General features: G+C 67.0%; 76 protein-coding genes. 26 read left to right on the top strand and 50 right to left on the bottom strand.

Features of this window, described 5'->3' with window-relative positions:
• Positions 1 to 252: 252 nt before the first annotated feature.
• Together Q333_RS0101855 and Q333_RS0101850 are read right to left on the bottom strand one after the other, a co-directional pair.
• On the bottom strand, positions 253 to 1,512 hold the full coding sequence (locus tag Q333_RS0101855; RefSeq protein WP_029415051.1) for a type II toxin-antitoxin system HipA family toxin: 1,260 nt from the start codon (positions 1,510 to 1,512) through the stop codon (positions 253 to 255).
• Positions 1,509 to 1,811 (bottom strand): helix-turn-helix domain-containing protein, encoded by a 303-nt coding sequence (locus Q333_RS0101850; RefSeq protein WP_245591458.1) that lies wholly within the window; start codon positions 1,809 to 1,811, stop codon positions 1,509 to 1,511. Before Q333_RS0101850 ends, Q333_RS0101855 begins: the two co-directional genes overlap by 4 nt.
• 390 nt (positions 1,812 to 2,201) lie before the next feature.
• On the opposite strand from Q333_RS0101850, the gene Q333_RS0101845 reads away from it, so the two are divergent.
• Positions 2,202 to 5,042, top strand: coding sequence for a hypothetical protein (locus Q333_RS0101845; RefSeq protein WP_029415049.1), 2,841 nt, complete (start codon positions 2,202 to 2,204; stop codon positions 5,040 to 5,042).
• Between the two features lie 377 nt (positions 5,043 to 5,419).
• Here Q333_RS0101845 and Q333_RS0101840 read toward each other — a convergent pair whose 3' ends face one another.
• The 3 genes from Q333_RS0101840 to Q333_RS17215 form a co-directional block, all read right to left on the bottom strand.
• Positions 5,420 to 7,633, bottom strand: a complete 2,214-nt coding sequence (locus Q333_RS0101840) for an SGNH/GDSL hydrolase family protein (protein WP_029415048.1) — start codon at positions 7,631 to 7,633, stop codon at positions 5,420 to 5,422.
• A gap of 135 nt (positions 7,634 to 7,768) precedes the next feature.
• Positions 7,769 to 8,755 carry an MBL fold metallo-hydrolase gene (locus tag Q333_RS0101835; protein ID WP_245591460.1) on the bottom strand — a complete coding sequence of 329 codons (987 nt, stop codon included), beginning with the start codon at positions 8,753 to 8,755 and terminating at the stop codon, positions 7,769 to 7,771.
• Between the two features lie 221 nt (positions 8,756 to 8,976).
• Positions 8,977 to 9,468, bottom strand: coding sequence for an RNA polymerase sigma factor (locus Q333_RS17215; RefSeq protein ID WP_084175664.1), 492 nt, complete (start codon positions 9,466 to 9,468; stop codon positions 8,977 to 8,979).
• A 108-nt stretch (positions 9,469 to 9,576) separates the two neighbouring features.
• On the opposite strand from Q333_RS17215, the gene Q333_RS0101825 reads away from it, so the two are divergent.
• Together Q333_RS0101825 and Q333_RS18020 are read left to right on the top strand one after the other, a co-directional pair.
• On the top strand, positions 9,577 to 9,750 hold the full coding sequence (locus Q333_RS0101825; protein ID WP_245591457.1) for a helix-turn-helix domain-containing protein: 174 nt from the start codon (positions 9,577 to 9,579) through the stop codon (positions 9,748 to 9,750).
• Positions 9,751 to 11,074: 1,324 nt separating this feature from the next.
• Positions 11,075 to 11,770: a sugar transferase gene (locus Q333_RS18020; protein ID WP_407059709.1), complete on the top strand. Its 696-nt coding sequence runs from the start codon at positions 11,075 to 11,077 to the stop codon at positions 11,768 to 11,770.
• A gap of 609 nt (positions 11,771 to 12,379) precedes the next feature.
• Here the strand turns inward: Q333_RS18020 and Q333_RS0101815 are convergent.
• The 23 genes from Q333_RS0101815 to Q333_RS0101710 form a co-directional block, all read right to left on the bottom strand.
• Complete coding sequence (locus tag Q333_RS0101815) at positions 12,380 to 12,895, bottom strand: WbuC family cupin fold metalloprotein (protein WP_035293576.1); 516 nt, start codon at positions 12,893 to 12,895, stop codon at positions 12,380 to 12,382.
• The gene (locus tag Q333_RS0101810; RefSeq protein ID WP_035293572.1) at positions 12,892 to 14,124 is read right to left on the bottom strand and encodes a glycosyltransferase family 4 protein; all 1,233 of its coding nucleotides are present in this window, start codon (positions 14,122 to 14,124) and stop codon (positions 12,892 to 12,894) included. Before Q333_RS0101810 ends, Q333_RS0101815 begins: the two co-directional genes overlap by 4 nt.
• A 1-nt stretch (position 14,125) precedes the next feature.
• Positions 14,126 to 15,259 carry a non-hydrolyzing UDP-N-acetylglucosamine 2-epimerase gene (wecB, locus tag Q333_RS0101805; protein ID WP_029415041.1) on the bottom strand — a complete coding sequence of 378 codons (1,134 nt, stop codon included), beginning with the start codon at positions 15,257 to 15,259 and terminating at the stop codon, positions 14,126 to 14,128.
• 2 nt (positions 15,260 to 15,261) lie between these two features.
• A complete protein-coding gene (gene wbjC, locus Q333_RS0101800; RefSeq protein ID WP_029415040.1) occupies positions 15,262 to 16,377 on the bottom strand; it encodes a UDP-2-acetamido-2,6-beta-L-arabino-hexul-4-ose reductase in 1,116 nt (371 codons plus the stop codon).
• A gap of 4 nt (positions 16,378 to 16,381) precedes the next feature.
• A complete protein-coding gene (locus Q333_RS0101795; protein ID WP_029415039.1) occupies positions 16,382 to 17,413 on the bottom strand; it encodes a polysaccharide biosynthesis protein in 1,032 nt (343 codons plus the stop codon).
• Between the two features lie 37 nt (positions 17,414 to 17,450).
• The gene (locus Q333_RS0101790; RefSeq protein WP_029415038.1) at positions 17,451 to 18,221 is read right to left on the bottom strand and encodes an AglZ/HisF2 family acetamidino modification protein; all 771 of its coding nucleotides are present in this window, start codon (positions 18,219 to 18,221) and stop codon (positions 17,451 to 17,453) included.
• A gap of 1 nt (position 18,222) precedes the next feature.
• On the bottom strand, positions 18,223 to 18,837 hold the full coding sequence (gene hisH, locus Q333_RS0101785; RefSeq protein WP_029415037.1) for an imidazole glycerol phosphate synthase subunit HisH: 615 nt from the start codon (positions 18,835 to 18,837) through the stop codon (positions 18,223 to 18,225).
• The gene (locus Q333_RS0101780; protein WP_211249680.1) at positions 18,834 to 19,988 is read right to left on the bottom strand and encodes an N-acetyl sugar amidotransferase; all 1,155 of its coding nucleotides are present in this window, start codon (positions 19,986 to 19,988) and stop codon (positions 18,834 to 18,836) included. The genes hisH and Q333_RS0101780 overlap by 4 nt, the downstream gene beginning before the upstream one ends.
• An 83-nt stretch (positions 19,989 to 20,071) precedes the next feature.
• Positions 20,072 to 20,818 carry a class I SAM-dependent methyltransferase gene (locus Q333_RS0101775; protein ID WP_035293570.1) on the bottom strand — a complete coding sequence of 249 codons (747 nt, stop codon included), beginning with the start codon at positions 20,816 to 20,818 and terminating at the stop codon, positions 20,072 to 20,074.
• 1 nt (position 20,819) lies between these two features.
• Positions 20,820 to 21,065, bottom strand: a complete 246-nt coding sequence (locus Q333_RS0101770) for a hypothetical protein (protein ID WP_029415034.1) — start codon at positions 21,063 to 21,065, stop codon at positions 20,820 to 20,822.
• Positions 21,062 to 22,294, bottom strand: coding sequence for a glycosyltransferase family 4 protein (locus Q333_RS17210; protein ID WP_084175658.1), 1,233 nt, complete (start codon positions 22,292 to 22,294; stop codon positions 21,062 to 21,064). Before Q333_RS17210 ends, Q333_RS0101770 begins: the two co-directional genes overlap by 4 nt.
• A 53-nt stretch (positions 22,295 to 22,347) precedes the next feature.
• On the bottom strand, positions 22,348 to 23,781 hold the full coding sequence (locus Q333_RS17535; RefSeq protein WP_157072334.1) for a hypothetical protein: 1,434 nt from the start codon (positions 23,779 to 23,781) through the stop codon (positions 22,348 to 22,350).
• 2 nt (positions 23,782 to 23,783) lie between these two features.
• Positions 23,784 to 25,130: a lipopolysaccharide biosynthesis protein gene (locus Q333_RS0101760; RefSeq protein ID WP_051651054.1), complete on the bottom strand. Its 1,347-nt coding sequence runs from the start codon at positions 25,128 to 25,130 to the stop codon at positions 23,784 to 23,786.
• A gap of 151 nt (positions 25,131 to 25,281) precedes the next feature.
• Positions 25,282 to 26,625, bottom strand: a complete 1,344-nt coding sequence (locus Q333_RS0101755; protein WP_051651053.1) for a nucleotide sugar dehydrogenase — start codon at positions 26,623 to 26,625, stop codon at positions 25,282 to 25,284.
• Between the two features lie 170 nt (positions 26,626 to 26,795).
• On the bottom strand, positions 26,796 to 27,380 hold the full coding sequence (locus Q333_RS0101750) for an acyltransferase (protein ID WP_029415030.1): 585 nt from the start codon (positions 27,378 to 27,380) through the stop codon (positions 26,796 to 26,798).
• The gene (locus Q333_RS0101745; RefSeq protein ID WP_029415029.1) at positions 27,377 to 28,330 is read right to left on the bottom strand and encodes a Gfo/Idh/MocA family oxidoreductase; all 954 of its coding nucleotides are present in this window, start codon (positions 28,328 to 28,330) and stop codon (positions 27,377 to 27,379) included. Before Q333_RS0101745 ends, Q333_RS0101750 begins: the two co-directional genes overlap by 4 nt.
• A 72-nt stretch (positions 28,331 to 28,402) precedes the next feature.
• On the bottom strand, positions 28,403 to 29,524 hold the full coding sequence (locus Q333_RS0101740) for a cell wall hydrolase (RefSeq protein ID WP_029415028.1): 1,122 nt from the start codon (positions 29,522 to 29,524) through the stop codon (positions 28,403 to 28,405).
• A gap of 85 nt (positions 29,525 to 29,609) precedes the next feature.
• On the bottom strand, positions 29,610 to 29,747 hold the full coding sequence (locus tag Q333_RS17530; protein ID WP_157072333.1) for a hypothetical protein: 138 nt from the start codon (positions 29,745 to 29,747) through the stop codon (positions 29,610 to 29,612).
• 48 nt (positions 29,748 to 29,795) lie between these two features.
• Complete coding sequence (locus Q333_RS0101730) at positions 29,796 to 31,163, bottom strand: O-antigen ligase family protein (protein WP_029415027.1); 1,368 nt, start codon at positions 31,161 to 31,163, stop codon at positions 29,796 to 29,798.
• 3 nt (positions 31,164 to 31,166) lie between these two features.
• The gene (locus tag Q333_RS0101725; RefSeq protein ID WP_084175655.1) at positions 31,167 to 33,419 is read right to left on the bottom strand and encodes a GumC family protein; all 2,253 of its coding nucleotides are present in this window, start codon (positions 33,417 to 33,419) and stop codon (positions 31,167 to 31,169) included.
• 35 nt (positions 33,420 to 33,454) lie between these two features.
• Positions 33,455 to 34,765, bottom strand: a complete 1,311-nt coding sequence (locus Q333_RS0101720; RefSeq protein ID WP_029415025.1) for an outer membrane beta-barrel protein — start codon at positions 34,763 to 34,765, stop codon at positions 33,455 to 33,457.
• Between the two features lie 62 nt (positions 34,766 to 34,827).
• A complete protein-coding gene (locus tag Q333_RS0101715) occupies positions 34,828 to 35,313 on the bottom strand; it encodes a hypothetical protein (protein ID WP_029415024.1) in 486 nt (161 codons plus the stop codon).
• Between the two features lie 218 nt (positions 35,314 to 35,531).
• Complete coding sequence (locus Q333_RS0101710; RefSeq protein WP_157072332.1) at positions 35,532 to 36,008, bottom strand: hypothetical protein; 477 nt, start codon at positions 36,006 to 36,008, stop codon at positions 35,532 to 35,534.
• A 319-nt stretch (positions 36,009 to 36,327) separates the two neighbouring features.
• On the opposite strand from Q333_RS0101710, the gene Q333_RS0101705 reads away from it, so the two are divergent.
• Both Q333_RS0101705 and Q333_RS17525 read left to right on the top strand, forming a co-directional pair.
• Positions 36,328 to 36,909: a polysaccharide biosynthesis/export family protein gene (locus tag Q333_RS0101705; protein ID WP_029415022.1), complete on the top strand. Its 582-nt coding sequence runs from the start codon at positions 36,328 to 36,330 to the stop codon at positions 36,907 to 36,909.
• 339 nt (positions 36,910 to 37,248) lie between these two features.
• Positions 37,249 to 37,686, top strand: a complete 438-nt coding sequence (locus tag Q333_RS17525) for a VanZ family protein (protein WP_157072331.1) — start codon at positions 37,249 to 37,251, stop codon at positions 37,684 to 37,686.
• Between the two features lie 77 nt (positions 37,687 to 37,763).
• Here Q333_RS17525 and Q333_RS17205 read toward each other — a convergent pair whose 3' ends face one another.
• The gene (locus Q333_RS17205; protein ID WP_157072330.1) at positions 37,764 to 38,078 is read right to left on the bottom strand and encodes an excalibur calcium-binding domain-containing protein; all 315 of its coding nucleotides are present in this window, start codon (positions 38,076 to 38,078) and stop codon (positions 37,764 to 37,766) included.
• Positions 38,079 to 38,372: 294 nt separating this feature from the next.
• On the opposite strand from Q333_RS17205, the gene Q333_RS0101700 reads away from it, so the two are divergent.
• The 12 genes from Q333_RS0101700 to Q333_RS0101645 all read left to right on the top strand — a co-directional run bounded on the left by Q333_RS0101700 (position 38,373) and on the right by Q333_RS0101645 (position 49,342).
• The gene (locus tag Q333_RS0101700) at positions 38,373 to 38,696 is read left to right on the top strand and encodes a TrbC/VirB2 family protein (protein WP_029415021.1); all 324 of its coding nucleotides are present in this window, start codon (positions 38,373 to 38,375) and stop codon (positions 38,694 to 38,696) included.
• A complete protein-coding gene (locus tag Q333_RS0101695; protein WP_029415020.1) occupies positions 38,693 to 38,962 on the top strand; it encodes a VirB3 family type IV secretion system protein in 270 nt (89 codons plus the stop codon). The genes Q333_RS0101700 and Q333_RS0101695 overlap by 4 nt, the downstream gene beginning before the upstream one ends.
• Before the next feature lie 8 nt (positions 38,963 to 38,970).
• Positions 38,971 to 41,388 carry a conjugal transfer protein TrbE gene (trbE, locus tag Q333_RS0101690; protein ID WP_029415019.1) on the top strand — a complete coding sequence of 806 codons (2,418 nt, stop codon included), beginning with the start codon at positions 38,971 to 38,973 and terminating at the stop codon, positions 41,386 to 41,388.
• Positions 41,360 to 42,328: a conjugal transfer protein TrbJ gene (locus tag Q333_RS0101685; RefSeq protein WP_245591456.1), complete on the top strand. Its 969-nt coding sequence runs from the start codon at positions 41,360 to 41,362 to the stop codon at positions 42,326 to 42,328. Before trbE ends, Q333_RS0101685 begins: the two co-directional genes overlap by 29 nt.
• 10 nt (positions 42,329 to 42,338) lie before the next feature.
• Entirely contained in the window at positions 42,339 to 43,766 is a 1,428-nt protein-coding gene (locus tag Q333_RS0101680; RefSeq protein ID WP_245591455.1) for a type IV secretion system protein, read from the top strand.
• A gap of 2 nt (positions 43,767 to 43,768) precedes the next feature.
• Positions 43,769 to 44,452, top strand: a complete 684-nt coding sequence (gene trbF, locus Q333_RS0101675) for a conjugal transfer protein TrbF (RefSeq protein ID WP_035293568.1) — start codon at positions 43,769 to 43,771, stop codon at positions 44,450 to 44,452.
• On the top strand, positions 44,431 to 45,600 hold the full coding sequence (locus Q333_RS0101670; protein WP_035293566.1) for a TrbG/VirB9 family P-type conjugative transfer protein: 1,170 nt from the start codon (positions 44,431 to 44,433) through the stop codon (positions 45,598 to 45,600). The genes trbF and Q333_RS0101670 overlap by 22 nt, the downstream gene beginning before the upstream one ends.
• Before the next feature lie 2 nt (positions 45,601 to 45,602).
• Positions 45,603 to 46,868: a TrbI/VirB10 family protein gene (locus Q333_RS0101665; RefSeq protein WP_029415014.1), complete on the top strand. Its 1,266-nt coding sequence runs from the start codon at positions 45,603 to 45,605 to the stop codon at positions 46,866 to 46,868.
• The gene (locus Q333_RS16265) at positions 46,865 to 47,362 is read left to right on the top strand and encodes a S26 family signal peptidase (protein ID WP_035293564.1); all 498 of its coding nucleotides are present in this window, start codon (positions 46,865 to 46,867) and stop codon (positions 47,360 to 47,362) included. The genes Q333_RS0101665 and Q333_RS16265 overlap by 4 nt, the downstream gene beginning before the upstream one ends.
• Complete coding sequence (locus Q333_RS17865) at positions 47,356 to 48,096, top strand: lytic transglycosylase domain-containing protein (protein WP_051651052.1); 741 nt, start codon at positions 47,356 to 47,358, stop codon at positions 48,094 to 48,096. Before Q333_RS16265 ends, Q333_RS17865 begins: the two co-directional genes overlap by 7 nt.
• 169 nt (positions 48,097 to 48,265) lie before the next feature.
• A complete protein-coding gene (locus Q333_RS17195; RefSeq protein ID WP_084175652.1) occupies positions 48,266 to 48,898 on the top strand; it encodes a helix-turn-helix transcriptional regulator in 633 nt (210 codons plus the stop codon).
• A gap of 93 nt (positions 48,899 to 48,991) precedes the next feature.
• The gene (locus Q333_RS0101645) at positions 48,992 to 49,342 is read left to right on the top strand and encodes a hypothetical protein (protein WP_029415010.1); all 351 of its coding nucleotides are present in this window, start codon (positions 48,992 to 48,994) and stop codon (positions 49,340 to 49,342) included.
• Between the two features lie 148 nt (positions 49,343 to 49,490).
• On the opposite strand, the gene Q333_RS0101640 is transcribed toward Q333_RS0101645, so the two are convergent.
• From Q333_RS0101640 to Q333_RS0101610, 7 genes are all read right to left on the bottom strand, one after another.
• Positions 49,491 to 49,895 carry a helix-turn-helix domain-containing protein gene (locus Q333_RS0101640; protein ID WP_029415009.1) on the bottom strand — a complete coding sequence of 135 codons (405 nt, stop codon included), beginning with the start codon at positions 49,893 to 49,895 and terminating at the stop codon, positions 49,491 to 49,493.
• A 293-nt stretch (positions 49,896 to 50,188) separates the two neighbouring features.
• Positions 50,189 to 50,905, bottom strand: a complete 717-nt coding sequence (locus tag Q333_RS0101635) for an SOS response-associated peptidase family protein (protein WP_245591453.1) — start codon at positions 50,903 to 50,905, stop codon at positions 50,189 to 50,191.
• 239 nt (positions 50,906 to 51,144) lie between these two features.
• On the bottom strand, positions 51,145 to 52,311 hold the full coding sequence (locus Q333_RS0101630) for a GDSL-type esterase/lipase family protein (protein WP_029415007.1): 1,167 nt from the start codon (positions 52,309 to 52,311) through the stop codon (positions 51,145 to 51,147).
• Positions 52,311 to 53,063 (bottom strand): SDR family NAD(P)-dependent oxidoreductase, encoded by a 753-nt coding sequence (locus Q333_RS0101625; protein ID WP_029415006.1) that lies wholly within the window; start codon positions 53,061 to 53,063, stop codon positions 52,311 to 52,313. Before Q333_RS0101625 ends, Q333_RS0101630 begins: the two co-directional genes overlap by 1 nt.
• Positions 53,064 to 54,347: an MFS transporter gene (locus Q333_RS0101620; protein ID WP_035293562.1), complete on the bottom strand. Its 1,284-nt coding sequence runs from the start codon at positions 54,345 to 54,347 to the stop codon at positions 53,064 to 53,066.
• Positions 54,344 to 56,566, bottom strand: a complete 2,223-nt coding sequence (locus tag Q333_RS0101615; protein ID WP_211249679.1) for a heparinase II/III domain-containing protein — start codon at positions 56,564 to 56,566, stop codon at positions 54,344 to 54,346. Before Q333_RS0101615 ends, Q333_RS0101620 begins: the two co-directional genes overlap by 4 nt.
• Entirely contained in the window at positions 56,563 to 58,773 is a 2,211-nt protein-coding gene (locus Q333_RS0101610) for a polysaccharide lyase 6 family protein (RefSeq protein WP_051651051.1), read from the bottom strand. Before Q333_RS0101610 ends, Q333_RS0101615 begins: the two co-directional genes overlap by 4 nt.
• 187 nt (positions 58,774 to 58,960) lie before the next feature.
• On the opposite strand from Q333_RS0101610, the gene Q333_RS0101605 reads away from it, so the two are divergent.
• The 3 genes from Q333_RS0101605 (at position 58,961) to Q333_RS0101595 (ending at position 65,760) form a co-directional block, all read left to right on the top strand.
• Positions 58,961 to 61,840, top strand: a complete 2,880-nt coding sequence (locus Q333_RS0101605; protein ID WP_084175650.1) for a TonB-dependent receptor — start codon at positions 58,961 to 58,963, stop codon at positions 61,838 to 61,840.
• A 63-nt stretch (positions 61,841 to 61,903) separates the two neighbouring features.
• Positions 61,904 to 62,650 (top strand): FadR/GntR family transcriptional regulator, encoded by a 747-nt coding sequence (locus Q333_RS0101600; protein ID WP_245591452.1) that lies wholly within the window; start codon positions 61,904 to 61,906, stop codon positions 62,648 to 62,650.
• A gap of 80 nt (positions 62,651 to 62,730) precedes the next feature.
• Positions 62,731 to 65,760, top strand: coding sequence for a TonB-dependent receptor (locus Q333_RS0101595; protein ID WP_245591451.1), 3,030 nt, complete (start codon positions 62,731 to 62,733; stop codon positions 65,758 to 65,760).
• A gap of 363 nt (positions 65,761 to 66,123) precedes the next feature.
• Here the strand turns inward: Q333_RS0101595 and Q333_RS0101590 are convergent, their stop codons facing one another.
• Positions 66,124 to 67,017 (bottom strand): LysR family transcriptional regulator, encoded by an 894-nt coding sequence (locus tag Q333_RS0101590; RefSeq protein ID WP_029414999.1) that lies wholly within the window; start codon positions 67,015 to 67,017, stop codon positions 66,124 to 66,126.
• A 111-nt stretch (positions 67,018 to 67,128) separates the two neighbouring features.
• Between Q333_RS0101590 and Q333_RS0101585 the strand changes: the two genes are divergently transcribed.
• Complete coding sequence (locus tag Q333_RS0101585; RefSeq protein WP_051651050.1) at positions 67,129 to 68,109, top strand: alpha/beta hydrolase; 981 nt, start codon at positions 67,129 to 67,131, stop codon at positions 68,107 to 68,109.
• Positions 68,110 to 68,120: 11 nt separating this feature from the next.
• Positions 68,121 to 68,645: a nuclear transport factor 2 family protein gene (locus Q333_RS0101580; RefSeq protein WP_084175646.1), complete on the top strand. Its 525-nt coding sequence runs from the start codon at positions 68,121 to 68,123 to the stop codon at positions 68,643 to 68,645.
• Between the two features lie 159 nt (positions 68,646 to 68,804).
• On the opposite strand, the gene Q333_RS0101575 is transcribed toward Q333_RS0101580, so the two are convergent.
• The 13 genes from Q333_RS0101575 to Q333_RS0101515 all read right to left on the bottom strand — a co-directional run bounded on the left by Q333_RS0101575 (position 68,805) and on the right by Q333_RS0101515 (position 84,133).
• Positions 68,805 to 70,079, bottom strand: a complete 1,275-nt coding sequence (locus Q333_RS0101575) for a ComEC/Rec2 family competence protein (RefSeq protein ID WP_029414996.1) — start codon at positions 70,077 to 70,079, stop codon at positions 68,805 to 68,807.
• A 2-nt stretch (positions 70,080 to 70,081) separates the two neighbouring features.
• Complete coding sequence (locus tag Q333_RS0101570; protein ID WP_029414995.1) at positions 70,082 to 72,460, bottom strand: TonB-dependent receptor domain-containing protein; 2,379 nt, start codon at positions 72,458 to 72,460, stop codon at positions 70,082 to 70,084.
• 89 nt (positions 72,461 to 72,549) lie between these two features.
• Positions 72,550 to 73,548, bottom strand: a complete 999-nt coding sequence (locus Q333_RS16255) for a FecR family protein (RefSeq protein WP_051651048.1) — start codon at positions 73,546 to 73,548, stop codon at positions 72,550 to 72,552.
• The gene (locus Q333_RS0101560; RefSeq protein ID WP_035293560.1) at positions 73,545 to 74,036 is read right to left on the bottom strand and encodes an RNA polymerase sigma factor; all 492 of its coding nucleotides are present in this window, start codon (positions 74,034 to 74,036) and stop codon (positions 73,545 to 73,547) included. Before Q333_RS0101560 ends, Q333_RS16255 begins: the two co-directional genes overlap by 4 nt.
• A gap of 234 nt (positions 74,037 to 74,270) precedes the next feature.
• Positions 74,271 to 74,780, bottom strand: coding sequence for a hypothetical protein (locus Q333_RS0101555; protein WP_029414992.1), 510 nt, complete (start codon positions 74,778 to 74,780; stop codon positions 74,271 to 74,273).
• 25 nt (positions 74,781 to 74,805) lie between these two features.
• Positions 74,806 to 76,089, bottom strand: a complete 1,284-nt coding sequence (locus Q333_RS0101550; RefSeq protein ID WP_051651047.1) for a BNR-4 repeat-containing protein — start codon at positions 76,087 to 76,089, stop codon at positions 74,806 to 74,808.
• 118 nt (positions 76,090 to 76,207) lie between these two features.
• Positions 76,208 to 77,002, bottom strand: a complete 795-nt coding sequence (locus Q333_RS0101545; protein ID WP_162175566.1) for an SMP-30/gluconolactonase/LRE family protein — start codon at positions 77,000 to 77,002, stop codon at positions 76,208 to 76,210.
• Positions 76,999 to 77,604: a 2-dehydro-3-deoxy-6-phosphogalactonate aldolase gene (locus Q333_RS0101540; RefSeq protein WP_029414989.1), complete on the bottom strand. Its 606-nt coding sequence runs from the start codon at positions 77,602 to 77,604 to the stop codon at positions 76,999 to 77,001. Before Q333_RS0101540 ends, Q333_RS0101545 begins: the two co-directional genes overlap by 4 nt.
• Complete coding sequence (locus tag Q333_RS16250; RefSeq protein ID WP_035293558.1) at positions 77,598 to 78,467, bottom strand: 2-dehydro-3-deoxygalactonokinase; 870 nt, start codon at positions 78,465 to 78,467, stop codon at positions 77,598 to 77,600. Before Q333_RS16250 ends, Q333_RS0101540 begins: the two co-directional genes overlap by 7 nt.
• 80 nt (positions 78,468 to 78,547) lie before the next feature.
• Entirely contained in the window at positions 78,548 to 81,190 is a 2,643-nt protein-coding gene (locus tag Q333_RS0101530; protein WP_029414987.1) for a TonB-dependent receptor, read from the bottom strand.
• Positions 81,191 to 81,268: 78 nt separating this feature from the next.
• Positions 81,269 to 82,012 (bottom strand): IclR family transcriptional regulator, encoded by a 744-nt coding sequence (locus Q333_RS0101525; RefSeq protein ID WP_029414986.1) that lies wholly within the window; start codon positions 82,010 to 82,012, stop codon positions 81,269 to 81,271.
• Between the two features lie 31 nt (positions 82,013 to 82,043).
• Positions 82,044 to 83,222 carry a mandelate racemase/muconate lactonizing enzyme family protein gene (locus Q333_RS0101520; protein ID WP_029414985.1) on the bottom strand — a complete coding sequence of 393 codons (1,179 nt, stop codon included), beginning with the start codon at positions 83,220 to 83,222 and terminating at the stop codon, positions 82,044 to 82,046.
• Positions 83,219 to 84,133, bottom strand: a complete 915-nt coding sequence (locus tag Q333_RS0101515) for a dihydrodipicolinate synthase family protein (RefSeq protein ID WP_029414984.1) — start codon at positions 84,131 to 84,133, stop codon at positions 83,219 to 83,221. Before Q333_RS0101515 ends, Q333_RS0101520 begins: the two co-directional genes overlap by 4 nt.
• 129 nt (positions 84,134 to 84,262) lie before the next feature.
• On the opposite strand from Q333_RS0101515, the gene Q333_RS0101510 reads away from it, so the two are divergent.
• The 4 genes from Q333_RS0101510 to Q333_RS0101495 are packed head-to-tail and all read left to right on the top strand — an operon-like array spanning position 84,263 to position 87,916.
• Positions 84,263 to 85,510: an MFS transporter gene (locus Q333_RS0101510; protein ID WP_051651046.1), complete on the top strand. Its 1,248-nt coding sequence runs from the start codon at positions 84,263 to 84,265 to the stop codon at positions 85,508 to 85,510.
• On the top strand, positions 85,507 to 86,442 hold the full coding sequence (locus Q333_RS0101505) for a 2-dehydro-3-deoxygalactonokinase (protein WP_029414982.1): 936 nt from the start codon (positions 85,507 to 85,509) through the stop codon (positions 86,440 to 86,442). Before Q333_RS0101510 ends, Q333_RS0101505 begins: the two co-directional genes overlap by 4 nt.
• Positions 86,439 to 87,161, top strand: a complete 723-nt coding sequence (locus tag Q333_RS0101500) for an SDR family NAD(P)-dependent oxidoreductase (protein ID WP_029414981.1) — start codon at positions 86,439 to 86,441, stop codon at positions 87,159 to 87,161. The genes Q333_RS0101505 and Q333_RS0101500 overlap by 4 nt, the downstream gene beginning before the upstream one ends.
• On the top strand, positions 87,158 to 87,916 hold the full coding sequence (locus tag Q333_RS0101495) for an aldose epimerase family protein (RefSeq protein ID WP_029414980.1): 759 nt from the start codon (positions 87,158 to 87,160) through the stop codon (positions 87,914 to 87,916). The genes Q333_RS0101500 and Q333_RS0101495 overlap by 4 nt, the downstream gene beginning before the upstream one ends.
• Positions 87,917 to 88,089: the final 173 nt, after the last annotated feature.

Here is an 88,089-nt window from a genome sequence, read left to right as displayed (position 1 = left end):
CGGAGGGCACACCCCCATGAGCACCCTGCACCTCGGCGTGAGATTTTGTGCTTCGTTGCCCAAGAGCGGACGTCGTCGACGGCCGCTCAGAGCCACGAGCGGACCCTGAAACACGCGGTCACCGAAAAGTCCGCACCGAACACACAGGGGCCGCTTCGGAGGTTCGGCTGGGCTCGAAGCCTGAGTTGTGCGCTTCCACCGAACCGGGCTCTGGCGCCCACCGAAAGAGGAGCCAGTCTCAAACTCCTCGACCTAGCGACCCTCGAAATCGGCCCGGACGCGCGCCATGGCTTTGGCGATGCGCGCCTGCGAGGCGGTCGTCACGCCGCTGGCCACCGCGAAGACCGTCCAGTCGGACACGGCGGCACTCACATCGTCGATCATCGCATGCACGCTCTTCGCGCCAATCCCGTGCCGGGCGCCCAAGGCCAGCACATGTCCGCGCCCCGGCCTGCGACCTTCGCCCTCGATGTCGAGGTAATGCTCGCCTCCCGGACCTGTGGAATGCGTCAGGTCATAGGCCGGGGCCAGCGTCCAGTCTCCGGCGGCGTCCATGAGATAGGCGTGCTGGCGCGTATGGTCGTCGCGATTGCACGCCAGCACATTGAAGAGCATGCGCCGGAAGGCCTGATCGACATCGCCCGCCTGGCGCGTGATGGCCCGTGTGGCCCTCAGATAGGTGTCGTAGCTGGCCGACGGACGGTCCCAGGGGGCCTCGACCGCGCCGGCCAGGGAAACCATATGCAGCCGGCCTCCTCCGGACGGCCGGTCGAACCGCCGGGTCGCGAAATAGGGATGGCCCTTTCGGGCCGGTATCAGCCGATGCGGGCTCATGACGATCCCGGCCGCCGCGGCCATGTCGGCATAAGCCGCCTCGATCGGACCGATGTCGTCCGGGTCATCCGGCGCGCGGAACTTGACGATCCAGGGCTCGAACCCGGCGGGCGCCTCGCCGTCCCCGATCGCGACCTCGCCGGCGGCGTCGAACCCGATGTGCACCTTGGGTCGCGCCCCCCCCGAGCCCCCGCCCAGGCGGGTCAGGGTGTCCGCCAGGGCGGGCGCTTCTCCCTCAAGCACGGTCATGGTGGCGGCGGCGAGGTCATCCAGATCCAGGGTCTCGACCGGGTCCTGAGGCGTCGTCGCGGGCCTGAACACCAGGGCCCCCCGGCCCTGATCACCGACCAGGGCCAGACGATCCAGCGGCGTCAGGGTGGTGATGTCGACCTCTGCCCTGGCCAGCCGCCGCCGCATGAGCAGCTGGCCCCAGCCGTCGGGCAGACTGTCGGCGAGAAAGCCGTGGAGCCCATCGAACGCTCGCGTCCGGGCGGCGTGGAGTCCGGGCGTGGGAGGATAGGTGTCCAGGGCGGCGACCGGCAGGCCGGTCGAAATCACCTCGCGTGACCATTCCAGCTGCGCCAGACCGTCCGCCATCGCCAGCCGGGCCACCGGCAGCCGCGTCGACGGGCTCCAGGCGAGCGACACCGACAACGGAACCCCAAGCGCCAGCCTCACGGGCGCGGCCTGCGGGGTGCTCGCTGACGCCGGACCGGCGCGGCCTGGGCCTGCCGTTTGAGGAGTTCGTCGAGACTGGACGCTGGTGGCAGGGGAAAGAGACCCTCCAGGCCCTGCTCGCAACGCAGGACGATGGCCACATTGGCCAGGGTCGCGGTCGTCGCCTGGCCGTCGCGCTCCAGCCGGCGCAGGGTGCGCAGTCCGATGCCGGCCCGGCTCGCCGCCACCTCCTGGCTCAGACCCTGCGCAATCCGCCGGTCCCGGATCGCGGCACCGAGCTCCGACAACAGTTCGGGCACCGTTTTCAACACCGGCAATATCTGGCCGGTTATCAGCTTCCTGTCAAGATAAGCGGTCGTTTTTGGCCTCCCCGCCCTCGCCCCTTCACACCCAGCATGACTGTACGCACTCCGGAAACGACTCCTGGTCGCGTAGCCGGGACAAGCGACGGCTCAATTACAGGTTGAACGTCATTTCACGACACGGGTCGCGTCGGCCGAGGTCCGGCTGTCTGGCCGTCTTCGTCCGGGGCCAGACCAAGGGTCGACCATCGGAGCCGGTACGGCACCCCACAGAGGCGGCCCGACACCCGCAAATGCCGTCAGACTGGGGTTCCCCTGCGGGATGCAGAGCGGTTCCCTTGCGCCCCGCATCCTCTAAAGGCGAAGGTTGGGCACGGGAGGGCGTCCATGACCTGGCGGCTTGCGATCACGGCGGCGTCGACGGTGGGGGTCTATGTCCTGCTCGTGTCCGGGTTGTGGATGATGGTCGAGACGCTGGGACCGGACGCCAGGGCCTTCGTCACCCGGCAATGGGCCGCCGGGATCGCGGACACGCTCCAGGCCGCCGCCTCGGTCGGGAGCGAGGGGTCAATGCTTCGCGACGGATTGATCCGCCTTGCGGACCTGGTGCGGCACCATCCCCAGCTGGCGCCGGCCCTCACGCTCGCCATCCCCGGGTTGGCCACGCTGTGGCGCGTCCTGCGTCCCCTGATCAACTGGCTGACCGTCGGCCCGCCAAGCTTTCTGAGCCAGCGGGGGCTCCACGACCAGGCCGCCCAAAGTCAGGGCGGACAGGGACGCGCAGCCCTTGACGGTCAGGCCGCACAGCAGCGCCTTCTCCAGTTCGCTGACGGCGAGGCGCCGCGGACGCCGGTCCGGTCCTTCTACGGCCTGTTCGGTCCCGACCACGAGACCCTCGGGGCGACAGCCGCGCCCTGGCTCCTGGGCCTGCGGCGCAAGGGCTGGCACGTCGGCTATCTCACGCGCGACATCCCGATCCGTTGGGTCCCGCGGCGGCGCACCGCCATCGTGGTGCGTTGCGCCAGCGATGAAGAAGCGCTGCGCAAGCTCGAGAGCCTGCGCGACATCCTGGTCGAGCGACCGGGGGGCCCGCGCGTTCGCGTGCTTTTTCTGACGCCGGGCGATCTGCCTCGGGCCGGCGAGGCCGACGCCCACCGGCGCGTGCTGGAAGACCTGGAGCCTGTGCTGTTCCGACCCTCCGCGCCCCCTGCCGCGCCTGTCGGGTTGAGCAGGGCCGGCCGGGCGAAGTCCGAAGGGGCTGAAGGCGAGCCTGAGACCGCACCCTCCCGCAGAGCCCTGCCAGACGGCCGCTTCCTGCGCATCGCCAGCGACGATCCCGTGCGCGAGGCGAGCGGCCTTGTTGAGCGGGCGGTGGCCGTCTTCGGCGCCGAGGGCGACGCCCTCCTCCTGCTGACCGCGCTCTGGGCCCCGCTGTCATCGCTGATGCGCGCCGAGCTTCTGCCGGGCACGGGGGACAAGGAGAAGCTGAAGAAGACCTTCGCCCTGCCCTGGGACCGGTTGAACCGCGCCCTGCCCCGGCTCAGCGAACTCGGCCGGCCTGTCCTGCTGCAGTGCCTGGATCGCATGCCGGCCGCGGATCGCGCGGGCCTTCTCGATCGGGTGTGTTCATGCTGCCCGAACGCCACGATCGAAGCCCTGTCGGATGTGTTCGATGATCTGGCTCTGGACGCGGTGCTCCATCGGGTCGCCTGGAAGGACGACGGGGATCCTCGCAACCTGGAGACCTCCGACGCGGCGCTCCTCACCCTGCGCGCGGCCTTCGAGGCCCTTGACCTCGATGGGGTGGCGGAACGGCGGTTTGGCGAGGTCTATCGATCGATCCTCAGACAGGCCTTTGACGAGGCGATGGCACAGGCGCGGTTGGCCGGAATCCGCCGCCTCCGCCAATGGGGCGGCGACCCGGACCGAAAGGCCGAGGCCGATCGCCTGGTCGCCCTCGCCGAGACGGTGGACCTGCCGTGGCCGGAGGGATCGGAGGCAAAGGTCGATCGTCTGGACACCGACGTCTCGCGCCTCGACGCCCGGCGGACCGGCCACGTCCTGGGACGGGCGGCGGGGGGACTGGTTCCTCACGGGATGGTCCGGGCGCAGTTCCTGATCAACCACCGCCTCAGCGCCCTGGCCCCGATGCTGGTTCTCCAGGCCGAGCCAGATGAACGCCGCGCCCTGATGGGGTTCTACGCCCGCCATCGCCCGCCGATGGCATTGAGGGACGACCTGTCGCTCGTGGCCGTCTGCACCGCCTGGCACGATCACCCGACCGCCCTGGCGCGGCTGATGTCGGTGCTGTTCGACTGGCAGATCGCGCGGCGGACCGATCCCCTGCCGGCAGACCTCGAGCCCCTCGTCGAGCGCATCGCGTCTCTCCCGGATGACCCGTCCGATCCCCTCTCCGACGGACTGGGCGCGCTCGCCCTGCTCGCCCGTCTTCCCCTTGAACCGCCGGAGGAGGACGAGGACCTCTGGGCCGAGGCGTTGGCCGAACACACCCCCCTCCTGGATCGGCTTCTGGAGGGAGCCGAGGCCCTCTCGCGACACATCGCGGTCATGGCGCTGCACGTCGCCTGTCGGGCGCTGGATGGGGATCGACCGCTGTTCGTCATGACCTCCGGGACGGTCGAACGCCTGATCGGGCTCGTCTCGGATCCCCGCACCCCGTCGGCCACCTGGCGCAGGGCCGCCGAGGTGCTGGCCAAATCCGCCGCCGGACCGATCGGGACCGACATGATCTATGCCTGGGCCGTGTTCGCGGACGGTGGGGATGCCGCGCCGTCGTTGTCGAAGAATCCCCTCCTCGAGCCGGATCGGCTGCAACCGGCCCTGGTCGAGGCTCGCCGTCGCCTGTCGGAGCGGGACCAGAGCCTGCCCACCCGCGTGGCCGCCGGTCTGCTGATCCTGGCCGTCCATGAGGACGCCCCGAGCGCGGCGTCGGCGGTCGCGGAGGGCGCCCTGGCGTCGTCGCTGCATTGGGACCGACGCGCCAACCTGCTGGTGCGCCTGGCCCAGAACGGCAGCCCGGCGGCCTTGGACGCCCTGCTCTGGATGGCCACCCGTCCCGGGCGGGACGCGCCGGGCTGGGCCATGTTGGCGCTGCTGGGCGTCGGCGCGCTCGATCGACTGTCGGCCCGGCTCCACGACATCGATCCTGTCGGCGAGTTGGGACTTCGGCCGCTGCTGGAAGCCGGTGGCGTCCCCATCCGAGGCTGACGGCCACCAGAGCCTCAGCCTTGCCCAAGTGTTTCTCCCGGGCCCTGAGCGGGACGGTCCGTCCGTCCGAGCCCAGACCGACCAGGGCCCGGATCCATCCTGGATCCGTGGCGCAGACCTGGACAGGGATCGTGCGGCCAGGCCCAGCCGTTCACGGCCCCGTCGGGGCCCATGACCCGATCCAGGCTCAGTTCGCTCCAGTGACCCGCAACGGGGTCAGCGACCTCGTCGGCCCTCGTGGCGGACACCCTTCTGGGTGCGACGCCGTCCTCCGATGTCCCGCGCTCAAACCCGATCGAACAGGCCGCCCTCCCCGGACCGGAGGGCTCGTTGCGGGACGCGGGCGGCGTATCGCCCGAGGCTCCCCACCGAGGTGGTCAGGGAGTGGGAAGGCCGTGGGTGACGTGTCGATACCCCCAGAGACCGGGATCGCAGACCGTGCGGGCCTGCAGGCCCTCCTCCGGCGCTGCCTGCACGCGTGCGGTCAGGGTCGAACCCAGGGGAAGGTCGGACCGGACCCGCGCGATCTGTGTCAGGATGGCGGAGGCGTAGTTGCAATGACCGAACAGGTTGGGATGGACGGGACCGGTCGTTCCCAGCGACCCTGGCCGGGACACCATGCGCTCCAGGGACTCTCCCCGGTCGCTGTCCCGGCGCAGCTCCCGCACCGGAAGACCAGCCCTTGAGGCGACGCAGGGTCCGGCCTCGGGATAGGTGACGAAACATGCCCGCTGGGCGTTCCAGACCAGGCGGGTCCCGACCGGCAGGTCAAAGGGATTGTCGTCCTGCAGGATCGACAGATTGCCGACCGGGCGGCCCTGGTCATATCGGCGTCCCTGGTCCCAGTAGGAATCCACCAGGGTGTTGTAGAACCGCTGATGGCTACAGTAGCCGTGGGTCCTGCCGTTGCGCACATGGGTCGAGACCGTGCGCCAGCCATGTCGATGGGCGGCGCGGTCGATGGCTCCGTTCAGCGGATTCAGAAAGCGTTCATCGGCGGAGCCGGACGCTGAAGCGTCAATGCCGATGTCCGGTAACCAGGCCAGCACGCCTGGGATGAGGCCCGGCCGACCGTCGAAGGGCGCGTCCTGGCACCCCACGGCCTGCTCCGGGGCGGCCTGGCCTGCGGCGACCCCGTTCGGCTCGCGCATGACGAAGTTCGGATAGTGGGTCAGCATGACCTGGTCCGGCGCGGCGACAAGTGGTCGAAGCGAGCGGGCCAACGCGTCGTACTGTCCGTCGAGCCGGTTGTGTCGCGCCGGCTCGCCCCCCTGGGCCCGGATCCGATCCTCCACCCGCGCCGTCAGACAAGGGAGCGGCTCCAGTCCCGCGCAGGAAACCCGCCGCGCCGTCTCGGCCCAGCTGGCCTGGTCGAGGGACGCATAGGGCCGCCAGTCCTCGATCGGTCCGCTGTCGGCCGAACGCCAGGCGCGCAGGTCTTCCGGAGTGCCCCAACGGCCGCCCGCCAGCGCGTTGACGATGCCCGCGAAGCCGATGTCATTGCCGCCGATCGAGATCAGGACGAGGTCCGGCTGAACCAGTCGGCCGTCAACAGTGAGATCGGCCTGGGCCTGCTCGATCTGCGCCGGCGGGACGTCCTGCCAGGCTTGGTCCGTCTGGTTGGCGGGCCGCGTCGTGACGACCCGGCGCGCGTTGAAGGCCTCGTCCTTAATGTTGAACTGCTCATACTGGGCCTCAATGTCGGCAGCCGTCTCCAGCTGGGCCCAGGGCGTGACCAGTCCATCGGCGATCGAGGCTCCCGAGCATCCGTAGTGCAGCAGCGTCACGGACACGTGGGGATTGGTGCGGGCGAGCGTCGCCGCCGTCAGGGCAGGCCCTGACATCAGCGAACGATGGCAGCGGGCGTCCAGCCAGGCGGCGGGATGGCGCGGGGAGAACAGGCGCCAGAAGCGCCACTGATGATGCGGATTGCCTTCTCCGGCGGAGAAGGAATCGCCCAGGGCGACGATCAGGATGTCGCGGGGTTCCACGACGGCCTGGCCCGACGCGCCGTCGTCCGACCGGGTGACCGAGACCAGATATCGTTCGCCAAGGTTCGTGGTCAGCCTGCGCTCACAGGCATCTTCCGTGATTTCTCCTTCGATGGTCCAGAGGCATCGCCGCTCGGTCCCTCCGAAGCGCAGAACGACCTCCCGTGTCCGGTCCGTCAGCCAGTCGCCCCCGCCCGACCGACAAAGGCCGGACGCTGCGTCGCGACAGCGGTAGCTGTTGGTGCCGGGGTCATAGTTGACGCGGTAGTTCTCGGGCAGGCAGCGCGTGGGCTTGTCGTCCACGACCGGACAGTGGACAAGGTCGGTGTTGCGGATATTTGGGCGGATGCCGCTACGAGGTTCGGCCTCGAACCAATGCTCGTATTCCTCGATGTAGGCGGCCAGATCGGCCTCGTATCGGGCCTCTTCCGTCTCGCCGGCCAGGAGGCGATTGCGGTTCACGATCTCCCAGCTCAGTTCCGCCGTCGAATGACCGGGCGCGATGCTCTCCATCTCATGAAGCATGGGCCCGGTGGTGACGCAGGCCGAACAAAGCCCGGCCGCCAGGACGACCCCAACCCAACGTGCCCATAGGGTCATGACAACCTCCGCTTTTGCTCAGGCTATCACCTCAACCTATTTTAGCAACCGCTGTTATGCGATGCCCGGTCCGCAGCCTCGCGGGACCGCGCGCCCCCAGAGAACCGCGTGTCGGGCTCCGGGCTCCCCGCCCCCTCAGGCCGGACAGGATACCGGATCCGGACCCGGCACGCGCGTGAGGCCGGTCGCCGCCGCGAGGTCGATCGTGTCGAACCGCTCCAGGCGCTGATAGCGGACGCCGTCGCGCCGGGCATAGGCTTCCAGCCGGGCGAGGCCGAGATCGACGCGGTCCACCAGATAGGGCATGGCGCGCAAGGGTCGGTCGAGCGGCTCGAAGAAGTCGTCCCAGTGAATGGGCACGACCAGCCTGGCCTCCGTGTGCCGGACCGCCCGGCACCACAGCCGCCGGGCGAACGTCTCGTCCTGCCGCCCCAGCCGGCCGACGCCGAGGAACACGACATCCGCACGGACGCCCTCGAGGTCGGTCTCGCGCAGATGGGCGGAGGGCACGACGAGCACGCGCGCCAGGGGATGTTCGATGAGGAAGGACTGGTTCTGCCCCCCCCGGTAACGGAACACCCGCGCGGGGGTGTCAAACGTCTCGGCGATCTCGCCGGAGAGCCGCTCATCCGGCGAATGCGGGGTGGCAAAGGCCCGGACGCGATACGGTGGCAAGGCGATCAACGCATTCGTCAGGACCCGCCGGCGATCCTCCGCCAGCCCAGAGTTTTCCATCAACCGCACGACCGACGACGAGCCATAGACGGGCACGTCGAGACGCCGGGAAAGGGCGGCAGCATCCATGGCGTGGTCGTGATGTCCGTGAGCGACGAGGATCGCCAGCGCCCTGCCGCGAACCGTCCGCTCGATCACCGCCTCCATCACGTCTTCCCCGCTCCGCAGCGGCCGAAGCAGAACCGAAGCGGCCGACGGGCGGCTGACGAAGCCGTCGACGACGATCGAGGACCGGCCATCGTCCAGCACGAGGGAAGACACGCCGAGGAACGTCGCGGACAGCCCGGCCCCCTCCCCGGCCGCGAGATCGGGTGCGAGCGCGGGAGACCCGAGGTCCGGCCGCGGCAGCCAGCTGGTGCACGCCCCAACCGCTGACAGAAAGACCACGGCCGCCAAGCGCGCCGCCCACCGCGATCCGCTCCCTGTCCCGTCCCTCAGCCCGCCAAAGGGTCCGCTGACATCCGGCATTCTGGCGGTCCGATCCTCGCAATGCAGCCCGGTCCGCCGGGGCCGGGACGACTGCGGCGGGCCGGACCTGCCGCAAGGTCGGGGTTGGACAGCGGCTCCCTAGCCTGCCACCGAACGACCCGGGCGCAAGCCAGCTATTGTCATTTCCTCAGCTCCGCCGCGCAGTGGGCCAACGCCTTTGTCATCCGCCACTCCACCGTCTTGACACTGATGCCCAGCCGCTCGGCGATCTCGGCATTGGTCAGGCCGGTGAAGCGGGAGAGAACGAAGACCTCTCGAAGAGACGGAGCCATCGCGGCAATAACCTGCTTGAGGTGAAGGACGGCCTCAGCCTGCTGAAGGGATGCCCCGGGGCCGGCCAATTCGCCAAACAGCGCCTCCGAAGGGTGCCGCGCCCGCTTCCGAAGCTCGTCAACTGCCAGATTGCGCGCGATTGTAGCCAAAACTGCACGCGGTGAGCGGGGAGATATAGGAGCGGTAGAAGCCACGAGGCGTGCCCAGACCTCCTGAGCCAAGTCTTCTCCAACACTCGCACCGTGGATCCTGACAAGGCGTCTGCGAAGCCAATTGCCGTGATGCTGATAGGCATCAGCGAATGAACTCCATGACGCCTGGACTCTACGAACTGACATCCCAACCTCAGCGAGGCAACATATTGCTAGTTGTATAGCACCTTCCAAGCTGAGGCCAGTCGTCCGACCGATGGCTTCATGGACTGGAAGCGACGCGTTGGAGAGAACATGCTGCGGCTGCGTAATGCACGCGGTTGGTCGCAACAGGCTCTGGCCGGAGAAGCGAACCTCTCGTTGCGCTATCTGGCTGGTGTTGAGCGCGGGGAAGAGAACCCGAGTTTGGACACGCTCATCGCAATCGCCGACGCCCTGGCCGTTTCGCCGGCCTCCCTATTCGAATGAAAGCCTTCTAGGGCCGGTCTACGGAGGCTCTCGGCGAGCTCCGTGGCTTAGGCCCTGCTCTCGCTGATCAACATCGACACTACCTTCACACGTCAACTTGATCACTTATTGCCTTAAGTCGCCGGCTCTTGGGAGAATTCGTGGGAAAGCGTGGGCATTCAATGTAGACAATGCTCAAATGTAACAGGATACCGTACTGTAGACGCAGCGGCCACGACAACCTTCGAACCAGCGCCTTGGCACGAAACCGTCAAAGGGCAAGACGGGCCAGAGAGACCCAAAACAAAAGGCAGAGCCCCACTACGAAACCGCAGGCCGCAATCAAGCCGCCGAGTCGCAGAACTCGATGTTTCTCGGGCCCGCCTCGCTCGAACATCGCTGCGAGGCGGGCCTGCAGTTCCAGAGCAGGTGAGGCTGAACCCGCAGGGCCAATTGCGGGACCAGCATCCTGAACCATGTTGACAACCTCGCTGCCAGCTGCGGCACCCCTTGGGGAGGTCGCCTTCGACAATGCAGAAGCCTTCATGTTTGGATCCTCGCGCGCGTTAGCTGCTAGGAAGACACAATCGGTTTAACGCCAAGTTGAGCTGTCACCGTCACATCGTTGTGATCGGCAAACCCTACACATGGTCCAGCGAAGGACAGATGCGAAGGGCCAGAACGAAACGATGGCAGGATGTCCATCTTGAGTTGAGTATTGACGTAACCCTAGCGTTCTCGGAAGAGGGGCCGTAGGATAATGCTTATGAATGTTGACGTCAGCACCGAGCGGACGACACAACAAGGGAAACCAACCCTTACGCATCCTCGTGTGGTCGCGAACTTAGCTGCGACCGTGCTCATATTTGTCTGGATGACAGTAAGCGTCTTGCTGATCCAAGGGCCTGTAACGTGGCTAACCACTCCCGAGTACTCGATCCACCTCGCCTTGAACTTGGCCTGCATGGGAGTATGCGTTGCCTATGCGGGGCGGCTGCAGGGCGGCCTCGATGAAAAGATCGTTCAAGCCCTCCTGTCATCCATCATTGTCTTCGGCCTATTTGCTTTTCTAATCCTGGCCGGACGCCTGTTCTTTTCCCGGTCCATGCTCATCGTTTGCGTTTCCGGTGCGGCACTCGCCAGCACGCTGGTTGTGCTGATCCGTCACAAACTGAGCGGGCGGCGGGTTGCCCTGGTAGCGCCGCTGCTGGGGGACCATCGAAGCCCCCCCAACCTCGGAGAACTGGTCACTGATCCGTCAGCGGATCTCAGACGGTTTGACTTTGTACTCGTATCGTTTGCAGAGCCAGTCAGTGCCGAATGGTCCAAAGCCCTGTCGCGCGCGATGCTGGCTGGATGTAAAGTGCGCCACGTCGGCGAGTATCTGGAGGAACTCAAAGGGGCAGTTACGGTCGAGCACTTCGAGCTCGATCACCTGCCTGAGAACGGCATCGCCTCCTACAAGGCACTCAAGCGGGCGCTGGATATTGGTCTGGTGATCTTTCTTCTGCCGGTCGCACTCCCGGTCCTAGCAGCTGCGGGCCTGCTGATTGCTGTTTTCATGGGAACGCCTGTGCTCTATCGGCAAGAGCGCATCGGTCTCGGCGGTGAACCGTTCACCATCCTGAAACTGCGAACGATGAGGCCTGAGAGACCGGGCGAGGCCGTGGCCGCCGCCATCGTCGGCGACTCCCGGATCACTCGCCTCGGCAGGGTCCTTCGGCGTTTTCGCATCGATGAACTGCCGCAATTGTGGAACGTCCTGCGCGGGGACATGAGCCTGATCGGTCCCCGGCCAGAGGCGAGACCCCTGCACGAAGCCTACTTGGCTCAACTTCCGAACTATGCCTACCGCTACCTTGTCAGGCCTGGGATCACCGGCTGGGCTCAGGTCTCGGCACCGCCATCGGTTAACTCCGATGAGGCTCGCATCAAGCTTACCTTTGACCTTTTCTACATAAAGAAACTTAGCCTCTATCTCGATCTGCTGATCGTGCTACGGACCTTCTGGACCTTGGCTGCAGGTGGCGGGGCCCGGTAGGGTCAAGACCCATTCGTGTGAGGCGCAGGATCTGGTTCACACGCTTGAGGACCGTGACCGTAGATCATCTATTAACGTTCATTTCATGATCATTTGTACTCTGTTGCTATCACAAGTTTGTCACGCGCTAAGCCTTTAGCACCAGCGACATAACGCACCAAATATTTACGACCTTCGTGCGCCAATAGATCTCCTGGAGTCGGAGACGTAAGTTCTTTAACGGCGACTGTACAACTTCCGTCCAATTGTAAATATAAACATTCGACCTGCACTTGTTTAGTCCTTTGCTCTCCATCAGCGTCAGTCCGCTCTGCCTTAGATCGAACGCATCTCTGCGTTCGATCTAAGGCACGGTCGTCCGCAACAGTATGCCCAGACTAGGGTCGCGAGGCCATGGGCTCCGTAGGGAAAACGGACTGACCTGTCCCTCTGGTCCCGCGGTCATAATGGGAGTCCGCAGGCTTGTGGTCCTGACCCCGGAAACTGTGGTCCGCACCCCGACCTTGGATCGCCAGTGAAAATAAACGTGGGTCAGATCATGCGGCAAAAAACAGCCTGGAACCAGCGATCATGTGATTTGGTAATGCACGTCGTCCGTACGGCCTAGACTCAAGTCGTTGAAACATGGGGAGCCACCTTCACGAAACGTTCATACACCCAGGCCTTCAGGCTGGCCAGGTAGCCCTCGGCTTCGGGATGATTTTCGGAGGGAGCCCAAGGCGCAGCAACCTTAGCGCGATCGGAGCGGTAGGGTCCCGACTTCGCTTCGAAAAGAACCGAGCCGGGCTCCAGCGCGATCACCGTATGCCATACGTGCGGGGCCAGTTCGACCACCTCAAGGTCGGCGGCCGGGCCGCCCAGTCGTAAGGCCTGACGCGGCGTCCCTTCAGCGTCGAAGAGGATGAGGGCGAAGGCACCTCTCAACGCCAGCAGGCATTCGTTGGTCGATTGCTCGGCGTGGCGGTGCGGGGGAATGTAGCTGTCGGGCTCCATGGCGTTCACAAGCCTCTGGCAAGGCTCGTCCGGTCCCGCATGCAGGTTCAGGTGCAGGCGGCGGCGCGGCAGGGCCCGCGCCTGATGGATCAGAGCGTCCACCTGAGACGGCGTTAGATGCGGCTTGGTCATCGGAACTCCCTCCGGGCCTCGAGAGCCCAGGCGACAAAGGCGTCGAATAAGCTGTCGCGACCAAAATGGTCGGCCGCATAGGCCTGGGCGGCCTCGCCCATGGCGGCCCGCTCGGCTGCGGTCATGGCCGCCAGCCGTCGCACATTGGCAGCGAGGGCCCCGCCGTCGGACGCCGGCGAGGCCAGCCCTCCGCCAGATTCGGTGACCACGCGCGCCCCCTCCCCGTCCAGCATGGCCAGCGTAGGCAGGCCCGAGGCAAGATAGCTCTGGACCTTGCCGGGCACGGTCATGTCGAAGACCGGCTCGGCCCGCAGGCTGACCAGCAGGGCGTCGGCGCCGGCCATGAACGCCGGCATGCGCGCCATCGGATGACGGCCGAGCAGAATGACGCGGTCCTGGAGTGCGTGGCGCGCGATCTCTGATCGCAGTAGATCGGCCGCGCGGCCGTCGCCCACGATCAGCCAGCGCAGACCCGGCACATCCCGCGTGAGCGCGGCCGCTTCCATCACCGCCGGCATGTCCTGGGCCTCACCGATATTACCGGCGAACATGAGATTGAAGCCGCCTGCGTGTGGGGCCAATTCAGGTGCCGGCGCGGCGTCGCCGACGCCCCCCGCAAAAGTCGGCTCAATCCAGTTGGGAAAATAGAAGATCTGGTCAAGCCGGGCACCGTGGGTGATCAGGCTGTCGCGAAAGGCCTGCGACTGGATTAGGATGCGGTCGCAGCGGCTATAGATGAGGCGGACCAGCAGGCCGACGAGTCCTAGCAGGCGCCGGTTCCGGATCACGCCGACGGCGGCCAGGGTCTCGGGCCAGAGGTCGAGGATCCACATCAGAACCGGCGCACGCTTCAAACGTCGCAGCAATAGCGCCGGAAGCGCGACGGTGATCGGCGAGGTCTGGAAGACGAAGATGGCGTCGAAAGCGCGCCCCCTCAGCTTCCAGGTGCCCAGGATCGTGGCGCTGAGCGCGAAGGACAGGTAGTTCAGGGCCAGCATGACCGCGTTCGAGCCGCGCGGGACAAGCGGCACGCGCACCACTTCCACGTCGTGGAAGCGGGCATGGGCTGAGGGGTCGGCGCGGTAGGCGTCATAGACTGTCCCGCCCGGATAGTTGGGCAGGCCCGTCAGCACGGTGACCTCGTGCCCACGTTCGCGCATGCCGAGGACGAAGTCGTTGACCCGGAAATCCTCGGGCCAGAAATACTGGCTGATGACCAGCAGGCGCATGTCAGTCGTACTGACGCCAGACGACGCGGCGGACGTAGTCGACGTAGGAATGGATGATCCTGACCACCTTGTCCGACACGTTGGGCATCGAATAGTCGGCGACACGGCGGAGGGTGCGGTCGTCTCCGCGCGGCTGGTCGGCGATCAGGGCCAGGGCCTGCATGACGCGGTCGGGGTTGTGGCCGACAAGCATAACCGACGCCTCTTCCATGCCCTCGGGACGCTCGTGCGCTTCGCGGATGTTCAGGGCCGGGAAGTTCAGGATGGAACTTTCCTCGGTGATTGTGCCAGAGTCAGACAAGACGGCGCGGGCAGATTTCTGCAGGTGGACGTAGTCGTGGAAGCCTAGCGGCTTGAGCAGGCGGATCTGCGGATGGAAGGTCGCGCCCTCGGCGTCGATGCGTTTTTGCGTGCGGGGATGGGTCGAGACGATGACGGGCCGGTTATAAGTCTCCGCCACGCGGTTCAACACCTGAACAAGGCGCGGGAAGGCGCGCGCATCGTCGATGTTCTCCTCGCGATGAGCGCTGACCACGAAATACTCGTGCTCGTCCAGGCCAAGGCGGGCCAGTACGTCCGAGCCGTCGATACGGTCGGCGTAATGGGTCAGTACCTCGAACATCGGGCTGCCTGTCTTGATCACGCGATCGGGCGGCAGGCCCTCGGCCAGCAGATACTCGCGGGCGATATCGGAATAGGTCAGGTTCACGTCGGCGACGTGGTCGACGATCTTTCGGTTGATCTCTTCCGGCACCCGCTGGTCGAAGCAGCGGTTGCCCGCCTCCATGTGGAAAATCGGCACCTTGCGGCGCTTGGCCGGGATCACCGACAGGCAGGAGTTGGTGTCGCCCAGAACCAGCAGGGCCTCGGGTTTTTCGGCCTCCAGCACGCCGTCCATGGCCGAGATGATAGCCCCGATGGTCTGGGACGCGCCGCCCATGGCCGCGTTCAGGAAGTAGTCCGGCTTGCGCAGGCCCAGGTCGTCGAAGAAGACCTGGTTAAGTTCGTAGTCGTAGTTCTGGCCGGTGTGGACCAGGACATGGTCGGTCGTCTCGTCCAGACGGCCAAGCACGCGTGACAGGCGGATGATCTCGGGCCGCGTGCCGACCACGGTCATGACCTTGAGCTTCTTCATCGTCAGACCTTCATCGCGACGGTGTCGGGGCGGGCGCGATCGAAGATCTCGTTGGCCCAGAGCATGACGACCATCTCCTGATCGCCGACATTGGTGATGTCATGGGTCCAGCCGGGGATGGTCTCGACGATCCGGCCCTGACCGCCCTCGGTCTCAAGGTGGAAGGTCTCGCCCGTCACGATGTGGCGGAAGCCGAAGCGCGCGCGGCCGGTCAGGACCAGGAATTTCTCTGTCTTGGTGTGGTGATAGTGCTGGCCGCGGGTGATGCCGGGGCCAGCCGTGAAATAGCTGAACTGGCCGCAGTCGGGCGTCTTCAGCATCTCCACGAAGACGCCGCGCGGGTCGCCGTGGCAGGGCACGTCGTAGGCGAACTGTTCGGGCTTCAGATAGCTGAGATAGGTCGAATACAGCGCCCGCGTCAGCCCGGTCCCGACCCGGTCGGTGATCAGGGTCGCGCGGCTTTCGGCGAAGCCGCGGATCATGTCGGCCACCGCGCCCACGGTAGTGTCGTATTCCGGCCCTGCATGGGCGAAGCCGGATTCGGAGCCGTGGGCGGCGTCGGGCGCGTCGAGCACGCGCATAAAGGCCGCGCACACGTCGTCGACATAGACGAGCTTCAGCGGGGCGGCGGGGTCATTGACCGTGATCGGCAGGTCGTTGGCCACGTTGTGGCAGAAGGTGGCGACTGCGGAGTTATAGTTCGGCCGGGCCCATTTGCCGAAGACGTTGGTCAGACGGAACACGTGCACGGGCGCGCACGTAGCCGCGCCATGCGCGAGCACGGCCCGCTCAGCCGCCAGCTTGGAGCGGCCATAGGGGTTGTCGCGGTCGGCCTGGGTCGAGGAGGTGATCACAAGAGGCGCGCGGGAGCCGGCCGCCGCGAGGATGTGGCAGACCTCTGAGGTCAGGCCCGCATTGCCGGTTTTGAACTCGACTTCGGTCTGCGGCCGGTTCACGCCGGCGAGGTGGAAGACGAAATCGGCCGCGGCGATCGCCGCCCTCATCTCCGCCGGGTCCGACCCCACGTCGAATCCGAGGGCGGGCGTCCCGCGCTCGGCCAGATGGATCATCAGATTGCGCCCGATAAAGCCTTCGGCACCCGTCACCACCACGGCCATGGGATCAGTCCTCCGCGGTCGCGTGCTCGCCGGCGACGATCCGGCGCATGAAATCCAGCTTGAGCAACAGGGTCTTCATGCCCTCGACGTCGAGGCGATGGGTGTTGTGGCTGTTGTATTCGGCGCCCTGGGCTTGGGGCTCGCCCTTGTCGACATACTTGTCGTAGTTCAGGTCGCGGGCGTCGGGGGGGACGCGGAAATAGTCGCCCAGGTCCTGGGATTGGCCCCGCTCCTCGCGGCCCAAAAGGGATTCATAGAGTTTCTCGCCGTGGCGCGTGCCGATGGCCTGCACCGGATGATCCGGGCGGCCCATTAGGTCCAGGATGGCGGCGATCAGCACCTCAATGGTCGCCGCCGGTGACTTCTGTACGAAGATATCGCCGTTCTGGCCGTTCCGGAAGGCGAACAGCACCAGTTCGACCGCGTCTTCGAGGGTCATCATGAACCGCGTCATGCCCGGGTCGGTGACCGTGATCGGCTTGCCTGCCAGGATCTGGGACACGAACAGCGGGATGACCGATCCGCGCGAGGCCATGACGTTGCCGTAGCGCGTGCCGCAGGCCACCGTACCGGTCCCGTCGAAGGTCCGCGAGGTCGCGACCATGACCTTTTCCATCATCGCCTTGGAAATGCCCATGGCGTTGATCGGATAGACGGCCTTGTCGGTGGACAGGCAGATGATGCGTTCCACCCCGGCCGCGCGCGCCGCAGTCAGAACGTTTTCGGTGCCCATGACGTTGGTGCGTACCGCCTGCATCGGATAGAATTCGCACGACGGCACCTGTTTCAGCGCAGCGGCGTGAAAGACGTAGTTCACCCCGTGCATGGCCCCCTGGACGCTACGCTCGTCGCGCACGTCACCCAGGTAAAACTTGAGCTTGGGGTGCGCATAGGTCTTGCGCATGTCGTCCTGCTTCTTCTCGTCCCTGGAGAAGACGCGGATTTCCGCCAGGTCTGACTGCAGGAACCGCCGCAGCACGGCGTTGCCGAACGAGCCGGTGCCGCCAGTGATCAACAAGGTCTTGTCTGTGAACATCGGCCCCTCTCTCACGCTCCCTCGCCTTCCGGCCTCATCAGACGGCGGCGAAGAGCGCCTCCTTCTCCGCCGGTTTGGGATAGTTGATCAGCACGGCGCGGTACTGCCCCTTGAACACGAACAGGCTGCCGGCGGCCGCGCCCATCACCCCGCAGGTCCGGAACAGATCGCCCATGTGGTCCAGCGACCCCGCCCCCCCCAGCATGGTGATGGGGATGCGCACCCGATCGCGCAGGCGGCGCGCCAGGTCCAGGTCATAGCCGGTCATCCGGCCGTCCAGATCGACCGAGTTCATGACGATCTCGCCGGCACCCAGGTCCGCGACGCGGGCGGCAAAGTCGAGGGCATCGACCTTGGCGTTGCGGCCGGCGTTGCGGGTGGTGACGTCCCAGCCGCTGCCCGGCATCTTCTTCTTGGCGTCGATCACGACCACGACGCTCTGGCGTCCGACGGCGTCGGCGATCTCCGACACCAGTTCGGGGCGATCGGCGGCCGCGGCGCTGATCGAGACCTTTTCAACGCCCAGGCCGATGATGCGCTTGGCCTGTTCGGCCGTCTGGACCCCGCCGCCGTAGCAAAGCGGCATGCGGCACTCCAGCGCCATGTGCTCGATAGCCTTGTAGTCGGGCTCCACGCCGTTCACCGTGGCGTCCATGTCGACCACGATCAGCTCGTCGGCTTGTTTTTCGTTGAAGATCTTGACCGCGTTGATCGGGTCGCCGACGTATTTCGGATCCTTGAACCCGATGGTTTTGACCAGGCCGCCCTGGTGAACCAGCAGGCAGGGAATGATGCGGGGGCGCAGCACTTCAGGCCTCCGAAAAGTTCTTGAGCAGCTGGGCACCGTAGTGGTGGCTCTTTTCCGGATGGAACTGGACCCCGTGAACGTGGCCGTTGCGCACGGCGCAGCCGAACTCCAGCCCATAGCTGGAATGGGCGGCCACATGTTCGGCCTCGGCGCATTCGAAATAGTAGGAGTGCAGGAAATAGAAGCGCGCGTCGGTCTCCAGCCCCTGAAAAAGTCGCTCGCCCGCCCGGGGCCGCACATCGTTCCAGCCCATGTGGGGCATCGGCAGGTCGGCGTTGGACGGCGCGTGCGAAAAATGCCGGACGCGGCCGGGAATCCAGCCCAGGCCGTCGCGTTCGCCCTCCTCGCTGCCTTCGGCCAGGATCTGCATGCCGACGCACACGCCGACGACCGGGCGCTTCTCCTCGACCACCAGACGTTCCAGCGTCGACCGCATGCCGGAGGCGTCCAGCAGGTCCATGGCATGGTCGAAGGCCCCCACGCCGGGCAAGATGATGCGCTCGGCATCGGCCAGCTCGTCGGCCGTGCGCGCGACTTTCGCCTGGACGCTCACCCGCTTGAAGAGATTGACGAAGGCACCGATGTTGCCCAGACCATAGTCGACGATGGTGATCACCGGATGATTGACCTCTGCAGACCCAGCATCCTCATCGCGCGGGTGCCAAGGTCGATCAGGCCCATGGCATTGGCGAAGTCGCGATAGCTGCGGTTGGGGCCGTCGCGGTAACCTTCCAGCTCCGTCACCGTGATCCCTAGCTTGTTGGCGATATACTCCATGTCCTGGGCCATCTCTTCGCGCGGATAGGCGGGCTGCTGGATTCTGGCCAGCGCGTCGTCACGGCTGAGCTGATTGGTCAGGATCAGGCTGGAGAAGTGGGCGCGGCGCTTGTCGAAGCCGAACTTGGTCGGCAGCCAGTAGCCCTCATAGAAGCGGGTGAACCGCGACTCATGGTGCTTGTGGGCGTATTTCTGCCAGCCGAAACGGTCGACCAGCTCGTCCATCGCTTTTTCCTTGATGTAGGGCACATGGTTGAGCGGCTTCACGACTTCGATGCCCTTCACGTAGCGATAATAGAGCTTGAAAGTGAAGATGTCGGACGTCGGAAAGCTCTTCAGCGGGATCGTACCGTATTTCTTGTGGATGTCCTTTAGATTCATCAGGTCGGACGCATGATAATGCCACTCTAATGGCTCGCGCACACATTCCGTTGAATAGTTCGCCCCGGTGAAAATGTACTTCAAGCCGGTGCGGGCCGCGTAGTTGTAGAGACCTGCGAAGAAGGCGTGGTCCTGGGGCGTGTCCAGGTGGGCCACGCCGGACTTGAAGTAGGCCAGCTGCAGATCGCGCATTTCGGGCCAGTTGATCACCTCGGTGAAGAGATCAAGCGCCATAACGTCAACAAGCTTCTCGATATTGTTGACAGCCTGTTGTGTATTCCAGCCGGCGTCGACATGGTATAGAAGCGGCCGCAGGCCGAATTTTTCCTTGGCGAGGTAGACCACGTAAGAGCTGTCTACGCCGCCCGATACACCGATTAGGCAGTCATGGTCCTTGTCCTTGCCGTCGGCCTTGATTTTTTTCACCTTGGCCATGATCTCGCGCTCACCGCGCTCATCCGTGTGCCAGTTCGGCAATATGTTATTGAAATAGTTTTCGCAGTATTCGCACCGACCGGACGCGTCGAAGACAATCTTCGAGTCCGAGGTGTCCATGATGCAGCTGTTGCAGATTCGGTACGGACGGTCGTCGCGGATTTGGTTCGACATGGTATTGTGATCGTCCACTCAGAGGTATGGGCCGTTCAATGCTCTTGGACTTGGTGCCCGAAGCGCTCATCGGATGCGATCATCTAGAGGACGTTGGTTAGAGGTTCGAGACGGAAGCTGTCGCGGCGAATGGCCTTGATCAGCATGCCACGCAGGGGCCGGGCGATGGGTTCTGGTTTGCCGATCCGAACCGCCGTGGCACGCCAGCCCGCCTCCTCGAACAACTTCAGCCATTCGCGGTGCGAGCGGAACCGCACCCCCACTCCGAAGGTGTTGGCCTTCAGCGCCGGCACAAGGCGCGCCGCCTGTCGGCCGATGGAGGACAGGACCGGATTGACCGTGATCTCGTAGATGATCCGGCCCGACACCGTGCCTACGAAGGACTCATAGATGTACTCGTTGACGAACACGGTGTCCGCTTGCGCCCGCCAAGCGACGAGGGCCTTAACCTGGAGCGCCCGGGTTTTAATTTCGTCTGCGCCGACCAAATGATGCAGGATCAGGTTGAAACACGCAACCTGCTCGTCACCCTGGAACTGGGGCGCCAGGGCGTCGCCGATCACGGCCTCCACGCCTAGGACGCGACAGGCCTCGACGGAGCCGGGGTCCATGTCGATTACCCGGGTGCGGTCGCCGCGGGCGTCGCTGAGCGCACGAGCGAAGAAGCCGCAACCGCCGCCGACGTCAGCCACCACGGCACCCGGCCGCGAGTACGGCATCAGTTCGCTGAAGTCCGCGACCTGATCGGCCACGAACTCGTTGTGATAGAAGGCCTCGACTTGCTCTTTGGAGAGCCTGCGTTGGGCCACTGTCTGTGCGTTGTCCGTCATCTCACCACACCCCCGAAGAGCCGTAGATCAACAAACCGCTTACCAGAAGCAAGATCGGCACGCCTGGAAACAGGCTAAACCACCGCTCCCACGCGAGGCCGACCTCGAGTTCGACCATCCCGTGCCTAATTGCGACGTCGACAGCGGCGAGGAACCGGATCAGGTCAAGGCTGTTGACCGAACGCGAATAGGACGTGCGCGGCGGCACGACCGACCCGAGCCCCTCGGCGTGAGACGTCGTGGTCATGCCGCTGCATCCCGGTCAGGGCCGACGTCCGCGGCCGCTTCCTGCCGATTGAATCTCAGCGTCACTTCGATCAGCTTGGCCCAGTCTAGAATCTCATCCGCCGTCTTCAGCGCACCTTCGCCCATGGCGCGGAGGCGCTCCGGGTTGGTCATCAGATCGCTGAGATGGTCCGCGATCTCCGGCGACAGATCCTTCGATGGCTTCAGGATGACAAGGTTGTCGTAGCGATTCAGATAGCCGACGTCTTGCGAGGCTCCGTTCGATACCTCGTTGACGATCACCGGCAGGCCCATGCCGATGGCCTGCTGCCACATCACCGACTGGCTAGCAGGGAAGACGGCGACGTCGGCCGCCGCCATATGCCGATACACACCGGACTTATCCTGCCAACCGAGGAAGTGAATGCCCCCGATCGGTCCGGCCAGACGGCGAAGTTCTGCCTCATAGTCCTTATCGGTCGGCGCGGCCTCGCCCACGACCAGCACGTGCATCCGCGGGGACCCGATCCGGCCTACGGCCGCCAACAGGTCCTCCGTCCGCTTCAGCGGATGGAGTTTCCCGCCGGTGAAGACGACGAAGTCGCTCTCCGGAATGCCGAGTGCTCGCCGTACTTCCCCCCGAGCCCCTGAGGAGCGGACCTCCCGCCCGAACGGCAGATCCGTGCCCAGTGGCAGTAGTTCCATCTCCGTTCGGGGAACACCGTAGACTTCTTCGAGAAAAGTGAATCCTGCGGGCACGATGGGAAATATACGGCTTATATATGGGCGGGCCTGATCGAGGAACCATTTCCGGATTACCCCATGCAAGATCTTCAGAGACAGCTGGTTCCGTCCTGAGTTCGTGTAGTCGGCATGATAATCCATGATCATGCGACAGTCGGGGTGACGTTTCACATACGACACGAGTTCGGGGACGTTAGGCAAGATACAGTGCATATAGATGAGATCGGGCTTTTCTGCCTCCAGTACCGGCTTCAGCTTCGCGTAGGCACGAAGTCGATTGAGTAAATTATAGGCATATTGCAGCTTTATAACCTTCACTCCATCGTACCAGTAAGTCCTAGCTGGCACAGAGGGATCATGATTGTCATTGTAGTAGTCAAAGACATTTTCAAATGTCGATGACACAACCACAACATCATGCCCTGCACTAGTATAGTATTTAGCCAGCAAATTCTCTTGGTACTCGAGGGACTCATTGAAGAACTCGCAAATCATAACAATCTTCATTGAGATTCCCCCTTTCTTGAGTCGGCGGTCTTTGTTCGAAATCGGGCCCGTCGCTAGTATCGCTTTTTACGCGGCGTATCTGCAAGCCGGAGTCTTGCAAAAGTGAAAAACGCTATCCAGAACGCCCCCCCGAACGTCAATAACACAGTAGCTAGGTGGCCGTTAGTCAGGCTAAGCCCTACCGGAATCACAACGAGGTTCGCAAATCGCGGATCCCACCCTCGTGCCGCCCAGTCGAGCGCCCGTAGCCACGCTCCGATTAGGCAGCCTATCAAGATCACACCTAAAGGCCCAGCGGCCGCCACGCCCTCTCCTGAAAATGGGTTTGCATTGGCATTCACTATCCTAGAGTTATAGTAGAAGTCACCCACGATTCTCCCGAGGTGCGGCCAATCGGGGTGATTGGCAAAAGCATCAGGCGGCGGGACCAGCAACGATATCCCACGAGTATTGCTCCAGTAGGTCAAGCCACGTTCGCCGAAGAGATCAGCGTATTGGCTAAACGTCAGGCCTGGTAGCGCGATCATTCTGAACACAGCGATATCAAGGGCAGCCTGAAATCCGGTGAATGACCATTCGGCATCGCTTGAAATGTAAATAATTAGAAGTACAGATATGAATCCTAAAAGGTATGCTGTTAGCGCGGCCGCGGATCGCCAATAGGTCTTAAGTTTATGCAGTTGACTGAAGATCAATATCGCAACTGCTATTGCAATTGTTATTTTCTGCGCATCTATTCCATAGGTCAGTACAAATCCCACCAGCCCACCTGCGATCATTAGGTATTTTCTCTTAATTATTCCTACAACGAATAAAAGAGGCGCCAGAACCACACTATAATAGGTCTGTATATAAGCTATACCTTGACCAACTTGACCCCTTGTCAACATACGCTGTACGTAGACGTTGTCCAGCGAAACAAAAGATATAATATTTCTATAATAGAATATTAGTACTATTGTAGAAATGAACCATACAAGCAGCAGCGTGCGATCGGTTAGTTCAGAGGGGAGGTGGTTCCCCGCTATCTCGGCACGCTGACCAGATCCCGATATGCGGCACGCAGCCGCGAACCCGAATGACAGCCCGGCCAACGCCAATCCGTAATGGGAAAAAGCATCGGGTCTGAGTGCCGTCGTGATGGTGATTGTCGGTACGTAAACAATGACAAAAAGCTGCCAAAGAATAACGGCGGATGGAGAGTTCGCGGTTTTGGGCAGAAAAATCGCACCCACCATCGAAAGTATAACGACAAACGCAAAATCGCCTGCGCTGAATGGATCGAAGGTAAAACCGTAGTAAGCCCAGCGGATGCCCAGATACTCGGAATGGGCCAGATGAATGACGAGTGCATAGGCGACAGTGACAGCGATCAACCCTGCTTGTGACAAAAGTGCAGCAATCAGATTGCTCATCAGATCGGTCGACCGCGTCGGCATCATCGCTCGGACTCTAGAATCAGGCTCGGTGCCGAGGACGCGGGACATTGTTAACCTCCTTTGACCAGCTGTTCGGATATCGACGCAGTTGTTATGGACACAAGCAATCCGATGAACAGGCCGATCAATGCGGGAGCAGCCGATGCCCGTAAGGCTGATAGGCCGGCGAGCGGCAAGGCACCCGCCGCTCTCAGAACAACAGCGTTGAATATAGCGTAGAAAACAAAACCAGAAATGGCAAAGGCTTCGGTTGCGAACCGCGCGTCGATTACGATTGCGAGGACCACCATGCCGGATCTAAGCACGAGGCCAAACATCTGCAGCATCATGGCCCAGGACTGACGCCCGACGACGTGCAGGGCGGTCGACGCCGGCGCAGCCACGAATTGAAGCAGAAACCAGGGTGCCATCCAGGATACGAGCACCCCGGCCCGTGTCCAGTCGGCACCGAAAACCAACCCGATGGCGGCCGGTGCCGCGACTGCAAGAAAGACGATCGGCCCCGCAGCGGCCTTCATCAACCGGGCCATCATCTCCGAGGTGAAGACGGCCAGCCGGCCCTCGCGATGGGCGTCAGGCGCGCCCGACAGATAGACTTGGCCTACGGCATTGCCGACCAAGGCCATCGGTGCCTGCAAAAGGAACATGGCGAGTGCCAGGTAGCCCGCCTCCGGTCCGACGGTCAGGGCGGCGATGAGCAGCACAGGAAGGTGGATACTCGCAGCGTTGGCCAGCGCCTCCATAACCGAGAACCGAGGAAACCTTTGGTGGATTCGCGCGACCTGGACGACGCCCTGCCAGCTGACCCGGCGCAGCAGGGCGCGTTCCTTGAACAAAAGCCCAACGCCTAATCCCACGGCGCCTGCACCATAGTTGAACATCTGCCCCACCAGCAGACCCTGGGGCGCGGCTCCTGCGAACCCCATGCCCAACTGTGCGGCGGCGGCTGCGGCGGATTGGGTCACGCGGCTGCGGGCGATGGCCCCGAACCCCTTCTTGCGGACGTACCACATCTGCAGCGCCAAATAGAGCCCGCCGATCAGCATGGCCGGCGGCAACAGCCAGATCCAGGGTGTCAAGCCGGGCTGGCCGAGAAGCGCGTAGCCCGCCGGGGGGATCAGCGCCATAATCCCGGCGACGACCAGCGTGAATGCGACGGTCAGACCGCAGCTGAGGGCAAGCAGGTTGACAGCCTCGACCTCGTCTTCGGGCAGGGGCAGCGCTAGTTCGTAGCGCAGGCATGCGGCAACCACAAGAACCCCCACAAGGCTGGAAAACGTGGTGGCGGCCGCGAAGTCCTGCGGCGTAAACAACCGCGTAGCGACAGGCATGGCAGTAGCCGTTATCGCATGGGCCAGCGCTGTACCGCTGATGAGAACTCCTATCGAGCGGGTCATACCCGCTCGACTGACGCGTTCCACGAGCCGAGCTAGGCAGCCGACCGGGCAGCGATTTGGCTCATTCGAGCTGCCGCTTGGCGGAGCAAGCCTGTTCGTCAAGCGAAGCACAGCTTTGTACGTGAGTATGATAAAGTGTGTAGGTGTCGCGTCATGCCTTCACGACATTGGGATAGGCCCCCCGATACTTACCGCGCGTGTCGATTATCAGCCTCGCGTGCTCGAGTATGAGGTCGTAATCAACGTTCGAATGGTCAGTCAGCAGGACGACGGCGTCGAAAGATTCAACGGCTTCGGGCGTCAAATCTACCGACCTCAGATCGAATGTATGCTCGCGCATGACCGGAAAGGTGGGGGCATAAGGATCAGAATACGACACGATCGCACCTCGCGACCGAAGGATCTCCATCACCATCACCGACGGAGACTCGCGCGTGTCATCGACGTTCCGCTTGTATGAGATTCCGAGTGCAAGTACCCGGCTTCCCTTCAGTGACTTCTCCCGTTCATTCAGCGCGTCTCCAATTTTGGTCACAACCCACTCGGGCATCCTTCGGTTGATTTCCCCGGCCAGTTCGATGAAGTGTGTCGAAAGTCCGTACTCCCTCGCCTTCCACGTCAGATAGAAGGGGTCGATCGGGATACAGTGCCCCCCCAGCCCTGGACCCGGGTAGTAGGGCGTAAACCCAAATGGCTTAGTCGCGGCGGCATCGATCACCTCGTAGATGTCGATACCCATTCGATCTGCAATGGTCTTCATCTCGTTGACCAGACCGATGTTGACGGCGCGGTGGATGTTTTCCAACAGCTTGGTCAACTCAGCCGCCTGGGTCGAGGATACGGAGACCACGCGATCGACCGCTGCGCCATACAGGCGTTCGCCGACCTCTAAGCAACTCTTTGTCGCGCCCCCTACGACCTTGGGGATGGAGTGGGTGCTGAAGTTCAGATTGCCTGGGTCTTCCCGCTCGGGGGAATAGACCAGAAACAAATCCTTCCCGATCGTCAGGCCACGACCTTGAACGAAGGGGCGAAGAACCTCCTCGGTCGTTCCGGGCCACGTCGTACTCTCGAGTGACAAAATCTGCCCTGGCCGCAAGTGGGGAGTAATCGTCTTCATCGTCTCGACGACGTAAGTCAGGTCAGGTTCGCGATTGCGGCTCAGAGGCGTTGGCACGCAGATGATGATCGCGTCTACTTCTGCGATGCGCTCGAATGACATTGTGGCTTCAAATCGGCCGGCCCTCATCGAGGCAATGGCTTCAGCTGCGATGTGATGGATCGGGCTTCGTCCATCATTCATCGTCCTGACGCGTTTGTCATCGATGTCGAAACCTACGATGGGAAAACCGATGTCATGAAAACGCAAGGCAAGCGGGATTCCCACATACCCCAAGCCGATGATCCCTATGACGGCATCGCGGCCTGCGATCCGTTCCAACAGTTGTTCGTACGGATAGATGTCGCTATTGGATTGATGGGTTTCGACGGTCATGGCTCAAGACTTGCGATGGTGGGTTGACCTAGAAAAAGGCATGACCGACAGGAGACGGACCGAAACGGGTGCTTGGAGAGTGTGTATCGCTTGATCAAGACAGAACGCTGAATGTTTGCGCTTCTATCTGGATTGCAGATTGGGCTTGAACGGGGGCAATGAGGGATCGCCTAGCCCTTGCTCAGGTAAACCCTTCCCTCAAAGAGCTGGTAGTGTTCCCCGGTGTGAGGACAGGTGGTTTCGGCTGAACCCTCCAGTGGCAGGTCGAGGCGTTCGCCATAGGCGCTCATCCAGCCCAGCTGTCGGGCCGGCACGCCCGCCATCAGAGCAAAGTCGGGCACATCGCGGGTGATGACGGCACCGGCAGCGATGAAGGCATAGGCTCCGATGGTTACGCCGCAAACAATGGTGCAGTTCGCCCCCAGGGTCGCCCCCTTGCCGACCCTTGTGTCACGATACTGGTCCTTGCGTTCAATGAGGGCCCGGGGGTTATAGACATTGGTAAACACCATACTGGGGCCGCAGAATACGCCCTCTTCGAGAGTGACATTGTCATAGACAGAGACATTGTTCTGGATCTTGCAGCGGTCCCCGATGAGGACGCGGTTCCCGACGAAGACGTTCTGGCCTAGGGACACGCCTTGGCCGATGACAGCGCCGGAACAGACATGGGCAAAGTGCCAGACGCGGGAACCTTCGCCAATCTGGGCCCCATCGTCGACGATGGCGCTGGGGTGCCGGAAATAGTCGGTCATGCCCTGGTCCCCAGGAAGGGATGGTAGTCACCTTTCAGGCCTACAGGCAATGCGGTTCTGATATCCGAGACGGTTTGGATCGCGACCCGGTTTTCGTCGAGACCGAAGCCACGACCCGCGAGGATTTCCTCGTAGCTTCGGGTATGTAGGTCGGTGAAGCCCCCCGAGAACTCGACCTCATCACCCGCAACAGTTATGGAGCGATAAGTCCTCTGCCCCTTGGCCCGGTCCGCATCAGGGATGTCGTCTGCGTCGATCGACAGGTACCAACGCACGCGCGCCCGCTCGTATTCCAGATATCCACCTGCCTTCGTATCGGAACTCATATGAACGATGCTCGACCGAAGTTCTCCAAACAGAAAGTAGAGCATGTCGAAGAAATGAACGCCGATGTTGGTGGCAATGCCGCCGGACTTGCTGATATCACCTTTCCAGCTCTTCAGGTACCAGTTGCCCCGGGAAGTGATGTAGGTCAGGTCCACGTCGAAATTGGTTGCCCTTGTTGACGAGGACGCGATCTCCTCGCGCAACGTAACGATGGCCGGATGCAGGCGTAGTTGGAGGATAGTGTTGACCGTCTGACCGGTCGACAGTTCGACTGCGGCCAGTTCGTCTAGCTCGCGCGGATCAAGCACCAACGGCTTTTCGCAGATCGCATCGGCTCCCGACCGAAGCGCGAACCGCATATGGGCATCATGAAGATAATTCGGCGAGCAGATCGAGACGTAGTCGATGCGACGCGCATCACCATCGCGACGCAGGATATCAATGTAGCGATCGAACCGCTCGAATTCGGTGAAGAAGTCTGCGTCCGGCGCGTATCCGTCGATAACACCAATGGAGTCATTCGGATCAAAGGCCGTGACCAGCCGGTTGCCCGTGTCAGCGATGGCCCTCATGTGTCTCGGCGCGATATAGCCGGCAGCGCCGATTAGAGCAAAATTCTTCATGGTGGTGGACGCCTTGTTCTTCTCAGCAGTTAGTCAAGCCGAAACTGTCTGGCCGGGCCTCTTGGTTGGCGATCACCGGGGCACAGCCAGTCGCGATCGACGCTGGGTCGGTGCAGACGCGGGTGGAACAAGGGGGTTCGCCAGTGGAAGGGTAGCCGAAGAATCTGATGTAATAGCGAGTTGTCCGCTGTCTGCGGGCGCTTCCCACCCCTCGTCTTCAATGGCCAAAGGAGCATCGGCAGCTACCTCTAGAGATGCGATAACAACTGTCGGCACGACATCGACCATCGTCGTTACGTCCTCCGGCAAAGGGGCAGGCAACTCCTCCACATAGGTGCCAATCGCGGCAAGCTTTGCGATCACCGGCTCTGCGCCCGCATGACGACCCGTGAACGCCCCCGCCAGCCCCCAAGCCCCCGTCCATCGGTAAAAGATATGCGTGCCGATCTGCGTCATCTTCACCAGCCGCTCGGCCCAATAGGGCGCGACCCAATCGGTGTGATAGTGCGTGGCCATCCCCACCTGCGGGGCGACTGCACCGTTGAGCGCCGCTGCCGCCACCGCCCGAGCGCGACCCCAACCCGCCGCCGACGGAGCACGCGCCATGGCTCCATCACAGGTGAAGCTGAACTGACATCCCGTCGTCCGCTCTTGTCCCTGGAACACCACGCCGCAGATGGTCTTGGGGAAGGCCGGATGGCGCATCCGGTTGATGACCACCTGGGCCACTGCGGCCTGGCCCGCCGCGGTCTCCGAGGCTGCCTCGTAGTAGACCGCCGCCGTCAGGCAATCGAGCGCCCGGGCATAGTCTGCAATTTGCTGTGGCGGCATGATAAAGGGCCGCGCCGCCTGGATCGGCAGGGTCGAGAACGGCAGGGCGGCGTTGAAAGCGCGCGCCTCATCCATAGAGACCTCACGCAAGGCATCGGGTGCCAGGGTGTAATCCAGCGTCGGGGTCAGCATCGCGGTCGGCGCTGCCGGCTCATCGCCCCCAACCGTCCGAGCCGCCGCGAGCTCTCCCAGCCGCGTATGCAGCAAGGCACCGCCTGCGGCCAATAAGATGGCAAGGGAGGCGACGATTCCCAGCGCCGAGGGCGTAAGCGGGCTGAGCGCCAGTGCGGAGAGCCATGTAGAAATCCGCTCCAGAACCGGATGAAGGGCGGGTCTCTCGAGGCTCGCGTCCTGGGCGCTCATGTCTCCTTCTCCGCATCTCGCCCAGCCGCTGACACGCGCGAGCCGTCGCTACGGATCAACCGCTGACGTTGACCCGCTTCCTGGATCATCCGTTCAACAGCGCCGTCAAAACCACGCCGCCCGCGACCGCCGTCGCCGCGAACACGACCAGCTTGCCCCATCGCCGTCGCTTCGACGCGACCGGCGGCCAGAAGGGGTTGTCCGTGCGATCTCTCATAGGCATGCAAGCGCATTTCCTTCCGATCTGGATGATGCTCCGCTCGACCCGCCATCAGCCCCTCCCCTGCCCGAACGCGAACCCGAGACCCAGCAGGAAGGTCCAAAAGCCCGCGATCGACGGAACTTGCAGGGCATAGTCGGTCAGACCGTGTACCAGCACGACCAGGCTCGCGCAGACCACACCGCGCTGAAGGCCCCGGCCCTTCCCGCCCAACGCCCGCGCCAGGGAGAACACCAGAACGACCGCAATCAGCAGGAACATCGGAAGGGCTCCGACCAGTCCCGCCTCTTCCAGCCACTGCAAATAGACGTTATGGGTAGCCCGAATACTCCAGAGACTGCCGATCGTCTCCCCGGTCATGATCTGGGTGTTGATGGCGTCGAAGCTGCCTAGGCCATAGCCGAACAGGGGCGACGCGAGGAACGCCTGCCAATGGGCCGCGAAGATTTGGCCGCGAAGGAGGATGTCGGCGTCAATGCCGCCCACCCGGATCCACAACAGGTCGTTTCCGCTCAGGGTCAGGACTGTTCCCACGCCGATCAGGAGGCCAGCCCCTAGCCAGATCGGCACTCTGCCCTTCCGGCTCGAGGCGGTCTCCCAGAGAAGCAGCGCCATCAGGGCGACAACCGTCGCGACCAGACCCATGCGCGAGGCGGTCAGGATCAGACACACGGTGCAGAGCGCCATGCACGACAGGGGCACAGCCGTTTTCGTCAAACGCTTCGACACCCCCAGTCCTTCGGTCCGGCTCCAAGCTCTCAGAAACACCGACAGCGACAGCACCGCAAGGATGCCAAACACAGTCGCCCCATTGTTGGCGCTGAGAAGTCCACCTGACAGCCGGGCCCCCTCGGCAATCTGGACGCCGGCCAGGAAGGTCACAAGCGACACGGCCGCATAGGCCCCGCCGGTCCAGACAATGGCCTCGAGCGTCGCCTGAGCCCGCCCACGCTGAAGGCCGTGAAGCGTCCCGACCGTGAAGACGGCCGCCAAACCCAGCAGCTTGACGATCTCCACGACCGTCGCCCCCGTGTCGATCGAGGCCGCCCCACCCTCGATTCCCGCCCAAGTGTAGAGGGGGTGAACTCCGCCCGGCGTATAGGGCGTCAGCGACCAGACGGCCGCGCCGAGCACGGCGAAGAATAGAATCGCGAGCTCCCAGACCGGCCCCACGTCATGCAGACCGCGCCGCAGCGGCGACGCCAGGGCCACGACCAGCGACAGCCCCAGGATGGCGGAGAACCACAGCGCCGCGGCCGGCTGGTTCACCCCGAAGGACAGATGGGCCAGGCAGAACAGCGTCGGCAGAACGAGCAGCCCCAGCCGCCAGCGCAGGGGCTGGCGGCGCTCAGCCTTGGACGACGCCCCGAAGGCGGTCGATCGTTTCCGGCGGGGATGGTCGATGACCTCGGCGGTCATCGGTCAGGCCGCGTAGTATTTCTTGTAGTCGCCGTAGTAGTAGCCGGCGTCGCCGTAGCCGTAGCGGGCCTGGGCTTTCATATCGACCTGGGTCATGCCGATGCCGGCGACGTGGGCACCGGACTGCTCCAGCACCTTGAGCGCGGCCGCGATCGCCTTCTCCGGGGTCTTTCTCCAACGGGCCAGGAAGACGACCGCGTCCGAGCGAGCGGCGATCAGTCGGGTGTCAGAGACAGCGAGCACCGGCGCGGTGTCGAGAATGACTAAGTCGAAGCGTTTGCGGAGGTCGGCCACCAGGTCGTCCATCGCCGCCGTGCCAAACACATCCTTGGGGGTGAAGCTGTCCTTGGCCAGGGGCAGGACAAAGGCACCCGACGGCTCGTCCAGACGCACGGCCTGCTCCAGCGGAACGGATCGGTTCAACACCTCGATCAGACCCGCTTCGGGCTCCACGCCCAGGAGCCGGTTGACGTTTCTCCGGCGCAGGTCGCAGTCGACGAGGATGACCCTGACGCCCGCCTGGGCCGCGACGCGGGCGAGGCAGAGGGCGGTTGTGGTCTTGCCTTCGGCCGGGAGGGCCGAGGTCAGGCTGATGACCTGGATGGTGTGGCCGATCCGTGAAAACAGGATCGAGGCCCGCATGGCGCGCACGGCTTCCGCAAAGCTCGAGAGCGGCTTCTTGACGATGTAGTCCGGCGGGGTGTCGTCGCGGTCCTGGGCATCGGCGACCGACGCCAACAGCGGCACTGAGCCCAGATGCGGAAGGTTGAACTTGTGCTCGATGTCCTCCGCTGTGAGCACGCCGGTGTCGAGCATGATGGCCAGAACGACGGCAGCAAGGCCCGCGCCCAGCGCCAGGACGAGGCCGAGCGTCAGGTTCAGCGGGACATTGGGCGAGCTGGCTCTCGTCGGGATCGCCGCCGGCGACACAATCCGCGCGTCGGACTCCTCGATGCCTTCCGAAGAGGTCGTCTCCTGGAATCGGTTGAGGAAGCTCTCGTAGAGCGTGCGCACCGACTCCGCATTGCGCTCCAGCTCATTGAGCCGCACGCCTGCCGCATTGTTGGCCGCCAGCGTGCCGCGCGCCGAGCCTAGGCTGCCGGCCATGGAGCCCGTGCGCTCGCGCGCGACCTGCACCTGGGCTTCCAGGTTGGAGATGATGCGGCGGATCTCGGCCTGGATCTGGGCGTCGATGTCGGCGAGTTCGCGCTCGGCCCGGAGCATGTCGGGGTGACGCGGACCGTAGCGGCTCGACAGCTCGGCGACGCGGCCGGAGACTTCGGCGCGTCGCGCGCGCAGGGTCTGAACCACCTGGGAGCCCAAGGCCTCGCCGACATCCTCACCGTTGGAGCCTGCCGCGAGCTGGGCGCGGGCCGTACGCAGCCGCGCCTCGGCCTCGGCCTGGGTCGCGCGGACCGTGGCCAGCTGCTGGTTGTAGGCCGAGATCTCCTGTTCGGTCAGGGTGGCGCCGGACGCGCTCAGCAGGTTGTTGGATGTGCGGTACTGCTCGACCGCGGCCTCGGCCTGCTGCACTTCCGAGCGCAGTTCGGTCAGGCGGGTGTTGAGCCAGGAGTTGGCCTGGCGTGTCGCGTCGAACTTGGCTTCCAGCTGCTCCAGCAGATAGCGCTCGGCGTAGGTGTTGGCGATGCGCGCCGCCTTGGCCGGGTTTTCCGAGGTGAAGCCGACGTTCATGACATAGGTCAGGCCAGCGCGACGCACCGACAGGCGCCTGAGCACATTGTCGACGACCTTTTCCTTCTGCTTCTGAGCCTCGACGGCCGAGAGGCGTTCGCGCGCCGCGTCCGGAGCGGCCGCGCCGAACAGGGTGGCGACCCCGCCGACCACCGCCTCGATCGGACCGGGATCGCGCAGCGCCGGGTTGAACTCGGGGTCTTCCTCCAGGTTCAGGGCCTCGACCACGCGCTGGGCCAGCTGACGCGACTTGAGGATTTCGATCTCGGTATCGACCACGCTGGTCTCGGCCGAGAGGCCGGACAGCACCGCTTCAGTCGAGACGACGTTCTGCTCGCGCGTGTTGATCGTCAGGCTCGAGGTGGCCGTATAGAGCGGCGTGGCCTGGGTCGTAACGATGACGGCCCCGACCATGACCACGAGCGCCACCGCCAGGAACAGCGGCAGGCGACGCCGGAACAGGGCGATCAACCTGTGGAGGTCGACGCCTTCGGCCCCGGGTCCCCCCTGATCGGGGCCGGCCATCCGGGCGTCGCCGGGTCGGATCGGGGTCAGGTTGTTCATCGTAAGCTCACGCGGACTCGAGGGAGGCAAACCGTCTAGAACTGAGCCACCAGGGTCAGGGTCAGACGGTTCACATCAAAATCCACGCCAGCGGCCGCGCCGTCGGAGGTCTGTTCGAAATGGCTCGCTGCCAGGCTCAGGCCGAGGTTGCGGTTCAGCAGATAGGTTCCGCCGATGCCGTACTGCAGCCGCTCGTCCTCCCGGTCCAGACCCTGGTAGTCGTCGCTCGACAGGGAGATGTCGGCGTTCAACAGGACGTTGCGGAGCAGTTCATGGTCGATCCGGACACCCACGGCCGTCGATAGATAGCCGCCGGAGCCGGCGATGCCGGAATCTTCCACCGTCCGCGAGGCCGTGCCGGTCACGGTCGTCAGCTGGGTCGGGAACCACTCCAGCTGGCCGCGCGCGCCGAAGCCGTCGATCTTGTCGTAGACGGCCGCGTCGAACTCCTGGGAGATGTAGCCGACCGCGACCTCGCCGCGCGCCACGGCGCCCAGCTCGAAGTTGGCCCCGGCCAGGATCTCATAGCCGTCGGAGTCGCGCGCCGGCAGCAGGGCCGAGGTGGCCGTGTCGTAGTCGCGGGTGTTGACCGTCGCCTGGACGAACAGGGCCGTCGCCGGGCTGACCGCATAGTCACCGCGCCCGGTCAGGCTGGTGATGGTGCGGTCCCGGTTGTCCTGGTCGATGACCACCCCACCGGCCGTGCGGCCGTCTTCATAGTCGAAGGTGCGCACATCGGCGCGCGCCGACAGCTTGGTGCGGCCGCGCACCGTCGTTCCGGCCGCATAGGCCGAGGTGATGTCGTAGGAGATCGGTTCAATGGTCGAGGCGGGCGCGTTGGACGAACTGCGGGGCTCAGTCAGGCTGGCGTAGTCGACGCCCAAGGCCAGATTGGTCGCCCGCGTAAAATCGAGGCGCCCATTGGCTCCGATGCCCCAGTCCTCGAAGTTCTCCTCGTCGAAGTCCTGGTAGCGGGCGATGTTGGCCCGGGCGAACAGCGCCAGCGCATGCCGCGACCAGCCAGATTCCAGCGAAATCTCCGGCTTGAGGCGGAAGATCCAGTCGTCCTGTGTCCCTGTGCGCGTGGCGAAGATGTTGTCGTTGGACTCGGCGTCCAGCTGGAGGCTCGGATAGGCCGTGAAGGTCCCTACCGGCACCCCGAGCGCCTCATACTCCGGACGCGGGCGCTCGCGCACCCCAGTCCCCCGGTCGCGGGCGAACAGGTTGCCGGCCTGGTTCTGGGCCTGGGCGAGCGAACCCGAAGTCGACTGGGCCTGGACCGACTGGGCGGTCACTGCCACGCCGAGGGCCAGCATACAGGACAGTCTCAGAGCGCGGTTCGGCATGGGTCCCCCTCCGCCGACGTCCGGCGGCATGGCATCAACAGTTGGTCGTCAACAGCCGCCGGTCAGGTGGCTGGGCGGTAATCCGAGCCGCCACCGCCACCGCCGCCCGCCGATCCGGGTGCCCCGAGCGGCGCGCCACCCGTCTGGCCGCCGCCGGCGCCGGCCGAGGGCCCGCCGGTCTGACCGGAGACGACGCTCTGCACAGTGCCGATCGCAGCGGCAGCGGCGGGCGAGAGGGTCCCGGCCTGGGAGAGGGACTGGCGAGCCTGGGACAGGGCCTGGCTGACCACGGCGGGCGATTGGCCACTGGTCGCCACCGCCGCCTGAATGGCCTGCTCGATGTATTGAGCGGCTGCATCTCCCGTCAGGCCCGCGGCCTGGGCCTCGGCCTGGGCGGTGGTGATGGTGGCGGCAAGTTGCGCCGCCAGCTCAGCGACGGCGTCCTGAGCCGCGGCCACAGCAACAGCAGGAAGCACCGAAGCGCCGGCGACCGAGCCGACGACGACGGCGGCGCGGCAAACAGCCGCGACAAGACCAGCCTTGAACATACCCCAGCCCTCCATGAATGGTTAAATGAAGCTTACACTGAGCAGGTGCGAAAGAAAACCACCGGTGTGCCGGTGTGTCTGCCACGCCCGCGGTATTGGTGGGCCAAACGCCCGTTTCCGGCACACCTGTGCCTTTGGAGTGACTCTCACGTGCAACGACGAGGTGGTTACACGCTCTGTGTGAACCTTGCGTGGCACAGCCTCCAGCAGACTGTTCGCTAACCCTGGTCGCGGGCTTGCTGGGCGCGGTCCTCGGCCTGTTTGGCGAGCGTGAACGCAAGTCGCCCGGCCGGGTCTTCGACATCGGCCGCTGCGGCCTCAACGACGGCCCATCGGGTGCGCCGGGTCGCGCGGAGCTCGGCATCGGCCTGGCGGCGAAGGTCCGGCGTCAGCCGTCCCCAGCGCCCATAGGCGAACCGCAGGCGCCAGGCGGTGATGTCCGGACCAAACGGAGCCGTCGTATAGCTGCGGTCGAGATAGGCATTGGCCGCGGCGTCGTCGCCCCGTTCGGCCGCGACCCAGGCGAGGCGGGCCCAAGCGGCCGCTTCACCGGGTCGAACCGCGAGTGTTCGGCGCGTCCACGCCTCAACAGCCTCGAGATCGGCCGGCGAGGTGGACGCAGCCTGGACCGCCCGGCCTTCCGGAACCGCGGCCACGGGTGCCCAGGTCGTCCAGCCGGCGGTCGGAAGGCTCACGCTGAGCGCCAAGGCAAACGCAGAGGCCGTCGCGGCCGTCGCGAGGACGATGGCGGCACCCAGCCTGACGCGATATGCATTCTGTGCCCGCATAGAGCCCTCCCCGACGCGCACTCTCTAGGCTGGACTCCCCGGGGCCGTCAAAGCCCGGAGCCCGTCCCCGACCTAGACGAAGTGTCCTTTTTCTCGAGTGATGAGTGGCTCGATTACTGGTCAGAGACCCCAGTGTGTTCGCGCCCGGTGTCGGATCCGGTCGCACGCGTCTGGATTGCAGGGCTCTCGCCCGGTAAGGGACAGGCCTGAGCTGAGGATCGCTGCCATGACTGTCTTTCGAACGCTGTGTCTGAGCCTTGTGCTCCTGCTGGGTCTTGCGACCCTCGGACCGGGCCAAATCGTGGCGGCCCAGACGCGCGGCGACGAGACGCCGATCGTCCGCGTCGTTCCGGAGTATCGTCTTGGGCCCGCCGACAAGGTGCGGGTCAACGTCTTTGGCGAAGAGGCGCTGACCGGTGAGTTCACTGTCGGCAATTCGGGCAAGGTGTCCCTGCCCCTCATCGGCGAGGTCCAGGCCGAGGGCCTGACAATCGCCGAGCTGCAGGAGGCGATCGCGGCTGCGCTGCGCGATGGCTATATCAATGAGCCGCGCGTCAACGCCGAGGTGCTGAACTATCGCCCCTTCTATATCCTGGGCGAGGTCAATACCCCCGGCGAATATCCTTACACGGCCAATCTGACGGTCCTGAACGCTGTGGCAACGGCAGGCGGCTTCACCTATCGGGCCGATACGCGGCGTGTCTTCATTCGTCGGGCCGACGGCCTGGGCGAACAGGCCTATCCCTTGACCACCGACACCCAGGTGGCCCCGGGCGACACCATTCGCATTGGTGAACGCTTTTTCTGACCTCGAAGCAGGACCGAGAGTCGGAGCCAGTGGCTACGAGCGGCCTCGCTCAGCCGGGACGTCTCAATCCCGGCCCATCTGGCACCCGGAGCGCGCCTTCAAACCATGGGCGTGCAGCATTCGCTTTGAGCAGTCGCGCCTTCCACCCGTCGCGTCATGGTCGATCCGCCGGATGCGCGCATATCGCCATTCCATTTATCCCTAAGGGCACTGTGTAGCACGACGGTAGCTCCCCCTGCGGGTTGGTGGTGGCTATGCCCTCCGGACGAGGGTTACCGCTGTCCGCATTCACATCCTATTTGCGTTCGGTTGCTATGCATCCCCGTCAGGAACTGAAACATGACCACTCGTGAGATCATATGGTTGCTCAGAGCGGTCTCCTTGTTGCCGGCGTCCGCGCTTGTTGGTCTTTTCCTGGGTCCGGTCACACCGGTCGTCGAGCGCCTCGGACTTTCTGACAGTCAATCTCACGCCCTGGCGTTTTTCACGGTGATGTCAGGGCTTCTAATTCTCTGGCCGCGACAACAGGTCTGGATTCTCGCGCTCGTGGCCTTTGCAGTAGGCGGTGCGATCGAGCTGGCACAAGGATTCACCGGACGGGGTCCATCATTTGCCGACCTCGCCGCTAACGCCGTGGGCATCTCGATGGGTGTGTTCATTTTTATTGTTGTTCATCGCGCCATCAAGGTCGGAAATCACATTGTCAGACGCATGAGCCACCCGCCCTCGGTCGCCCTTCCGTCAAGGCTGCGGATTACCCGGTCCGTTCGCTCATAACGACGAGATCGATGAATGGTCAGCGGGGTTGTGGCTTGTGGGGGCCTCCAGCCGGATCTCCTGACGCCGCTCCGTAGTTACTCGCACCCCACACCGTCACCATCGCGATCCAGATGGGGTCCATACCCCGGCTGCCCGCGCCGGACAGGAGCCGCCCCCGCCGCGCGCGCCGCGGTGCAGTTGGCGTAGGCACCCCCGCCGGATGGACCGCCGACCAGACCCTGCACGCGGGGCGGGGCCGACCGCGTCGCACCCGTTCCACCCCGGTGGCAGTGGTCGTCCCCGGTCCTGCGCTGGGTGTGGCAGCCCTCGCTGTTGAGCCCTCCGGGGTGGGCCGGAGCTGCCTCGAGGGACAGAAACAGGGTTGCCAGAGCCACGCCCGCGTAAGTCACCGCACTCTCCTCATGCCACTCGAGATTGCGGCATCCTTACGGCAGCTCGCGCCCGGCGCAAACCGAGACGCTGAAAAACACCAAGGGTCTCCGCGCCTTGCCCGCCCCTGGGCGAGACGGCCGAGCAGGGGGCCGCAAGTCGTCGACGAGCTCTTCGCAAGTCAGATCTGACTTGCCTGACAAGTCATTGTTTTAATGTTATTTTCTTCGCTGTCTCGTGTTGACAGAAGGCGATCCTTCCTGCTTGCCTTGGGCCATCGCCGACCCTCGCGGCGCTCTCGAAGGACACCCTCAATGGACCGGACACGTCTCCGCGGCCTTTCGGCCGCCTCGGCCGCCTGCGCCCTGCTGGCCGCCACCACTGCCCTCGCCGGAGGCTCCGGCATGCCCTGGGAAGGGCCGCTGCAGCAGATCGTGGAGTCCGTCACCGGACCCGTGGTGCAGGCGGCCGCCGTGATCGCCGTGGTCATCTTCGGGGCCGGCATCGCCATGAGCGAGAACGGCTCCTCCATGCGGCGTGGCCTGGGCATCCTCTTTGGCCTGTCGATCGCCTTTGCCGCCGGGACCTTCTTCCTGGACTTCTTCGGCTTCGCCGGCGGGATGGAGATCGCCGCGTGACCGGCGATCACCGCCCCGAGGGCTATGAGCTTGCCGTCGCCCAGGCCCTGACCCGGCCGGTCCTGCTCGGTGGCCTGCCTCGCGACTACGCCATCCTCATGGGCACCCTCGCCCTCATGCTGGGGCTGGCGCTGCGGCTGCCGTGGCTGGGGCTGATCTGGTGGGCGCTGGCCCACGGCCTGGGCCTGCTCGCGGCGCGCGGCGACCCTCAGGTGTTCGACGTGGTGCGCCGCCACCTCGCCCGTCCCGGTCACCTGGACACCTGAGGCCGGCCATGCGCTTTCTCGAAGACCATCGCCGCCGACCGGCGCTTCTCGCCGACCACCTCCCCTGGGCCGCGCTCGTCGCGCCCGGCGTCGTCCTCAACAAGGACGGCTCCTTCACCACGGGCCTCGCCTTCCGGGGCCCCGACCTGGAGTCCTCCACCGAAGACGAGCTGATGGCGGTGCGGGCAAGGCTCAACAACGCCCTTCGCCGGCTCGGCACGGGCTGGTGCCTGCATGTCGAGGCCGAGCGCCGGTCGGCCCGCCCCTATCCCGAGGCGGGCCCCGATCCCGACGCGCCGGGTCTCGCCGCCGCCTGGCTGGTCGACGAGGAACGCCGCGCGCTCTTCGACCAGGACGAGCCCGCTTTCGAGACCCACTGCCGCCTGGCTCTGACCTGGCTGCCGCCGGTCGATGACACGGGCCGGATCGAGCGCTGGCTGTTCGACGGTCTGGCGAGGACTGCGGGCGACGCCTCGGCCAGCCTCGCCCTCTTCCGGCGCGAGGCCGACGCCGTCGCCGATCTCCTGGCCGACGCCCTGCCGGAGGTCGAGCGGCTGGACGATGCGGCCCTGCTGGGCTGGCTGCACGCCACCGTCTCGCCCGAGCCACAGCCGGTGCGGCCGCCGGAGACGCCCATGTTCCTGGACGCGCTTCTGGCGGATGCGCCTTTGACCGGCGGCGTCGACCCCCGGCTCGGCGACCATGCGCTCAAGGTGGTCTCGGTCCGGGCCCTGCCGTCGGCGACCCGGCCGGGCCTGCTCGATGCCCTCGGGACCCTGCCCTTCCCCTATCGCTGGAGCGCCCGCTGGATCGCGCTCGACAAGGCCGACGCCGAGCGCGAGATCGCTCGGCTGAGGAAGCGCTGGTTCGCCAAGCGCAAGGGTGTCGGCACCCTGCTGCGCGAAGCGGTCACCCGCGAGGAGACACCGCTCGTCGACACCGACGCGGTCGCCAAGACCGAGGAGTGCGACGGGGCGCTGGAGGCCCTGGGCTCGGAAGCCTGCGCCTATGGCTATCTGACCCTGACCGTGGCCGTTCTGGACCGCGATCCGGAGCGGGCCGCGGCCTGCGCCCGGGCCGTCGAGGCCGCGCTGAACGCCCAGGGCCTGGTCGCCCGCGTCGAGACCCTCAACGCCGTCGAAGCCTGGCTCGGCTCCCTGCCGGGCGAGCCCTATGCCGATGTGCGCCGCCCGCTGGTCTCTACGCTCAACCTGGCCGACCTCCTGCCGGTCTCTTCGGTCTGGGCCGGCCCGGACGCCGACGCCGCGCTGGACGGCCCGCCCCTGGCGGTGGCCCGCACCACCGGATCCACGCCCTTTCGACTGGCGCTCCACGTCGGCGACGTGGGCCACGCCATGGTCGTGGGCCCGACCGGGGCGGGCAAGTCGACGCTTCTATCCTTTCTGGCGCTCCAGTGGTTCCGCTACCCCGGCGCCCGGGTGGTCTTCTTCGACAAGGGCCGGTCGGCCCGCGCCGCGACCCTGGCGATCCAGGGCAGCTGGCGGGCCCTGTCGCCCGCGGGCGGCCTGGCGCTTCAGCCGCTCGCCCGCATCGACGATCCGGCCGAATGCGCCTGGGCCTCGGACTGGCTGGCGGATGTCCTCGTCCAGGCGGGCCTCTCCATCGACCCTGTCCGCCGCGACGAGCTCTGGCGCGCGCTTCGCGCGCTCGCCGGCTCGCCCCCGGCGCATCGGACGCTGACCCTGCTCTGCGCCCTGCTGCAGGACAGGGACGCAGCCGCCGCGCTCGAGCCCCTGACGCTGCAGGGGCCCTGGGGCGCGCTGCTCGACGGGGCCGAAGACGCGCCGGAACCGGGCCCCTTCGACACCTATGAGCTGGAGACGCTGATGGGCTCGCCCGCCGCCGTCGGACCGGTGCTCTCGGCCCTGTTTCACCAGCTCGAGCGCCAGTTCGACGGACGCCCGACCCTGCTCGTCCTCGACGAGGCCTGGCTGATGCTTGACCACACCGGCTTTGCCGCCCGCATCCGCGAATGGCTCAAGACCCTGCGCAAGAAGCGGGTCTCGGTCGTCTTCGCCACCCAGTCGCTCGACGACGTGGCCGCCTCGGCGATCGCCCCCAGCCTGATCGAAAGCTGCCCGACCCAGGTCTTCCTGCCCAATCCGCGCGCGCTCGAACCGGCCAGCGCGGCGCTGTATGCCGGCTTCGGCCTCAACCGGCGCCAGCGCGAGCTCCTCGCCTTCGCCCCGCCCAAGCGCGCCTACTACTGGCGCCAGCCCCAGGGGCGTCGCCTGTTCGACCTGCGCCTGACCGGCGCGTCGCTCGCGCTGTGCGCGGCCGGATCGCCCGAAGACCAGCGCCTCATCGATCGCGTGCTCGAGACCGAGGGTCCGACGCGCTTCGCCCCCGCCTTCCTCAAAGCCAAGGGACTGCACCATGTCGACGCCCTCTTCGCTGCCACCTGAACACCGCCGCCCGATCCGCCCGGGTCTGCGCAACCGGGCCACGGTCCGGATCGCCGACCCCCGCACGCCCCGCGCCGGAACGTCTGCGGGCCCAACCGCCCCGGAGGCCGCCGAGGCCGGCCCGGACGCGACGGCGACTGCTCCTGCACGGTCCAGGCATCCCGAGCCTCGGCGCGCTCCGGCCCGTCCGGCGCGGCCCGCCCGGCCCTCCCCCCGGCGTCCTCTGTTCGCGGCAGGCCTGGCCCTGCTCATTGGCCTCGGCGGCGCGTCCGCCGCGCCATCCCGGGCCCAGGTCGTGGTGTTCGATCCCCGGAACCACATCGAGAACGCGCTCCAGGCGGCGCGTCAGGTCGACAGTCTGGCCAATGAGGCCCGGATGCTGCTCAACCAGGCCCGGGCGCTCGCCGCCTCGCCCTACAGCCATCTGGGCGAGACCTCGGCCGTGCTGGCCGACCTGTCGGCGCTGGCGTCAGAGGTGCGGGGTCTGGCCGGGACCGCCGGCGATCTGGAGCGGCAGTTCGAGGCCCTCTATCCCGCCGCCGTCGAGGGCTTGTCGCCGGACCGGGCGCTCGACCAGGCCCAGGGCCGCGCCGAGACCGCGCGCGAGACCGCGCGCGACCTGGCCGCCACCGCCGCGCGGCTCGATGCCCTGTCCGCCGGGCGCGATCGCCGGGTGGCGGGGGCGCTGGCGGCCTCGGAAGCGGCCGAAGGCGAGACGGCGGCGATCCAGTCCTCGACCCAGCTGCTGGCGGTCCTGTCGGAGGATCTGGCCATGCTGCGCACCCTGATGCTGGCCCAGAGCCGGCTGATGGCCGAGGCCGCCGCCCGCGAGAGCGCCGAGCGCGCCGCCTCGGCCGAAGCCCGCCGCCGCTTCTGGGCCCGGGACGCCGAGGCCCCGTCCGCCCCGCGCTTCGACCCCTTCGCCCGCGCCCGTCAGTGAGGAGCCGACCATGGCCGCGCCCCCCGGAATGGAAACGCCCAATGAGCTGATGGTGGTCTTTTCCGAGACCGTCAGTGCCGGGTTCGAGGCGCTGCAGGGACCGGTCGACACCATGTTCGGCCTGATGATCGCGCTCGTGGTGGCGCTCACGGGCATCCAGTGGGCCCTGTCGTCCAACCGCGACCTGCTCGCCGCCGGCTTCGGCAAGGTCCTGCTGATCGGAAGCTTTGCCTACATCATCAACGACTGGCAGGCGCTGTCGGAGACGCTCCAGGCCGGCTTCATCGAACTGGGCCTGGCCGCCGGCGGCGGCGCGCTCAGCCAGTCGGACTTCCTCAATCCCGGGGCGGTGCTGCATCAGGGCTGGCGCATCGTGCGCGCCCTGGGCGAGACCCCGGCCCCCGTCGCCAATCCGCTGGATGTGGCCGGCAACCTGATGGACGCCCTGATCCTGGGCCTGGCCATGATCGGCATCATGCTGGCCTTCGCCGTCCTGGCGCTGCAGATCATCGTCACCCTGCTGGAGTTCAAGATCGTCACCCTGGGCGGCTTCGTGCTCCTGCCGTTCGGGATCTGGTCGAAGTCCGCCTTCCTGGCGGAGCGGCCGCTGGGCTTCGTGGTCTCCTCGGGCCTAAAGGTCCTCGCTTTGGCCATCGTGGTCTCGGGGGCCTCGACGGTGTTCGACCAGCTCCAGCCCTCGGCCAACCCCGACCTCTACGAGGCGCTGGCCATCCTCGTCGCGGCGCTCCTGCTGGCCATGCTGGCCCTGTTCGTGCCCAACCTCGCCGCCGCCCTGGTGACCGGTGGTCCCGCGCTGGGGGCCGGCTCGGCCCTGACGGCGGGCCTCGCCGTCGCCGGAGCGGGCGGTCTCGTCGCGGCGGGCGCGGCCGGGGCCGGGGCCGCGCTGGGTGGCGGGGCCGCGCGTCTCGCCGGAGGAGCGCGGGCGGCCTCCGCCGCCCCGACCGGCCGAGGCCCCGCCTCCGGGCCGCCGTCCCCGGCGGCGTCCGGTCCGCCGCGGCCGCCCTCTCCCTCCGGTTCCGGCCACGCCGCGCCGATCGCATCGCGCGTCGCTCCGGGGCCGGGTCCGGCCGGCAAGGACCAGGGTCTGCCGCCTTCGACGGCTTCGGCCGGCAAGCCCACCCGTGACGCCCCGGCCGGCCCGACCGGCGCGTCCGGCACAGGACCGCAGACCGCAGGCGCGACCGTACGGTCTCGAGCGTCGGAGACCGAAGCCGCGCGCCAGGCCTTTCACCGGGCGGCGGGCGCGGGTCCGCAGGGCGGCGCCCAAGGCCCCGCTCCCAGCGGGGTCGGCAGGGCGGGCGGGGCCCGCTCGGCCGCCTTCCGCAGCTTCTTCGTCGCCAACACCGCCCGGTCGCTCCTGCCGTCCAGCGAGACGACCGGGACCCTCTCTCCCCAGCTCAAGTCGGAGGACCGCTGACCATGCACCCCTTCTTTCGCCCCAAACGCCCCTTGCCCTCCGCCCCGGCCTCCACACCCTACCAGCGCGCCGCCCAGGTCTGGGACGACCGCATGGGCCTGACCCTGGCGCACGCCCGCAACTGGCGACGCATCGCCTTCGCCAACCTTCTGCTCGCCGCCGGACTCGGCGTCGGCTGGGGGGTCCAGGCGGGCCGCGCCGAGGTTCGCCCTTTCGTTGTGGAGGTCTCCGACTGGGGCCAGACCCAGAGGATCACCGCGCTCGACGGCCGCTACGAGCCCACCGAGGCCCAGACCGCCCAGGTCCTGGCGGAGTGGATCCGCGACGTCCGCTCCAAGTCGGTGGATCCCGTGGTCATCCGCCAGAACTGGCTGGAGGCCTATGACCTGGTCGCGCCACGCGGTGCCGCCTTCCTCAACGCAGAGGCCCAGGCGCGCGACCCCTTTGCCGAGGCCGGACGCGAAGCCGTCCAGGTGGAGATCCTCAACGTCGTGCGCCGCACGAACCGAACCTATGACCTGCAGTGGCGCGAGACCCGGTTCGTCAACGGCCAGGCCGCGGGCCAGGCCCGCTGGCGTGGTCTCATCACCTTTCGGCTGGAGCCGCCCCGCACCGAGGCGGCGCTCCTCAAGAACCCGCTCGGCATCCGTATCGAGGACGTGTCATGGACCCCCGACGCCAGCTGATCCCGCTCGCCCTCGCGCTCGCGCTCCATGTCGGCGGCTGCGCCGCCCTCGGGGCTGACCCCGAGCCCCCGCCCCGCATCGCCGTCGCGCCCCTGTCCGCTGCCAGCGGCGGCCCGGTCGTGGCGGACGCCGCCCCCCGCTCGGCCACCGAGCGCCCCTATCTGGAGGTCGTGGGCCCCGAGGCCTCGGCCACCCTGGATCCGGCGGGCGCAACGCGGCTTCGGGACGCCGCGCCTGCTCCTCGAGAGGCACGATCCCTGGCCGGAGCGGCGGCGGACCCGACCCCCGCCCCCCGGGGCGGGTCCCTTGCGGCGGCGGCGCCAGACGCGGCGCCCCAACCGGTCGGCCAGTCCGGCCCGGCGGCGATCGCCTCGGCCAACGCGCAGGCCCTCACGGCTTCCGAGGCCGACCGCTTCGTCGGCGGGGTGCAGGTCTTCGCCTGGTCCCCGGGCCGGGTCTATGAGGTCTGGACCGCGCCCTTGCGGGTCTCGACGCTGACGCTGGGACCCGGCGAGACCGTCACCGCCAAGGCGGCCGGCGACACGGTTCGCTGGCAGATCGGCGAGGCGGTTTCCGGCACGGGGGCCGGTACCCGCACCCACGTGATGATCAAGCCGCTGGAGCGCGGCCTGGAAACCAATCTGGTCCTGACCACGACCCGGCGCGTCTATCTGATCCAGCTCCGCAGCGGGGCAGCGGCCGGTTTCAACGCCGCCGTCGCCTGGGATCTCGGGGCCCTGACCGGAGACGCCACCCAAACCGCCGAGGTCGCCGTCGGCGGGAGCGATGGCTCGATTGTTCCTCATGCCTCGCGGACGCTAGTCCGGGCCGGGGCGGAGGTACCAGGCCTCTCCGGGACCGCGATCGCCTATCGCGTGACGCCGCGTGGACGGGCCCCCGCCTGGACCCCCCTGTCGGTCCAGTCCGACGGCCGGCGCACCGTGCTGCGGTTCGCTCCCGGCCTCTCCGGGACCGAGGCTCCTGCCCTGTTCGCGATCGGCGAAGACGGCCGCGCGGAGACCCTGACCTGGCGACGCGAGGGCGACCTCTGGATCGTCGACCGGGTGCTGGAGCGCGCCGAGCTGCGGCTGGGCGACCGCCGCCCCCGGATCGTCCGTATCGATCGCCTCCCCCCCGACCGGAGCTGACCATGAGCCGCGCACCCGATCCCTCGCCCCCTCCCCCGTCGCCTCCGGGCCGCGAGGCCCGGCGGACCGAAGCCTCCGGCCCCCCCGAAGACCGCCTTTCCGCGGGCCGCGCGTCGTCCGCGGCCGGCCCGGGTCATCCGCCCAAGATCTCCCCCGAGCTGGCGCTGCGCGCGCCCCGGCCGTCCGGGGTCCGGATCCGCCCCGCCGTCGTGCTCGGCATGGGCGGAGCCGCCGCCGCCCTGCTCGCGGGGGCCTTCGCCTGGGCCTTTGTGGTCGCCCCGGAGCTGCGCGCCCAGGCGCGGACCCGGGATCGGGACCCGGCCGAGGGCGCGACCTCCAGTGTCAGGCCCGCCGAGGCGGTGACGGACGGTCCTCGCGGCTATGGCGACCCGCGCCTGCTGCCGGTCCCGCGCGGCCTCGGGGCCGACAGAACCCCGGCGGACGCCGAGGACCCGGCGCTCCCGGCATCCGCCGTCCGAACGGCGACCCGCGGACCGTCCGCCCGCATCGCCCAGCCGGACTATGGCCAGGGGACCCGGCTCGCGCCTCACGCCGTGGCGCGTGCCGACCCGGCTGGGGCCGCCCGGGCGTCCACCCTGTTCTTCGCGCCGCCGACAGGGACCCCCGCGCGCTCGACGCATCCGCAGGCCTCCGCAGCCTCGACAGGTGCTTCGATACCTCCAGGTCGCGTTCCGGGGCCGGGCTCCGGCGCACTCCAGGCCGGCGATCTCCTGTCCGCGGTGCTGCTGACGGGCGTGGATACGGCGCGGCCGGGGCCCGTCGTGGCCGTGATCAGCCGCGACGTCTACGACACCGTCACCGGGCGGCGTCTCCTCATCCCCCAGGGCGCCCGCCTGATCGGTCGCCAGGACGGAGACAGCCGCCATGGCGAGCGGCGCGCCTACCTCGTGTGGACCCGGCTGATCCTGCCGGATGGGTCCAGCGTGCCGCTGGAGGAGGCGCCCGCCGTCGACGGCGAGGGCGTGACCGGCCTCGAGGGCCGGGTCGAGCGACGCCTGGGCGCCCTCGTCGGCGGCGCCCTGTTCGGCGGGGCCTTCACGGCGCTGGGAACCCTGGCCCGCAGCGACAACAGCGGGTCCGGCGGCATCTGGGGCGACATCGGCGATGCGGCCGCGATCCAGGGGGCTGAGGCCGGAAGCCGGCTGATCGGGCGGGAACTGGAGGTGCGGCCTTCGGTCCGTCTCGCCCCCGGCACGCCGGTGCGGGTGCTGCTGACCCGGGACCTGGTGCTGGAGACGGCGTCATGACCGGCCGCATCCACACCCTGGCCCTCGCGCTCGCCGGACTCGTCGCCGTGTCGGGGCTCGCCGATCTGGCCCGGACCTCGGGCCTGATCCTGATCAACGAGAGCCGCAGCCTGGCCCCCGGCCTCTACCGGCGGGCGGCGGGGCCGCCGCGACTGGGCGACCTGGTCGCGCTGGATCCGCCCGCGCCCGCCCGACCCTATCTCGCCCGCCTCGGTGCACCGGACGACACGCGCCTGCTCAAGCGCATTGCCGCGATCGGGACGGCCCGGGTCTGCACCCGGCCGGGCGGGGTGGCGGTGGCCGGTGTGCTGGTCCCGGTCGCCACGCGGGACGCCGCCCGACGGCCTCTCCCGGCCTGGCGGGGCTGCCGCCGGCTCGCCCCGGGCGAGGTCTTCCTGCTGGGCGACACCGGCGGCAGTTTCGACAGCCGCTACTTTGGGCCCGTGTCCACCGCCACCCTGACCGGCCCCTATCGCGCGATCGTCACATGGTGATCGCTGTTCCCACCCCGGTCGTCCGGCTCGGGCTCGCCGTGGCTCTTGCCACGACGGCCGTCCTGTCGCTCTCCCCGGTTCCCGCAGCGGCGTCCGCCCTTCAGGATCCTACGACCGATCCGGGCTGGGCGTCGGCAGGCGGGGCCCTGTTCGTGTCCACGACCGGGGCGCACGCCGAGCCCGGCGAGCCGTCGGCGGACCTTGAGGCGGTCGGCGCGGATCCGGCTCGGGCGCTCGCGTCATCACCCTCGGTCGGACCAGAAAGCGAGCCGGGCGGCCCGGCGGCGCGGGTGGCGGTTCCGGATCAACCCTTCATGGCCCTGATCGGCGAAGCGGCTGCCCGCCATGGCCTCGACCCCAAGCTGCTGCATGCCGTGGTCACGGTCGAGAGCGCCTACAGACCCGGAGTCTGCTCGCCGGCGGGCGCCTGCGGCCTGACACAGCTCATGCCGGGCACCGCCGCCGAACTGGGCGTGTCGGACCGCTTCGACCCCGGCCAGAACCTGGCGGGCGGCGCCGACTACCTGGCGCGCCAGATCCTGCGTTTCGGCGACCTGCAGCTGGCGCTGGCCGCCTATAACAGCGGCCCGGCCCGTGTGGCCCGCCTGGGGCGGGTGCCCGACATCGCGGAGACCCGGGCCTATGTCCGGGCCGTGATCGCCTGTTATCTCGCGCTCGGCGCGGGTCGGCCGGTCCGGAGCGCGCGCGACTGCCCGGCGGGGGACGGCGCATGACCGGCCACCTCCCGCTGCCCGACCAACGCGACCGCCCCGCCCGGACCCGAACCGGACGGTCTCTTCGCGGGCCGGCGGCGTCGCGCAGCGTGGTGGGTGCTCCCGAGCCGACGCCCGGGAATCCGGTCGGGGGCGCACCGGTCGCCCTGCCCCGACCCTGGCGGCGGCGATGAAGCCCCGCCCGGTGACGGATCCCTCGCTCCGGTCCTGGCGGGACCTGCTTGACGCCGGGCCCGAAGCGGGCCGGTTCCTGTCCTGGCCGGATGTGCGGGCCTTGTCGGGACTGTCGCGGACGACGGCCTGGCGGCTCATGCGCCGCGGAGAGTTTCCGTCGCCCTATCGGCTCTCGCCCAACCGGGTCGCCTACAGCGAGGTCGAGCTTCAGGCCTGGAAGCGCTGGCGCATCGCCCTGCGCCGCGACCGGGGTGGTCCGTCCGCGGGGACCGCCCCCTCGGGCCCACCGACCCGTCCCGCGGTCGCAGGCGCCGGCCAGCCGGACCCGTCCGCCCTGGCCACGGCGGCCAGACCCGCGCGCGGGTTGGCGCGATCCGGCCCGAGCCGGAACCCGCCCCAGCCCAGCGCGCCGCGGGCCTCGGTCTCGACCTTCGGTCCGGGCCCTGAACCCGCCCGGCCGGCGTCCGGGCGCCGATCCAAGGCCAGCGGAGCGGTCACAGCGTCGCCCGATCCCGCGGGCCGGACGACGCTGTCGCCGGGCGACGGGGCGATGGCGGATCGCCCCCAGCCCCGGCGTCGACCGCGACCCCGGCCGTCGCACCCGGATCAGATCGCCTTCGGCTTCTAGCGCTTTTCCACAGTCTGTTCGTCTTTTGTTCTTGCCGAGCGGTCACGGCGCCCCCTATGCCCGCGACCGGGTCGGCGCGACGAGGATGGACGGATGGGGACACGCAAGCCCGACACCGTGCGACAGCCGCCCATGCCGGCCCGGGCCGTAACGCTCGCGGAAATGCGCGCGGCCGGTTGGATGCTGCGCGCCACCTGCAGCCGCTGCCGCGTCCAGCTCCATGTCGACCTGGCGCCGATGATCGCGCTGCTCGGCCCGGACTATGTCCTGTGGGGCCGGCACCCGCGCTGCCGGGTCTGGGCCTGGGGCGACGATGAACGGTGCTGGGGACGGATCCTGTTCGAGGCCCGCTCGGTTCGCGGGGGTTCCTGGCGCGCCCTGAAACACTCCAGCGAGGTCGCCGACGCGATCGACCTGCGCCGCCAGCTCTATCATGGGCGCTGACGGGCGGGGCCAGCGGAACCCGCAGTCCCCGTCGCGCCAGTCGGACGCTCATGGTCTGCGCCGGGGCGTCCCGATCAGCGACTGGACGGCGACCCCGGCCACGGCCCCCTCTAGCGCCTCTGCTCCTCCTGGGCCTCGCGCCTCCGCATCATCGGTCCCGGTCCTGGGCAGCGCGCCCACCCGCGCCAGACGGCGTCGCCTCTGTGTCGAGGGTTGCCAGCATCGTCTCGGCGGCCCTGACCGCCCGCTCCACGCGCGGACCGCCGACGCCGAGGGCGAACACAAGCTCCCTGAGCAGGCCTTCCAGGACCGCATTGCGCCTCAGGATCGTCTCATCGGGAGGCTCACTGCCCATGGCGGCCCGCCAGATGTCGGCCTTGGTGGAAAAGCGCTTGGCAATGGCTCCGGTGGACAGTCCGGTCGCCACAGACAGGCCCCGAAGAGTCATGGCGTCATAGCCATCGCGCGTAAGCAGCTCGCGCGCGGCCGCAAGGATAAGGGCCTGACTGCGTTCTCGCTGGGCCTGTCGGGACGTTTTGAAGTGTCGTGGCATGGCAGAGGCCGATTTTCAGGGCTTCGCTGCGGGCCCCTGGCCCTGGCTCGATCGACAGGCGAGGAGACGGGGTGGCCCGAGGCGATCAGTCTTGCGGGATCTGGAGGGCCCGGGCCGTCGGCCGGACCCGTTCGGAACCGGCGGCCGAGAGGATGCCACGAACCGGAAGCAGAGAACAGTACAGCGAACGCGGTCGAAGCACGAGCAGGCCTCGCCATTCAAACCCCAGGGGACGGCAGCGCTGCGATGACCACCGGCTCGCAGAGGACGTCCAACCCGGAGCCTGCGGCCGGTCATTGAACGGCCAGAGCGCCGTCCGGCAGCGCCCGCTGCAGCGCCTTGGCCTCGTCCCAGGGCGCGCGCATCCAGACATCTCGCTCCTCGTCGGTCGCCAGGATGACCGGCATGGCCTTGGGATGGACCGACTTGACCGGCTCCGACGGCTCTGTGGTCAGGAAAGCAAAGAGGTCGCAGGTCTCGGGCCCGGTCTTCATCTTGCGGACGCCGGTCCAGTCGCGGACGAACACCCCCGCGAAGGTCGACAGGGGATGGCCATCCGGAAGGGCGAACCAGACCGGTCGATAGCGGCCCTCCGCGTCGCGGCCCGGTTCGCTGAAGGCGTCGAACGGGACCAGGCACCGGTGCTCGGGCGTCAGCCACGGCTTCCAGTGCGACGAGCTGGTGTTCCTGACGTTCGTCGTTCCGGCGTCAGGCTCCGTCTTCAGCAGGGCGTCGAAATCGACGTCCTTGCCCTTGGCGCGCAGCTTGTCCGCCCGCTTGGTCGCCGCGTCCAGGATGGCCTTCCTCGACGACGGCATGCCCCAGCGGGCCGTGGTCAGGACCAAGCCGCCGGCCTCCTCATCGTGCCGGACGATCGGGGCGGCGTAGTCGGGATAGAGGTCGCGCGGCTCCAGATTGCCGGCCTGGTTCGTCATGGCGCGGGTCAGGGCGAGGATGTCGCCGGGCCCGGAACGAACGCGGTAGAGATTGCCCATCGGTCGAAGGTGCACCGACAGACCCCACCCGTCTACTCGGCCGTGGGGTGCAACGTCCGGCCGGGACGGGCTGAGGCGGTCGGCTTCGGTCGGGGATCAAGTCCGCGACGCGCCGAGAGCGGACTTTGGCTGCGGGCACGAACATGACATCGCCGCAAATCCGCATCGGCGATGCGGGTCGCGTGTGCTGGCCATCGCGCAAACTCGAACCTTCCTGATGATGGGCCACTTCGGGATCTGTCTCCTGCCGCTTGTCAGGACTGCAGACAGGGAAAGGTCGGCGTCATCGCCATGCGCCGATAGCCGTCGTCATTGGGATGCAGTCGGTCGTCACGGTGGGTTCCCTCGGCCATCGCCTCGGGCCGTACCGGATCACGCAAGGCTGCGTCGAAATCGACGATCCGGTCGAAGATGCCGCCGTCCCGAATGGCCTGATTGATCGTCTGGCGCGATGCCTCGGAGCGGTCGTCATGTCGTTCCGATCCGGCGAAGGGGGTCAGCGTCCCCCCCAGTACCTGGACGCCGCGCAGCTTCAGCCGCGCCACGACCTGACGATAGCCGGCCAGGACCTCGTCTGGATCGCGACCGGGATTGGCGGGGTTGCCGTCGTGACGGATGTCGTTGATGCCCTCAATGAGGATGACGTGCGTCACGCCCGGCAGGCTCATGACATCCCGGTCCAGCCGGGATCGAACGTTCGGGCTGCGCCCGTCGCGGACCACCTGATTGCCGCTGATGCCCGCATTCAGCACCAGGTAATCGCCCGGACACTGCTGTTCCAGTCGACGGTTCAGCACGGCGGGCCAGTCGGCCTCGGCACCCAGCGTCGCCGTGGCCCCTTCGGTGATCGAATCCCCCAGTGCAACGACCACGGCAGGTCGGTCATCGGTCAGCGCATAGATCGCCGAGACAAAACCCTGTCGTCGCTCCAGCGGCGCGTCGTCAGCCACGGCCGCGCCGCCCAGCCCGAGCCGCACCGGCGTACGGCGGACCACGCCCGGGGCCGCTTCAGGCACATGCAGGCTCACCGTGACGACCTCGCCCCGATCGACCGCCATCTCCACGGGATCGCTTATCAGGGCGACACCGGGTTCCAGCGTGACCTCGGCCTCGCTGGAGAAAGACAGGATGTGAACCTCTCCCGCCTGCGAGGACAGTCGAAGGGACCGCAAGCGCACCGGCGCGGTGCCCAGTTCATTGCTGAGCCGAACCCGCAAGGCTCGGGCCGAGACGCCGACGCGCAGGTCCTGCCGTATCGTCTGGTCGCGATAGATCAGGGGTGCGCCATCGATCACGTCGAACCGGGGCGGGGCGGCCGAGGCGATCCAGGCGGGCAGCCAGTGGGCGTCCTGGCTCGCCGCAGGTCCGCTCCATCCGAGCGCCAGCAAGGCCGTGGCGACAGCCCGCGCCCGCCAGCGCATCACGAGAAGAACAGACCGCCGTTGATGTCGATGCTGGCCCCGGTGATGAAGGCCGCGTCGTCCGAAGCCAGAAACGCGGTCGCGGCGGCGACCTCGGCGGCTCTTCCCTCGCGACGCAAGGGGGTCATGCCGGCTACGGCCTTCCTCACCTCGTCTTTGGAGAAGGTGTCGTGGAAGCTGGTGCTGATCATGCCGGGGCACAGGGCGTTGACCCGGATGCCCTGCGGTCCCAGCTCCTTGGCCATCGAACGGGTAAAGGTCATCAGCGCGCCCTTGGCGGTGGCATAGATCGACGCCCCCGGGCCGCCGCCGTCGCGGCCGGCCTGGGACGAGAAGTTCACGATCGCCGAGCCGGCGGGCATGTGGGGAACCGCGGCGCGGGTCATCAGATAGGCCGAGCGCAGGTTGAGGTTCATCACCCGGTCGAAAAAGTCCTCGTCGATCTCTGCCAGTGGCCTCCGCTGGACCATCCCGCCGGCGAGGTTGACCAGCACGTCGATGCGCTTGCCGAAGGTGGCCGTCGCGGCCTCGATCAGACCGGACGCGCCGTCGCCGGTCGTGACGTCGGCCCGGCGCAGGATCGCCGTCCCGCCCGCCGCCTTGATGGCTTTCAGGGTCTCAGCCGCGCTGGCCTCGTCGTTGGCGAAGTTGACGACAACCCGCGCGCCCTCGGCCGCAAGCCGCAGCGACACCTCTCGCCCGATGTCCCGGCCGCCGCCGGTGACGATGGCGACCTTGTCTTTGAAGCGCATTCAGAAGTCCTTCGATGGGGCGGGAGGAGCGGCCACGCGCGAGACGGGACCGATGACGAACCAGATCGCGACCAGCGACAGGGGCACGAGGGCGGCTACGAGAATGAAGATCGGGCCGTAGTTGTCCTGGGTCATGACGGGCACCAGCCAGGTCGTAATCAGCGTTCCAGCCACCGCCGCCATGCCACCGAAGCCGGCCAGGCTGCCGACCGCGCGGCGGTCGAACAGATCGCCCGGCAGGGTCTGGATGTTGCCGATGGCGATCTGGAAGCCGAACAGGACACCCGCGATGACGATGACGGCCAGGGTCGGGTCGGTCATCAGGGGGGCCGCGATCAGACAGGGGGCCATGATCAGGCCGCCGGCGGTGATCACCAGCTTTCGCGCCCGGCCTACGGGCTGGCCGGCCGCGATCAGCCGACCCGAGAGCCAACCGCCCAGCAGGCTGCCCAGCATGGCGCCGACGAAGGGCACCCAGCCGAAGAGGCCGATCTGCTTGATGTCGAAGCCGAAGGTCTCGGCCAGGTAGATCGGCAGCCAGCTGACGAAGAGCCACCAGATCGGGTCGAGGAAGAACCGCGAAAGCGCGATGCCCCAGGTCTGGCGATGGCGGAGCAGCTGACGCAGGTTCGGCACATAGTCACCGGCACCCGCCACCGGGGTCTCGCTCGACCGGTCCATGATCAGGGCGCGCTCGGCCTCATCGACCCAGGGATGCTTGTCCGGGCCCGCGCGATGGACGATCCACCAGGGCAGTAGCCAGACGAAACCGAGCGCCCCGACCAGCAGGAAGGTCCCCTTCCAGTCCAGCCACAGATACAGCAGCGCGATCAGCGGCGCCGAGACGATGGCTCCGACCGACGCCCCGGCGTTGAACACGCCCTGCGCCAGGGCCCGCTCCCGGGCGGGGAACCACTCGGCATTCGCCTTGACCGCGCCCGGCCAGGCACCCGCTTCGCTGAAGCCCAAGAGGGCCCGGACGATGGAGAAGGAGGTGATGGAGTTGGCCAGCGCATGCAGCGCGATCGAGATGGACCAGACGCCGATCGAAACGGCGAAGCCCAGCCGCACCCCGATGGCGTCGAAGATCTTGCCGAAGGCGAACTGGCCGGCTGCGTAGAAGACCATGAAGACGCTGACCAGCAGCGCATAGTCCTCCTTGGTCGCGCCGACTTCGGGCGCGATCTCGGGCCACATGACGGCGAGGGCGTTGCGGTCGATGTAGTTGATCACCGTGGCCACGGCGATGAGGCCGACGATGAGCCAGCGGACGCGGGAGGTCATCGGGCGGTCTCCGGGCGGTCGAAGCGGGCGTGCGGCCCGGTCCAGGTCAGGATCTCGCCGGCGACGTTCAGGCTGTGCGTCGCCGCTGGCCCCGCGTTGTCGGCGGCGGCCATGATGATCCGCGAGCCGGACACCAGCTCGACGATGACGGCCACCGCGTCGTCGCCTTCGACGTGGGTCAGCGACCGGATGCGACTGGTCGAGCCCTCGACCGTCTCGGCCCGGCTGTCGTAGGCGCCGTGCGGCTCCAGCACGCCGTAGAAGACAGCGTCGGCCTGACCGTCCATGCGTCGGATCAGGGCCTGCTCGCGGCGCAGGTTGAAGCTGGGATCGTTGGCCCCGCTCTCGACCAGCAGGGCCCGGGTCGGCGCGCTGGCGGCGAAGCGGTAGGTGTAGAACCGGTCGTTCTGAAGCCAGGTCAGGCTGCGCGGCTCCTCCCCCGCCTCCGACTGGGCGTCGACCCACAGATGCTGATAGCCGGCGCGGTCGCCCAGCACCGGGCGGCCCTCGGGCGCGTGGCGCGCTGCGAAGCCTTGCGTGATGATGTGGCCGGCGAAATGCAGCGGCAGGTCGTAGAGCCTCGGCCGGTCCCCGTCGGCCCGAAGGACGTCGATCACCAGCGGCGCAGACAACTCCGGATGCTCGACGAGCGCCAGGGTGCGGGTCATCTCCACGCCCGGGTAGGCGTCGCCGGTGCGACCCCGCGCGACCTGGAATCCGGGCGAGAGGTCGAACGCCTCCTGGGTCATGGCGAACTGTTCGGCGTGTTCCCAGTCGCCGCCGAACTGGCTCTGGCCGTCGACGGCCAGGGTGTTGTGGGCGATGGTCGACATGGCCCAGCTCTCGTTCTCGTCGAGATAGCCGCCGCCGTCCTTGGCCTCGATGTTCAGGAACCGCGCCGCGCCGTAGTCGGTCACCACCGCTGCGCCCCGGTCGTAAAACAGCCAGTTCAGTCGGTCGAAATGGCCGTGCCCCTGGCCCTGCTGGGTGTTCTTCATGACCAGCAGCTGGCCGTCCGCGCCGCCGGCCCGGATCAGGGCCAGGGCCCCTCGGTCGCCATTCGGGCCGTCGCTCAAAGACATCGAGCGGAAGTCGAACGGTTGGGCGCGTCCTTCCGCGAGGCCTCGCGCGATCGCCAGCCCGTCCGGCGTCAGGAGGGTGCGTCCCTGCGTCCGCACGATGGACAGCAGGCGCGGGTCCGAGGTCTGGCCGAAAGCGACGGCCACGCCGGTGACGATCTCCTCGCTGTCGATTCCCTTCTCGGGAATGGAGTCGTTGATCGGGATGATCTTGCCCCCATAGGAGGCCTGGATGACGCTTTCGACGGCCTTCAGCAGGACGCCCTGGCGGTAGTCGAAGATGCCTCGTTCGGGATCATTGGCCTGGACGGCGCGCGCGAAGATGATGAAGGGCGCGAGCGCGTAGCGCTGATAATAGGGTCCCTCGGCGTAGTAGCCGTCCGGCGAGAACAGCTCGTCGATCTGGCGCAGGAAGCCGGCCGAACCGTCGCTGCGCGAGCCGCGCAGAGCCTGCTCCACCAAACGGTCGTCGCGCAGGACGTAGCCGGTCATGCCCACGCCCGCGGCCGCCCAGGCCGCGTGGTTGTGGATGCGGTCGAAGTAAGCCGCGTTGTCTTCGACGAAGAAGCGGGCCATGCGGCGAAACACGTCATCATCGATACGCTGGCGGTCGGCGTCCGACAGACTGTCCCGGATCGCGTCGTATCCCTGGCTGGCATAGACCAGCCAGACCGAGTCATTCAGCGCCTGCCAGAACAGCCGCCCCTTGACCGAGGACCGCCCGACCGGATGGCGGCCCAGCGTCGGATAGAGTTCGGCGTAGGCCAACAAGAGGTCGCGCGCGAAGTCGGCGTAAGCCCGGTCACCCGTCAACCGGTAAAGCGCCCCGGCTCCGGCGATCAGCTTGTAGTTCGCCTTGTGCTGTTCGTGCGTGGGCCCGCCGCCAAGGTCGCGGGGGACCGGCACATTGGGTCCCGCCGCCATAGCGCGTCGCACCTCGGCCTCAAGACGCTGTCGCTCCGCCGTGAACAGGGGATAGCGGTCGCCAGCCTCGGCCGCCGACTGCCAATCCGCGAGGGCGAACAGGGTCGGAGCCGTTTCCGCAGTCTGGGCTGCCAGCGCCGATGGCGGCTCATGAGCCAGAGCCTGCGTCACCGGTGCCCCCGCGAGGAGGGCGGAGATCAGGACGATCCGCATCATTGGGCCTCCACGTTGGAAAAGAGAAACGGATCGGCGTCCGCCTGATTGTCACGCCAGATCAGGACAGGCGCGCCAACGCGGCGCTCAAAGCGCACCGGTCCGCTTTCGGTGAAGCGGTTCGCCGTCAGTTCGGCCCGCTGCACTCCGATGAGACGGATCGCGGCCGGCACAGCGCCCCCCTGCCCGACCCCCTGGAAGGTCGTGCCGCTGACCGTCAGACGCGGGCCAAAGGTGCTCTCGTCGGTGCCGCCCCGATAGAGGTCGATTGCCGGCCCCGCGATCCGGCGGAAAGTCGAGCCTGTCACCTCCACCACCTCGGCGTTATAGGTACCCAGATCCCGGGTCTCGGCACTGGCGCGCAGCACGGACCCCGTCAGACCTTCCGCCGTGACCGCGCTGAGCACGATGCGTGACGCCAGCGAGCCCGGTTCGGCCGCGATGAGATCGAACGCACGGTTCACCGTCAGGTCCGAGACGCGCACGCCGGACAGTTCCAGCCGATAGCCGAAGGCATCGCTTCCGGCGCGCACCACAGCGTTGCCGGCGGCATCCGGCGCCTCGGCCCCGCTGATGCTGAGGTTCGCGAGTTTCAGGGAGCCATGGCGGCCGATCTCGAACAGGGTGGGCCGCGAGAACAGGATCCGCGCCTCTCCGTCGCTGGGCCCTTCGACCGTCAGAGGCGTCTCGACCGCGAGGACGGCGTTGACCACATGGTCACCGGCCGCCAGCACCAGCCGGTCGCCCGGCGCGGCAGTCCGCGCGGCGAGGGTCAGGGCGTCCTCTTCGGCGGCGACGGCGATCGTCTGACCGCTGTCAAGCGCCGCCCGCTCGGCATCCTTGGGGTACCAGCTTACGCCCACGGCGTTTCTGCCCACGAACGCCAGGTCGCGCCGGGCGCCGATCCCGTCCACGCCTTGTGGAACCATCAGGCCACCCCGGCCGCGCGAAAGGGCCACGGTCCGCGATTCCGCTCCAGGCAGGATTGTGGCGTGCGCGGAGACCACATTGCCCTCGAACGCGATTCCCCCCAGGTCGCCGGTCATCCGGACGGGATCGGAACCGTCCCGGTTGACGATGAGGTTGCGCGCGAAGCGGCTGTCGATCGGCGGAGCCGATCGCTCCGTGTCCATGCCCTCGCCGAGCGCGACCTCGGCTACGTCCACCAGGGTGTTGTTCTCGATCACCGCATTCTGGACCTGAACGTAACGGTTCAGCGGCGAGTTGGGCACGCCGTAGAGGATGGTCAGGGCGCTTGCGAAACCTTCGCCCCGCAGGCCCTCCATGTAGTTGTTCCTGACGGTGTTGTTGCGATTGATGACCCGGATGCCGCCCGTATTGGGGCGGCCGTTGCCGATGAAGACATTGTCCTCGACCACGGCTCCATCGCCGTGGCGCAGGGTCAGCGCCCCTTCAGCCTCGAAGAAGACATTGCCCCGGTAGGTGTTCTGGCCGGACTTGTTGGAAATGATCTCCACCTCGCCGTTGGTGCGCTCGAACCAGTTGGCGGTCACGGTGGTGAAGGAACTCGACTCGGAATCGTGGCTGGTTCCGATACGGAGGGTCTCGCCGCCGTTGGAGCCGAGCGGCGGTCGCGGGCCGAACCAGTTGTGGTCGATCAGATGGCGGTTCTCCAGCCCCTGCTCTTCGTCGCGCACCACCACCAGAGTGGTCCCCGCATTGGTCTTGCCGATCAGGTGGCTGTGGTCGAAGCGGTTGCCGAAGCCGTACATGGCCACCCAGTTGTCCGACTCCGAGCGGTCCGGCTTAGAAAACCCGTCGATGACGATGCCTGTGACCCTGCTGTTCACGGCGCGGTTCTGGCGGTTCTGACGGAAAGAGACGACCTCGCCGGTCGGCGACCAGCCGTCCCGGAAGACCAGGTTCGATACCACCAGATGCCGCCCCGCCATGCGCAGGTTGGACTGTCCGGTCAAGATGACGGCACCCGGCGTCTGGGCAGTGAGCGTGATGGGCCGCCCATCCTCCCCCTCTGCGTTGAACAGGACCTGGAAGTCGCGCCACTCGCCGTTGGCCAGGACGATCCGGTCGCCCGGGCGGGAGCGATCCAGGGCCTGCTCGTACTCGGCTGGCGTGCGGACCATACGGTCCTCGCGGGCCTCGGCCCACCCTGGCACGAAGACCAGTAGCACCTGCGCGATCCAGCCAACGCTGCGGCGAAGCGATCGAGCCGAACCCCACATACGCATCCTCCCCGCGATCTTCGCCGCGTGACGCGACGGTAGAGACGATCCACGCAACCCGTCAACCAGTTTGTGGACTGGCTGGACAACCTCTCGGTTGCAGGATCGCGAGATGATTGGTTGACAAGTTTCCAACCATCTGGACAACCTCTGTCAAAGCCCGCCGTCAAATGAGCGGGCCGGGAGGTTTCTGATGATCATTCGGGATGGGGCGTCGCGCGCCCATGGCCAAACGGTCGGTCGCCTGCTCGTTTCCGCGGCTCTGCTGCCGCTAGCCATCGCCTCGGCGGCCCAGGCCCAGGACGTCCCCCCGCCCCAGGAGGACGAGACGACCACGGTTGACGAGGTCGTCGTCACCGGCATCCGAGCAGCGATTCAGAGCTCGATCGAGCGAAAGCGCGACGAAACTGTGGTCGCCGATGTGCTCTCTGCCGAGGACATCGGTGATTTGCCCGCGCTGTCGATCGGCGAGGCCATCGAGACCATCACCGGCGCCTCGACGCACCGCGAGAAAGGCGGGGCGTCGGAAATCGCCATCCGGGGCCTGGGGCCCTTCCTGGGCGCGGCAACCTTCAACGGCCGCGAAGCGACCAACGGCAGTGGCGACCGCTCGGTGAACTTCAACCAGTTCCCGTCCGAACTCATCAACACCGTCGCCATCTACAAGACGCAGCGCGCCGACTTCGTGGAAGGCGGTGTGGCCGGCATCGTCAACATGGAGACCATCCAGCCCCTGGATTTCGGCCGACGCCGGTTCCAGATCGAGGGCCGGGCGCTTTACGCCGGCTATGACGATCGGCTGAACGACAACGCCGGCGTCGGCTGGCGCGGCACCGCCAGCTACATCGACCAGTTCGAGATCGAGGGCCTGGGTGAACTGGGCGTCTCGCTCGGCGTCCAGAGCCTGGAAGGCACCAATCCCGAAGAGCTGTTCACCTCCAGCTCCACATGGGTGGCCTGCAACGGGACCCAGGTGGTCGCCGTCACGTCGAACTGCACGACTGTTACTCCGGCCCAGGTAGCGGCCGGCACGCCCTACTACCTGACCGCCGGCAGCAGGACCTACCGGCAGTTCGTCGAGAACGATCAGCGCGACGCGATCTTCGCCGCCCTGCAATGGCGTCCGAACGATCAACTCGAGATCGGCTTCGACTACCAGAACTCCCAGCGCACCTATACCGAGGAGCGAAACGACCTGAACTTCTCCGAGGCGTTCAGAGGCGTGGGTAACCGGGTGGTCACCGGCGACGGCGTCCTCCTGGCCTACACCGGCAACTCCACGATTGAGTCGACGCCCACCTACCGCATCCGCGACGAACAATACGAAGGCGGGGGCCTGCGCCTGACCTGGATGCCCACCGACCGGCTGACGCTGGAGACCGATATCTCCTATTCCAGCACCTTCCGCAGCGAGATGGATCGACAGGTCCGCCTTCGGTCCAACGCCACCGACATCAATGGCGTGGTGGTCCCCGGCGTAATCAACGGCCAGCGTGTCGCCTACAGCTTCGACGTGCAGGGCCGCGACATCCCCGGCATCGTCGTCAGCCCGGTCTACGACCTGACCGACCACGACAACTTCAGCGCCGCCGCCCGCCTGCGCCGGGACGAGTCCGTCCGCGACAACGAGATATCGGCCGCCCGCTTTGACGGAACCTATGAGTTGGCGGACTTTGGGTTGACACGGGTCAAGGCGGGCCTGCGCTTTTCGGAGCTGACCTATCGGGACAACGACGATCGGGTGGAGATCAACGTCACCACGGCCGCGACCATCCGCAACGCCAACCTGGCCTGCCGGACCGAGTTCCCCCAGTCGGATTTCCTCAACAACGCGAACGGAAACACCATCAGCCGTTGGGCCACGTTCGACGCGCTTTGCCTGTTTCAGTCCTTCACCGGAACTGACGACACCGGGCCGAACGCCGATCGTCGCGCCATCGGCGACCGCGACGTGACCGAAGAGACCCAGGCCGCCTATGTGCTGGGCGAATTCGACAGCGAGCTGTTCGGCCTGCCCGTCACCGGCAACGTGGGTCTGCGCTACGTCCGCACCGAGGTGACCTCGATCGGACTGCGCAGCGGGCTGAACGTCATCAACAACCCCGACGGCACCATCCGGTTGGTCTCTACCGGCCAGTTCGAATCCCAGACGATCAATGGTTCGTCCGAAGCCTGGCTGCCCAGCGTGAACGCCAACTTTGCCTTGAAGGACGACCTGCAGCTTCGCGTCGGGCTGTTTCGCGCCATGTCGAGGCCGGACCCGTCGGCGCTGGGCGCTGGCCGCACCTTCAACCTCGAGAGCGGCAACGCCTTCACCAGCGTGGACGACGCCATCGCCAGCATCACGGCCAACGGAAATCCGCGCACTGAGCCTCTGCTGTCGTGGAATGGCGACCTGTCGCTGGAGTGGTATCCGAACGAGGACTCGATCTTCAGCGCCGCCGTCTACATCAAGCAGTTCAACGGCGGCTTCATCCCGGCCCTGCTGAACGAGACCTATCAGATCGGCGGTCAGACCGTGACCATCCCGGTTGTCCAGGATGTCACTACAGACGACGACAGCATCCTGACCGGCTTCGAGCTCACGGCCGCGCACCGGTTCTCGAACCTGCCGGCGCCCTTTGACGGCATCGGCTTCAAGGTCAGCTACAACTACGCGGACTCCGACTACGAGACCCAGGACCTGCGCCTGGGCGACCAGATCAATCCGGCGACGGGCGTGGTCACGCCCGGCATCGTCGAGCCGGCCGGCATCTTCGGCCTGTCCGAGCACGTCTTTTCGGGCTCGCTCTATTGGGAGATCGGTCCAGTCGAGCTTCAGGGCATCTACAAGTACCGGTCGGACTACTATCAGAAGTTCGTCGGCGCCCCGTCCCAGAACCGCTACATCCGCGACACCGGCGTTTTCGATTTCCGGGCCACCTACCGGGTCAATTCGAATCTGTCGTTCAGCTTCGAAGGCTCGAACCTGAACGACGAGCCGCGCATCCACGACATGCCGATCCTGGGCTCCATCCGGGAATACAACACCTACGGCCCACGCTACTATCTGGGAGCGCGATACCGGTTCTGAACCCGCTGGAGGTGAGGCCGGTCGCGAGACTGGCCTCATCCAGAGGCAAAAGGAAACCGGACCATGCAGATGATGTCGGAGCGTCTCTATCAGGCCATCGCGGGCGAGATCCGCAAGCTGATCGACTCGGGCGAGTTCCCGGTCGGCTCGCGTCTGCCCGGAGAACGGGACCTGGCGGAGCGTTTCGGCGTCAGCCGGGTAACGATCCGCGAGGCCGAGATCGCCTTGGAGGCGCTCGGGCTCATTTCCATCCGCACGGGATCGGGCGTCTATGTCACCTCAGCGGGCACGCCGTCGGCGGACCTGCCCCAGGTCTCCGCTTTCGACCTGACCGCCGCCCGCGCCGTAATCGAGGCCGAAGCGGCGGCGCTGGCCAGCGCCAACATCACCGACCTCGAATTGGCCGAGCTCGAGGAGCTGATCGTCGTTATGTCGGACCCCAACGCCGACGACGCGGCGTCGGCCGAGGCCGACCGGCAGTTCCACCTGACCATCGCCCGCATCGCCGGCAACCCGGTCATCGAGCACATGGTCCAGCTGATCTGGCGCATGAGGAACGAGTTGCCGGCCGTTCGCGCCACCTATGCCCGCGTCTGCCATAACGACTGGTCGGACCGAACCGACGAGCACGCCGAAATCCTGGCGGCGCTGCGTCGCCGCGATCCCCAGGCGTCGCGCAACGCCATGCGCTCGCACTTCCACCGCCTGTTCGAGTCGATGCTGGCCGCGACCGAACGCGACGCCCTGGAGGAGCTGCGCCGCACCACCGAACTGAACCGGGAACGCTTCCTCCAGACCACCCGGATCTAGCTGCGCCCAGGCTGTCTAAGCTGGCCTGGGCGCAGTCTTTTTGAGGCTTAGGACAGATAACGACAGCGGGGAGACGCATCGTGAGGGGCATTCAGAAGACGGGCGCGCCGATGCGCGCCGCACGCAGGCTCGCTTCGATCCTGATGGCCACCAGCGCCCTGGCGACAATCGCCGGAGCCGCCTTGGCGCAGGACGCGCCGGCTCAGGACGAGGCCGACCAGGTCGACGAGATCATCGTCACCGGCATCCGCAGCTCGCTGCAAAGCGCCCTGACCCAGAAGCGCGAGGCGGACAATCTGGTCGAGGTCATTGAGGCCGAGGATATCGGCAAGCTGCCCGACCAGAACCTGGCCGAAGTGCTCGAGAACGTCACCGGCGTCCAGATCACCCGCGAGGCCGGCGTGGGGCGGGGCGTGCAGATCCGCGGCACCGACGCCAACCGGGTCGAGATCAACGGCGTGTCCACCGTCGGCTCCGGCTCGGGCCGTTCGGGCATCAGCTTCGACGACCTGGCCGCCTCGATCGTCAGTTCGGTCGAGGTCACCAAGGTGCCGCAGGCCCGCACCATCGAAGGCTCGGTCGGCGGCACCATCAACCTTCGCACGATCCGACCGTTGGAGCTCAGCGATCCGCTCTTCGCCTTCCGTGTCCAATCTGAGTACAGCGACCTTTCCGAGAGCTCGACGCCGAGGGTCTCGGCCACCGCCGGACGTCGCTGGGACACCGGCATGGGCGAGTTCGGTCTGGTCGGCAGCTTCAGCTATGCCGAGCAGGACGTCACGGCCTTCCGCCCGCGCGTCGACCGCGACGCCGTCGTCCTGCCCAACTCCGGCCGCGCCAGCGCCGAGGCCTTTCCCTTCCTGCGCATCCAGTTCTTCAATCAGGATCTCGACAATTTCGAATACGAGACGACGAACTTCGCCGGCACGGCGGAATGGAAGCCGACCGACAATCTGCGTTTCTATTTCGACGCCGTCCTGAACGACCAGCAGCGCGCCGAACAGAGCTCCACGGTCCAGATTTCGACGGTGTCGGACAACGGCGTCGTCGACAACACCGACAATACGTCCTTCGAGACGGTCAACCTCGGCGCCGCCCGGGGCCCGAACGGCGACATCAACCTCGGCACGGTGCAGGCGGCCCTAACGGGGATCATCCTGCCGCGCACCACCGGCAACCTGGCACCCTATCTGCGCACCACCAGCGACACCGGCTCGCGCGTCACCGAGAGCCAGGTCTTCGCCGCCGGCGGGGAGTGGGAGGGCGAGCGCCTGACGCTGAGCGCCCAAGCCTCGCTGTCGACGTCGGACTCGGTGCTGCCGAGCTTCAACACGACTCTGGAGTTCGTGAACCCCAACTCGCCTCGGCCGACCGTCGGGGTGACGCTGGCCAACGGGGTGCCGATCGAGTTCGACCTGCGCGGCGGCACGCTCCAGTTCGGCATCGCCCAGGGCCAGGCCACCACACCGACGCCCGAGATGCTGCGCAACCCCGCCAACTATCGCCTGCAGCAGGTCGCCCAGGGCCGCAGCATCCGGGAGAACGAGGAGAAGGCCTTCCGGCTGGACGCCTCCTACGACACCTTCGACGTCCTGCCCCTCATCACCTCCATCGACGCCGGCCTGCGCTGGAACGAGACGAGCGTGCTGAACGACAACATCACCGGCACGACCAGCTTCACCAACATCACCACCTCGTTCAACCGACCGAGCGGCGACCGCTTCGCCGACCTGCTGATCCGCGGACCCAGCAACTTCAATGCGGGGGACGGACGGCGGCTCTATTTCCCCGACTTTCTGATCATCGACGGCGCCCGCGCGTTCGGCGATCCCGCGGGAACGCTGGCGGCTCTGAACGCGGCCATCGCGGCTTCCAACGCGGCGACGGGCTCGAACATCGCCCCCATCGGCGCGCCGACCTCCCAGGCCAGCGCCTTCTTCGAGGTCGTCGAACAGACCAGCACCGCCTACCTCCAGGCCAACTTCGACAGCGAGGCCCTGGGCTTCCCCGTGCGCGGCAACGCCGGCGTCCGCTATGTGACCACCGATCTCAGCTCAGTGGGCAACACCATCGTCACGGGTGCTGCGCCCGTCCGGTCGGTCAACGAGACTTCCTACGAGTTCTGGCTGCCGCGCTTCAACCTGGTCGCCGAGCCCCGCGAGGATCTGCTGATCCGGGGCGGGATCGCGCGTGACATCCGCCGTCCCGACTTCAACACCCTGTCCTCATCGGTCTCCTTCGTGACCAGCGAGAACACCTCCGTGGTGCGGGGCAATCCAGCCCTGGAGCCGGAGTCCGTCTGGTCCTTCGACCTGTCGGCCGAGTACTATTTCGCCCCGTCCAGCGTCATCAGCGTGGGTCTGTTCCACAAGGTGCGCGACAACCTGTTCGCCTCGATCACCGAGAGCCCACCAGACAATGCCGTCAACGGCGTGGTCAACCGCAGCCGCGATCCCTCGTGCCCCGGGGGCGGCATCTACAACCCGATCGCCATCATCAATGTGAACAACCCGGCACGTGGCCAGACCGGCATATGCGTGCCCCTCACCTCGACGTTCAACGTCGATGGCGAGACGACCCAGACGGGCGTGGAACTGGCTTTCCAGCATGACTTGTCGGATTGGGAAGACCGGCTGGGCTGGGCCTCGGGCTTCGGCTTCATCGGAAACTTCACCTACCAGGAAACCGGCGGCAACGTTGCCAACTACCGGACCATCGGCTTGACCCGGAACACCACGCGCGATTTGGGCTTCAACCCCCTGCCACAGGACCAGATCGAGCTGGAAAACCTGTCGAAGTATTCCTACAACGCCACCCTGTTCTACGAGAAGCACGGCGTGTCGGCGCGCCTGCGCTACACGTGGCGGTCAGATTTCCTGAACCAGGAGGCCTTCACCTCGGCCTTCGACGTGCCCCGCGTCAGCGATGACCGGGGTCAGCTCAACGCCAGTGTCAACTATGACATCAACGGCTGGCTCAATATCGGGCTGGAAGGTGTCAACCTGACCCAGGAGGACGCCAATGAGTTCTGCATCAACGACGACGCCCTGCTCTGCTACAATGGCCTAACCGACCGGCGGATCATTGTGGGGCTGAGCGCACGGTTCTGACTGGGAGAGAGGAAGCCCGAGGCTCCCTCTCTTTCATTTCCAATCGCCGACCTTGCCGTCACGAGGCAACGAAGCTCAACGACGGCTCGAACACGACGTGAAGGCGGGCCGGCGATCCGTAGGCCGTCCAAAAGACGGAAGTGGATCGTCTCGACCGCCAGGAAGCGCCACCGTCCGGCCGGCATCGCCCCCGTGTGTGTCGCAATCGAGGATGTAACCTCGCTGCCGTCTGATGGTGGGGAAGAGGCTGAATCATTCAGATAAGTGCGTCAGTGATAAAGCGAATTGGCCTGCAAATGTCTGCGTTGCGCCATGAGCGGAAATTGGCCCCTTGGCGAAAATCCGACATTCGCTCTCTCGAAATCAACGAAGCCTTGCTGATGCGAAGTCGATGAAGGCCCGAAGCTTGGGCGCGACCTGGTCGCGGCTGGGGAAGTAGAGGAACAGGCCCGGGTTCTCCGGCATGAAGGGGGCGAGCACCGTCTCCAGAAGGTTCGCCTCGATCAGGGGCGCGATCAGGTCGGTCATGGAGTAGGCCAGACCGACGCCTGCGACGCAGGCCGACAGCATCAGGGTATTGGTGTTGACGATCAGGGGGCCGGTGACGGCGACCTCAATGTCCCGGCCGTTCTCCTCAAACTCCCAGCGATAGAGGCCGCCGCGCGCGGACTGGCGGAAGTTGACGCAAACGTGGGTTCTCAGGTCCTCCGGGTGCTCGGGGCGGCCGTGGCGGGCGAAGTAGTCGCGCGATCCGGCGATGCAGAAGGCGGACGGCGGGGTCAGGCGGACGGCCACCATGTCGGCGGCGATCATCTCGCCGATGCGGATGCCGGCGTCGAACCCGTCCTCTACGATGTTGACCAGCCGGTCCTCGACATAGAGCTCCAGCTCGATTTCCGGATAGGCGGCGCAGAAGTCGGGGATCAGGGGCTCCAGCAGGCCCTGCGCCACCGAGGGGATGTTCAGCCGCAATCGCCCGGCGGGACGGCCGCCCAGCGCCTGGACCGCCTCCAGCCCGGCGGTGACGGCGGCGGCGCCGGAGGCGGCGTGATCGAGGAAGGCGCGGCCCGCCTCGGTCAGGGCCACGTCGCGGGTGGTGCGGGCCAGAAGCGGGGCGCCGGCGCGGGCCTCCAGCTGCTTGACCGTCCAGCTGACGGCAGCGGGGGTGACACCCAGTTCGCGCGCGGCGGCGGTGAAGCTGCGGCGGCGCGCCACCTCCACGAACACCGCCACTCCGTCGAACAGGTCTCGCCTCATTGTAAAATCATGCTTGAAAGTGCGTTCAGGAGAAAGCGGATTATCTTGAAGGCCACTCGAGGCGATCTTGCGGGCGTCGGGATCAGCCGACGACAGACAGGAGAGACTGAGATGCCCCGCTTCGACCTGAACCGCCGCCAGTTCGCCCTGACCGTCTCGGCGGGCCTGGGTCTGGCTGCCCTCGGCGGCGGCGCCGCCGCCCGCGCCGCGACCGCCGTCTCCAAGGTCCGCTTCCAGAGCGGCGGAGAGACCCTGGTCGGCGACCTGCACGCGCCGGTCGCGGGGGGGAAGAAGCCCGCCGTCGCCATCATCGGGCCGATGACCTATCAGAAGGAGCAGGCCCCCACCCAGTACGCGCGCCGTCTGGCTGCCGCCGGCTACGTCGCCCTGGCCTACGATAGCCGCTATCGCGGCGAGAGCGGCGGCGAGCCGCGCGCCTGGGAGAACCCGGCCGCCAAGGTCGAGGACCTGATCGCGGCCGTCGATCACCTGGCCTCGCGCCCCGACGTGGACCCGGACCGCATCTTCGTGCTGGGCATCTGCCAGGGGTCGTCGGCGGCGGTGGTCGCGGCGGCGGACTCAGGGAAAGTCGCGGGCCTGGCCACCATCGCCGGCCACTATCGCGACCATGAGGGCGACATCGCCTGGCTGACTCAAGCTGGCTACGACCGCCGCCTGGCCAACGGCCTGGCCGCCCGCGCCAAGTATCAGGCGACCGGCGAGGTCGACTATGTCCTGGGCGTCTCCCAGACCGACATGAACGTCGGCATGCCGGGCGAGTTCGTCTGGGTCTGGTACCAGCCCTGGGCCGACCGCGGGATGTGGGAGAATCGCTACGCCGTTATGTCGGACGCGGACCTGCTGACCTTCGAGAGCCTGTCGGCGGCGCGTCGGCTGAGCACCCCCTGGCTGATGATCCACGGCGACAACTGCTTCCTGCCGGACGCCGCTCGCCGCAGCTTTGACGCCGTGCCGTCGACGACCCGCAAGGCCATGGTCTGGGACGACACGCCCCATCTGTCCTACTACGACCAGCCCGCCGACATCGACCGCGCGACGGCCCGCGTCGTCGACTGGTTCGCCCGGGCGTGAGGGGGCGAGCGATGAGAGCGCGCATGTTCGCCGGGGCCATGGCCGCCCTGGCTCTGGAGGGGGCGGCTGGCTCGGCCGCCCTCGCCGACCCCAAAGACGAGGCGCGGGTGCGCCAGACGGTGCTGGCGGTTCCGACCAACGCGGATCTGCGGGCCTTTAACGCCATCGCCCCGCTGTTCGCGGAGCAGGTGGTGGTCGACTACTCCAGCCTGTGGGGCGGCCAGGCTGAGACGACGACACCGGCGGCCCTGATGACGGCCTGGGCCGGTGTGCTGCCGGGCTTCGACGCGACTTGGCACGAGATCGGCGAGATCGAGGTGCGGGTCGTCGACGATCAAGCCAGTGCCACGACCTCCGTCGACGCACGTCATTGGCTGGGTGAAAGCTTTTGGCGAGTCATTGGCCGCTACGACTTCAGTCTGTCCCGAAAGGGAGACCGCTGGGAGATCATCCGGATGACATTGACCGTAACTGGCGAGGAAGGCGACCGAGCTCTGGTTGAGCTTGCAAGCGAGCGAGCGGTAGCCCGTCTCTAGACCGGCTTGTTCGGCAACGCGCCAGAAGGAGACATTGGTTGCCAGTTGGTTGTGAGACATTCGTCGCAAAGAACAGCAAAATTGGAAACCCGCTGGGGCAATGCGGAAATGACACGTGCATGGTTCGCTGACCCAGTAGGCGGGACGTGCAGCTATGTCTCAGCTGTTCACTGAGCTGCTCAGCGAAACGACGAGATCCTCTTCGTCGGTCGCTGCTGTGGTTACCACCTGAAAGGCCTGGCCGTCTTGGTCCACGCGGACAATCACATGCCCCGCCCGAGAGGCAAGCCGACGGGTCAGCCGGCCGGCGATCAGATCCATCGCGGGGGACAGGTCGGTGGCGTAGATATCGCGTGCTCCGGGATAGAGCCGCTCCTCGAGCAGCCTCTCCAGTGTCGAGGGACTCGGATGCGAGGCGTGCCATGCCGAGATGATCCAGGCCCGCGCCGCCAGCGCGCCAATTGCCGGCCCCTGGGGTCCATCGAACAGGCCATGATGCGGAACCACCGCGACGCTGACGCGCCCACAGGCCTCCGCCGCTGGCGTCAGGGCGTCCATCCAGGGACGCGCCCCGGCCCGGGCCCAGGCGGTCAGGTCTCCCGCCGCGAAATAGCGAAAGCTTCCGAAGCTCAGGCGGATGGCGAGAGAGCCGGCGTTCTCGTCTGGTTGGTCGCTGTTCGCCAGGTCGGCGCGATTGGGGAACACAGAACGCACCGCGTCGCCCTGGCCGGTCCAGACGCGCCCGCGGGCGGCGAGATTGCGCACCTCGAAGGGGACGGCGGACCGGGCGTGAACAAGCGTGATCTGATCCGCGCGGCCGACGGCGAACCGCTCGACCCGGTGTCCGTCGGCCAGACGCGCTCGCACGAAGGCCACATAGTTTCCAGCCGAGACGGCGTCCTCGAAACGGGGATATCCGTAATCGGGGAAGTCCGGATCGATGATCCTCTCGATCGGGACCTGGCGCGCCACGTCCGACAGTCCGGTCAGGTGATAACGGCCACCGGGCTCCAGGGGGCTGTGCTCCGCCACGCCGCCCGTATGGTCGGGATGAAGATGCGTGATCAGGGCCGTGTCGAGCGACGAATGACCCGTCTCTTCGAGGCGCCGGAGGACGTAGCGGCCGATCCACTCGCCCGCACGGCGCGAGGCGTCCGGTCGGGCCGGCAGGGTCGAGGCGTCGATCCGCGAGGCCGCGCCTGCGTCGATCAACAGGGTCGTGCCGTCGGGACCGACGACCAGGGTCGCGTCCCCCCGTCCGGTCGACAGGTGGTGGATGTCGAGCGTGCCCGGCCGCCACGGATCGAGGCGCGCGCCGACCCGGTCCCGACCGGCCGAGGCCCAGGCCCGCGACCCTGGGGTGGTCGCTGGACCGCCCGCCGCCAGACCCGCCAGACCCGCCAGCAGGCCGCGCCGCGTCGCCCCTCGGCCCACCCTCAGAAGCGCCAGTCGAGCGAAATGCCCGCGGTGCGCGGCTCGCCGAGATACTCGGCCAGCACCAGCTGGGTGGACGGAGTCAGGACATACTCCGTGTCCTCCACACTCCGCACGAAGGCCGTCAGTCGCCAGCGACCGTTCGCCGGTTCGATCCCAGCCGACAGGTTGATCAGATCATAGGCGGCTATGACCAGGTTCGGATCGGCCGCCGCGCCTGTGTTATAGTCCGAGGTCCGGAAATAGGTCGCGTTGCCGAAGGCTTCGCCCCAGCCGGCTAGCGGCGCGCGCAGATCGGCGCTGAATGACAAGCGGTCGCGCGGCGAAGAGCCCAGGGCGTTACCGGTGTTCACGGCTCCGCCCGGAATGACGAAATCGTCGTAGCGGCTGTCCAGATGTCCCCAGGTCCCGGACAGGGTCAGCCAGTTGGTGGCCCGGAAGCGGGTCTCAAGCTCGACGCCTTCGACCGTCGCCTCGGCGGCGTTCACGATGTTCAGGACCCGGGTCAGGTTGTTGAAGAACAGCTCCTGCTTGTCCTGATACTCCATCCGGAACAGAGCGAGGTTGACCCGCAGGCGATCATTCAGCCAGTCGCTCTTCAGTCCGACCTCGTAGCTGTCGAGCGTCTCGGGATCGAACGCAGCCTGGAGCGCCGGCAGGGTCGCCGCTTCGGTGTTGAAGCCGCCGGCCGTGTAGCCGCGGGCGTAACTGACATAGGTCAGGATGTCCGGCGTCGGCCGCCAGTTCAGCACGGCGCGCGGCGTGACCTCGCTCCACTCGCGCTCCAAGCCCAGACCCGAGAAGCCGTTCGCTGGGCGGATCAGGTCGGATCGGATCAGGGAGGCGCGCTTGCGGTCCTCGGTGTAACGGACGCCCAGCGTCAGGCTGAGATCGGCGGGAAGATTCAGCGTGCCGTCGGCGAAGATCGCGATACTGCGGCTGTCGACCGACTGGTCGGCGACCTGGTTGGTGACCAGCGCCCCGGTCCCGGCCGCGAAGGCCTGAGTGCGCAGCACGCGATCGGCGTCCTCGTCGGCGTAAAAGGCCCCGAGAATGAAGTTGCCCCGGTCCCACAGCGGACTGGCGTAGCGGATCTCCTGGGTGAAGGCGCCGACGTCGTCGGCGTCGTCGCTGACCAGCTGGCTCTGGGTTCCAGTCAGGAAGCGGAAGTTGGCCCCGACCCCCGAGAACAACTCGCCGGACTGGGTCTGGCGGTAGGCGGTGATCGAAGTGACCTCTCCGCCTAGGACGTCCCAATAAAACCGCGCGGACACCCCGCCCTGGGTCCGGGCGAACCGCTGGGGCTGGCCCAGTTCCGAGGTGCGGCGATCGCCGTCGGCACCCACGCTTTTGGACGACAGGGTGCGCCCACCGTTCCGGTCATCGGCGTAGTCGGCGCCGATGAGCGCCTCCAGCGTCGGGCTGATCTGGAACCGCAGCTGACCGCGCAGAGACGCGCTGTCCAGGTCGTCCTGCTCGGCCCCGGTCAACCGGTCGCGGCCAAACCCGTCCCTCTGGCGCAGGGCCCCCGCCAGCCGCACTGAGACCCGATCGCCAAGCGGCAGGTCCGTCAGACCCTCCAGGCCGCGCAGGCCGTAGTCGCCGATCGTGAGACGCCCGCGCGCCGCGGCCGCGCCGAAAGCGGGTCGGCCGGTGTCCAGGAGGATGGCCCCGCCGGTGACATTGCGCCCGAACAGCGTCCCCTGCGGCCCCTTCAGCACCTGGATGGAGTTCAGCCCGAACAGCTCCAGGGTCACGGCGCTGTTCCTCGGAATGAAGACATCGTCCAGCACGACCTGGACCGGCTTGTTGGCGCCCACCTGGGTGAAGGTGTTGTTGGCCGCCCGGATCGCGACGGTCGGGCTCGACTGGTTGAAGGCCGATACCAGAAGCCCCGGCGTGACACGCGACACGTCCCGCAGGGTCTCAAGCCGATAGGCATCGATGGAGTCGGGACCGAAGGCGGTGACGGAGACCGGCACGTCCTGACCGCGCTCCGAGCGACGCTGGGCGGTCACGATCACGTCCTCCACCTGGGCGGCGTCTTGGCCGGGGCCCGGCGCGGCGCGCTCGACGACATAGGCCCCGGACCCTGTTCGACGCCACGTCAAGCCGCTGCCGCGCAACAGATCGGTCAAGGCGCTCTCCACGTCCTGACCGGCGCGTATCGGAGGGGCCGTTAGGCCGCGCACCAGGTCTGACGAAAACAGAATCTCCCGGTCGGTGGATCGGCCGAGCTCGGTCAAGGCCGCGCCAAGCGGACGGGCGTTGACGGCCTCGGCCGACACGGCGTCTTGCGCCTCGACAGTCGCCGGTATGGCCAGCAGCCAGGCCGCGCCCGCCAGCATGGCCGCGCGAAGTTTCGCGTGTGGATGTTTCATGCTCGCCCCTCTGCCGCCCCGACGGCGGTCTCATGGGCAGGAACGGCGATAGGTTTGGCTTCCTCACGCCGGGATTCGTGAAATTTTTGCTACGGCTCCCGCGACGCCAGCACGATTGTTCCGCCCTCGGACGACATCGAAATCGGCAGGGCTTCCACGGCCGTCCGGGCGAACCGGTCCGGCTCGCCGGTGCGGAACACGCCGCTCAGCCTCATCCTGGCAGCCTCGGCGTCAGCGATGACGATCCGGGGTCCGCCGTAACGGTTCATCTCGGACACGGCGTCTTGGAGCGCCGTGTCGTCGAAAGACACCCAACCGGAGCGCCATTCGGCCAGGCGCGCGACATCGGCATGCCGGACGCGGACCAGGCCTTCGCGGGACGTGGTCAGAACCTCACCGGGCACAAGGGTGACGGCCGAGCCGCGCGGCGAACGCTCAACTGGGGCCACGCGAACGCCCCCCTCTAGCAGCGCCACGCGCGTTCCTGCATCGTCCAGCCGAACCTCGAACAGGGTGCCCGTTGCGGTGACGACGTGGTCTCCGGCCCGTACGCTGAAGGGAGCTTCGGCGTCGTGAGCGACCGCGAAGATCGCTTGGCCTTCGATGAGACGGACGCGGCGTTCGCCCCGCCGATAGGCGACTTCCATGGCGCTTGCGGTGTTGAGGGTCGCCACTGACCCATCCGGCAGGGTGACGGTCGACCGCTCGCCGGCTTCGGTTCGATAAACGGCCGGCGCCGCCTCGACCCGTCCAGCGCTCGGCCAGCGGTCGACGGCCCACCATGCTCCGCTCACCAGCAGGGTCAGCGCCGCGAGGGCGGCCGCGATCCGTTCGAAGCCGAACCCGAAGCGCGGCGGCCGAGCCCGCAGGGCCGCTTCCCTCAACGCCATCAGGTCTGGCTCGCTGCTATGGCGGAGCAGGGCTTCGTCCGCGGCGCGGACTTCGTCGAAGGCGCGACGATGAAGATCGGATTGATCAAGCCAGGCCTCCAGGGCCGCGGACCGGCGCGCGGTCAGCCCCACCCGAGCCTCCTCGGCCCAGGCGGCGGCGATCTCGACGAAGGGCGCGCGAGGATCGGGCCGACTCATCGACGGGCCTCCCCGAGCCTGAGGGTCAGATGGGCGAGCGCACGAACGACATGCTTCTCCACCGTGCTGACGGATATGCCGAGACGGCGGGCGATTTCGGCGTGCCGCATCTGCTCAAGTCGAGCGAGAATGAAGACGTTGCGCGAGCGCTCGGGCAGTTCGCGCAAGGCTGCGAGCACGATCTGCAGCTCCTGGCGGCCCTGCAGCAGGCGATCCGAGGCGAAATCGGCAAAGCCGTGACGTTCGTCGTCATAGGCGTCATGGCGATCGTGCGCCCGCACCCGGCCACGGCGTTGATGGTCGATGGTCACCGATCCAGCCGTTTCGAACAGATAGCCTTCGATATTGTCGATGGACGCCAGTCCAGCGCGTCGGGACAGGCGCGCGAAAACCTCTTGCACCGCATCCTCGGCGTCTTCCCGGGTCAACCGTCGGCGAAGGAAGTAGCGCTGGAGGGCGGGCCGGAACTGCATCGCCAGCTCAGCCATCCGGGCGCGATCAGCGACCGTCGGAGCGTCCACTCTGGCCCCATCGGTCGGCGCATCGTCCCGACCCCTCATTGCCCCGTTCCCACTCAATCCGGCGATCATATGGACAGGAACGCAAGGCGGCCGACAATCCTCCACTTAGACCCTCGGGATGTCGGCTGCGCGCCAGGAGCGGACATCGCACTGCCTGCCACAAAACGACCTTACATCTCGCGGGTCGTCGCGGGCGAAGCTTCAACACTCAGGCTCCGTGCAGCGATGCAAAGGGGCACCGTCCGAGCCCACCTCGGGCGCGTCCTCCGTGTCTTGGGGGCTTAGTCGTGGCAGAGCCTCATCCTCGGATAAGGTCGCTGCCATCGGATCGCCGACCAGGGGAATTCGAAGCGGACCATGGGGGGTCGTCAGGATGGCTGCGCCCGTATCGAGAGCTGTGAGACGCCAGCGCGGCCGCAGCTCGGCGTCCAATCTGATTGGACGAAGGGTTCCGTCAAGCATCCTGAAGGTCGCGACCGATCGCGGCCCATCGATCGTCACGACCAGCAGCGTCGGCAAGGCTTCGCCGAAATTCGCGACGGGTCGGGACGCAACCTTCGGCGGCGCGGGTCCATAGGTGCGAACCCATGGCGACGGCGTCTCGGTCCGGTTGCCGACAGCAAGGACGGCGGCCAGACCGAGGCCCGTCAGCGCCGCCGCCCCGAGGGCCAGAAGCCAACCGAGCCGAACCCTCTTGGCGGAACGGTTCATCTGAGCGGCCTGGTCCTGACGAACTTCAGGGGAGGTTCGGACCGACCCGGACGACGTAGAGGCTGCCGCGGTTGGCGTCGATCTCCTGAGGCGCGGTCGCATAGATGACGTCCTCCGTCGAACTGGCGAGGACCCCTGAAATCCGCGAGACGCCGGGCTGCCCCGTGGCGATTGCGACGGGGGTCCACGACGGGCTCTCCGCCGCCATCAAGCCGACGCCGGCGACGGTCCAGTAGACCCGGGCACGCGTGCCGTTGTGAGTGGTTTCGATTGCGGCTGAGACATTGTTGTTGGCGGTGTAGATCTTGGTCCTGTCCGCCCAGGCCGTTCCGTTCCAGCGGATGCGATAGACGTCGAAGTCCTGGCCGTTCGAACCGCCGTCGGTGCGATACCGATAGGCGATGCTGGGGCGGTTCTGGCTATCCACAGTCAGACCGGCGGCCTGGATGCCGATGCCGCTGTCGGAATCGTTCCACAGCTCGCCGGCGGTCAGGCCCTGATAGAGGAGGTTCGGCGTCGCCCGGTTGACCGGGAGGGTCAGCACGGCGCCGTTGGCGGTGCGCCATTGGCCCGTCGAAACCTGATACCGCAGATAGGAGCCATAGTGCCGGAGAGGCCGCGGATAGCCGTAGGCCCATTCGAAGGCGAGATGGACGTCGCCGGCGCTGTCGACGCGCAGGTCGTCCGGATAGACGACGGCCCCGACTTCTCGCGCGAAGGTCGCGATCTTGCTCCAGACGTTGGTCGCGTCGTTCCAGCGATACAGCTCTCCCTGCCCCACACTGGAGACGAAGTTGCGGACCATGAGATAGATGTCGCCATTGGGGGCCTCCTCCGCGATCGGATAGGTCATGCTGACGGATCCGGGCATGGAGCCGATCCGGCGAAGCATGGTCGACGGATCGTTGGCGGCACCGGAGCGGAAGTAGCGCCAGTTGTCGCCGTGATGATCGGCGAAGACGTGAATGAAGCCGTCGCCGTCCACCGCCATTGTCGGCTGGTCGTGGCCGATGTCGTCGGCGTGGACCCAGACGACGCCGTTTTCGTCCTTGAGCGAGCCGAACACCCAGGGACCCGCTCCGACTTTGACGCCGACCTTCACCTCATGGGTTCCGGCGGTCGATCCCGGCGCGTTGAAGGCGACGTAGCTAATGTTGCCCCGCACCACGATCGGCCGCCACCAGGCCGCCTGATTGGAAGAGTCGACCTCGCGGGGCACCTGTTCGACGGTGACCTGGGCGTTCGCCGCCGTGAGAGGCGCTAGTGAGGCGATGATCAGAGCGAAAACAGCAACGATGTAAGGGCGCATGATGGATCCTCCCAAGGAGCGCGGCCACGCAGGGGGACCAGACGGTGGGATCGCTTCTCTTTGATGGAAGCGTGTTCGGCAGGGTCTGGATCAGACTGCGCTGCCTACTATGTTGCGTTTATAGCATCATATCAAGCAAAAGGAGTCGTCCCTGGTCGCTGCTCTCTGCGCCGCCCGTGGTCACCGCCAGGATGCTGCCTGTGGAGATGGCGCAGCTCGTGATCGAGGACGCCTCAACAGGGAACCGGTCGACGCGGTCCGTGCCGGGCGTCCAGCGCCAGACCTCTCCCCGGCCGTACTGGGCGGACCAGTAGCGGCCCTCGGCGTCGACCGCCGCGCCGTCCGGGCGGAACCCCGCGGGCCAGACGGCCGGACCGCAGGCGATCGGTCGCGCTCGCAGCTGGTAAAGACGGCCCCGGCGGGTATCGGCGAAGACCAGACCCAGCCGGTCGCTCCAGGCGATGCCGTTGATCGCGGAGAATCCCCGCGCGAGACATTGGACGACGCCGTCTCGCTCCAGACGGAAGAGCGAGGCCTTGCGCGAGCGCGATCCGCCCTGCAGGTCGAGGCTTCCGACGACGAAAGACCCATCGGGCATCAGGCGGCCGTCGTTCAATCGGACATCCGGCGGAAGGGGGACGGTCGCCACTACCTGTCTGGTTCCGCCGTCCGGATCGTATCGGACCAGGGCGGCGCGCTCGGCCAGGATCAGGCGCTCGCCGTCGGCCGCCACCGCGAAGGCCTGCTCGCTCAGCGCCCAAGTCCGCGTGCGACCGGTCGTGGCATCGCTGAAGAACAGCTGGGGCGAGGCCATGTCCAGCCACCAGAAGCCGTTTCTGCGACCATCCCAGACGGCGGACTCGCCAAACGCCGCGACGACGTCGGACGTGGCCCGCAGGGTCAGGCGGGTCACCGGGCAGCGGCCTCCCACGCCTGGACGAAGGCGCGCGCCGATGTCTCGACGTCCTTGGCGGCACGCCCCTCGCGGTAGATATGCGAACCGATGCCCAGACCGGCCGCGCCGGCGTCACGCCAGCCCGCGACGCTGCCGACATCGACCCCGCCCACGGCGTAGATCGGCGTCCGATCCGGAAGCACTGTCGCCAGGGCCCTCAGTCCGCCCGGCCCCAAGGCGTCGGCCGGGAAGAGCTTGAGCGCATTTGCTCCGGCATCCAGCGCCGAAAAGGCCTCGGTGGCGGTGAAGACGCCGGGGACTGAAGCCAAGCCCCGTGATCGGGTTTCGCCGATGACTGCCGGGTTCGCGTTCGGCGAGACGATGAAGGCGGCACCCGCGGCCTCGGCCTCGCGAACCTGGTCGACTGTAAGAACAGTGCCGGCTCCCAGTCTCAACCGGCCGTTAACGGCCTGCCTCAGGATAGCCAGGCTCTCGAGAGCGCCGGGCCGATTGAGGGGCACCTCGGCGCTCTGCACGCCAGCGGACACCAGGGCCTCCCCGACCGCGTGGGCGGCGGCCGGGTCCAGCCCCCGGAGGATGGCGATGATCGGGCTCAGCATGACAGGTGCCTCCACAATCGAAACAACCCCCGCTGCGCGGCCTCGTCCGCCGGGATCCGTTGAACAGCGTCGATCCCCGCGAGCATCAGTCCGCGCGCATAGACCCTATCCAACGGGGCGTCCGCCACGAGCACGACGGGGCGATCCGGGGCCGCCGACAGACCCTGTCGAATCTCGTCGCCGATCAAAAGACCTGACAGCCGCCGTCGCGCCTCGGCGGGGTCGGACCGGCCATCCAGATCGGCGACCCGGAGAGCGAACAGGCTGGCGGTCAGCGCACCGGCCAGCCCTTGCCGAAGGCCGTCATCCAGTCCGGCGCCGAGCGCATCAGCCTCAGACGCGATAGAGCGGGCCAGCGCGGTGTGTGCTGATAGGGCGGCGAAGAGGTCGCCTGTCATGTAGGTCCGGAAGTTCGTGATCCCGCCCGGACCCGCCTCCACCCACTTCGAATGGGTCCCGGGCAGGATCACCAGGCTGTCCCGCCCCAGATCGATGCCGAAGACGAGAGTCTCCTCGCCCCGCATGACGTCCTTGAGCCGCCCGTTCGAATCCCGGATCGCCACGCCGCCCACGATTCGGAGGTCGATGACGCCTGGGGGCCGGGTTGCGGTCACCGCGACCTCGGCAGGCCCGCCCGGTGCCGACGCATAGGCAACCTCGAGCCAGCCGCCGCGCGCGCCGACCATGCCGCAGGCGAGCATGGGTCGATCCGGCCAGCCCTCGACGAGCGCTGCGAGGCGTTCCTCAGGCGCGCCCTGCGCTCCGGTCCGCCGGGCTGCCAGGACCTTCCCTTGCTCGTCGAAAAGCCAGGCCCGGACATGGGTGCTGCCCCAGTCCAGGCCGATGAAAACACCGGCCTGCAAAGAAAGGGACCCGGGCGTATCGCCCGGGTCCAGGTGCAAGGCTTCAGGAGAAGAGCCTTTCGGGATCGGCATCGCCGAAGTCAGAACTTCACGGCCAGGCTGGCCTTGAAGATGCGGCCGAACACGGCGTTGGTCCGCAGCGCCTCGGGCGCGCCGTCATAGGTGCGCTGCTGGCTGTCGAGCAGGTTGTTGGCCTCGAACGTCAGAGACACATCGTCGGTGAAGTCCCAGCGGGCCGTCGCGGACAGGTCCTCATAGGTGTCGTTGAAGACCCCGGTGTTGGCGGCCGACAGCGCCACAAGGAACTCGTCGCGCCAGTTGTAGGCGACGCGCAGGCTGAGCGGTCCCTGCTCGTAATAGCCGATGAAATTGACGTTGTTCTTGGAAAGCCCCGGGAAAGTCAGGGCGCGGCCCGTGATGTCGCGGATCGGCGTTTCGGAGTCGATGTAGGAGTAGGTCGCCACGACGCCGAAGCCGTCCAGCGTCGGAACGAAGTTGGACAGCGGCGTCTGGAACAGGAGCTCCAGCCCCTGGACCGTAGCGCTGTCGCCGTTGACCTTGCGATTGATCAGATAGTTGATCCCGGCATAGGTCTCGGCGCTTTGCCGCTGGATGATGAAGGTCGAAATGTCCTTGTAGAACAGGCCGGCCGAGATCAGGGCGTCCTCGCCGAAGTACCATTCCGCTGAGGCGTCGAACTGCTGGGCCGAGAAGGGGTCGAGGTTCGGCGCCCCGCCAGAGCCGGTGCCCGGCGTGGTCTGGACGCCGCCGGCGAAGATGGCGTTGTTGGCGAGCGTCACGCCATTGTTCAGGTCTTCGGTATTGGGGAAGGCCACGACGCGCGCGGCGCCGAGGCGGAAGACCCAGTCCTCGCCGACCTCCAGCTTGGCCGATAGCGACGGCAGCCATTCGTCGTCCTCGCGCGAGAAGGTCGCGGGCGTGACCGCGCCCGTGCCGCCGATGACACTGCCGACGGACTCGAGCTCGCGACGCAGCATGCGGACGCCGAGGTTGCCCGAGATCTGACCCCAGCCGAGGCTGGCTTCCAGATTGGTCTTCACATAGGCCTCGATGAAGTCCTCGGTGATGTCGAAGGTGCCGGCGATCGAGTTGGTCGTCGCCGCCGGATTCAGGCATTGGGCGTCCTGCGAGATCGACGGGAAGGTGGCGAAGGCGTCGCAGCCGGTGAACGCCGCCTCGGTCGCGCCGAGGAAGCGGCGCGCAAGTCCCGCGAACTCGCCGTTCAGGAAGTCGGGGTTGTCGCGGATGCCGGTGAAGGCCGAGAGCTGGGTGGCGACGATGCCGCCGGCCGGGCGAATGTCGGCGCGCAGCGGGTTCTGGCGCGTCTCGAGTGTGTTGAACCGCAGGCCCGTTTCGACCGACGTCACCCCCGTCTGCTCGGTGAAGAACTCCCAGTCGGTGCGCGCCTGGACCGAGTCGGTCTCGGAGCGGAACAGCTGATCGAACAGGATGGTGGCGCGCAGCTGGGCCGGGTTGGTCAGGTCGATACCGCTGATCGTGAAGCTGCCGAAATCACCGTTGGTGAAGTCGAAATCGATCACCGGGGTGACGCCTACGATGGGCTGAAGCCGGAAGTAGAGCTGGCGATAGTCGGATTCAGAGATCCCGTAGGACGCCTCGGCCGAACCCGCGATCGTGTCCGACACGTCGAAGTCCGCCCGGACCGCCGAGGACCACACCTGAGAGGTCACGTCGGCGAACTCTGTGTTGGTCAGCACCGGTCCCGTGGCGCGACCGCGCAGTAGGACGTCGTTGGAGGAATAGACGGCGTTGCTCAGCCCGGCGGTGGGAGTGAAGGACAGCCAGTACCGGTCTCGATCCGACGTCAGCTCTGAATAGAAGGTGTCGGCCGTCAGCGTGATGCGGTCGTTCGGACGCCATTGCAGCACGCCGGACAGGCCCACCTTCTCGCGGCTTTCCTCGATTTCCTGGGCCCGGACGTCGGCGTTGCCGAAGCGGAAGCGGTTCGGCGTGACCGTCGTGTCGTTGAACCGGGTGTAGCCCGAAAAGGTGTCCAGCCCCTGCTGGACCAGGTCCCTCTGACTGTAGCTGGCCGTCAGAAGCACACCCAGGGTGTCGTCGGCAAAGCGGCGCGAGACCAGGCCGAACAGCTCGTAACCCGGCTCCTCGGCGAGCTCGTCGTAGGTAACGCCCGCCGTCAGGGCGATCTGGTCGCGGGCGTCCAGAGGGCGCCGCGTCTGGATGTCGATGACACCGCCCAGCCCCCCCGACAGCTGATCGGCGCCGGCGAGCTTGGTCACCTCCAGCCGGGAGATCAGTTCCGATGGCACGAGACCCAGCAGACCGTAGGTCGAGCTGCCCAGCTGATCCAGGCCGTTCCCGCCCCGCCCGGTCGAATCAAAGATTTGGCGGCCGTTGTAGAGCGTGACGTTCTCGCGCAGGCCGCGCACCGAGATGTCCGTACCCTCGCCGATGCCGCGTTCGACCTGCACGCCCGAGACGCGGGCCAGGGACTCGGCGACGTTGGTGTCGGGCAGTTTGCCGATATCCTCGGCGACGATGGCGTCCACGAATTGGTCGCTGTCGCGCTTGATGTCGCGCGCCTCGGCGAGGCTCTGGCGAATGCCCGTGACGACGATCTCGTCGACCTGGGTCGCGTCCTGGTCGGCCTCCTGAGCAAAGGCCGGTGTCGCCAGGATCAAGGCCGCGGCGCTCGCGCCGAGCAGCAGATGGGTCCGCATAGTCAGTCCTCCCCGTGGTGGCGCGAGGGTCCATGCCCTTCGGCCTTGAAGAGAGAATGTTGCGAAAATAGCTACACGTCAACCCGTCGGTTTGGCGCCGTCCAGGTGCTCGATTTCCTCGGCCGCTTGGCGCAGGGCCGCCACAATCGCGGCCTCCGATTCCTGCGGAATCCAGCCATAAACCCCAATGGCGCTGTGGCTTGGCGCCCCGACGGGCAGGGCCACGGTGTGCTGATCCCCCTGTCCTCCGATCCGCACGCGGGCGTAGCCCTGCTCCCGAACTGTTTGTAGCGCTGAGAGCAACGCTTTGACCGATGCGAACCCGGGTGGCTCGTCGCCGGGATAGAGATCGCGCACCTGGGCGTCGTCCAGCTCCGCCAGCAGGGCCATGCCGATCCCGCCGGTCGAGGCCGGGTAAAGGCCGATCCGGCCGAGCGCGTCCGACGTCGAGACGCCGGGCGGCGCGTGGTAGAGATAGCTCACGCTGTCGCGCCACAGGACGCCCAGCGCCACGGTGTGCCCGAACCGGCGCAACCCCTCCAGAACCGGCAGGGCGCGGCGCACGAGGCCCGAGGCGAACAGGGCCTGAGCCGCGAGGACATGCATTCCCGGACCGCTCGTGTACTTCCGGTTCGCCGTTTGCCTGGCGATGCCGAGGTAGGCCAGGGTCTTTAGGAGCCGGTTGACCCGCGTCGGCTCGAACCCCAGCCGTCGGGCCAGTTCGCGGCAGCCGATGGGTTCGGGCGAGGTCGCCAGGGCCTGAAGCGTGGCGATGCCGTCGATCAGGCTCTGGTTCGGCTGGGCGTTCGGGCGTGTGCGCATGGGCCTTGGTCGGCCAGAGGACGAGACTTGTCTAGATCGGAACGAGGGTGGCGAGCAGCGCCTCGGTCGGCTCGAGACCGAGGCCTGGTCCTTCGCCGATCCGGAAGGCGGCCCCGTCGTGCTCGCACGCGCCGCGCCACAACGTGCCGCGACCCTCCTGCACCGAATGCTGGTGCTCATGGCCCGTGACATTGGCCAGGGACGTCGAGACCTGAAGGCTCGCGGTCAGAAAGACGCCCGATCCGATCGTGGCGTGGGGGATGACCGGCAGATGCCAGGCCTCGGCCAGGCGCGCGATGCGCACGAACTGCGTCACCCCGGTGTGGCCCATCTCCGGCTGAACGATCGAGACCGATCCGGCCCGGAGTCGCGGGGCGGCGTCATGCACCGTGCGCCATTCCTCGCCGCCGGCGACGGGGATGGAGGTCTGCCGTCCGACCCAGGCCCATCCCTCGATGTCCTCCGTGGCGCAGGGCGCCTCTATGAAGGCCAGACCGAGAGGCTCAAGCCGCTGCGCGAGCGCGCTGGCGGAGCCGCGATCGAACATCCAGTGCAGATCGACCATCAGGCCGACGTTCGGGCCGAGCGCCTCCCGCAGCGCGCGCGCCTCGACCTCGATGGCGTCGGGACTGACGACGCCGGCGAACTTCACGCCCTTCGCTCCCTTGGCGGCCAGATCCCTGGCCAGGGCGACGCGCTCGTCCAGCGTCGATCGCGGCAGGCCCGAGGCGTAGGTCGGAACCTCTCGCCGCCGCGCCCCGCCCAGCAGCTGATGCAGCGCCAGGCTAGTCATCTTTCCTCGTAGATCCCACAGAGCGATGTCGATCGCCGCCAGGGCGTCCAGCCAGAACCCGCCGACATAACCTCGCACCCGCATCAGGTCGTAGAGCTCCTCCCACAGCGTTTCCGCTTCATGAGGGCAGCGGCCGATCACACCGGGCGCGGCCAGCTCGCGGATCAGCTCGGCCGTGGCTCCGGCCGCGACCAGACCATAGGTCTCGCCCCAGCCGACCAGACCGGATCGCGTCGTGACCCGGACCAGCAGCGAGCGATCGTCCAGCGGATAGATGGTGCGATTGCCGGCGCGGACGACGTAACCGCGTGGATCGACGCGGTCTCGGGGTCCCGGCGGACCCAAATAGGCCTCGGCCCGTGGGCTCGACCACAGGAAGGTCTCGACCGCGACGACCGGATCGGACGGCTTGCTCACGCGGCCGCCACCCTCAAGGGTACCAGGAGATCGGAAACCCGCTCCAGCCAACGGCGCATTTCGGCATGGTCATGGTCGTCCAGCTCAGCTCCCGGGGACCGTGTCAGCGCATTGTCGATCCAGCCGCGCTCGACGAGAACGGCCTTGGTCAGTCGCCAGCGGAACACGGCCTGCATCATCAGGATGGGCAGCATACGCTCATAGAGCGTGCGGGCCAGAGCGTCATCGCCCGCGCGGTGGGCCGCCATCAGGGCCACATGGGTCTCCGCCAGTTCGCAGGCTGGCATGGTGCCGACCGCGCCCCGTGTCAGCTCGTCGATGATGTAGCGGCCGCCCGCGCCGCCGAAGACCCCGGCGACGCCCGGCGCGCGCCTCAGGATCTGGCTGATCCTCTGGCCGCACGGCTGGGTCTCTTCCTTGACGTAGACGACGCCCCCGACACCCTCGATCACCGCCGCGATGGCGTCGACGCCCAGGCCCAGCCCCATGGGGGCCGGCGCGTTCTGGATCAGCGAGGCCAAGCCGCTGACCTCCCGGATCCGGCGGTAGAAGGCGATGAGCGCATCGACGTCGGCGCCGAGGCGATGCGGCGTCATGATCATCGCCGCGACCGCGCCCGCCTGGGCGCCGGCGACCGCGAGCGCTTCGCTTTCCGCGTCCGACGCCCCGGAGGCTCCAACGATGAAGGTCAGACGTCCGCGGGTGGCCGCGCCGACCTGGGCGATCAGCTCGACCCGCTCCTCCAGCGTAAGGTGGTCGTATTCGCTGGCGAGACCCGGAAACACCACGCCGTCCACGCCCGCGCCGGCCAGGCGGTCCACGACGACTTGGAGCCCGGGGCCGTCGGTGCCACCGTCGGCGTCGTAAAGGGCGGGCAGGACGGGATAGACGCCGCCGAGGGCAGAAGACATGACGCGAGCTCTTGGTGCTACTGTAGCAATAATGCTTGCGTCTCGCTGCGGGTCTGTCAAGGTCAGAGAGAGAATGAAATCGGTCCGCAGAAGCCTGCGCGATCGACGGCCAGCTTACAGGCGTTGCTAATGTCGGCACAAGTCGAGACCGCACCCCCCGAGACGACGCCCTTGAACCGCCTGCGCTGGGCCATCCTCGCCCTGCTCTTCTTCTCGACCGTCCTGAACTACCTGGACCGCCAGACCCTGTCGCTCCTGGCCACCACGGTGCAGGCCGACCTGGACATGGACGATCTGGAGTATGCCGGCGTCGTCCAGGCCTTCCTGATCGCCTATACCCTGGCCTACTTCGTCGTCGGCCGGGTCACCGATAGGCTGGGGTCGAAGATCAGCCTGGCGCTCTTCGTCGGGTGGTGGTCGATCGCCAGCATTGCCTCGGGCCTGGTGCAGTCGGCCGGGCATCTGTGGGCCTCGCGATTCGCCCTGGGGCTGGGAGAAGCCGGCAACTACACCGCCGCGCCCAAGACGGTGTCGGAGTGGTTTCCACCCAAGGAGCGGGCCTTCGGCGTCGGCGTCTATACCGCCGGGGCCATGGTGGGGGCGACGATCGCGCCACCCCTGATCGGCTGGCTGGCGCTCAGTTACGGGTGGCGCACCGCCTTCGTCGCCGTCGGGGCGCTGGGCGCCATCTGGCTCATCGCCTGGCTCGCGATCTATCGCGGCCAACCGACCTTCGCGGCTCCTGCGGCCAAGGTCAGCGAGGTCGGCGTCTGGAAATCCGTGATCGCGGATCGCCGGGTCTGGGCCCTGGTCGGCGCCCGGTTCGTGACCGACCCGGTCTGGTACTTCTACCTGTTCTGGTTCCCCAAATATCTGGGCGAGGAGCGCGGCCTCAGCCTTCTGCAGGTCGCGTCGCTGGCCTGGATCGTCTATCTCGCCGCCGACGCAGGCAGCCTGAGCGGCGGGGTCGCCTCGGGTGCCCTGGTCAAGCGAGGTTGGGACCCGGCGCGCAGCCGGGTGGCCATGATGGCCGCCGCCGCCCTGATCGCGCCAGTGGGCGGGCTGATCGCCTTGAGCCCCGCCACCGGCCTGACCCTGGCGCTGGCGGGCGTCGTGGCCTTCTGCCATCTCGTCTGGCAGGTCAATCTGACCTCTCTCGTCGTCGATCAGCAACCGCGCGAGCGGGTCGGCACCGCCTTTGGTCTGGTCGCGGCCGGCAGCGGACTCGGCGGCATGCTGTCGACCCCGATCGTCGGCCAGCTTGTCACCACCGCCGATTGGTCGCTGATCTTCATCCTCATGGCGGTGCTTTATCCCCTCGGGCTGCTGCTGGCCGCGACCGCCGTGCTGCCGCTCCGTCGCGGAGCGCCCGCGTGAGCGGCGCGGACCTGGCATACATCGGCGTCCAACTAGGCCTCTCCCAGGGTTCAGCCCTCGGCTTTGCAATCGATGGTCGCGTTCTGAAGCACACCCACTGGATCGAAGACCTTGATCTCGCCCGGTCAGAGCCTGCCCTCGGGTCCCTCCACGCGCGCCTGTCGCAGTTCGACAAGGGCTCGGTCCCAGTCCTGATCGCCGGAATGGGCGTCGGTCTTTTCGAACCTGCCGGCAGTTGGTCGAGGGGCCACTGCCCCATCGATCCGACCTCGCTTGCGGCAGACCTTCAGCGAGCTTCGCTGGGGCGACGCCCCGTCTTCCTCAGCCCCGGCCTGTCCTGCATCTCGCCCTACGGCGCGCCCGACATCCTGCGCGGCGAAGAGATCCAGGCTTTCGGTCTGGCGGGGCAGATACCGCGCGCGACCCTGCTGAGCGTTCCCGGCCGGCATGGGAAATGGCTGCGGTTGCGTGAGGGGCGGATCGAGCGCTTCCATACGGCCATGACGGTGGAGCTGCATCACCTCCTGGCGACGTACAGCATCGTCGGAAAAGGCTGGCCGGAAAAGGGCCGAACCTCCAGTGACTTCCTGACCGGTCTGCAGATCGGCCTCGCTCGCTCCCCCCTGACCCGGACGGCCTTCGAGCTGCGCGGAGCGGTCGTGGCCGGCGAGATCGACGCCGCACAGGCCGGCGACCGCGCCTGGGGTTTGCTGATCGGCGCTGATCTCGCCGACCTCCCCGACGAGGTTCTGAGCGAGGAGATCGTCATCGCGGGACGCCCCGAGACCGCTGAGCTCTATCGCGCCGGTCTCGAGGCCACCGGGGCCATCGCCCGGATCGAGGATCCGGACGCCCTCGCCGCCGCCGGATTCGTCCGCGTCGCCTCCGCCGCCGGGTTGGTCGACGCCCCGGATGCGGAGCTCGTGCGATGACGGCCCCCGTCGCGATCGTTACCGGCGGCGCCGGGGGCATCGGAGCCGCCACCTGCCGCCAGCTCAGGCGCGACGGCTTCAAGGTTGCTTCGCTCGATCTATCAGACGCGTCGGACGCCGACCTGTCGGTCCTGTGTGATCTGTCTTCGTCAAGTGACGTGCAGAACGCGGTCGACCGTGTCCGCCGAGAACTGGGATCCGTCCGAGCACTCGCCCACGTCGGCGCAGCGACGGAGCACGCGACGACACTGGACTCTTCGCCCGAAGCGTTTCTGCGCGTCTACGACGTCAACGTCGCCGGTGCGGTTCGCCTCGTCCAGGCCTGCGCCGACGATCTTGCCCACGGGGTCGGAAGCATCGTCTTCGTCAGCTCGATCAACGCCGCATTCGGGGCCGCGGGGCTTGCCGCATACGCGGCCTCCAAGGGGGCCCTGGAAACCCTGACGAAGACCTTGGCCATGGAGCTCGCGAACAGCGGCGTCCGGGTCAACGCCGTCGCGCCCGCTTCGATCGACACCCCGATGCTGCGCGAATCCTTCGCCCGACGACCCGACCCGGCTGCGGCTCGTGTCGCCAATGTTCTTCGCCATCCGTTGGGTCGTCTGGGCGAGCCGGAGGACGTAGCCGAGGTGATCGCCTTCCTCCTGTCCGCACGCGCCGGCTGGATCACCGGGCAGATCTGGGGCGTCGATGGCGGAGCCTCCATCGCCCGACGATGAGCGCGGACATCGTCACGCTTGAAAACGCCCGGCTGCGGCTGCGGGTTGTTCCCTCGAACGGTGGAGCGGTCCTCGACCTCGTCACCCACAGTGGCCAGGTCATTCTGGAGGCACCCGGCGGCCCCCACGGTCCGCCTCAGGGGCTGGGGTGCTTCCCCATGACGCCCTTCTGCGGACGGCTGCCGGGCGGGTTGGTCGAGGCCGGTCAAGGTTCGACGATCGTCCTTGATCCCAACCTGGCGCAGGGCGGGGTCGCCCACGGTGTTGGCTGGCTCAGGCCGTGGCGCGTGCTCAGCCAGACCAGCTCGGCTGTGGTGCTGGGGTTCGACCACGTCGCAAGCCGGGCGGTTTGGCCTTGGCGCTTCGAATGCCGGCAGCTCATCCGGCTGAGAGGGAACACCGCAGCCATCACGCTGAGGACCCGCAACCTGGACGAAACATCCATGCCTTGCGCCTCGGGCCTGCACCCCTACCTCGCCGTTTCCGCTGGAGACGCCCTGGTTCTGGACGCTACACCCTTGGCGGACCCACAGCCGGGCGAGGGTGTCCTGGCTGAAGGCCGATGCTTGAGGCTCGGGCGCGACGGGCATGAGGTGCGCCTCCAGTCCTCTGCCGGTCCATGGATGGTTTACCGTCCCGCCGATCGCGCGGCCGTGTGTCTGGAACCGCATCGCGGCGGCTTCGACCAAGCACCGGAGATAGCTCTGGAGCCTGGCGCAGAACAGATGATTTCGGTGCAGATCGCCGTGGGCTGACGCAACATCACGTGGCGAGCTCAGTTCGAGCCTTTTGTATGCTCAGTGCCAACAGCGGACCTTTCCAAGGTCAGCTGTGAGCCAGGAGCGGACATTCTGGAAGAGAGGCCGTCGGCCTCGAGTCGCATCCGGGTCCGGCCTCGATGGCCGGTCGACGGTCCGAACCAGGCTGG

The organism is Brevundimonas bacteroides DSM 4726 (assembly GCF_000701445.1).
Classification (GTDB): Bacteria; Pseudomonadota; Alphaproteobacteria; order Caulobacterales; family Caulobacteraceae; genus Brevundimonas; species Brevundimonas bacteroides.
Note: the sequence above shows the minus strand (reverse complement) of the source record. Positions and strands in the feature narration are given on the sequence as shown.

What these genes read in the sequence shown, in the direction of transcription:
- Q333_RS0101845 (WP_029415049.1), top strand. Translation starts at nt 2,202, where the DNA reads ATGACCTGGCGGCTTGCGATCACGGCGGCGTCGACGGTGGGGGTCTAT.
- Q333_RS0101840 (WP_029415048.1), bottom strand. Translation starts at nt 7,633, where the DNA reads ATGACCCTATGGGCACGTTGGGTTGGGGTCGTCCTGGCGGCCGGGCTT.
- Q333_RS17215 (WP_084175664.1), bottom strand. Translation starts at nt 9,468, where the DNA reads ATGTCAGTTCGTAGAGTCCAGGCGTCATGGAGTTCATTCGCTGATGCC.
- Q333_RS0101825 (WP_245591457.1), top strand. Translation starts at nt 9,577, where the DNA reads ATGCTGCGGCTGCGTAATGCACGCGGTTGGTCGCAACAGGCTCTGGCC.
- Q333_RS18020 (WP_407059709.1), top strand. Translation starts at nt 11,075, where the DNA reads ATGCTGGCTGGATGTAAAGTGCGCCACGTCGGCGAGTATCTGGAGGAA.
- Q333_RS0101815 (WP_035293576.1), bottom strand. Translation starts at nt 12,895, where the DNA reads ATGACCAAGCCGCATCTAACGCCGTCTCAGGTGGACGCTCTGATCCAT.
- Q333_RS0101810 (WP_035293572.1), bottom strand. Translation starts at nt 14,124, where the DNA reads ATGCGCCTGCTGGTCATCAGCCAGTATTTCTGGCCCGAGGATTTCCGG.
- wecB (WP_029415041.1), bottom strand. Translation starts at nt 15,259, where the DNA reads ATGAAGAAGCTCAAGGTCATGACCGTGGTCGGCACGCGGCCCGAGATC.
- wbjC (WP_029415040.1), bottom strand. Translation starts at nt 16,377, where the DNA reads ATGGCCGTGGTGGTGACGGGTGCCGAAGGCTTTATCGGGCGCAATCTG.
- Q333_RS0101795 (WP_029415039.1), bottom strand. Translation starts at nt 17,413, where the DNA reads ATGTTCACAGACAAGACCTTGTTGATCACTGGCGGCACCGGCTCGTTC.
- Q333_RS0101780 (WP_211249680.1), bottom strand. Translation starts at nt 19,988, where the DNA reads ATGTCGAACCAAATCCGCGACGACCGTCCGTACCGAATCTGCAACAGC.
- Q333_RS0101775 (WP_035293570.1), bottom strand. Translation starts at nt 20,818, where the DNA reads ATGACGGACAACGCACAGACAGTGGCCCAACGCAGGCTCTCCAAAGAG.
- Q333_RS0101770 (WP_029415034.1), bottom strand. Translation starts at nt 21,065, where the DNA reads ATGACCACGACGTCTCACGCCGAGGGGCTCGGGTCGGTCGTGCCGCCG.
- Q333_RS17210 (WP_084175658.1), bottom strand. Translation starts at nt 22,294, where the DNA reads ATGAAGATTGTTATGATTTGCGAGTTCTTCAATGAGTCCCTCGAGTAC.
- Q333_RS17535 (WP_157072334.1), bottom strand. Translation starts at nt 23,781, where the DNA reads ATGTCCCGCGTCCTCGGCACCGAGCCTGATTCTAGAGTCCGAGCGATG.
- Q333_RS0101760 (WP_051651054.1), bottom strand. Translation starts at nt 25,130, where the DNA reads ATGACCCGCTCGATAGGAGTTCTCATCAGCGGTACAGCGCTGGCCCAT.
- Q333_RS0101755 (WP_051651053.1), bottom strand. Translation starts at nt 26,625, where the DNA reads ATGACCGTCGAAACCCATCAATCCAATAGCGACATCTATCCGTACGAA.
- Q333_RS0101750 (WP_029415030.1), bottom strand. Translation starts at nt 27,380, where the DNA reads ATGACCGACTATTTCCGGCACCCCAGCGCCATCGTCGACGATGGGGCC.
- Q333_RS0101745 (WP_029415029.1), bottom strand. Translation starts at nt 28,330, where the DNA reads ATGAAGAATTTTGCTCTAATCGGCGCTGCCGGCTATATCGCGCCGAGA.
- Q333_RS0101740 (WP_029415028.1), bottom strand. Translation starts at nt 29,524, where the DNA reads ATGAGCGCCCAGGACGCGAGCCTCGAGAGACCCGCCCTTCATCCGGTT.
- Q333_RS17530 (WP_157072333.1), bottom strand. Translation starts at nt 29,747, where the DNA reads ATGCCTATGAGAGATCGCACGGACAACCCCTTCTGGCCGCCGGTCGCG.
- Q333_RS0101730 (WP_029415027.1), bottom strand. Translation starts at nt 31,163, where the DNA reads ATGACCGCCGAGGTCATCGACCATCCCCGCCGGAAACGATCGACCGCC.
- Q333_RS0101725 (WP_084175655.1), bottom strand. Translation starts at nt 33,419, where the DNA reads ATGAACAACCTGACCCCGATCCGACCCGGCGACGCCCGGATGGCCGGC.
- Q333_RS0101720 (WP_029415025.1), bottom strand. Translation starts at nt 34,765, where the DNA reads ATGCCGAACCGCGCTCTGAGACTGTCCTGTATGCTGGCCCTCGGCGTG.
- Q333_RS0101715 (WP_029415024.1), bottom strand. Translation starts at nt 35,313, where the DNA reads ATGTTCAAGGCTGGTCTTGTCGCGGCTGTTTGCCGCGCCGCCGTCGTC.
- Q333_RS0101705 (WP_029415022.1), top strand. Translation starts at nt 36,328, where the DNA reads ATGACTGTCTTTCGAACGCTGTGTCTGAGCCTTGTGCTCCTGCTGGGT.
- Q333_RS17525 (WP_157072331.1), top strand. Translation starts at nt 37,249, where the DNA reads ATGACCACTCGTGAGATCATATGGTTGCTCAGAGCGGTCTCCTTGTTG.
- Q333_RS0101700 (WP_029415021.1), top strand. Translation starts at nt 38,373, where the DNA reads ATGGACCGGACACGTCTCCGCGGCCTTTCGGCCGCCTCGGCCGCCTGC.
- trbE (WP_029415019.1), top strand. Translation starts at nt 38,971, where the DNA reads ATGCGCTTTCTCGAAGACCATCGCCGCCGACCGGCGCTTCTCGCCGAC.
- Q333_RS0101685 (WP_245591456.1), top strand. Translation starts at nt 41,360, where the DNA reads ATGTCGACGCCCTCTTCGCTGCCACCTGAACACCGCCGCCCGATCCGC.
- Q333_RS0101680 (WP_245591455.1), top strand. Translation starts at nt 42,339, where the DNA reads ATGGCCGCGCCCCCCGGAATGGAAACGCCCAATGAGCTGATGGTGGTC.
- trbF (WP_035293568.1), top strand. Translation starts at nt 43,769, where the DNA reads ATGCACCCCTTCTTTCGCCCCAAACGCCCCTTGCCCTCCGCCCCGGCC.
- Q333_RS0101670 (WP_035293566.1), top strand. Translation starts at nt 44,431, where the DNA reads ATGGACCCCCGACGCCAGCTGATCCCGCTCGCCCTCGCGCTCGCGCTC.
- Q333_RS0101665 (WP_029415014.1), top strand. Translation starts at nt 45,603, where the DNA reads ATGAGCCGCGCACCCGATCCCTCGCCCCCTCCCCCGTCGCCTCCGGGC.
- Q333_RS16265 (WP_035293564.1), top strand. Translation starts at nt 46,865, where the DNA reads ATGACCGGCCGCATCCACACCCTGGCCCTCGCGCTCGCCGGACTCGTC.
- Q333_RS17865 (WP_051651052.1), top strand. Translation starts at nt 47,356, where the DNA reads ATGGTGATCGCTGTTCCCACCCCGGTCGTCCGGCTCGGGCTCGCCGTG.
- Q333_RS17195 (WP_084175652.1), top strand. Translation starts at nt 48,266, where the DNA reads ATGAAGCCCCGCCCGGTGACGGATCCCTCGCTCCGGTCCTGGCGGGAC.
- Q333_RS0101645 (WP_029415010.1), top strand. Translation starts at nt 48,992, where the DNA reads ATGGGGACACGCAAGCCCGACACCGTGCGACAGCCGCCCATGCCGGCC.
- Q333_RS0101640 (WP_029415009.1), bottom strand. Translation starts at nt 49,895, where the DNA reads ATGCCACGACACTTCAAAACGTCCCGACAGGCCCAGCGAGAACGCAGT.
- Q333_RS0101630 (WP_029415007.1), bottom strand. Translation starts at nt 52,311, where the DNA reads ATGCGCTGGCGGGCGCGGGCTGTCGCCACGGCCTTGCTGGCGCTCGGA.
- Q333_RS0101625 (WP_029415006.1), bottom strand. Translation starts at nt 53,063, where the DNA reads ATGCGCTTCAAAGACAAGGTCGCCATCGTCACCGGCGGCGGCCGGGAC.
- Q333_RS0101620 (WP_035293562.1), bottom strand. Translation starts at nt 54,347, where the DNA reads ATGACCTCCCGCGTCCGCTGGCTCATCGTCGGCCTCATCGCCGTGGCC.
- Q333_RS0101615 (WP_211249679.1), bottom strand. Translation starts at nt 56,566, where the DNA reads ATGATGCGGATCGTCCTGATCTCCGCCCTCCTCGCGGGGGCACCGGTG.
- Q333_RS0101610 (WP_051651051.1), bottom strand. Translation starts at nt 58,773, where the DNA reads ATGCGTATGTGGGGTTCGGCTCGATCGCTTCGCCGCAGCGTTGGCTGG.
- Q333_RS0101605 (WP_084175650.1), top strand. Translation starts at nt 58,961, where the DNA reads ATGATCATTCGGGATGGGGCGTCGCGCGCCCATGGCCAAACGGTCGGT.
- Q333_RS0101600 (WP_245591452.1), top strand. Translation starts at nt 61,904, where the DNA reads ATGCAGATGATGTCGGAGCGTCTCTATCAGGCCATCGCGGGCGAGATC.
- Q333_RS0101590 (WP_029414999.1), bottom strand. Translation starts at nt 67,017, where the DNA reads ATGAGGCGAGACCTGTTCGACGGAGTGGCGGTGTTCGTGGAGGTGGCG.
- Q333_RS0101585 (WP_051651050.1), top strand. Translation starts at nt 67,129, where the DNA reads ATGCCCCGCTTCGACCTGAACCGCCGCCAGTTCGCCCTGACCGTCTCG.
- Q333_RS0101580 (WP_084175646.1), top strand. Translation starts at nt 68,121, where the DNA reads ATGAGAGCGCGCATGTTCGCCGGGGCCATGGCCGCCCTGGCTCTGGAG.
- Q333_RS0101570 (WP_029414995.1), bottom strand. Translation starts at nt 72,460, where the DNA reads ATGAAACATCCACACGCGAAACTTCGCGCGGCCATGCTGGCGGGCGCG.
- Q333_RS16255 (WP_051651048.1), bottom strand. Translation starts at nt 73,548, where the DNA reads ATGAGTCGGCCCGATCCTCGCGCGCCCTTCGTCGAGATCGCCGCCGCC.
- Q333_RS0101560 (WP_035293560.1), bottom strand. Translation starts at nt 74,036, where the DNA reads ATGGCTGAGCTGGCGATGCAGTTCCGGCCCGCCCTCCAGCGCTACTTC.
- Q333_RS0101555 (WP_029414992.1), bottom strand. Translation starts at nt 74,780, where the DNA reads ATGAACCGTTCCGCCAAGAGGGTTCGGCTCGGTTGGCTTCTGGCCCTC.
- Q333_RS0101550 (WP_051651047.1), bottom strand. Translation starts at nt 76,089, where the DNA reads ATGCGCCCTTACATCGTTGCTGTTTTCGCTCTGATCATCGCCTCACTA.
- Q333_RS0101540 (WP_029414989.1), bottom strand. Translation starts at nt 77,604, where the DNA reads ATGCTGAGCCCGATCATCGCCATCCTCCGGGGGCTGGACCCGGCCGCC.
- Q333_RS0101530 (WP_029414987.1), bottom strand. Translation starts at nt 81,190, where the DNA reads ATGCGGACCCATCTGCTGCTCGGCGCGAGCGCCGCGGCCTTGATCCTG.
- Q333_RS0101525 (WP_029414986.1), bottom strand. Translation starts at nt 82,012, where the DNA reads ATGCGCACACGCCCGAACGCCCAGCCGAACCAGAGCCTGATCGACGGC.
- Q333_RS0101515 (WP_029414984.1), bottom strand. Translation starts at nt 84,133, where the DNA reads ATGTCTTCTGCCCTCGGCGGCGTCTATCCCGTCCTGCCCGCCCTTTAC.
- Q333_RS0101510 (WP_051651046.1), top strand. Translation starts at nt 84,263, where the DNA reads ATGTCGGCACAAGTCGAGACCGCACCCCCCGAGACGACGCCCTTGAAC.
- Q333_RS0101500 (WP_029414981.1), top strand. Translation starts at nt 86,439, where the DNA reads ATGACGGCCCCCGTCGCGATCGTTACCGGCGGCGCCGGGGGCATCGGA.
- Q333_RS0101495 (WP_029414980.1), top strand. Translation starts at nt 87,158, where the DNA reads ATGAGCGCGGACATCGTCACGCTTGAAAACGCCCGGCTGCGGCTGCGG.